The following is a 115,343-nucleotide window of genomic DNA, read 5'->3' as shown; positions in this document are numbered from 1 at the left end:
TAATATTGTTCGGCCTGGTTAATAGAGCGTTTTATGCTGCAATTGAATACTCACTTCGTTACACACTACCTTCGCATAAGTAAGTTGTCCTGAAGATATTCGTAAAATTTGCCACCATAAATGATTCATTAGTAGGTCTACATGCTTATTTGCAAAGTAATAGATAGAAATATATTCAGGAGACAACATGTCTAAATCTACCGGTACCGTGAAGTGGTTTAACGAAGAAAAAGGTTTTGGTTTCATTCAGCAAGAAAATGGTCCAGACGTATTCGTACACTTCCGCGCTATCACTGGCGACGGTTTCAAAACTTTGGCTGAAGGCCAACAAGTAACATTTGAAATCGAGCAAGGCCAAAAAGGCCCACAAGCTGCAAACGTAGAAAAAGCTTAATTTTTCTAACCGCAGAGAATTTAAAAGGACGCCCTCGGGCGTCCTTTCTTCGTTTTGTTTATACCCAAACAACCTGAAGATGCACGGCGTCAGGTTGTTTGGGTATAATTTCCAGAAACATCGCAATTTTGTACAAAAAATCCTGACTGCCTTGCTTTATACTACAAAGGTTAAAGCGAGATAGGTCTGCAATGGAACATGCAAAGTTTGACGCTTCACCTTTGCTTGGCGGTTTAGAAATACTTCAAGCAACCTACGAGAAGCAGGCGTTTTCACGCCACACACATGAAGGTTACACCGTCGGTGTTATTCGCCATGGCGCGCAGCGTTTTTGGCGTAATGACGGCTATCATATCGCGCCCACCAGTAGCATTATTCTGGTCAACGCCGACCAAATTCATGATGGACATTCCGCCAGTGAAGGGGGATGGGCCTACGAAGCCATGTATCCAACCGAAGCCCAGTTTGAAGCGGTAACAAAAGAACTCGGGTTAGCATCGAATGTGCCTTATTTTCCTTCTGCTGTAGAACAAGACCCGAAGCTCTCGCAGCAACTCCTGACGCTGTTTTCATTGCTGCGCAACACCGAAGACACACTGCTGACCGAAACGTTCGCTCATCACCTATTGCTGACTCTTGCCTGTCGCTTCAATAAGCGCCCTCAATTGCCGAAAGACATCGCGAGTATCGTCCCTCAACTAGAGTTGGTGAAAGATTACCTGCACCAGCATGCAAACGAAACCGTCAGTCTCGACACACTCAGTGCCCTATCCGGTATTAGCCCCTATCATCTTGTGAGGCAATTTAAATCGCGGTTCGGTTTACCTCCTCATGCTTACCAAATTCAGCAACGCATCCGTCTTGCTCAATCCTTGCTAAAAAATGGCATCTCACTCGTAGACTGCGCTATTACAAGCGGCTTTCATGACCAAAGCCACTTACATCGCCATTTTCGACGCGCCATTGGCGTAACCCCTAAACAATATCAGCGCGCAATTTCATCCAAGTTTCGTTCACCCTCTTTTTGATAAAACAGGGACTACCTTGTTTTCATCAAAGAGATAACCATGCAAAAGGAATTCCCCGTGTCTCGCTCTCAATCTCGTCTCTGGCTGCGCGCCTGTGCAGACATGCTTCCCCTCAGTCTCGCCGTCCTACCTTGGGGCGTACTATGCGGATCGTTGGGTATTCAAGCAGGGCTCACGCCTTGGCAAGCGCAAGCAATGTCACTTCTTGTTTTTGCCGGGGCGGCACAGCTTTCAGGCGTCACCATGATGGCTGCAGGTGCGCCTGCAAGCACACTGTTTGGCACCACATTTGTTATCAGCGCTAGGCATTTGCTCTATTCCGTCAACCTGCGTCAACACATACAAGTGCTTCCGCTACGTTGGCGATTGGCGCTAGGGTTTGTCTTAACGGATGAAATGTATGCCGTCAGTGCTGTGCACACCGAAAAAACTGGCCACTTCGATCACTACTACGCACTCATCACTGGCACGTTTTTTTACGTTTGCTGGAACCTTGCCACCTTGGTGGGTGTGTTAGGGGGGACACAGTTCGACAATATTGAAGAGCTTGGATTGGAATTTGCTATCGCTGCCACCTTCATCGCTTTGGTTATCCCAACGATAAAAGACATTCCAATTTTAGTGAGTGTGTTGGTCTCTGCCATCGCCATCGTGCTGCTCACTCTTACGGGGATCAACAATGCGCTAATTGTTGCAGCCATTATTGGCATGGTGTCAGGTTTTCTATGTGAAAACATCCTGCCACCAAAGAAACTCAATAAGGAGGGCGAGGCATGAGTACTTGGTCAATGATCATCGGCATGGCATGTATTACGTTTTCCGTGCGTTATTTCTTCCTTTCTAAGAGCATTCCTTTTCGTGTGACTCCCGTCATGCAACGTATTTTGAAATACAGTGCGCCCGCGGTACTCACAGCAATTGCGGTGCCGTTTTTGGTCTTTCCACAAAACGATTTAGATATTTCCTTTCAAAACCCATTTTTAATCGCTGGGGTCTTTGTTTGCCTGCTTAGTCTCCTTCGTTTAAATACATTAACGACGGTTGTTATTTCGATGATTTTCTTTTGGTTTATTCGTTAGCATTGCCAGAACGAGACTCTCCTCAAACACAAAAAAAATAGTTATGAGACATCCGTCTCTTTTATTGAAAAATCAGCGATATAGGCTATCCCTTATATAGGTAAAAGTATTTTATTGGGAACCCTAGATGTTAGAGAGATGCCTTGTCGTTGATGATCACGAGATGATTCGCGAAACAATCGCGATCATGGCGACGTCGCTTGGATTTAAAGAATGCGTCATGGCCATTGACGGCGCTGATGCAATATCAAAACTCTATCACTCCAGGCCGTCTCTCATCATTACCGATTTACAAATGGAGCCCATTGATGGTCTGGAGATGCTGCGCCTGATCAGAAGCGGACGATATGGTTTGCCTCACGACATCCCTATTATCATTCTCACTGCAAACGCGTCGGAAAGTGTCATCGCTCAATGTATCTCATTCGATGTTGATGCTTTTTTGGTCAAGCCTGTCAATCGACAATCTTTACAAGAACGCATCAATCAGCTCACTCAACAAGCTAAACCCAAGAAAACCGTCGAACATTATTTTTCGATGTACCAACAAGATCCGGCTAAATCTACGGCCTTTCAAGTCAACGGAACGGTGGCCTTCAACGACGAAGATCTTAGAGAATTCGATATGTTGATCCATGGCCAAAAGCCCGAGCCCATAGTAGCGTCCAGCAGCAACTTTGAGCCTCAATCTACCGAACCGTTTGTCCCACCGAAGGAAGATAACCGAAAAAAATTCATCAAGTGGCAGGACCGTTTTTCCGTCGGTAACGACGAGCTAGATGCCAGCAATAAAGGTCTATTGAACATCATTAACGATACCTACGATCTGATTGTTAGCCATGAAGAGGGGGCTGTTTTTGAAGATATTTCGAAGCGATTTCAACACTACGTCAGCCAGCACATTTCCCGCGAAGAAGCCCTCTTGGAAGAACACGAATACGCTCGTCTGAAAATCCATCGAGACATCCATGCAAGGTTATTAAAGCAAGCAGAATTCGTCGTATTAAAATGCCAAGCAGATCCGAGCTTTTATAAAACAGACTTCTTCAGGCTGTTACGATTTTGGTGGGTGAAACACGTCGTTCAGGAAGACACACAATACAAATCAACCTTCTCCCAAGGTGGCTAGCGAGGAAGAAATGCATACGAACTTGTTGCTCTCCAGTCGTGAATCTCGCCATACACTCGCACAACTCTTTCTCAGCGGTAGCGCAGTAATCATTCTATTACTGCTCTCTTTTCTGTGGTTTTACCGGTCTATCTACCAAGATACTGAACAAAAGTTGAATTACTTTTTGCAGGCCGAAATCGTCAGTTTGAACAGCGCGATCGGTGATTGGCAAGAGCACAGAAAGAGAGAGCTGAAAATCATTGCAAGTGATAAGCAAGTACTCAGAATTCTGAGAGACACCGGCGTCTACGAAGGAAGAAAACTGCACGCCGAAGATTCGATTTATACTGCGTTAGAGCTTTATGCAGACAGCTTTCAATTTAGTAACATCGCTATTTTCTCCCCGAGTGGAGAGTTAGTGATAAACCTTAACCCAGAACACGAAAATGCTGTCATCCAATCTTACCAGCGCCACGCCTCTACTATCTTGTCGAATACGCAGTTTGTCGCGCCTCCAGAGAATTTAAATAGCCCTACCGCTAAGCCAACTATCACCATGGGAACGGTGCTTACGCATAGCGAACAGCCCGCGTTTTCAGCCCCTATCTTGCTGGTCACAAGAAATAGCCACGACTTCAACAAGCTTTTCGAAACACATAATGGAGACACAACACGTTTTGCTTTCGCGGTTAATCGATTAGGCAACGTGGTTGCCGCATCAACCACTTCGTCAACTGTTCCCATGAATCTCGAATCGGCTCCAAAGGCCACAGCACATGCCACACCTTCTGATTTACTCAGCTCTCAATCAAACGCCTTTATGCTTAACACCCAAGGGTTTAACGGCCATCTCCCCCACCAATCAATTGGTGTTTGGCAATGGCATGATAGCTACCCCGTAGGGCTTATCGTTGAATTTAGTGCACAAAAAGCCTTAAGTATCGTTGAACAAACGCGCACTTACTTAGCCTTTGCATTTCTCGTGGTCACACTCGCTTTTTCCCTTTTCATTTGGAGGCACGCAAAGTCAGTCTTAAAAATTGGCTTTAGCCAACGCTATCTAGAATCCATTCTTCGACATTATGCTGACGGTGTCATCGTCATCAATGACTCTGGCCAAGCGATTACCATCAACGACCGAGCTAAAGCGCTGGTTGGGCTCCCTCAAGAAATACTCAAAAATGTGCCCCTTGATGAATACCGCTCAGATGAGAATTCCGGTTTAATCGATGTCCTTGAGGACTCTAAAGAACGCGCAATCGCGTTAGGCGAATTCAGCCGAGTTGAACAACAAGGCAATCACGCTGATACCGTATTTCTCAATATTAAAGCCAGTAATCAGCTCATTGGTAATCGCTATTACGTGGTTCTTAACATCCGAGACATTACTCAGCAATCCAATACAGAAGCCAAACTCAGCCGGAGCAATGCCTTATATTCTGTCTTCAACACGGTACAAGACATGTACATGACGACAGGAAATTCAGAACGTTCGTTCCGAAAAGCCCTGATCGTGTTAGCAACGTTCACTGACAGTAAAGTCACTGCGATGCTTGAAATTAAAAATGGCGAGCAAAAACTCCTTTTTAAACATCAAATTGCCGGACTCGCTAGCAGTTTCGACCACCTGCCAGACCACCTTTTACCGATTGCTGAATCTGCCATTAGCCAGAGACGAACTGAGTTTTCATCCGACACTGCACCGGCCAGCAGTGAGGACGGCACTATTTGTCCGAACTACGCACTACTACCCTTGATCACCAAGGGCGAAGCCATTGGTGTTATCGTCCTCGCAGGACGAGAAGAACCCTATTCAGACCAGCAAATCAACTGGATTTCTCCTGTAGTAAAAAGCATTTGCAGCATGTTGTATTCAGACAAACAAACGCAATTGAACCAAGAAGTGAATGAAGCCCTGATCAAGACCAAGGAAGAAGCGGAACACGCCAACGAAGCGAAATCCAATTTCCTTGCCATGATGAGTCACGAAATTCGCACGCCGATAAATGGCATCATTGGTATGTCTGAAGTCCTAGATAATTCCCAACTGTCGTACGAGCAACGACACTACAACGACACGATTTCAAGCTCAGCGAATGCGCTGCTCGATATCATTAATGACGTCCTAGACCTGTCCAAAATAGAGGCCGGTAAAATGACCGTCAGAGAAGAGGCCTTTACGCTGACGGAGCTCATGGAAAATGTCACCAACATCGTTGCCCCAAGAGTCAAAGAAGAGGTTTGTTTTACCTCTTATATCGACCCCACCCTACCACCAGAATTGGTGTCTGATTTTGCCAAGTTGAGACAGATCATCGTCAACCTTGCCGGTAACGCGGCTAAGTTTACAGATTCAGGCTTTGTCGACGTTTCAATCAACCTATTGCGTCGGACTGGTGATAAATGCGATATCGAAATTACAGTGACGGACAGCGGCATTGGTATCAGTGAGGAAAACCTTGCGAAAGTCTTCGAAAACTTCTCTCAGATCGATAATTCCAGCAAGCGGCGCTATCAAGGCACAGGGCTTGGTCTGCCAATATGTTGTAAATTTGTGGATTTACTCGGCGGTTCAATTGGTGCTGATAGCCACATTGGACAAGGTTCTGTATTTACAACGCGCTTAAGCGTTGGCGTATCACAACCCACCACATTAGAGAGCGTCAAACCGTCCCCGTTACTCGAACGCCAGAGAGTGCTTTTGGTGTCTCGTTGTGTCAGTCAACTCAACAATATTAAGCGGTATCTTGCGTTTCATAATATGTCTATAGAAAGCGCCCGTAACGAAAACGCCGCGATACGTTTGCTGGAGCAAAAGCCTGGATTTAGCATGACGTTGATTGATCAGACCGTATCCATTAGTGATATTAAGGCCTCTTTAGAGCAGAGCGAACGCACTAAACATGTGCTTTATCTCGCTGATATAAAGGGAACGGTTACGCAGAATAGCCTATCAATCTCAGCCGCCTTGACCGCCCCTTTCAATATTTTCAACCTAACAACAATGCTAGAGAGTATTGTTTCTCTTGATCAAAAGGGTCACTCTCGAGAAGCGATTTACCATTCATTAATGCTGAAAAACCATCGCGTTAAACAAACAGTAAGTACGTTAATCCGCGATGGTCTCTCTATCTTGGTTGCGGAAGATCACCCTGTTAATCAGGAACTCATTACTACCATATTGAAAGGGTTAGGGTGTAAAACCACTATCGCAGACAATGGAGCCATCGCCTTTGAACGCTTTATGTCGAACCGTTACGACATGGTATTCATGGACTGCCAGATGCCCGTTATGGACGGTTATGAAGCCACCCGAAAGATCCGGCAGCTAGAAGCGGCTAACCACTTACCTGCCGTGCCTATTATCGCAATGACAGCAAACGCTTTGGTCGGAGACCGTGAACGCTGTTTGCGCGAAGGGATGACCGAATACATATCTAAGCCGTTTAAGCAGCAAACCTTGATCGACATGATGAACGACCTAATGCCATCAATTGGAGAATCAGGAGAGAGCAGTCAAAACACCGATGACCACCTCATCATGTCCGCTCATGCGCCACCTCAAGCGTCAAAGAGTACCCAAAGTGATGTAACCCCTAACTACCTCGAGGAATCCCCTGTCGCGCTGCAGGAAGCTCAGGAAAACAATCAGGCCACCGCTTCTTTTGACCTTTCGACCCTACGAGAAACCACAGGAGATGACCCTGCTTTGATCGCCATGCTGGTTGACCGCTACATTCAAACTCAAGAAAAAGACATCACAGCGCTAGGACAAGCATGGAATGAACAGCAATTCGCTGAAGTTAAAAAGCTAGCCCACAAAATGAAAGGGGCGGCGCTTATGGTTGGCGCTATTGATTTCGGCGACCTGTGTAAAGAGATAGAGCAATACGACATAGAAGCCGCAGCCATGCCAGAAAATTTACTGCATGAAGTACAGAATAAGTCAGCATTACTATGCGAGAGAATGCTTGCCACTAAGCCGTAGTAGAACATAAAGGATAACGCAAGATTGAAAAGGTTGCTTTTTGAACCCTTTTTGCGATTATTGCAAACTAAGCTCCACTATCTTCAGGCCAGCCTAGGCAAATAGGCATTTTTTTATTAATTTTAACTCAAACAATAAAAAACATAATTTTAATGATTTCAACATTTTTAGAGAGTACGCCATGCCGACTGTTATCCATTTTCCAACAGAGAATGTGCCACCAGCGACGCAATCTTGCGCCCTGACAGAACTCATCCGTGATGAACTTTGCCATCTTAGCTCTAATGAATATATGGTAAATTGCATCCTAGAAAGAATGAAGCCCTTCATCGCGACCTTGGACTGCGATTTAGAATTAGATGTTGAAATCACTTCGGACAACGAAGCGGGTGTTCTGCAAATGATCCCTGCGGTGCAGTCACTTCAATCTCGGTTTGATGGCATCATTTCAGAAATTATCTCTGAGCGTATTCTTCATGAAATCCACCTGTTCCATATCGAACGCGCCAAGAAAATCTGACAAATCCAACACAAAAACGCGAAGAAAGGAGCTAAAGCTCCTTTTTTTTGTCTTCTTTTTTAACACTCATTTTGCGAAAAACCATCTGCATCCCTTGCAGTTTGCAACCCAATGTTCGGCTAACAACTTCATCAAACGGCGGGAAAAATGACAAAGCGGCAAATTTGTGGCGCTTTGTTATTGAACAAATACATCGGCCTCACTCCTGTACGTTGCAGAAATGTTGACATTTCTCTCCATGACCCTCATTTACTTATATACTTATCAATAAGTTCCAACTTGGAACTATTGACTCATAAAAAGACACTTGTAAGTATGGCGCGACATTTGCAGGTCCCCATATGAAGTCACGATGTCTGGAGGCATTATGGGAGTTGCAGCAATTAGCACAGGTTCGATTCATACCTTTCAATCGCGCTCTGGCGCTCGAAAGTTTCCACGAATTGAATTTGCAGCCCAAATCGAAATTGATGGCATCCTCTACCCCACCAAAGAGTGGAGTGTAGGAGGTTTCTCAATTGGTGATGAAAAATACCCAGGAAGAAAAGGGGACAAGCATCACGGCAACCTGTGTTTTGACCTTCCCGTAGGCCGCTTTTCCACCCCTGTTCAATTCGAAGTGATGAGAGCAAGCGAACATGGCTATGCACTCGGCTGTCAGTTTTACTCGTTAAACTCCGGCCACCAAAAAACGCTGCAAAGCATTGTAGATACCTATCTGACAGGCGAGACAATTTCACTAGAAAGTGTCACGTCGTACGGGGTGAAAGCGCAGCTTCACGAAGAAGAAGTGAAGCGTATGCAGCAAAACTGGTGGCGGTTTGCACTGGTTGCTCTTGTTTCTCTTACGTTAATTGTGACTGCCGCGTTGATGATCCAAACTCGAGTTTTGTCCATTACCTCCCAACATGCTGCCGTCAGCCAGCCAGTACTTACACAACGCAGTTATAACAACGGCGTTTTACGATTAGGAGACTACAAGCCCGGCCAGCTCGTGAAGAAAGGTGAACTGCTGTTCACGGTATTCACCGATGAAGGGACAGACTTATTGGCAAGAGACACCCAGTTACTGAACGGCATTAACAGCCAAATCAACTATCTCCAAACGCTGCTTCGCCAAAGTAAAGAGTCGGTGGCTCGTTACAACTCACGTCTCTTTAGCGAACTTCAACTCGTCACCAATAAAAAGCAATTACTTGAAGATGAGCTCGCTACAAGGGAGCGCATTTTGGCACTCTATGTTAATGGCGTTAAAAGAGGCACGGTTGATGAAGTCTCTCGTGAGCTAGAGCGTGTCGAAACCTTTGAGATCAAACGCCAGATAATCTCTATGGATAATCTGATTGAAGACATCGAACACAAGCTCGATCAGATTTTAATTGGCGTGCCGCCAAGAGAAGCGCAAGGTGATTTAAATTCACCCTTTGAAGTACAAAGTAAACTCGATATCTTGATCACCAAAAAAGACCAAGTCCTTGAGGAAATTGAACGCCTTAAAACTCGTGGTCTCGCTTACGCACCCTGTGATTGTTATATCGTGACTATCAATGCTTCTGATGGTCAGGTGGTTCAAACTGGTACTTCCGTGTTCGAGTTATCTCCGATTTCCCAAGAAAATCGGACTGCGCGCTCTATCCTCGCACTTATGCCACTCGAAGGCGCTGAGCTAATTAAAATTGGCATGCCTGTTGAGTATCGACTCGCCAGCAGAGACGAGAAGTTGGTAGGCACCGTTGACCACATCCAATACTACAGTGCGTCTAATAGTGACATATACAATGAAGAAGGCGAGTCACTCAGTGGCTTACCGAAAACCCTTCCACGACTACAACAATACACCTTGATTAAAATACTGCCTTCAGACTCTGACCGTGATTCTATCGTCAATGAACCAGTGACGGTGGTGGCAACTGTTGGCTGGAAAGATATTTTCAAACATTGGTTTAACCTATGAATGTGAATAAGTTAGTCGTCAAAAACTTTCACCGTGATGACCCACGTCATGTGACTATCTTATGGTGGCTATTCTTTGGCGGACTTCTGTTGGGGCTTTGGGCAATTTACACCATATTGCCTTCTGACAAAGTGCAGCCTGAAGTACTATACACACTTGGAATTATCGGTATCTGGCGCTATGGCTGGAAAACCATTCACCTCTTGCGTGGCCTTTACTATCAGTACGTTCGCTACCCCGCGTTGTCAGTGCTGGCGGATATGACTCAAAAACCCAGTGAAATTCTGTTGGTGATCCCCTGTTACCGAACCACGCCAGAGATTAGCGCCCCCGTATTTAAAGCCTTGATTGACGAAATAGGAAATTTTGGCGTGGCATGTCGCGCAGTGGCTTGCGTGACCGATGAAGCCGATATCAGTATCATCGAATCTCAGTTTGATAAACTCAAACAACGTGTACCCGTTAGCCTTTACATCATCGACCAAGATGGCACGGGCAAGCGAAATACCATGGCGGATGCTCTCACCCTTCTAGCTGAAGACCGCCCTGTCTCCAAAGACAGCATTCTGATCCTCATGGATGGCGACACCGTGCTTCCCGAAGGCATTCTGACCAAAGTTTCTGGTTTTTTGATGCGCTACCACGATCTGGGTGCGTTAACGACGCACAATAAACCCGTCGTAAAAGGCAATTCACTGACGCGCCAATGGTACCGCCAGCGTATGGCACAGCGCCATTTCTACATGAGCTCGTTAAGCCTAACTTATCGCGTGCTCGTGCTCACAGGTCGCTTTTCTGCCTACCGCGCGTCTTTAGCCCTGTCACCCGATTTTATTGATAGCTTGCGATATGACCACGTAAACCATTGGCGATATGGACGAATCCGAATGCTGACGGGCGATGACAAAAGCACCTGGTATTTTGTGCTCAAGGAACGCTGGAAAATGCTCTATCTTCCCGATGTATCCGTAACGTGTTTAGAAGATGCCCCATCCGGAAGTTTTGTGAAAACGAGCATGTCACTGATGACACGCTGGTACGGCAATATGCTGAGAAGTAACATTCGCGCTATTGCGCTAGGCCCAAGAAGAGCTGGGTGGTTTCTCTGGTTTTGTTTGCTTGATCAACGTATCAGCATGTGGACGACGCTAATTGGTCCATCCTTGGCATTGGTTGTCGCAACTTACATGGGAACAAAAGTGGTGATCGCTTATCTGTTCTGGGTGATCGCAACGCGCAGTGTGAATGTACTTTTAATCTCTGTGCAATCCGGACAGTTTCACCCAATTTTCGTCCCACTACTGTGGTATGAGCAACTGATTGGTTCCTTGGTAAAAGTGTATCTTTTCTTCCATCCCAATGTTCAACGTTGGACTCGACAAGGAATAAGCGGGCAGATCGAAGATCACTCGATTTCTCATGAAATCAAGCGCTGGCTTCCACACCTGCAGACCACTGCCGCGTTCAGTTCTTTATTGATCTTCGTGATGTGGCTTTATGGCTGACAACGGTAAGCTTTAGCAAGGAAAGTGACCGAGGTAGAGAAGGGCTTAGGTGAATAAAGTAAGATCGTATCAGCACCCAGCGTCATGGCTTCGTTACGCATTTGGTTCACCGCTCCCTTCGTCAACGTTCCGTCGTTAATCATCCAATAGTCATACCAATGACCTTGGGAACCAACCACGACACCTTTATCTTCACATCCGATCATTTCAAGAGCATCGCCCCAAAGCACATTGATTTTTTCAGAGTCAGGCTCAGGCATTGTTACACACGCTGACAGGACAAATGGGGCAGTAACAAGTAGCCACTTCTTCATGTTTTTCTCTACGTTTATTATTTGGTTATTTATACCCAAGCAACCTGAAGACTCAAGGTTGCTTGGGTATTGAGATTATACTCAAATGATCTCATTAAGCATTGAGAACTTACTACTGAGCAACTTAAAGCGCTCAATCAAAGCGACCTTCAGAGTGAACAAAAATGCGCTTGCTCAAATGACGATCTGACCCTAGAATAATACTGTACATATATACAGTATTATTAATTATGCTTGATAACATTCTTGCTCTGCATTCCGGGATTTGGACGGCGAATCGCCTCTACCAACCCCAAACACATTGTCGACCTAGCGGCTACGACATCATTGATGAGAAACTAGAGGGCGGCTGGCCAGAATCCGGGGTGGTTGAACTTCAGCTCCCCTGCTTTGGCATTGGTGAACTACGCCTCGTGCTCCCTGCTATTGCTAGCGCTTTAAAAGACAGTGAACTGGTGGTATTCGCTACTCCACCCGGAGAGCTAAACCCTATCGCGTTATGCCAAGCCGAACTGGATTTGAACAAGGTCATCATTTTACATTCGACCTTGCCTTCAACATTGTGGTGCGTAGAACAAGCCATCAAAAGTGGCTGTTGTCGTACTGCTGTACTGTGGGGAAAAAGCCTCTCTGTCACGCAAGCAAGGCGCTTACAGTTAGCTGCAACAGAGAATGATTGCTTACTGTTTATGGTTACCCATCAAGAAAGCTCACAAGGTTTACCCGTGAGCTGTCGGCTTGCCGTGACGCCAACTGAAGAAGGGCTAAATGTTCGTGTTATTAAACGCCGAGGGTTGCCTATTCCTCCTTTCCACCTTCCGTTGCCACCTGTCTTCCACGCCTATCAGCGACATCTCTTAAATCATGCCGAAGAAGCAGAAGACATTCATGTTCTCCCATCCAGCAAAAACGTTGTGCCTTTATTCCGATGATGCTGTGGCTCTCAATATACTTCCCCGCTCTGCTGCTCAATACCTTGGAGCGCGATAACGGTTCTACGCTTCCGTTGATCATCCTATCGGGTAGCAATGGCTCTGTTTGTCAGGCCAATCAAAGCGCCTTCGAGCATGGCATTACGCTGGGTAATGATTTGGGCACAGCCAGTGCGCTTTGCCATTCATTACAGGTTGTGAATTACGATGAGAAAAGTGAGACCGAACGCCTATTACAGTTGGCTTCTTTGCTTTATCAAATCAATGCCGACATTGTGCTCTATCCGCCAAATGGTTTGCTCATGAAAGTCAGCCCCATGCTCAAGCTTTATGGGTCGCTAGACCATTACTGGCATACCCTATTATCGGCATTAACCAATGAGAACGTGACCTTTCATTTTGCGCTGAGTCCCTACCCTGAAGCGGCATTAAAACTGGCACAAGCCAAAGCCGATAAAGGCTTTCTCACGCCAGAGTCGACACAAAGTGCTTTGGACGCCCTCAGCGTTCGCCAATTGGGTTTTACCGACAAACAATCCGTGCAATTTGAACGAATGGGACTTCGCCAAGCGAAACAGCTTTTCGCTTTACCCATTGCCTCTTTAGGGCAGCGATTTGGAAAAAGTGTGCCAGAACAACTTCGCGCTCTGACACAAAGCCAAACCGCTCAGCACACCTTTTTCACACCGCCTGAACACTTTCAGCAATCGATAGAGCTCTTACATGAAATAGCCAACAGCCAAACTCTCTGTTTTCCCCTTCAACGCATGTTAAAAGAAATGGAGAAGTTTCTTGATGTAAGAGAAGCCGTGATTCCCAGCGTGAAGGTGACGCTGACTCAACGCGAACAGGATGATAAATCTTTAACTCTGTCGGCAGCCGCGCCCGAATCTCGCGCCAATCGATGGATGCCTTTACTCCAATTGCACTTAGAAAAACTCACACTCGATGCGCCCGTTACCCATATCCGCCTTGAAGCAGCCACCTTGCTGCCCAAACAATCCCCAACCCAAGACTTATTCGCAGGAAAACGCGGACAACTGACATCTGGCGAGCTCATTAGCCTCATGCAGGCAAAAGCCGGAAAGCAGGCGGTGTATAGCTTGACGCTCAAAAACGATCATCGCCCTGAACATGCTTTTCGTCGACAACCGCCATTACACGCCTGTGAACAAACGCTACCCACTCATCTTCCATCAAGACCATCACTGCTGCACATTTCGCCACGGCCTCTACTCGCTCGACCAGAGACATTGACAGGGCCTGAGCGCATCAGTGGAGGTTGGTGGGATAAAACCCCCATTCAACGCGATTATTTCATCGCACGTAATCAGCGCGGGCAATGGTGTTGGGTATTTCGTACGGCAACAGGGGAATGGTTTGAACATGGTCTTTTTTGCTAAGCGGATTCAACATGGGAAATAATCCGTCCACCCCACTCCCTTGGTTTGGTGAACTGCATTGTAAAAGCAACTACAGCTTTTTAACGGGAGCCTCTCACCCTGAAGAGTTAGTCGTCCGCGCTGAAACTTTGGGCTACAAAGCTCTCGCCATCACCGATGAATGCTCTCTTGCTGGCGTAGTACGTGCTTACACAGCGATTAGAGATCAGCAACTGTCTCTCACACTCATTGTCGGTTCAGAAATTTCCTATCAAGGGGAGAAACTGATTCTGCTTTGCCCAAGTCGTATCGCTTATGGCGAATTGGCTCGGCTGATCACCCAAGCACGTATGCGAAGTGAAAAAGGGCATTATCAGGTTTTTAGTGATGATTTTGGCCACATCAAACACTGCTTGTGTATTTGGCTTCCAACGCTTGATCACGAACAAAATATCCAGAAAGCGTCTTTCCAACATTGGCTAAAAAACACGTTTGACGGGCGGCTCTGGATTGGCGCTGAACGCCTTCTACTGCCTGATGAGTCCCGCTACCTGACCTTGATAGAAACACTGGCTGGCTCACTTGCCCTGCCGATCGTCTGCACCAATGATATTCTCATGCACCACCCGAGACGCCAGCCTCTCCTTGATGTGCTGACTGCCATTCGTTTAAGAAAACCGCTTCATGAGTGCGGACTGTCACTGCCGCGCAATGGAGAGCAAGCCCTCAAGCCTCTCGACCAGATCACTAAGCTTTACCCACCAGCGTGGATACAAGAAACCGCCAACATCGTTAAGCGGTGCAACTTCTGTCTAAGTGAATTGCGTTACGAATACCCTGCTGAGTTGGTCCCAGATGGCTTCACTGTCAGTCATTACCTTCGCCACCTTGTTGAACAAGGCATAAAACTGCGATTTCCTGACGGAATTCGACCTGACGTTCGCGCCATCATTGAAAAAGAACTGGTACTCATTGCAGAGCAAAAATACGAATTCTTTTTCCTCACTATTTACGACATTGTCCAGTTTGCTAAATCGCAGGGAATTTTATATCAAGGGCGAGGGTCGGCAGCCAATTCTGTCGTGTGTTACTGCCTTGAGATAACTGCGGTAAACCCCGACAAAGTGAATGTACTCTTTGAGCGCTTTATCTCTAAAGAACGCGATGAACCGCCAGACATTGACGTGGATTTTGAGCACGAGCGCCGAGAGGAAATCTTCCAGTATATTTACCAAAAATATGGCCGCCAGCGCGCAGCACTGGCTGCCACCGTGATCACTTATCGGTTTAAGAGCGCGTTTCGAGATGTCGGTAAAGCCTTAGGCATCAACGACACACAGCTTGATTACTACATCAAAAATCTTAACCACAGAGACAAAGACCTCGATAAAACGGAGCAACTCAAAGCGCTCGGTTTAGATATCGAGTCTCATCACGGACGCTGGTTATTGGAATTAGTTGAAGAGATTCGTGGGTTTCCTCGTCATTTAAGCCAACACGTCGGCGGGTTCATTATCTCTGCTGGGCCCTTGTATGAACTGGTTCCGGTTGAAAACGCCGCCATGGCTGAGCGAAGCGTGATCCAATGGGATAAAGACGACCTCGAATCTTTAGGGTTACTCAAGGTGGATATCCTCGCATTAGGTATGCTCAGCGCTATTCGCAAGGCATTTACAATAATCCACCAACAGGATAACCGTGCCCTATCTATCGCGGATATCACTGCCATGGGTGACGATCCTCAAGTCTATCAACAGCTACAAAGAGGCGATTCTGTGGGGGTTTTTCAGGTGGAATCCCGCGCACAAATCAACATGCTGCCAAGGCTACGGCCTGCTTGCTATTACGATTTAGTCATACAGATAGCCATCGTGCGTCCTGGCCCAATACAAGGGGACATGGTGCATCCTTACTTAAAACGTCGATGGGGAAAAGAAGCCGTTTCTTATCCCTCAAAGGAAGTCGAGTCTGTGCTTTCTCGCACCATGGGCGTACCCATTTTTCAGGAACAGGTGATTCAACTCGCCATGGTGGCGGCAGGCTTTAGTGGTGGTGAGGCGGATCAACTTCGTCGTGCCATGGCGGCTTGGAAGCGCAGCGGCAAACTCGCCCCTTTTCGCGAAAAGCTGATCAATGGGATGAAAGAACGAGGTTACGATATTGCATTCGCAGAGCAAATATTTAAGCAGATACAAGGCTTCGGCGAATACGGCTTTCCCGAATCCCACAGTGCTTCATTTGCAGTATTGGCATATACCTCATCGTGGTTAAAGCATTACTACCCTGTTGCCTTCTACTGCGCGTTGCTCAACAGCCAACCCATGGGTTTTTATAGCCCCTCGCAGCTTCTCCAAGATGCTGCTCGTCATGGGGTGAAAATCTTACCTATATGTGTCAATCACAGCGACTGGGATCATCAACAAGTTGTCGAGAACAACCAATACGCCCTTCGTTTGGGTTTTCGTCTTGTGAAAGGCTTTTCCGCACAAGGTGGTGAGCAACTTCTTTCTCATCGGCCGAGACAAGGCTTTCAACACATCAATGAACTACGCCAGTGCGGGATGAGTCGAGGCGATCTCCAAGCGCTCGCCAGTGCGAATGCCACGCAAGTACTGGCAAACAATCGGTTTTCAGCGCGATGGCAAATGATGGATGACACGCATACGCTGCCACTGCTCGCAAATACCGCGCCCACAGACCATGACGAGCAAACCATTCAATCGCCTACCGCTATTGAGGATGCGATTGAAGATTATGCCTCAACCGGATTGACGTTAGGTAAGCACCCTATTGCGCTCTTAGATGAGAATGGAAAGTTGGGAAAACATCGCCTCGCCAGTGAACTGGCCACCATCAAATCAGGCTCTGCCGTCACCGTTGCCGGTGTAGTCACAGGGCGACAACGCCCAGGCACCGCAAGTGGCGTAACCTTTATGACCTTGGAGGACCAAACCGGAAATATCAATGTCGTAGTCTGGCTAGCCACAGCAAGAGCGCAAAACACGCCGTTTGTTACTGCCAAAATATTAAAAATAAAAGGAATATTAGAACGGGAAGGTGAGGTAGTACATATTATTGCAGGGCGTTTAATCGACATGACATCCACGCTCGATCAGTTACTCATCCAAGCGAGAGATTTTCATTAAGCGGCATATCAGCCAATGTTCAGCAAGTCATCATCGTCAAGCCCAGCAGCCTGCATGTTTCTTCTAGCGTTACCAGCACCGGTGAATGAGTGCGAGCCAGCAATTTCTCTTTTCGAACCCCGCAAAGTGAATGCTTTGTTTGCATACTGTTTAATTCTGGTTATCAAAGATTTTCGTCAATTTCACACTGCTTAATCCTTACCTTACGTGTTTTTACTCTGCCAAAAGCTCAACCGCAAGCCCAGTGATATGATCAGTATCTCAATAATCTATCCGAAACTGCCGCCAGAAAGATCGAAATCACACATATGATGGAAGCTTAATGCAAAGCCAATTTAGAAGAATATTATCTCATCGAAACGTTTCGATGAGCTTTTTTGAAGAATGAAACAGCACAATTTTTGTCGCTCATCATCTATTCAAATCTTCTATTCAATGTTGCAAGACGTGTAGCCGAAAGGTCGATGAAATGAAAAAAACTACTCTACTAAATTCTGATATTTCTTATTTGCTGGCGACGCTAGGCCATACCGATGAGATCACCATTTGTGATGCAGGTCTGCCAATTCCGGATTCGGTTTCTCGTATCGACTTAGCGCTGACCCATGGCGTACCGAGTTTCATTGATACCGTTCGAGTGATCCTCTCTGAGTCACAAATTGAAGGGGTCGTCATAGCGAAAGAGTTTGCGGAAATCAGCCCTGAGCTATACCAAGCGCTCATGACAGAATTAGACGCAGAGCAAGTGCGTTGCAACAAAACCTTCAACATCCAACATCTCACTCACGAGCAATTTAAGCAACGTACGCACGATAGCAAAGCGGTGATTCGCACGGGTGAATGTACGCCTTATGCCAACGTGATTTTTCAAGCTGGCGTTGTTTTCTAAACATTCCAAAAAATAATATTTAAATGACAACCTGTTGCCGAACGTGGCGAGCCACTGAGCGTGACAGAAAGAATGGAAGGTACATTATGTTTATTCGAAACAATACCGTGCAACATGCCGACGGATTCCTGAACAAAACGCCATTATTCCAATTTTTGCTGCTCTCTTCTGTGTTTGCATTGTGGTCTGCGGCGGCAGCGCTGAACGATGTCTTAATCACACAGTTTAAATCCATTTTTGATTTGTCTAACTTTGCCTCGGCACTGGTACAATCTGCCTTCTATGGTGCTTACTTCTTAGTGGCGATCCCTGCCTCTATGGTTGTGAAAAAAACATCGTATAAATTGGCAATACTGCTGGGCTTAGCACTGTATATCTTTGGCTGCATGATGTTCTTCCCTGCGTCCCACGCGGGCACTTACACCATGTTCTTGGCAGCGATTTTCTGTATCGCAATTGGCTTGTCATTCCTTGAAACCTCGTGCAATACCTATTCTGCGATGATCGGTGAGCCCGAACGCGCCACGTTGCGTTTGAATGTTTCTCACACCATCAATGCGATGGGCTACATCATCGGTCTACTGCTCGGTAAGCACCTTATTTTCCAAGAAGGCGTCGACGTTGGCCATATGATGGCAACGCTAACAGGCCCAGAGCTAGAAGTGTTTAAAGAACAAGTGCTGCAACAGACACTAGAACCTTACAAGTGGTTGGTGGGTGTGATTGCGACCGTCGCTATCCTTATTGCGGTGACGGAATATCCAAACTGCAAAGCAGTAACGAATAAGAAAGATGACCAGCCATCGTTTAGTGAAACCTTGTCATACCTTGCTGGCAATACACGTTTCTTCAAAGGTATCGTCACGCAGTTTGCTTACGTGGGCATGCAAGTGGCGGTGTGGTCATTCACCATTCGCCTCGCACTTGAAATGGATTCAAACATGGTTGAGCACGATGCGGCCAACTACCTGCTTTATGCCTTTATTATGTACTTCTTAGGTAAGCTGCTAGCGAACTACTTATTCACTAAGACCTCGCAAGAGAACGTCTTGATGGGCTACTCAGCGGTCGGTGTATTCTGCTTAATCTACGTCACGTTTGTGCCTAACTTCAGCGCTGTGTGGGTTGCTGTGGGTACATCAGCACTGTTCGCACCTTGTTGGGCAACTATCTTCGCGTCGACGCTGCAATCCGTTGATACACGCTACACAGAAACTGCGGGCGGATTTGTAGTGATGTCTATCATCGGTGGTGCGGCAATTCCTGTCGTACAAGGCTTGATGGCGGATCACATGGGCATGCAAACCTCATTCATCGTCAACGCCGTTTGTTTTGCGGGTGTGTTCTGCTACTTCTTCAGTGAGAAGAAATACAAGCAAGCATTTTCTTACACGGCCGCGACTGCATAATTGAATTGAGTGGCCATTCTGCAAAGAGTGGCCACTTTTTGAGGTGTCTATGTTTACTATCCCATTATACAAAGAACAGTTTCGCAAAGAGAAAGTGCTGATTGCACAATCAGATTCATTTGAAATCTACTCCTTCATTTACAACTCCGGCATCCACGCCGTAGAGATCAAAAACGCAAAAGGCCACCTCGTTATCTTGCCATTTATGGGGCAGATGATTTGGGACGCAGAGTTTTTGGGTACAGATTTGTGCATGAAAAACATGTTTTCAGAGCCGAAGCCAGCGAAAACGATTGTTGAGACGTACGGTTGTTTTGCGTTCCACGCAGGTATGATTCGCATGGGGTGTCCAACACCTCAAGATGACCATGTTCTGCATGGCGAGATGCCTTGCGCAGCGATGGACAGCGCTTGGCTTGAAATCAGTGATACTGCGGTCACGATGAAAGGCAGTTATGAATATGTAATGGGCTTTGGCGACCATTACTTGGCACAGCCGTCAGTCTGCTTGGCGAAAGATGCTAGCCTGTTTGATATTCAAATGAAGGTGAAAAATCTCGCGACAGTGCCTATGCCGCTGCAGTACATGTGCCATATCAATACTGCCTATATCGCGGATGCAGTGATGACGCAGAATATCCCTGATCACGCATTTCAGCTCCGTGAAACGATTCCCGCACATGTTCAGCCAAACGAACAATGGCTCGCGTATAATGAAAATCTAAAAACGTCAGCCCCTATTCAAACCCTGAACACACCGGACATGTTCGACCCGGAAATTGTTTACTGTATCGATGACATTTCGCAATACGCAAAGCGCGCAGTATTCAATATGACCATGGGTGACAAGCAAATGGTGACTGAATTTAGTACCGATGAGTTTAATAGCGCGACACGCTGGATTTTGTGCAGTGGTGATCAGCAGGTCGCGGCGTATGCCCTGCCTGCAACATGTCGCCCAGAAGGTTACTTAACCGCCAAAGAAAAAGGCACGTTAATTTACCTACAGGCGAATGAAGAGCGCACCTTTACTGTGCGCACCGGCATTCGTTAACGTCCCGATTTTTATCTTCTTTGCTCTCTTCTTAACGCGCAAATAACGCCTGCTAGGAAGAGAGGAAAGAAAGAAAGAAAGAAAGAAAGAAAGAGAAAATGTCTTTGGTTTTTCAGCTCATGAGCATCGAAAAACCAAAGGCTTTTTAAGCGTCATCTTAGTAGACAAAATTCGAAAAACGTTCCTCGAGAACCAAGGATTACCCAATGAACAAGTTAGTTGTGCTAGGCAGTGTAAACGCAGACCACGTTCTTCAAGTCCCTTCTTTTCCTCGTCCCGGTGAGACTTTACATGGTCGTAACTACCAAGTCATTCCCGGAGGAAAAGGCGCAAACCAAGCAGTAGCCGCTGCTCGATTGAATGCCGACATCGGTTTTATTGCTTGCGTAGGCGATGACGCATTTGGGATCAACATCCGTGAAAGTTTCCGCTTAGACGGCATTAATATCAGCGGTATCAAGATGCAACCAAATTGCCCAACCGGTATCGCCATGATCCAAGTGTCTGACAGCGGCGAGAACAGCATCTGTCTGTCAGCAGAAGCCAATGATTACCTCACCGCGGATGCCATCAGTGATGATTTGGCGTCGATTGCTAACGCGCAATACTTACTCATGCAACTGGAAACGCCGCTAGAAGGCATTGAGCGAGCCGCTCAGGTCGCCAAAGAGAATCAGACAAAGGTGATCCTGAACCCTGCACCCGCACGCGCGCTACCTGATGCGTTATTGCAAAACGTGGATGTCATTACCCCTAACGAAACCGAAGCGGAAGCCTTAACCGGCATCACGGTTCAATGCGATGAATCCGCGCAGCAAGCAGCCAACATTTTGCACCAAAAAGGCATTGCGACAGTGATGATAACGCTAGGGGCAAAAGGAGTTTGGTTAAGCCAAAATGGTGTGGGTCAATTGATTACAGGATTTAAAGTAGAAGCGACAGATACAACGGCAGCCGGTGATACCTTTAATGGGGCATTCGTCACTGGTTTGCTTGAAGAAATGCCTATAGAATCAGCCATTAAATTTGCTCATGCCTCCGCCGCGATCAGTGTTACTCGCTTTGGCGCGCAAACATCCATTCCTCATCGTGAAGAAGTCGAGGCGTTTCTTACTAAGCAGTAATTAGGGTTAGATAATATGGCGACAATGAAAGACATTGCGAAACTGGCGTGTGTATCCACCTCGACGGTCAGCCATGTTATCAACCAATCTCGTTACGTGAGCGAAGACATTGCAGAGCGGGTAAACCAAGCCGCTCTGCAGCTCAACTATTCGCCTTCTGCATTAGCACGAAGCCTAAAAACCAATCGAACCAAAACATTGGGGATGTTGGTAACCACGTCTTCAAATCCTTTTTTTGGCGAAGTGGTAAAAGGGGTAGAACGCAGTTGCTACCAAAAAGGCTACAACCTCATCTTGTGTAATACAGAAGGTGATCAACAGCGAATGAAAGAATCGATTACCACGCTTTTGCAAAAACGTGTAGATGGGATGATTCTGATGTGCTCTTCGCTAGAAGGCGAAAACATCGACGTTTTTGATCGCTATCCCGATGTTCCCGTGGTTGTCATGGACTGGGGCCCAATGCTGTTTGCTAGCGACAAAATTCAAGATAACTCTTTTCATGGTGGTTACTTAGCAACGAAATACTTGATTGAGTGCGGCCACCAAAACATTGGCTGCATTACAGGGCCATTGAACCGCTACCAAGCCCATATGCGTTACGAAGGCTACAAGCGGGCATTAAATGAAGAAGGTCTCGCGTTTCACGCTAATTGGATCATTGAGTCCAACTTCGAATGTGATGGTGGCTATGACGCTTTTCATCGCATGTATCAGAAAGGGCCATTGCCGAGTGCCATTTTTGTTTGTAACGACATGATGGCGATGGGTGTCATCAATGCGGCCAATGAAAAAGGGATTGCGATACCGAAAGACCTCTCGATCATTGGTTACGATGATATTCAAATTTCCAAATACATGACGCCTTCACTCACCACGATTCATCAGCCTAAGCATCGCTTGGGTCAAACAGCCGTGGATACGCTGCTTGCCAAGCTCGAAAAAAATAGCGATGAGGCGAAGGTGATTCAACTAGAGCCAACGCTAGTGAAGCGTTGCAGTGTCGCAATCCGACCATAGCGGATTGCGTCTATTTCTCTACTACATTTACTTATTCGTCACCGCAATATTAATCACGCTGAATAACACCAACGCTCGATCAGTTACTCATCCAAGCAAACTTATGCTTCTAGCCACAGGATTTTCACTGATCACGGCAATAATAACGAGAGTAAATCAGCCGAAGACTTCTTCGACATCCACCACTTTTGAGCGGTTCACTGTTATTTTCCAGCGTTGCATTGTCACACTGCCATCTTGGTTTTTCTGCTTTGAAATCAAGTTAAACTGGTGACGTTTATCAATAGATTCTTGGCTGACTTTACCTTCATTTAAGGTATAGAAACGCTGTTTACCACGAGCCATCAGGCGCGAGAATGGACGAAAATCAACCCGCCACACTTCACGCGTCATGTCGTAACCACTGAGGAATTTAGTGGTCGACATCTGCGTCACCATCTTGATGCGTACCACCGATTCTTCACGCTGACGAAGCTTGCCACGACGCACTTTGCGGACATCATCAGGGATTTTATCGAACGCGATATAGTCCAGCCATTCAAGCTGATTACCAATACGCTGACCGGACGTCGGGTCGGTAAACATCTTGCGCCATTTTGGTCGCCCTTTACGAATCCAACGCCATAGCACGTCACGAAGATCATCTTTAAAGATCTCACGCAATGCGTACAAGCCCGCCATTGCCAACACGAACGACAAGGTGATTTCACCCAAGAAACTGCGCATACGAATGATCGCAATGGTCACGAAGATCATCACAAGCCCCGTTGCCGTGCCCTTCGCCAACTTATTCAAAGTTTGTCCAAGCACCACGTCGTTTTGTCGAATGGTGACAGGGTATTCAATCAAGCGACGCGCCAAACGCATTTTGTTCACCATGCGTGTCGGGTCATTTTGTGCTTTCACAGAATTGTAGTTTTTGTCTATGCGATAAGCGGCCTCTGATTCACACACGCCAATCAACTGTTCACGAATCGGCTTAAACGCCGCACTCCTTGGCATGTGTGTGACCAATGAAAGGAAGCGCTGCTCTGTAAACCAAGACAGGTAGTTATCAATGTTGTTGAAGTATTTGATCAGGTTGTCGTCTTTGGGTTTATAACGGCGCAAACGGCGAAGGATTTCCACCGCCATATCCGTGATCATTTCTAGCTGTTCAACCGACTCTTCCTCAGAAAGATCCTTCATCGAATCAAAAAATCGGTGGGTTGTTTTCTCAAGAGACAATGAATACTGATAGGCATACAAACTCAAACTGACACGATATTTATCGGACGGGAGTTTGTCTCGGCTCGCCAAGCGTGAATGTACTAGAGGAAGGTGATATTGAGACGTGAAATAGGTACGCGTGTTCGACAATACCGTGTTGTAGAAATCATCTTCACTCAATACGTTCTTGGAAAAGTTAAGTTCACCAGGAACAAAAAGGTAGAATTCGACATCCTGTCGTTTTATCTCTTCATTTAGTATCGCTATCCGTGCGGTTAATCCCTCTAATTTTTCAACAGAGATCAATTATGTACTCCAAACTTTTATCTAAACGGCCTTGTGCGATATGCCGTACAGTTTAACGAATTTGCTTTTCAAAACCGAAGTAAAAAGTGAAGGATGGAAAGAATAACAATAAGTGAGCGATTTCTAACCACCACCGATTATTCAGGTGAGAGCGCCCATAATACAAGGGTATTGACAAGAGTAGAAGCTAACACTCACTTACTTATCCACAGAAAAAGTGAATAAGTTATTCTGTGGGTAGCCGCTGTAGAGGAGCCATTTCAGGACTGCATGACTCGTAACAACCAATCTGAAGCATTCATCGACAGCCAGCACTGCTGTCGTAACCTGCCCATGCTATCTTGCCGTTTTATTCTCTAGTGCTTCTCTCATACGAGTTTGAACAACATCAACCAGTAAATCTGGCTGGAACTTAGACACAAAGCGGTCACAGCCTACTTTTTCGACCATGGCTTCATTGAAACTACCACTGAGCGACGTATTCAGTGCAATGTAAAGGTTGCTCATCCTTGTGTCAGCACGCACTTCCGAGGTGAGTTTATATCCGTCCATCTCTGGCATTTCCGCATCCGTGATCATCAACAAAATTTCATCGGTCACTTTTTTGCCTTCATCACACCAAGATTTGAGAAGATTCAGCGCCTGCGCACCATTTTTCTTTTCAATGCATTCAATGCCAAGTTGACCGAGTGTTTCGGTGACTTGTTTTCTCGCCGTCGAAGAGTCATCCACCACCAGCACTTTCTTACCCACCAAGTGCTGAGAGAGATCCTCATCAAGCACCTCATCAGAAATACCAATGTCGTAAGAAACAATCTCGGCTAATACCTTTTCAACATCAATAATCTCAACCAACTTAAGGGCATCTTCATGCTCAAGCCGGGTGATGGCAGTCAAATAGTTACCACGTCCTGTTGTCGGTGGCTCTATGATTTCATCCCAGCCCATGTTTTTGATGTACACCACTTTACCGACCAAGAATGCCTGAATGGTTCGGTTATATTCAGTGACAATCAGATTGGAATCCTGGTCTTTTTCCAATGGCTTCATGCCAATAGACTGACGCATATCAATCACAGGAATGGAATGTCCACGAATGGTTGCTAACCCACTAATTTTGGGGTGAGCACCAGGCATCTGGTTTAAATGTGGCACTTTTAGCACTTCGCGTACTTTAAACACGTTAATGGCAAAAAGCTGTCGTGTGCCCAGTTGGAAAATCAGCAGTTCAAGGCGATTTTCGCCAACAAGGCGCGTACGGGAATCTACAGAATCAAGAATACTCGTCATGGGTCTAAACCATTTCTAAACCATTGCTTGATCACATCAAGGTGTGATTTCTCTTTGTCTATCCAGTGAAAACCAATAAAGCACACTGACCCGTATCAATCATCAAGGCAGTATATTTATCGTGTTGTCTATCAACATTCATAATAGAAAAAGTTCATGAATAAAGCGAAGCCACAACGTAGATTTGCGATAACAGATCGTTACAAATCACACCGCAATAACAGAACAACTTGCTAAAGACTTGCAAAAAATCAGAACAACCTAGGTGTTATCATGACAACGAAACGCTACAATTAAAGTACAAATATAAAAACACTTCCGTTAGTGATAGGCGCGAATATGAAAAGCAAGGCCAATGAATCTCAGGGAATGCTGCTCTTTAAACTTTCAGCGATGCAGACTTTTGCTATCGGAACACTGAAAGTGCGCGAAATCGTTCCTTATTGCCCACTAACTGCACTGCCTGGCTCTCATCACACCGTGGTGGGTACGGCCAATATGCGCGGTATCACGACGCCTATTATCGATATGGCAAAAGCAATCGGATACCCCGCGGTGGGTAAAGAAGAGTATGAGAATTGCTATATCATCATTACCGATTGCCAGCGCCGCGTGGTAGGTTTTCTTGTTCGTGGTATAGAGAAAATCAGTGAGTGTGACTGGCGCAATATTACGCCACCGCCCAACACGCTGGGCTCACATGCTTTCTTGACTGGCGTGATGAATGTTGAAGAGAAAATCGTTCAACTGCTCGACGTTGAGCTCATCATGTCGAAAGTATTCCCTACCTCAGCAGATAAACTGCACCCGATCCTTGCTGATGTTGATCGAGAAAAGCTCAAACCTATGCATATTCTGTTGGTTGATGATAGCAGCTTAGCAAGGCGTCAACTCTCTGAAGCACTCGACAGCATCAACATCCCTTACGTGGTTAGCGGTGATGGCCTTGATGCATTGGAGAAGATGAAAGAATCTGCCATGCAAGGACGACCATTCGATATTGTGGTCAGCGATATTGAAATGCCGGGCATCGATGGCTATGAGTTAGCCTTTGAGATCCGCAGTAACAATTCGTTATCAGAAGCTTACCTTATCCTCCATACTTCCCTATCAAGCGAAATCAGTGTTGATCGCGCCCATCAAGTGGGGGCACATGAAGCACTAGAGAAATTTGATGCGACTGAATTGGTCACTGCCATGTTGAGAGGGGCCACATTAAAAACCCAGAGTGAATCTGTTCGACTAGAAGGCACCGTCGAGTAATTTACTTTCATTTGTCGTCATGCATACCTACGAGCCCAAGCAATGGCTTTCACTGCATGACGGCAAAAACTGCTAAGAGTTTCGTACATTCCACGCCGATTACAACTTCCCAAATTACTCACTTTTCCTTGATCAAAAGACTGTTTCCGACGCCCTCAATGTGGTTTAATTTCGTCAGGATTACACATAGAAGGTTGAACACAGATGAACAATGTATTCGAGATCGTTAAGTTCTCTCGTCGCAAAAATAAACTGAAGCGGGAAATTCAGGACAACGAGAAAAAAATCCGCGACAACCAAAAGCGCGTTACCTTGCTTGAGAACCTGCTTGACTACATTCAGCCAAACATGACGCCTGACGAGATCGTTGAAATCGTCAAGAACATGAAAGCCGATTATGAAGATCGTGTAGATGACCACATCATCAGCAGCGCTGAGATTTCAAAAGAACGCCGTGAAATCAGCCGTCAAATCAAAGAATTGACGCGCCAAGAGAAAGAAGGCAAAAAATAAGTCATTATGCATAAGATGCTTGAGTAAGCAGTGGCATGATTGAACAAAAGGAGGCTAATGCCTCCTTTTTTGTTGCATGGAGAAAAGTGATACCAATCATCGCTTTGCCAATAAACGGATGTACTCAAGTAATCTGAAGAGGCAGGATTCAGCGAGCCTCTTCAGGTTATTGGGTATATAACGGAAAAAGCTCAGCAAACATGCTGAGCTTTAAAGGCAATGTGAAGTTTAAGCGTATTTAACGATACTGATTACCAGTAAACACGTGCACCGATTGCGAACTGAGCGTCACCGTCTACAACACTAGGTGAAACGCTGAAACCATCATTTTTGTTGTTCTTGTAACCCAAAGTAACGCCGTCTGAGTATGCCGCTTCAGCCCAAAGGCGGAAATATGAATTGAATCTGTGTACTGCACCTACGTAAACATTGGTGTAGTCATCATTCTCAGCAAGTCCAACTTGGTCAGCACGCGCTTCAATCTCAGTGAGTTCGTAACCACCGTATACGTCAGATTTAGCTGACAGTGCATAGTTCAGCGCTAGTGTGTAACCTTGGCGATCAATGTCTACGGCCAAAGCATCACTTTCCATTGCGCTGCTTGCGAATTGAACACCGACATTCAAGTCACCAAACGAACGATCTGCCCACAATGTGTAGTAAAGGTCGTCTACTGCACCCGCCTTAACGTTAACAGTTTGCGTTTCGTCAACCTTATAATCAAATGCGCCATGTTCTTGCTCAGCAGAAGAAACACCCGCGGTTACTGAGAAGCCTGCGATGTCTTTGCTCACAAATAGTTCAGCAACTTGTGCAGCTGCACCGTCTTCTGCAAGGCCATAGCTCGCGTCAAACGTTGCAAAATCCGTATCTAGAATGTATCGAACAGCGCTGTCGTGCTTACCACCGGAAACCGTACCTTGTACGATGTGAGAGCCACCGAACCAGTATGAGTTATCAACACCCCAAAGGTCATCTGCTGTCAGGTATTGCTTACCCAGAATCACTTTACCGAAGTCACCCGTAAAACCGAAGTAGCCTAAACGGTTTGCCATCGCATCTTTGTCGTAGCTAATGCTGTACTCAAGTCTTGCGAACACATCAACGTCATCAGTGACAGTGTAAAGCGCATTAACACCGGCGCGAGAGCTGCCGTCATTCAGAGTGATATCTTTGTCTGGTGACTTAGATAGTGTTGCACGAAGTTGGCCGTAGACTTCTACTGAACCCGCATCGCCGCTATATGCTTCGAATGCGCTTACGTTGCCTGCCAAAAGTACTGCTGGGATTGCTACTGCTAAAATTGTCTTTTTCATAGAATACGTTCCTGTATTTCTTATAAATTCCGTTTGCATTGATGCTGCGGAATAAAAATTAACATCCTAGAAACACAGAGTTCAACGATATATTTATTAACATTTAAAGCACTTGACAGATACTTAGCCTAACAATTCACCAACATTTAATCATTCATAAAACCGCCATAAAATCGCATAACAAGTCGCCTAATTGAATCAAACAATGCATTTATGCAACTAAGCATTCACTCACCAGAAAAACAAACTCGCTCAATTCCCACACAGAAAATGCGTAAAAAACACGCAATACGGTTAACATCACTCAAACGATTAATGCGACTAAAGTCTCTTTTTTAAGAAAAAATATTTAGAGTCATAATGAGTTTTTTCGGCACAATACGGAAAGTATGTGCAACAAGATGCTAATTTAATTGACATTTACGAGGAGGATGAAGGGTTGGTTATTTGATACCAAGGACCCGAAGACGCTTGTAGATGGTGTTACGGCTTACACCTGAAATTTCTGCAATGCGGGTGATGTTACCCTCCGTTTCGGCATACAACGAAGGAAGGCTCTCGCGCCAGCTCGCAATTCGAGGAGTCACATTTAGTTGCGGTGATTGTGGAACAGCATCATGTCGAAGGTCTAGAAAGAAATCATCCGGCAGGTGATGAGGTTGCACTCTCTCACCGTTCGACAACGCCAAGGCAACGCGGAGTGTGTTCACCAACTGTCGAATATTGCCCGGCCAAGGGTGACGAGCAAACAGATCAAACACATCATCATCAATTTGCGGGCTGATCTCCCCTGCAAGCTCAGGCAATAACACGGTAACAAGCGCGTTGGTGTCAGAACGCTCTCTCAATGCGGGTAAGAAAAGTGTTAATCCATTGATGCGATAATAAAGGTCTTCTCTAAATCGTTTCTGTGCGACCGCTTCTCGCAGCGATTGGTGTGTTGCACATATCACACGAAAATCCACGGCATAACTCTCTGTGCTGCCAAGCGGTGTCACGGCTTTCTCTTGCAGCACTCTGAGTAACCGAGCTTGCACATGCAATGGCATGTCGCCAATTTCATCCAGCATTAAGGTGCCGCCGTCGGCTTGCCGAATATAGCCAATGCTGCCTTTTGCACTCGCCCCTGTGAACGCACCTTTCACATAACCGAACAATTCAGATTCCACGAGATCTGCAGGTATTGCTGCACAGTTTACCGCCACCAGCTTTTTGCCGACTCGGCTCGAAGACGCATGGGTAGCTTTGGCAAAAACCTCTTTGCCTACGCCTGTTTCACCTTGGATCACTAATGGAATATCGCTGTTCACCACACTTTGAGCTTGGCGAATGGCTTTTTGCATTTTGGCGTCGCCTAGATCCAAATGCTTCAGCCGACGCTCGCTCGGCTTTATATTCACATTTGATGGGGGTGTTGTTGGCGCTGAAACAGGAAAAGGCACCGAAAGTGGCGAGCGAATGGTCTGATTGACGGGTCGCTTAATCGTCCCAAACAGACGGTACTTAGATAACCCAATAAATGAAAGGGGATGATGTTCAGGGTGTGCTGACAATTTGAGTGCTGAAATCCCTGTGACAGAAGCAATATCCAGCCCCACCAGCGTTTGTCCGACCAACAGATCAGCACGGCGATTGGCCGCAATGATGTCTCCCGCTTCATTGAACACTAACAATCCGGCCCATTGGCTTGCGAGGTTATCGCTGCTGGTGTTAAACGTGAGCATGTGACAGTGATGGTGATAGTTGGCAATGATCAACTGGTTCTCAACCGCCTGCGTCATTACCTTTACCATGCCTGTCACGTGTGATGTCGGCAAATACGCATCAGATGAGATGTTTAACACCCCCACCAAATGACGGTCACTGTTGAATATCGGCGCAGCGGATGCGGTCATGTAACGATTTGCGATTAAGTAATGCTCGTCTCGACCTACAGCAACGGCTTCTCCTGTTTGCAAAGCCGTCCCTACCGCATTGGTCCCGTTGTACTTCTCTCTCCAGTTAGTCCCGTGATCAAACAAATGTTTCTCCATTTGATTCACAAAACCCGGCCGTCCCCATCGACTCAGTAAATTCCCGTCATTGTCAGCTAACAGCACCAAACTGTTGCTGTTCACCAAAATGTTCTCGTAAAAAGGTAGGACTTGCTCTTGGGTGGTTGCAATCAAGTCATGAGAACGATCGCGTACATTGCTCCACTCTCCATTATCGAGCTTCACTATTTCAGGCGTGTTTTTTGGCATCAACCCAAATGACTGACAACGCTGCCAAGAGGCTTGGATTATCTGATTATGAGAGTGAGCTTTATCGCTCATGACAACGTCCCACCATGCGCATTCGAACATAAAATGAGCGTTAAGCATTGTTCACATTGTGTTAACAGTCAACACAATAGGTGACAGTTTTTTCACAGTCTTATTGTTCATTATTAAATTATATATCTAAAAATCATGTAGATAACATTTCATTAACTATTGGCACACTTCTAGCGTATATCGTTCGGAATGTGATGAATGTGCGCGTTTTCGCTAAGAGGATTTTCACGCTACCACATTGACCCCAACACTGATTCAGGGAGCCTTCATGTCACTTGAACTGAAAAGCGTCACACGGATAAATAACAACGAAGTATGGCTAGATAACATTGATCTGCGCATCGAGCCCGGTTCATTCAATGTTCTGCTCGGCAGGACATTGGCAGGAAAAACCAGCTTAATGCGATTAATGGCAGGCTTAGATAAGCCTTCTTCTGGAAGCGTCTTGTTTAACGGGCAGGATGTAACCGGCGTGCCAGTACGAGAACGTAACGTGTCCATGGTGTACCAACAATTCATCAATTACCCGAACATGACGGTGTACGAAAACATCGCATCGCCATTGCGCCTTGAAAAGCATCCTGAACACATCATCAAAGAACGCGTTCAGGAAACCGCCGAAATGCTTCGAATCGAATCTTTCCTTAATCGTCTTCCTCTTGAGCTTTCTGGCGGTCAGCAGCAACGCACTGCCATGGCACGCGCCTTAGTCAAAAGTGCCGATTTGATTCTGTTTGATGAACCTCTAGTCAACCTCGATTACAAACTTCGAGAAGAACTTCGCCAAGAAATGCGTGAACTCTTCGCGGAGCGCAACACCATTGCTGTTTACGCCACCACCGAACCTAACGAAGCACTGGCATTGGGTGGCAACGTGTTGCTGATCCACGAAGGTCAAGTCATCCAATCTGGGCCCACCGCCGAGGTTTATCACCACCCGGCTTCTGTCACCTGTGCCGATTTGTTTGGCGAGCCGCCCATCAACCTGATCCAAGGCAGTGTTGGCGAGGGCAATGTCTCTTTCAATGAAACGATTCACTTTCCACTCAATACGGATCTGAGCGAACTCAATGAAGGGCAATACCAATTCGGTATCCGCCCAAACCATTTGAGCTTGGTGCCTCACAACGACGATGACCTCGAACTGTCTGTTGAGGTTGAATTGGCAGAGATCAGCGGCAGCGAAACCTTCCTTCACGTACGAAATCGAGACATCAATATGGTGCTTCATTTACCCGGTGTTCACGATTACCCCGTCGATGCGCGCATCAGTATCTATGTGCCAACGCACAAGCTGTATGTGTTCGACCAATCCAAGCAGCTGATTCAATCAGCGCGCCGTTTGTGAGGAGATAAGCATGGCAGAAATAATTCTCGATTCACTGGCGCATTCTTACTCGCCCTCTCCACAAGGTCGCAGCGACTACGCCATCAGAAAAATGACCCATACGTGGCGAAATGGCGGTGCCTATGCCCTGTTAGGGCCTTCTGGCTGCGGTAAAAGTACCATGCTCAACATCATTTCAGGCCTGCTCACGCCGTCCGAAGGGAAAGTGGTTTTCGACCATCAAGACGTCAGCCAACTTGCCCCGCAAGAAAGAAACATCGCGCAGGTTTTCCAGTTTCCCGTGGTTTACGACACCATGACGGTGTACGACAACCTCGCGTTCCCGCTGCGTAATATGAAAACACCCGAGGCCAAAGTGCGCTCTCGCGTCAGCGACGTGGCGGAACTGCTCGAACTGACTCCGGTTCTGGATAAGCGCGCCAGCAATCTCTCCGCAGACGAAAAACAAAAAGTGTCGATGGGGCGAGGGCTGGTTCGCGAAGACGTTTCCGCCATCTTGTTCGATGAGCCACTGACGGTGATTGACCCTCACCTCAAATGGAAGCTGCGCCGAAAGTTGCGACAAATCCACGAACAGTTCCACATCACCATGATTTACGTCACCCACGATCAGCTTGAAGCCGCCACGTTCGCGGAAGAAATCGCCGTGATGTATGACGGTGCCATTGTGCAATTTGGGACACCTCGCGAGTTGTTTGAATCCCCCAATCACACGTTCGTTGGGTTCTTTATTGGTAGTCCAGGGATGAACTTGTTGCCTGTACAAAGAAGCCAAGACGGCAATGTCAGCTTTGAAGAGATAGACATGTTGCTCACTGCTGAACAGCGCGATGTGTTGGCACAAACAGAGAGCAACAACATCAAAGTCGGTATTCGCCCTGAGTTTGTTCATTTATGGCAAGAGAAACGAGACGACGCATGGCAAGTCCCGGTGGAGTTCGTTGAAGACCTCGGCACCTACAAAATTGTGACGGTTCGTTTTGGTAGCCAGCCCCTAAAACTGCGCATTGCCGAGGAAGCGCCCGTGCCCACGGATCACGCCCATATTAGCTTTCCTGCCCAATGGCTAAAGCTATACATCGACGAATTTCTGGCTGGAGAACCCCAACAGCCCGACATAGAAACGGGAGCGCAGGATGCAAACTAAAACCGAAAACAATCGCGCATGGCTATTGGTTATGCCCGTGTTCCTCTTGGTTGCCTTCTCCGCCATCATTCCGCTGATGACGGTGGTGAACTACTCCATTCAGGATATTTTTGACCAAAACACGCGCTACTTTGTCGGCACGGAATGGTATCGCGAAATCCTTAACGACCCGCGCTTACACGACTCGCTCGTGCGCCAGTTTATCTATTCCTTCTGCGTACTCGCCATTGAAATACCACTGGGCATTGCCGTAGCACTCACCATGCCAGCCCGAGGGCTCAAGGCCTCAATCGTGCTGATCGTGCTCGCTGTTCCGCTACTTATCCCATGGAACGTGGTCGGCACGATATGGCAGATATTCGGGCGAGCGGATATTGGTTTGCTCGGCTGGTTTCTCAATAACATTGGCGTGGAATATAACTATGCGTCAGATCCGGTGGATGCGTGGATAACCGTACTGGTGATGGATGTGTGGCACTGGACATCGCTAGTAGCGCTGCTTTGCTATTCAGGGCTTCGCGCCATACCTGATGTTTACTACCAAGCCGCAAAGATTGACCGCGCTTCGAACTGGGCGGTGTTCCGTTACATCCAACTGCCTAAGCTCAAAAGCGTGCTCTTGCTGGGCGTTCTGCTGCGCTTTATGGACAGCTTTATGATCTACACCGAACCCTTTGTGCTCACCGGCGGTGGCCCCGGCAACTCCACCACTTTCTTGTCTCAAGCTCTCACCAAGATGGCGGTAGGTCAGTTCGATATTGGCCCTGCTGCCGCATTTTCGATCATCTATTTCCTCATCATTTTATTGGTGTGTTGGGTGTTCTACACCGCCATGACCAGCATGGACAGGAGGGATTAAGCCATGAACAAAAAATCGATAGGGCTTTCCGCCTACATACTGTTTTTAATGCTGCCTATCTATTGGCTGCTGATGATGTCATTCAAAACCAACGAGGAAATTCTCGGTGGCCTTACGTTCTGGCCGCACTCTTTTACGCTCGAAAACTACATCATCATTTTCACTGACCCTAGTTGGTACAACGGCTACCTCAATTCACTGACTTACGTGACCATTAATACTTTGCTGTCACTCTCCGTCGCCTTGCCCGCGGCATACGCGTTTTCACGCTACCGTTTCATTGGCGACAAACACCTTTTCTTTTGGCTGCTCACCAACCGAATGGCGCCGCCCGCGGTGTTTTTGCTGCCTTTCTTTCAGCTTTATAGCTCGGTTGGGCTTTTTGACACCCACATCGCCGTCGCACTCGCGCACTGCTTGTTTAACGTGCCTTTGGCGGTATGGATCTTAGAAGGCTTTATTTCGGGCGTGCCGAAGGAAATCGACGAGACCGCCTACATCGACGGCTACAGCTTTCCGCGATTCTTCGTGCGAATTTTCATTCCCATGATCCGTTCAGGCATTGGTGTCACCGCATTTTTCTGTTTCATGTTCAGCTGGGTTGAACTCTTGCTGGCGCGAACATTGACGTCAGTCAACGCCAAACCCATTGTCGCCACCATGACGCGGACAGTGAGTGCATCCGGTATCGATTGGGGCGTGCTGGCAGCGGCAGGGGTACTCACCATAGTACCCGGGTTATTGGTGATTTGGTTCGTTCGTAACCATGTCGCTAAAGGTTTTGCACTAGGACGCGTTTAAGGAGAAAGACAATGAGTTGGATGGCCTGGACACTACCAAGTGCTCTGTTTTTTATCACTATTGGCTGCATGTTGACAGCCATGACCGTATTCGAAGTACTTCGGCCTTGCGTGGAAAGGAAAGGATTTTTGCCTATCCGCACAACCCGTGGTGATCGATTATTTATAGGCCTGCTCGGCAGTGCCTATATTCACCTTCTCTTCATCGGAATGACGGATCTTCCCATTTGGTATCCCTTTGGGATAGCTATTGTATGGCTAGTCACCGTTCTTCGTTGGGGTTAGGGAAAACGACAAAGGAGCGAAACTATGAAGCAATTGCCTGCTGTAACCAAATGGACGCCTCTCGGGTTCATGATCGGGTTGTTACTAGCACCGGCGGTAAACGCCGACCAGTACAGCGACGCAGCATCGAAGTGGGTGAATGATGAATTTACCCCTTCAACGCTTACCAAAGATGAACAGCTTAAAGAACTAGCGTGGTTCACAAATGCAGCCAAACCTTTCCGCGGTATGGAAATCAAGGTCGTATCCGAAACCATCACCACCCATGAATACGAATCGAAAGTGCTTGCAAAAGCCTTCGAAGCGGTCACGGGGATCAAGGTGACACATGACCTGATTCAAGAAGGGGATGTGGTCGAAAAGCTGCAAACTGAAATGCAATCAAACCGCAGTATCTATGATGCCTACATCAATGACTCTGACTTGATTGGTACGCACTTCCGATACGGGAAAGTCTTCCCGATCAGCGACTACATGGAAAGTGAAGGTAAAGACATTACCTTGCCAACACTCGACCTTGATGACTTCATCGGCCTTAGTTTTACCACAGGCCCAGACGGAAAAATCTACCAGCTACCGGATCAACAATTTGCCAACCTCTATTGGTTCCGTGCTGACTGGTTTGCCCGCGACGATCTCAAAGCCAAATTCAAAGACATCTACGGCTATGAACTGGGTGTGCCTGTTAACTGGTCGGCCTATGAAGACATTGCCGAATTCTTTTCCGTTCACGTAAAAGAAATCGACGGCGAACGCGTTTATGGGCACATGGACTACGGTAAAAAAGACCCATCATTAGGATGGCGTTTTACTGATGCATGGTTCTCCATGGCGGGCGCGGGCGACAAAGGCATTCCTAACGGTATCCCTGTCGATGAATGGGGCATCCGCGTGGACGGCTGTTCACCTGTGGGTTCAAGTGTCGAGCGCGGCGGGGCAACCAATGGCCCAGCGGCAGTGTTTGCCACCACCAAATACGTGGATTGGCTGCGTGATTACGCGCCACCAGAAGCGCAAGGTATGACCTTCTCAGAAGCTGGCCCTGTGCCTGCACAAGGGTCTATCGCTCAACAAATCTTCTGGTACACCGCGTTCACCGCTGACATGACTAAGCCAGGTTTGGCCGTGGTTAACCCTGACGGAACGCCGAAGTGGCGCATGGCACCTTCGCCTCGCGGTCCATACTGGGAAGAAGGTATGAAGCTGGGCTACCAAGACACAGGTTCTTGGACGCTCATGCAATCAACTGAACCGAAACGTCGTATGGCAGCATGGTTGTATGCGCAGTTTACTGTGGCTAAAACCGTCTCGCTGAAGAAGACGTTGGTTGGTTTAACGCCGATTCGTGAGTCTGATATTAACTCGCAAGCCATGACTGATGTTGCGCCAAAACTGGGTGGACTGGTCGAGTTCTATCGCAGTCCAGCACGCGTTCAGTGGACACCAACAGGCACTAACGTTCCGGATTATCCAAAACTGGCTCAACTGTGGTGGCAATTCATCGCGGAAGCCGCAAATGGCGAGAAAACACCGCAAGAAGCGCTTAACGGCTTAGCCGCCGCGCAAGATAAAGTGTTGCGTCGTCTTGAGCGTGCCAATGTACAAGGTGAATGTGGGCCTAAGCTCAACAAACCGCGTGATGCTGACTATTGGCTAAACCTTCCAGGTGCGCCAAAAGCCAAGCTACAAAACGAGAAACCGAAAGGGCAAACCATCAATTATGATGCCTTGCTTGAAGAGTGGAAATCCGCCATGTAATGGCGAGAATCTCTGCCATGCTCACTGGCTGGGCGAGCGCTTAGCGCCAAAGAACACACAGCCAGTCGCGTGAATAGCAAAACGCCTGCAAAGTATGCAGGCGTTTTTTTGAGCGGTTATTGTGCGGGGCGTATTCGCCTAATTCGTTTTAGCACGCTCTTGCACCGACCCCGGCATGTGCAGCTTTATCATGCGCTCTAAATCCGCTTTCCTCACTGGCTTAGCGATATAGTCATCCATGCCCGCTTTTAAGCAATCATCTCGGTCTTGTGAGGTCGCATTGGCGGTAAGTGCTACTATCGGCGTATGCGGCGCGTAACCATACTCTCTCAACAATCTTGAGGCTTGGTACCCATCCATGATGGGCATTTGGCAATCCATAAAGATCAAATCAAAACTTTCTTGCTGACAAAGTTCCAGCGCCACCTTACCGTTCTCAGCCAATACGACCTCAACACCAAGACGCGTTAACATCGCCTGCACCACGCGCTGATTCACCAAGGTGTCTTCCACTACCAGCACATGACCATGATAGAAACCTGACTCCTCGACCTCTCTTGCTGCGGGGGATTGCTCATTAACTTCGCCACTCATTTGAATAACATCAAATTGCGACTGCTGACCACGAAGAATACGAGCTAACACATTTTTAAGGTCATTGAATTTATAAGGGCGAGACAAATATCCCTCGATACGAAAATTTTCTAGCTTCACGCTATCATGCATATCTGGCGCGGCAGTGATCATCATTAAGCTTGGACAGCGCTGGCCAAAACGGCTCCGCAGCCGAGAGGCAATGGCGAAACCATCAACGTTAGGCATCAATTTATCAAGGATCACCACTTTATATGGCCTACCGGATTCCATCCGCTCAGCAATCATTTCTTCCGTATCTTCTGGTCGTAAACAGCATGACACCTGACACCCCATGCTACCGAGTTGGGCACTGGTAATGCGCATGTTCAAACGGCTGTCATCCACCAGCAAAATCGCCGCATCAGCAAACAGCATGGAATCGATCGGAGCCCCTTCTGGCACTTGAGCCCTATCAAAGGTGGTAGTGAAAAAGAAGCGACTTCCTTCGTTCTCGGCGCTTTCAAGCTGCAATTGACCGCCCATTAACTCTACGATCTGGCTTGAAATGGCTAGCCCTAGCCCTGTACCACCAAAATTGCGGCTCATGCTGCCATCAGCTTGCTCAAATTTCTCAAAAATCGTGTCGTGCTTGTCGACAGGGATACCAATACCCGTGTCCCGTACTTCAAATAGCACTGTGACTTGCTGATCTTCGCTTTCGACCTTGCGAATGCCCACATGAATACTGCCCTGCTCGGTGAACTTCACAGCGTTCCCGACCAAGTTAATCATCACCTGACGCAACCTCACCGCGTCACCCATTAACACAGGCGCAAGGCTTTCATCCACATGACACTCGAACGCGAGGTCTTTTTCCTTCGTTCTCAGCCGGAAGAGGTGTTCAATATCTCGGTTAAGTTCAAACAAGTTGAGCTCTAAAATTTCCAACTCAAATTTACCCGCTTCTATCTTAGAGAAATCCAAAATGTCGTTAATAATATCCAACAAAGACAGTGAAGACGTCTCCAGCATGTCAATGAACTCTTGCTGCTCTTCGTTTAGTGGCGTGCCTTTCAGCAGCGAGGACATACCAATGATGCCATTCATTGGCGTGCGAATTTCATGACTCATGTTGGCCAGAAACTCACTCTTTTTCAGGTTGGCATCTTCCGCCGTTTCTTTAGATTGATGAAGCTCAGCACTGTATTCACGCATTTTTTCAACCGTGTTGTTGTACTGAGTGTACAAAGTCACCAACTCCTCACCCATTTTACTTTTTGGCGGTACGATGGCCGTGGGTAAGTTGTCGCCATCAAACTTCGTCACGCCTTGGGAAATCCATATCAGCGGTCGAACGACATCAATGTAAACGATGAAAAATACCATTCCGCCGAGCACCAAAATCGCGCCGCCCAAAAATAAAAGCAGTGTCAAAAATCGCTCGGTTAACGCGTTATAAACCTGCTGTAAGCTGACTTCTATCTGCACATAACCAAGACTGTACTTGTTGCCAAATTGCTCATGAACCATGGGCCATTGATATGAAATTTTCGGCTCTGGTGGGCTTTCTCCCGCTTCTGCTAACACACGGGAAGAATCAAAAACACGGACGTAGGAAATATCGGGGTGCTGAAAAATTCCGCTCACGATGACACCCACTTGATCGAGATCTTCTTGCCAAACGCTGTTCGAGATACTCGATAAATCGGTGTCATGGATCAGTAACGCATTCTGACGAAGTTGCTCTGAGCGCGCTTGGTAATCCAAATACAAAGCAAACGCGGCGACCAAAAAGGCCAACAGACTACATACGAACAACAACCTGCCCACCAATCTGGCGGCCATACTTGATGGATGAGGAAGATTCTCTTTTTGATTCAACATAGTCTAGGCTTATTTGGTGTCTCAATTAAGAAGCAGTTATCTCTAATAGTAGCCAAAAATCACAAACTTGGATGATCATTACTATGTCTAAAAAAAGCCCTTGGATTTCTCGTGCTTACCTATTGCCATTATGTTGTTCGACCGGGCTTATCATCTCCTCCCCCACTGTTGCCGATACTCTTGACTACTATGTGGTGCAAGATCAATCCGAGCCATTGCAAATACAAGATGAAGGCCAGAACCATCGAGGGATCATCACCGATGTTTTGGTCAAAGCGCTCGAAGGGAGCGACCATGAATTGGCCATTCATACTTACCCTTTCAACAGAATGGTTCTCCAATTGACTGACAATCAAGACAAAAACTGGATCACCTACGGCAGTCCGCAATGGGGAGGAATGCAATCCGCCAACCTCTCTTCATCGCCGCTTTTTGAGGTCAAACACAGCATTGTGAGCAATACAAATGATGGCCTCCCATATCAGTTACCCCATGATTTGAATGGCAAGATTGCTGTTTTGTTGTTTGGGTTTGACTACCCCGGGCTTGATGCAAAGATTAAGAAAGGGGAAGTGAGCGAAGTCAGAGTGAAGAATTACGATGCGGCGTTTCGCGTTGTAGACCGACTAAAAAATACTGGGGGGTTTGTCGAAATGGATATTCGCCTCAAATATCACTTAAAACGTTTAGGGTTTACAGACCAAGACTACCAACTCCATCAAGTCAGCAACCTGATCCCAAACTACAACATTCATTTGGCGTATTCACCCAACATCGACCCTGAGATCAAGCAATATATCGATCAACGCCTGCTTCAAATGAATGAAAACAATGAAATAAACAGCATCATAAACAAATATCTTTAAGCGAAATCTCGACGGAACATTGCCATGCAATCACTCAAAACCGAAGGCTCTGACAGTTTCTATCGACTGCTTGCCGTCGGGGCTCGGCTCAATATTGAACTGTCTGACGACCCACGTAAAACGCAGGTGGTTTCTCGGCTAGTCGGGTACAGAAAAGAGCAGTTTCTTTTAATTGACTGCCCGACAGGTCAAGACCCGATTATTGAACGGTTTCAGATACCTAATAATCAAATTATTGTCCGTGCCATTACTGACAGCGAATTTCGCGATGTTATCGCGTTTCGGTGCTTGGTCATGGGCGTGATAAAAAGCCCGATCAAGCTGCTGATTGTCTCTATTCCGGATAACGTCGCACACAGGCAAATTCGCCAACAACCGCGCATTGATACCAATATGTCAATTCGTATCCAAGACAGCGAAGGGACTTTCAACGCAACGATGACTGACTATTCCGTATCAGGGTGCTGCTTGGAAGTCTCTGCTGACGATCATTTACTCTTTGAAGATGAAACGCTGCAAATTATCTTGGAGTATGGTGATTCGATCAGCGGGAAAATAACGGGCAAGGTTGTAGCAGTCAATAACGAAAAAGACCCACCAACGGCGGGTCTACGATTTGATGATAGCGAATCGACCTTGCGCAAAGAATTCTTCTATCAATTGCTTTTTGATATCCGTAAAAACGATAAATCATTGGACGTTTAAGTACTCAATAACCTTTCACCCAACGAACTTTTCGCGAAAGAAGGCCGCACTAACGGCCTCATGCTTCTTTGACTAACAACTCTGCAAGCCAAAGCGTTAACCCGCATCCAACACGCCGCGTCGAATCTGATCGAGTTCAATCGACTCAAACAACGCTTGGAAATTCCCCTCGCCAAAACCTTGATTGCCTTTGCGCTGGATAATTTCAAAGAACACGGGACCAATAACCGTATCGGTGAAAATCTGCAGTAAAATGCCCGTGTCGATACTGCCATCAATTAACACGCGATAATCACGCAATGTTTCCACATTTTCGTCGTGGCCTTCTACACGTGAATCGACATTTTCATAATAGGTATCAGGCGTATTCATAAACCGCATTCCGCGCGACCGCAGGGTTTCCACGGTTTGATAGATATCTTCCGTGCTCAGTGCAATATGCTGAATGCCTTCTCCGTTGTATGCATCAAGATACTCAGCGATTTGCGATTTATCATCGCTCGATTCATTAATTGGTATACGAATTTTCCCACAAGGCGCGGTCAAGGCGCGGGATTTCAACCCCGTGAGTTTGCCTTCAATGTCGAAGAATCGGATCTCTTTGAAATTGGCGATACGGTCATAAAAATCAGACCAAACGTCCATGTTGCCTTTTTCGACATTATGGGTGAGATGATCGATGACCTGTAAACCTGCATCGGCCTCTTTTAACGTCTCCTGCCAGTGGGGGTAGAAGTTAAAATCGATGTCATAAATCTCGCTGTCACCATATCGATCAACCAAGTAAAGATACGACCCACCAATGCCGTGAATTGCAGGAATGTTCAGCTCCATAAGGCCAATACGAGGCTCGCATGCCTCAGCGCCTTGTTGTACGGCATAGTGCATGGCGTGGTTTGAATCCTTCACCCGAAATGCCATGGCATTCACGCTGGCACCATGCTGTTTGGCGAACCCTTCTGCCTGTGAGTCATGTTCACCATTTACGATGAAGTTAATGTCACCTTGGCGATATAACCACACGTCTTTATGTTTGTGCTTGGCGATTTCTGCAAAGCCCATCATCGAAAATAGCGTTTTGAGTTCAGCAATCCCTGCCGCGTTGGGCGCGGTATATTCCACAAACTCAAAGCCATCCGTTCCCATTGGGTTAATGGTTGTATTTGCCATACTCAAATTCTCCTGCCTGCTTGCTAAAAGCAAATTGATTCCTTTTCGCTGGCGACATCGCCAACACAGTCACTAAAAGGAATAGCAGTCGGTAATCAGAAACGGCAACGCAAGAGCGCGTTCAGCAGCAACACACACTGTAAAGAAGGTTCTGTAAATGGAAATTGACAGTGCGCGGTGCGCGGTGCGTGCACGCTAGTGAGGAAGGTTTATCTGTAAATACCGAGTGACCAATTCGGCGGCTTCTATTTCCTCACCACTCAGATCACTCCCCCAATCAGGGCCAAGCATCACGGCGTCTTTCGCCAGATCAACTAACCACTCATCTAAAAACTCGGGAATCGCGATCGACACGGGCGCAAAATCTTCCCATTCGTCCACACAGTGAATCGCAGCCGCATCTTTCGATGACCAAAACGGCATGACATCGGTATCTTCATAAATCGAAGAGTCGCAGATCACCCAGCCATCTTTACACTGTAAACCCCACACTTCGCCGCAAGCACGGGAAACCGTCACAAATTTCTCTATCGGTGTCGCTTCGTTGGTCGTCATGCGCGTTCTCCTTTGGGCACAACCGAGTTTTAAACTAGCAAGAATGACTGAACATGTAATTTGATTGGTACTAACACTTCAATTTACGCATACCGCTAAAGAGGTTGTGTATCAAGATTGAGCAATTAGGGTGATGAAGACGCAGGATTCATGTTGTTCGAGGTTAATGACCTTTTACCTGTTCACGACGGAACACGGCAGGAGTTGCTCCAACACGAAGTTTGAATTGTTGTGAGAGGTGTTGTTGAGAGGAAAATCCGCACGCCGACGCCACATCGACCAAGGAAAGGCTGTTCTGAGTCAGTAGGATTTTCGCCAGTTCAACGCGGCGAAACAGCACGTATTGATGCGGTGTTGTACCGAAACTCGTTTTAAACATGCGCGCAAAGTGAAACTCGCTTAACTGTGTTAACGCCGCCAACTCAGCCAATGAAAACGCTTGCGAAAGATGGGCTTCGACATATTCAATGACGCGACGTTGATTTTGCGGTGACAAGCCACCACTGCTAACAGCCAACTTCATGGGCTGATGACAATATTGCCTCACCATATGTAGCAACATCATTTGTTGCGCGTGAGAGAGCATCAACCTATCCGTGCTTTGCGACCAGTCCAGTTTCAACATGGTTTGACGAACCAGTTGACTGACAAAAGGATCGTCAACGAATGTACACTCTTTCAACTCAATATGGCGGCCTTCTTTGTCGAAAACCTGTTCGGCAAAGCGCTGTAAATGCGCCTGTTCGAAATAGAAATGGAAAAAACGGAAAGGGTCAGAAAACGACCAGTCTGAACGATGGTCTTTAGGCATCAAACACAACTTATCTTCGCCACCGTAAAGATCTCCGGTGCGCGAACGGCGCTTGGTGTTCTCACCGCCGGCCAAGTAAAAGCTCAACGTATGATGCCCGGGTTTGTCATAGCTCGCGCTGCCGTGGCTGTTGCTCCACACAGCAGAACCCATGCCGTTTTCCAGCCATAGCTCGTTGTGCAACTTTGCCGTGTTGTTTTGCAACACGTTGTAAACCCGTTGTCTCTGAATCCGTTGTCTCTGAATCTGTTGAGACTTGCTTTTACTCATCACGACTCCTTGATGATGCTCCCTTTAATATACTGATTGCCTATCTCGATGAACACCAGTCGAAAAAGAAAAGCGCAAGATTCTATAAAAATAGCAATTCCTTGTAAGAACGACGATCAGTAGCGCGTTATATTGGCGTTGCATTAAACCGATGTCTTAACTGTTTTTGATATTTCCTATCGACACGCGACGACGGTGCATTTCATAAAAACAACGTCTTTGGCTAGGCGTCATACCTAAGTAAGCAGCGGGTTAATTTCATTCCAACGCGTTGGGTATGTAAACGGAGAGTGGTAGCGCATGAACGGAATATTATACGCAGCAACCGTGTTTATCTGGGGGTCAACCTGGCTCGCCATTGCTTATCAAATCGGTGACACCTCTGTGGTGGTATCCGTGGGTTGGCGATTTGGGTTGGCATCATTAGCGCTGTTTGCTGTGTTGCTGTTTCGCAACGCGTTGCCACGTCTCTCTGCCGAAAATCACAAAATGGCCGCATTGCTCGCACTGTGTCTGTTTTCAAACAACTTCCTTTGTTTCTACGCAGCAACGCAATATCTGCCGAGCGGGCTCAACGCCGTTGTGTTCTCACTTGCACCTATTCTGAATGCGTTCAATCTGTGGATATTGGAGAAACGCCGTCCTGCTGGCAGCTTTATTCAAGGGGCGCTCATGGGATTCACTGGGGTTGTTTTACTCTTTGCTTCCCAATTTCTCAGCGCAGAAATGGACACCAGCATCTTACTGGGGCTCGCACTTTCGTTGGTCGGCACGTATTTCTTTTCTATGGGGAACATGGTGTCTGCTAAAGCCCAGAAGAAAGAGATGCCATTGCTACCAACAACCGCGTGGGCGATGGGCTACGGCGCAATATACCTTTTCGTCATCGCGCTGTTCATGGGTGTGCCATTGGATGTGCCAACCACACCGCTGTATCTTTCTGCTCTCGTCTATCTGGCCATTGTTGGCTCAGTCATCGGGTTTAACACGTACCTCGCTTTGGTAGGCCGAATTGGTGCTGCAAAAGCTGCGTATTGCACCGTGTTATTCCCGCTGGTTGCCCTGTCACTCTCTACCGTGTTCGAAGGGTATGAATGGACATGGTTATCCGCATTGGGTGTGGTGCTCGTGTTGGCAGGTAACCTGCGCGTATTCGGGCTACCAGAACCTGTTAAGCGTTCAATCAAGCGCTGGCAAAACGCATAAACGAATTCGTCGTCAAGTTCGTCGTAAAAACCTTTAATGCGCCGCCAGTTGAATCAGCCACACCAAACAAATCAACAGCGGCCATAACCATGTCGGAATACCAAACGAAAACTGTCGCCAAATACCATTGTCTTGTGCCGGACGCTCATGCCTATACTCATCGTTATTTCGGTGAGTATAGCGGCTAGATTCTGTTTGTTTGCTCATCATTATTCTCACTATTTCTTTGGTTGTTGATGACTATTACACCTGCTTTAGATGTCAACACCGTGGAGGAAAAATGGAAATTCAATGAACAAAAATGGCGAAAAGATGGCGGGGTTTTAAACAATAAAAGGAGTTTATGATGGATAAGATTTCAATCACGGAGAAGTTCTCGCTGTTTGAAGAAGAATGGACACCAAAAATTCTCGCTGAATCCAACGGGCAGTTGGTAAAAATCGCCAAAGGCAGTGGTGAGTTGGTGTGGCACAGTCATGAAAACGAAGACGAATTGTTTCTGGTGTGGAAAGGCCAGCTTACTCTGAAACTCAGAGACAAGGAGATTGTGCTCAACCCCGGTGAAATGTACGTCGTGCCAAAAGGCGTGGAGCACTGCCCTGTGGCAACGCCCGATACGCACTTTATGATGATTGAACCCGCATCCACGCAACACACAGGTTCAGACGTGACGGGCGTGACTGTCGCCACAGACGATCAAACGTGGATTTGATCAGCGCTAGAGTTCAAATAGCACTCTCAAATAGCATCAGGTTTCGAAAAGCTGAGCCTCGATGTCCTTGAACGATTTGAATTCCAACGCATTACCCGAAGGGTCATAGAAGAACATGGTCGCTTGCTCGCCCGGTTGCCCTTTAAACCGCACATAGGGCTCGATAACAAAGGCCACGCCTTTTTCTTTAAGCCGCGCTGCGAGCACTTCCCAATCCGCCATTTCAAGCACCACACCAATGTGTGGCACGGGTACGGAATGGCTATCCACCGAGTTATGGTGGAGCCGAACTTTCCCCTCTTCCCCCATCGCAGGGTCATGGTGGATCACCAGTTGATGTCCGTAAAGATTAAAGTCCACCCAGCACTCACTGCTGCGTCCTTCACTGCACCGTAAAACATCGCGATAAAACGCGCGGGACTCTTCAAGGTGTCGAACAGGAATGGCGACATGAAAAGGGGTTAACGACATACACACTCCTTTGCGTGTTGATACACACAAGCAACGTCACGATGCTTGTGAGTAGATTGAGAATACGCCCACTCTACCCTAGATATTCAATAGAAACGGTCACGTCGACGAGAAATGAGTGTGGGTCGTTAAGATGGGGAAATATCGCTGGACCGACTAATCAATTGAAAAAGCATCGCTAAACATCGGCACTAAACATCGGCGCAAACACCGGAGCTAAACGTTAACACTAGACTTTAAATTCGTAGCTGCGTTCGTTGCTTTGAGGAGTAATGGTATTTTCCACCTGCTTGAGCAGTTCTTGCTGTCGGGTGGTGTACGCTGAGAACTTGGCTTTCTGGGCTTCTTGTTCGGCCACTCGGTCAATCAAACCACGAAAATCACGTTTTTGCGGGGCTTCTTCTTGCGCTGCTTCGGCTTGCTTCTTTTCTTCGCGTTCTTTGTTCAACAGTTCAGCCCGCTCAGTGACTGTCAGATTAACGTTATTAATACTGCCCGCAGACTGATCATCTCGCTCCTTTGAACGAGAGTTAAAATATGTCGAGTTCATATAACTGTCGCTAATCAGGTTGGGCATAGCACCGTCCGAACAAAATACTCAGCGCGTTGAATCAACCCACTGAAATTAAAAAACCAGTCCCATAACTCTAGTACACCAAAGGATGTTTTGTGACAGATATCGCGTCATGCATATGGAATATCCGCGCGATTTGGCGTGCTGGCAAGGTGCAGATCGAAGAGAAATGGCGGGGTGTAGCGATATAAAGCGTGGAAATAAAAAAGCGGAGGCCATCGAGGGGGCCTCCGCAAATGCTAGCAATGATTCTTATGCTTATTCTTTAAAGGTACGCTGACGCGTTTTCTCTAACTTAGTCAGAATTTTGTCGATGCGATCAGGGTGAACCATGTATTGCTGGAAGCCCTTCATGCCTTCTTTCGCCATAGAAGGGTCGGTATCACGGTCATAGAACTGCGCCGTACCCGCCGCTTCATTCAGCATCAAGACACCTGCATTCAGGTACTCATCATCTTTTGGTGTTGCTTTGTTGTTGGTCGGTATCTGCAACAACGCTTCATTGATCATGGTTTGAATGTCAGGTTGAGCAACAAACGCGAGGAACTTACGCGCATCTTCTTTGTTCTTCGCTTTCGACGGAATATGAATCGTATCCATAGGCGCATCTTCCGCGTTTGGAACCGCTGGGTCGATCACTGGGAACTGGAAGAAGCCCATGTTAGGACGCACTTCATCGGTAAAGTTCGCTGCCAAGAAGTTGCCCATCAAGTACATCGCCGCTTCGCCGTTGTACAAGAATGGCTGTGCTTCCTGCCAAGAGTAAGACGCATGGTTTTCAAGGTAGTAACCCGGTTTCACCAGTTCATCCCACTTCGCGAAAACCGCTTTCACACGGGGATCGGTGTAGGGCACTTTGCCGTCCATCAGGTCAATGTGGAAATCCAGACCGTTCACACGCATGTTCAAGTAATCAAACCAACCTGCAGCCGTCCACAGGTACTTCGTGCCGATGGTGAACGGCGTAACACCGTTGTCTTTCAACGTCTTCGATGCAGCGACAAACTCGTCCCACGTTTTAGGCACAGCGATGTCGTATTTGGCAAACAAGTCTTTGCGGTAGTACATGCCCCACTGGTAATAGGTGTATGGCACGCCATATTGCTTATCGTTACTGGTCATTGCTGGCATGGCGCTTGAGAAGTCTTCTGCCATGTTGTTTGCTGACCAAATATCGCTGACATCTTCGAACAAGCCGCGGTCAACGAAGGTTTTCATACGGTTACCTGCATACCAAAACACGACATCAGGTGGCGACGTTACCAACCAGTTACGGATCGTGGTTTTGTAGGCTTCATGGTCATACAGGTTGTACTTCACCGTGATGTCTGGGTTTGCTTCTTCGAATTTCGCAATCACCTCAGCCCATGCTTTTTTCGGCGCGGGATCAGAGGCATCAGAGTTGATCACCAACTCCCCTGCGTTGACTGAGCCACTTAGCAGAAGAAACAGACTGCACAGTACGCCAAAGCTTTTTTTTGCAAGCGTTCTCATTCTCTTCATCCTTTCTGTTGTTCGAAAATATCCGTCGTTCAGTAAAACCAGCATTACCCTTTTGTCGCACCAAGGGTTAAGCCAGCAATAAAGTGTCGTTGCATCGTAAAGAACAATGCCACCGGTGGCAGTGCGGCAATCACCGCTCCCGCTGACATGTATTGCCAAGACGCGAGCCACTGACCTTGCAATGCGTTCAGGCCTGCCGTAACAGGACGAACCTCATCGCTTTGAACCAGTACTAGCGCCCAGAAAAAGTCATTCCAAATAAAGGTAAAGACCAAAACCGACAATGCCGCCAGTGCGGGCCTCACTAAAGGAAGCACCACATACCAGAAAATTCGCCATTCGCTTACCCCTTCGACCCTCGCTGCTTCTATCAACGCGTCCGGTATTCCCACCATAAAGTTGCGCATGAACAAGGTACAAAAACCGGCTTGGAACGCGACATGGAAGAAAATCAGCGCCCAGTGCGTGTCGTACAACCCGAGATCAATGGTCAAATCACGCACGGGAATCATCAAAATTTGAAAAGGCACAAAGTTCCCGCCAATAAACATAGCGAAAAGTAGAACATTGCCTTTGAACTTGTATTTCGCCAGTGCAAAACCCGCCAACGTTGATAGCGCAACCGCGCCCGCAACCGCAGGGAGGCTGATCAGCAAGCTGTTCAACAAATAGCGCGCCATGGGTGTGGCAATGAAGACTTGGGTATAGTTTTCAACAAACTGTAGTTCATCAGGCCAGCCCCAATAGTTACCCGCATTGATATCGGCAATGGAGCGAATCGAGGTCATCAACACCGCGGCTAGCGGGATAAGCCAAAGGATGACGGCAATGTAGAGCGCGACACGATAGCCAACATTGATGAACCTGCCTTGATGTTCAATCGGTCTAGGAAACATTAGCGCTCTCCTTTCAGCATGCGCCACAAGAAGTAGGCGATATAGATATCCATAATGAGGAACAGCACCACGGCCACCGCTGCGCCGTAGCCCATGCGATAGTTGAATATCGACTCTTCATACATCATGTACGCCAGCACGGTTGAACTGCCCCACGGGCCGCCGGCTGTCATGGTTGCGACTAAATCAAAAGACCTCAAGGCGCCAATCACGGTCACTACCACTGCGATAAAAGTGGCAGGTTTGAGCTGTGGCACCACCACGTACCACATCATTTTCCAGCGACGAGCACCATCTAAACGGGCGGCTTCTAGCTGTTCTGGGTCGAGGTTGTTCAAGCCTGTGAGGTACAAAATCATGCAGTACGCGACTTGTGGCCAAAGACCAGCCGCAATGATTCCGTAAGTGACCAAATCTTCGTCAGCAAGAATGGATACAGGATCAAAGCCCATTCCCACCATGATTTGTGTCAGCAAACCAAATGAGGGGTCATAGAACCACGCAAACACTAAGCCAACGACCACCTGAGAAATGACAAAAGGGAAGAAAAACAGGGCTTTAATCAGGCGAATGCCCGCGACTTTTTGGTTGAGAAAGAGCGCGATGAGCAATCCAAAGGGCGGGGCTAACATGAAAAGCACCATCCAGAGGAAGTTATTGAACAGAGAGGTGTAAAACGTGTCGGAGTCGAATAGCTCAACGTAGTTATCAAATCCGACCCAGGTTTTTTCTCCTAGGCCATCCCATTCGAAAAAACTTAACCACACGCTTTGTAAAATGGGGTACATCACATAAAGCGAAAAAATCACGATAGCCGGAGCGAGGAAAAACCAAGGGGCTAAAGTCAGACTGCTTCTGCTTGGCGAGCTGCCCGACGTTGCTGTTGAAGAAAGCCTAGTCATATTACGTCCTGTCCTTAATTTACGATGTTCAACCCGTGAACATGTAACGAGATTGTTACCGAGAGGTTGGCTTTATTTAAAACTAGTTCACAAAATTATGAATGTAAACGTTTCCATAAAGCAAAAAACACACTATTTTTAAAAAAGGACGACCCGAGCATAAAAATGAGCGGTGTCGATAACAGCACGGCATAGGACATGCGTTATGGCAAATATCACGTTAAGAAACGTTATCAAACGCTTTGGCAAAGTTGAGACCATTCATGGCATCGATCTAGACATTACTGGCGGGGAGTTCGTGGTTTTCGTCGGGCCTTCAGGGTGTGGTAAGTCCACCTTGCTTCGCTTAGTGGCGGGATTAGAAACCATCAGTGATGGCGCTATCAGCATTGACGGCGTGGAAGTGAACAACGTCGACCCCGCCGACCGCGGTGTGGCAATGGTGTTCCAATCCTATGCACTGTATCCGCACATGTCAGTACGCGAGAACATGGGATTCGGCTTGAAAATGAACGGTGTTGACCCAGCAGAAGTGAAGCGTCACGTTGATCGCGCAGCAAAGACACTGCAACTCGAACCGCTACTAGACCGTAAACCCAAGGCATTGTCCGGCGGTCAGCGTCAACGTGTGGCAATCGGTCGCGCCATCGTGCGTGACCCGAAAGTATTCTTGTTTGATGAACCCCTATCAAACTTGGATGCGGAACTTCGCGTAGAAATGCGTCTGCAAATCGCCAAGCTGCACCAAGAACTGAAAAACACCATGATCTATGTCACCCACGACCAAGTGGAAGCCATGACATTGGCGGACAAAATCGTTGTGCTTCGCGCAGGGAATGTTGAGCAAGTCGGCTCTCCACTGGCGCTTTACCACAATCCAGACAACCTTTTCGTCGCCGGTTTTATTGGTTCGCCTAGAATGAATTTCATTCCCGGCCGTGTTTCGGCAGTGAACGGTTCAGAAGTGAATGTGGCCATGCCTGACGGACAAACCCTGACGGTCGCCATCGCGAAACCGGTCGATGAAGGTGCGGAAGTCACGGTGGGCATTCGCCCTGAGCACATTCAGATTGGCAAAGGCGATGGTTTTAATTTCGAGTTTCACAGTGAAGTGGTTGAGCGATTGGGCAACGGTACTTACTTGTTTGGTCAATACAGTGGCATTGATGGATTCAAAGTTCACATCCCAGGCGACAACGCAGTGAAAGCATTCCAAACCGTTCCGTTGCGCTGCTCACCAAGCGATATCCACTTGTTCGACAACAACGAACAAGCGCTGACCTATCGCGAACAAACCGACGAAGAAGTCTCGGTAACATCGCTTGAGCAAGACTAGCTTCGGATCTGACATGGACAGAGGGAATGCATTTGGTTAATGACCCATCAGTGAGGAGGAGTCGCAATGGCAACCATTAAAGATGTTGCAAAGCGGGCGGGGGTTTCCGTCGCAACCGTCTCACGGGTGATCAACCTTTCGCCACAAACACGTCCCGATACCGTTGAGTCCGTAAAAAACGCCATGAAAGATCTGGGTTATCGCCCCAATGCGGCGGCAAGAACCTTAGTGAACAGGAAAAGCCTTACTATTGGCGTTGTCGTCGCAGATGTGTCGGATCCCTTTTTCGGCACATTGGTGAAAGAAGTAGATAACCTCGCCCACCAGCGCGGTCATCAACTGCTTATAGGCAATGGCTATCACAACGCTGAGCGCGAAAAGCAAGCCATCGAATCCTTGATTCAAAATCAAGTCGGCGCATTGATCGTCCACAGTAAAGCGCTGGATGATGAAACGTTGAAAAACTACGCAAGTGAACTGCCCGCCATGGTGTTTATCAATCGACGAATCGAAGGATTAGAAGCGCGATGCGTCTACCTCGATAACTACCACGGCGCCTACTTGGCGACTGAACATTTAATTGCTCAAGGTCACCAGCGAATCGCCCATATTGGCTCTGATCATGACATTGAAGATACCCAACAACGCCGCCAAGGTTACCTCGACGCACTGACTGCTCACAAACTTGGTGCGCCGGATGCAAACAGCGAAAGCGAGCAAGACAAAAGCTGGATTGCATTCGCCCCACCCGATGAAGAAGGTGGAGAGGCGGCGATAAAAGCCCTTCTTCAGCGCGAAGAAAAAATCAGTGCCGTATTTTGCTATAACGACGGCATGGCCGCAGGGGTGATTACTGCCTTGACCGATGATGGCTATCGAGTCCCACACGATATTTCCGTCGTTGGATTTGATGACAGTCTCATCGCCCGTTATATGCACCCTAAACTGACGACAGTGCGTTATCCCATCTCCGCCATGGCAACACATGCCGCAGAGCTTGCCATTGCGTTATCCATGCAAAGTGACACACAGAAAAAAAATGGTACCTATCAGCCAACATTGATCACACGTGAATCTGTCATGCCAGAGACAGTTCAGCGCTCGTTTAAGGGATAATAATAATGAGTAAGCCTTATTCCCATGCCTCCACACACGCACCATCTTCGTCATCCGAAGCCCGTTTTTTACATCTGCAGTCAGCGAATAACAGCCTCATCGTGCAACTCGACCCTGTACCAGCCATTGTGTACTGGGGGAGCCAGTTCAGTCGTGATCATTCGTTGTCGCCTGAAATGTTTGACGCGCCCGTCGGACAAGCACGTCTCGATTCACACATCCCTCTCGCCTTATGCCCAGAGCAAGGGCGAGGCGATTTTGGCAGCCCTGGCATTGAAGGGCATCGAAACGGCAAAGATTGGGCGCCGGTTTTCGAACTGATCGCCGTGAACGACAGCTTATCGTCTGCCACACTCACGCTCGCCGACCCCCGTGCCGCGCTAGAGATTAATATCTATCTCGAACTCGATGACGCCACTGATGTACTCATGCTCAAACAGCAACTCATCAACATTGGCTGCAACGACTATACCGTGAACCGTTTTGCTCTCACCTTGCCGTTTGATGACACCTTCTCCGATATTATGACGTTCCATGGACGCTGGTCTCACGAGTTTCAAACTCAAAGAACGCCTCTCGAACACAGTGGCTTCATCCAAGAGAATCGACGTGGCCGCACCTCTCATGAATCATTCCCTGGCATCATTACCTTGCCGTCGAGCAGCAATGACCTGACGGGCAACGTGCTAGGTATGCATTTTGGTTGGAGCGGCAACCACCGTCTTCAAGCTCGCGTAAAAAGTGATGGGCGACGCTACTTGCAAGCCGAAGCACTGCTCGCGCCGGGAGAAATTGTCTTAGCGCCATGCGAAAGTTTTGAAACCCCGACCCTTTATGCCGTTTTCGCCTCACAGGGCCTCAACAGCATGATGCAGAAATTCCATCAATACGTACGTTCATCAGTGCTTCATTTTCCGCAATCTAAGGTGCGCCCCGTGCATTTCAATACATGGGAAGGCATGTATTTCGACCACCAGCCACAACGCATTATGGACATGGCGAGTGCTGTCGCTCGATTAGGTGTGGAGCGCTTTATTCTCGACGATGGCTGGTTCCTAAATCGAGATGGAGAAATGCGAGCGCTTGGCGACTGGCGCGTCGACAAACGCAAATATCCAGAAGGCCTCAAGCCTGTTGTTGAACATATCAATCAACTGGGGATGGAGTTTGGGTTATGGGTAGAACCCGAGATGGTTAGCAAAGATTCCGTCCTCTTTCGTGAACACCCAGATTGGATGCTGGGGTTAGACGAACTTGGTTACGCGCAACCCGCAGGGCGCTATCAGTTTGTCCTCGATCTGCAAAATCCTGACGCATACCACTACTTGCTGACATCATTGGACGCCCTGCTGACCGAGCACAATATTGCCTACCTGAAATGGGACATGAACCGTGAGTTGGTCCAAGCCGGTCACGCTCTAAACGCTGCTTATCACCGGCAAACGCTGGCATTGTACACACTCATTGATGATCTGACGCTGCGCCATCCTTACGTCGAAATTGAATCATGCGCATCAGGTGGCGGGCGTGTTGATTATGAAGTGCTTAAACGCACGCACCGTTTTTGGACATCCGATTGCAACGACGCGTTGGAACGCCAAGCCATCCAGCGTGGCATGCAGTATTTCTTCCCGCCCGAAGTCATGGGTTCCCACATTGGCCCTCGCCAAAGCCACACCACAAGACGCTGCCATGACATGTCGTTTCGAGGCATTACCGCATTGTTTGGTCACATGGGTGCAGAATTAGATCCGGTAGGCCTGGAAGACAATGAGCTGCGTGCTTTTGCTCGCTACATTGGCTTGCACAAACAGTATCGTCCGCTTCTGCATCATGGCAGTTGTTTCAACCTGCCATCGCCCGACACCAACACTCGCATTTATGGTGTGAAAGATGACACCGTCACGCTCCTTGTTGTCGCACAACTCGCAATGCCGAAATACGCTCAAGGTGGTCGACTTCGTTTACCTGTGCTTTGCCCTGACAAGCAGTATCGTGTCGAGATTTTAGACGCTCCGTCTGCATTTTCTAGCACGATGAAGCATAAACCTGCGTGGATGGTTAAACCATTGACCTTTCAAGGTGATCAGCTGATCCAAATTGGTCTAAGCTTGCCAATAATGGATCCGGAAAGTGCCATGTTGTTGTCGTTCACACTAGTGTGAAAATGAGTTCAAACCGCATTCAATTTAGACATAAACGCAGAAGCAATTTTAAACAACACGAACATCTGGTCACCCATAGAAGAGAAACGCTGCATGACTCGCTATAACGAATTGATCCTCCGTCGTCACTGGGAAAACCCATCCATTACGCACCTAAACCGTTTGCCAGCGCATTGCCCTATGGCATCCTATCCCAGCGTCGAAGCGGCGTTAGATGACCAACACCAACCCATTCCGGTATCGCGACATCGCACTTCTCTCAACGGCCAATGGAAGTTCGCCCTGTTTGATAGCCCAGAGTCCGTGCCTTCCTCGTCGGTTGACCAAGAATTTGATGATTCACAATGGCGAGATATGCCCGTCCCATCAAACTGGCAGCTTCACAACACTGACGACATTCCCATTTACACCAATGTTCAATACCCATTCGAAGCCACGCCACCGTTTGTTCCCGCACACAACCCGACAGGGGTTTATCGCACCACCTTCTCCCTGTCTGAATCATGGAAAAAATCGCAAACTATTGTGTGTTTTGAAGGTGTCAGCGCCGCATTCTATTTATGGTGTAACGGGCACTTTGTGGGCTATAGCCAAGACAGTCGATTACCGGCGGAGTTTGATTTAAGCCCTTTCGTTTCTTTAGGCGACAATCAGCTTACCGCTGTTGTGTTGCGTTGGAGCGATGGCAGCTACCTTGAAGACCAAGATATGTGGTGGCTCAGCGGCATTTTCCGCGACGTGACTCTCCGCAAAAAACCGTTCCATCAAATCCTCGACTTCGACGTTAACACCCGCCTCGACCCGACTCACCAGATAGGCATGCTATCGCTCACAACCACGCTACACGGCATTTATGGACAAGTGGCGATCCAACTGTTTGATGAAGGGGTCGATATTTCTGGCCCTGTGATTGCGCGTTGCGGCGAGCGCCCAATAGACGAGCGAGGAAGTTGGCCAAATCGCGTTGAGCATCAAATCACCATTTCGTGCCCAAGGCTGTGGAGCGATGAAGATCCGCACCTTTACCGACTCGTGATTACGTTGCTGGATGATGATGGCAACGCCGTGGACATTGAAGCCTGCAATGTGGGCTTCCGTCAGGTGGAGATCCTCGACGGCCTACTTACCATCAATGGGCAACCTGCGTTAATCCGAGGGGTAAACCGCCATGAGTTTGACCCTGAACGCGGTTATGTTCAACGCGTTGAAGACATCGAAAACGATCTCAAGCTTATAAAGCAATTCAACTTCAATGCGGTTCGCACGTCCCACTACCCTAATCACCCCGCTTTTTATCAGCTGTGTGATAAATACGGTTTGTATGTGGTCGATGAAGCCAATATTGAAACTCATGGCTTAGTACCCATGAGTCAGCTTTCAGATAGCACCGAGTGGCTGACCGCTTACATGGAGCGCGTGACCCGTATGGTCGAGCGTGACAAGAACCATCCAAGTGTGATCATCTGGTCGCTAGGCAATGAATCCGGTGTCGGTAATAACCATCACGCTATGTATCAATGGGTGAAACACCGTGACCCTAGCCGACCTGTGCAATACGAAGGCGGCGGTGCTAACACTGAAGCCACAGACATTGTCTGCCCTATGTATGCGCGCGTTGAAGAAGACCAAGACCAAGTGACTTTGCCCAAATGGGCACTGCAAAAATGGATCGGGTTACCTCATGAAAACCGTCCCCTCATTTTGTGTGAATACGCGCACGCGATGGGTAACAGTCTCGGCAGTTTTAACAAATATTGGGATGCGTTCCGACGCTACCCTCGCTTACAAGGCGGTTTCATTTGGGATTGGGTCGATCAAGGTATTTCTCGGAAAGATGATCAAGGAAGAAGCCAATGGTCTTATGGTGGCGATTTTGGTGACACACCGAACGATAGGCAGTTTTGTATCAACGGCTTAATGTTTCCTGATCGCACCCCTCACCCCTCAGCCTTTGAAGCGAAATACCAGCAGCAGCGCTTTCACTACATACTCAACAGCGCGACGCCATTGAGCGTGACCATTAAACATGAGTTTCTGTTTCATCCACCCGAAGCGCTCACTCTTAAGTGGACACTGCAAGAAAGTGGCAAACAGATCGCCCATGGCGAAGAACCTCTTCATCTGCGAGTGGCTCAATCAAGTCGACACACCTTCCTTGAAGCCTTGCCTGAAGCCAAGCCCGGCAAAGAGTACTTCCTCAACATCGAAGTGGTGCTTGCAACCAAAGAACCTTGGGCGCCTAAAGGGACAGTGATTGGTTGGGGACAACTGGCATTGCCCGTTAATTCCAGCATTGCTTTGCCTGATGTCGGCCCTGACCGCCTACCGGAGGTTCATGAAGAGGCCGATCATTGGACCATTCGCGGCGAACATTTTGAACTTGGGTTTGATAAACAAAGCGGGCATTTGGTGCAATGGCTGATTGACGGTGAAGAGCAATTGCTTGATGCACCGAAAGACAACTTCGTTCGCCCTCCCATTGATAACGACATAGGCGCTAGCGAAGCAGACCATCCCGATCCCGAGGCTTGGTTGAACAAATGGCAAGAGGCCGGACTATTTTCGCTTCGGCATGAAAATTTGTTCAACACGGTTGATGTGTTGAGTGATCAAATCCAAATCCGCTCTCATCACGGCTATTTTTCCGGCGACACCATGGTTATTGCCACTCTGTGGCGCTATGAAGTGAACGTATCCGGCGACATCTTACTTAGCGTTGATGTTAACGTCGCGCCTGGTATGCCCGCGCTGCCGCGAGTCGGGTTAGAGCTCGCACTGCCTCTAACAGACACAGTGGCATGGTTTGGTCGCGGTCCCTTTGAGAACTACCCAGACCGTAAATCAGCCGCGATGGTGAGCCGATACCTTGCACTCACTGATGACATGCACACGCCATACATTTTTCCATCAGAAAACGGATTGCGCTGTGATGTTCGCCAATTGGATATTGATAATCTTCGCATCCTTGGTTTGTTCCATTTCTCAGTAAGCCGTTACAGCCAAGAAAGCTTAGCCGCGGCGAAACACCAAGAAGAATTGGTAGAAGATGACCACTTGTACTTGCGATTAGACGGCCATCACATGGGGATCGGCGGGGATGATTCATGGAGCCCAAGCGTGCACTCCGAATACTTGCTCAATGCCATGCGTTACCGTTACTCGTTAACGCTGACAATGAAACACGAATAACTCAAATCGACGTGTGAATGGAAAAGTCTCGATGTCAGGTCTATTGAGAGGCAAAATGTATAAATCATATAAAAATAAGGAAGTAACATGCCAAATCTAAGCGCTCATAGCCTCTATCACAGAAACTTCTGTCCGTACTGCATTAAAGTACGCGCCGCGTTGAAGCTAATGAATCTTGATGTTGAATTGGTAGACGTTAGTGCAGACAGCGAAGCCTACAACGCACTTGTCTCACAAGGCGGTCGCAGCATGGTTCCGTGCCTTCGCATTGCTAATGACGATGGTTCAGTAGAATGGATGTATGAATCAGACGATATCATCGATTATTTCAAAGAGAATTTCTCCAAATAGATCCCACTCAAGCTTTGGTTGATCAACAGCCAAAGCCACTGATTTAATTCCAAAACTCAAAGATCTGAACTCTAATAAAACCAACACGCCGCGACCATCGCGGCGTGTGTGTTCTCGACGCCCTCTTCCATAATCCGCACCATTACTTTCTCTCCATATCTTTTATCGCGACGTGAATTAAGTGTGTATAAATAGCACTATTGAGACACTCAAGCGCATATAAATTCCTTAACATTGGTTGAAATAAAAGCATCGAGCGTTGTGGTTTTCTGCCTACATTTCTCGGTTTTTAGCGGCTATTGAGGATGACTACATTGTTTTTTAAGCGTTTTATCACCATCTTGTTTGGGTTACTTGTTACGTCTTTCTCGCAAGCCGCCACTCCTCTTCGCGTTGTTTCTGAAATCCTTCCCCCATTTCAAGTGATCAGTCCGAACGGAGGTTTCCAAGGTAGAGCGGTTGATATGGTCAAAGCCATACTAGAAGAAGCCAATATGAGTGACGCCACCATTGACGTCATGCCATGGGCTCGCGCATACAAAAAGGCACAGAAAGAAAAAAACGTGGCGATTTTTTCACTCGCTCATTCGGAAAAACGCGCCACGAAATTTCTTTGGATCGGTGCTCTGTATTCGCTAGAGCGCTCGTCACTCATTGGTTTGAAAAGCCGCTCCGAACTTAATGTTCCTTCATTAGAAGATGCCAAGCAGTTTCGTGTTTGCTCTGAATTGGATACTTATTCCTACCAATACCTTCAAAGCCTCGGTTTTGAAGCGAACAAAAATCTATTCTCTGTCAGAAGTGTGCTTTCGGCCTATCGTACCGCCAGCGGCGGCATTGCCCGACCCGCCGCTAACCTCACCCTGCTCAACGCCCAGAAATGCGATTATGTCACTGGTCTTTGGTCCATCTATGCCTATAGCGAAAATGCCAATAGTGGATTGACCCCCTACTTCTATCTAGGAGACAGAGACAAGCCATTGGTCCTGAATCTGGCACTCAGTCTGGATTCAGACCCTGCCATGCACAACGCATTGACCACGGCCTACCGCTCGCTTGTGGATAGTGGGGCACTTTACCGAGTTTGCGTCGGTAACGACCCCGAGAAAATCTACCCGCGCTCTTGTCAGGTGCTATTACCCGCAAAGGAGAAAGAACGATGATACAAAACTTCTCCGGCCCAAAAGCCCCATTACTTAAACGATTTGTTGCGTCAGTCATGTTGGTGAGTTTGGTTGGCGGGATTTTACTCAGCGTCATTATTGCGTCTATCCAGCTCAATCGACTGAATGATCAAAAAGAAGATTCAGCGCGTTTGCGCCTTGAGAGCATTGTTGATAGTGCTGCGTATGCTGCGTTCAATCTCGATTCAGCTCAAGGTCATTCATTATTAAAAGGATTTGATAGCGACACCCTGTTCAAACATATTGTCTTGCTCGACAACTATCAGGACGTTATCGCCGAACTCACCCAGCCAACGTCTAATTCTGACGAAAACACATGGACAGAGTGGCTTATTCCTACCATTTCAAATGCCACCATCACCTATCCGCTCGTGTTCCCTGTCCACAGGAACAATCAGTTCATTGATGAAAATGTTGGCTATCTCATCGGGTCAATCAACTATCAAACATCGCAACGCGAATTTCTAGAATTGGTCGGTACCATTGCTCTTTCAACGCTTGGCGAGGTCTTGCTGGTCGCAATTATCCTTTCGATTTTCTTTCACAGACAAATAGGTCGCCCACTTTCCAATATTATCGAGTCTATCGATAATAGTGCGCAGTTAAGCCGGCACAAAAACGCCACAATACGCAAAGTCAAAGGCCACCACGGTGATGAGTTTGGTCGTTTGGTTGATGCATATAACAACTCCGTCATGCAAGCTTTCAACTACATGAGGGATCTAGAGAAAACCAAAGCAGAACTGAAATCGCTGTCGGAGAGAGATCCACTTACTAATGTTACAAACCGACGCGCACTGCTCTCAGAACTCAATACGCGTTGCAGTCAAGATGCAGTTTTCCACGTGGTGTCGCTCGATATCGATAATTTCGGTTCCTATAACGATGCATATGGCCACCAAACGGGTGATGCACTGCTAGTCACTCTCGCCAACGCTCTCAAAAAAATCGTCCCTAAAGATGTGCCCATCAGCCGTACTGGAGGGGATGAGTTCGTATTCATCCTACCCGGCGATTTAGATAAGGAAGAGATCACTAACATCATCACTCCCATCCTCACGGTGTCACTCAGTGATGCCTTACCGGGAGGCACCCAGAGTATTTCGTGTTCTATCGGTGTAGCGGCTTACCCAAAAAATGGTCAGAGCCCCCAGCAGCTTCTTCATGCAACCGACGTCGCGCTCTATGTTGCTAAAGATGGGGGGCGCAAGTGCATTCGCTTTTATGACAAACAAGCAGATCTCGCCAAAATACGACAAGAAGAAGTACGCAACGCACTGCAACAGACGATCGAGAAGAAGAACTTTACGCTGCTTTACCAACCGAAAGTGAGCATGGGAACAGGTCGTGTCACCGGATGTGAAGCCCTTTTACGGCTTCACCCAGATATCAGTGGCGTACACTCGCATGTGGAAATTATCGAAGAAGCTGAACGGACAGGTCTTATCGTGGCATTAGGACGAGAAGTCATGCGCCGCGCGTTTTCAGACATGAGCAAGGTTCTGGACGAACTGCCAGAAGACTTTCGATTCAGCGTCAACGTATCACCAAGGCAGTTTGTATCAGAAGGGTTTATCGCTGACCTCGTGACCACGTCAGACAAGTATCGCGTGCCGCTCAAAAACCTTGATATTGAAATCACCGAATCCTCACAGATGTTCGATACCGCATCGAGCAACGAAGTGCGTCAATGGCTGAAACATGCGGGTGTAACCGTCACGCTTGATGACTTTGGGACAGGATTTGCGTCACTCGAATACCTAATGACTTACGGTTTTGACCAAATAAAAATAGACAAACACTTCACGCAATCTCTGCCTCTAGATGAAGATGCCAAGGCCATTTTCAACGTCGTACAATACCTTGCTGACAAACTTCACATGTCTGTCGTAGCGGAAGGTGTTGAAACACCTGAGCAAGTTGCCTACTTACGTAATCAAGGTTTTGATTGCGCGCAGGGCTACTACTACTCCACACCGCTGTCCCTAGCTGCATTTTTGCCATTTGTTATTCAGCAGCAACCCATCGAGCAAAAATGTGTTTAACACGGTTGAATCACGCCCATTTACATTGTTTAAATATTAACCATTAAAAATCATTAGCTTAATTGGATTATCCTTCCGCATCCCTTGGCAACAAGTTGCCCGCCATGCCTTTGACTATTAAATATACTGACAGTCTTGTTTCAATATATAAACACTATCGCCATGATGAGATAAAAATCCCTTTTAAAAATTCGCGAATTGAATAAAGATTAACCCATAGCGAAAACGCTGGCGAAGAAGTTGTCGTAACAGGTCACTGTATAAGTCGTACTGGTTATCTGTATTTTGTAGTAACAGGTCATCAGGTTTGTTGTTGCAGTTATCTGTATTTCTTCTCCGCTGGCAACCCTTTAGCATCATGCGAAGTCGGTTCTTTGCGAGAGCACGACATTAAGTATCAGTCACTTAGCGCTTGATGCCAAAAAACACGAAACACCAGAGCAAGTCATTGATTGCTCCAAGATTCACTGCCAACATTTTTACCTTTCATGACATTTTGGTAAATACACAGGGATGTTCTTTGCAATAAGCAAAACTTTAGATGCGACTTTGCATTATGGACAGGTAAGGGTTATTTCTATGCGGACTCTATCTTACCTGTCCTTTTTATTTCTCGCCCTCTCACTCCCACTTCATTAATATCACAAATCTCTCCTAACTTTAATTTCACCGCCCAACAGTTAAATATAAAATCAACCATATATTTCATTCTTTCCACTCACGCTAACTACATAAATTTTCGCCATTTCAATCACCCAATCTCTACGCGTTAACATTTCTCAATCGCAGGCACGACATCAGCGACAATGTCTTTTATATTGTGTGGAGCCTTGCCCAAAAGGACGACAGAGCACAGCACAGCACAGCACAGCACAGCACAGCACAGCACAGCACAGCACAGCACAGCACAGCACAGCACATCGTATACCCAAGCAAACAAGGACGTACAACCAACATGGAAATTCGTTTCAATCAGGTGACGGCAAACGGCGCAACGTCGACACTAAACATCGATAACTGGGCTATTGAACATCACCAGTCTTGGGCTGTATTCAGTTCAGAAGGGGATATCGGCTCATTGCTTGGCGGCATGCTCTGTCATGAACTCGCCTATGAGGGAACCATAGCAGCAAGCCATGGCAACATTGCTCAAGTATCTTTGGTTGAACAGCAGCGTCTGTTAGACGAGGAAATCGCCAAAGACGACACTGACTTTCTCGACCGCATCGACATGGGCACTCGCGTTTTCGATTTGATTCATGAGAACAGCCAAGATGAGTCACTCACTCGCACCTTGATTGAAGACCTTGACCTGACTCACCTAGCTGACAGCGGTTTTCGTGTGCTGTCGACTGGAGAAACCCGCCGCGTGATGCTAGCCAGAGCACTCGCGACTCAACCTGATTTGGTCGTGCTTGATAATCCTTTCAGCGGCCTTGATCTTGCCCATCGCACGTCACTTGCAAGCTACCTAGCCACACTGTCACAAACCGTGCAAATGATCGTGACGTTTGCCCGCGAAGAAGACATGCCTGAGTGGGTGGACCACATTGCCTTGTTCAATCACGGAAAGCTTGATGGGCTAATGGACAGAAACGCGTGGAACGCACACCCAGTTATTGCCCAACTCAAAGCGCAGTCGGAAGAACAAAGCGACCACATGATGGCGTTAATTCGCCGCCACCAGCATTCGACCCCGTTTGAGAATCCGATTTTTGAATTGAAAAACGGGCATGTCGAATACACCGCCAAAACCATTTTCACCGATGTAAATTGGCGCATCGACAAAGGTCAGCACTGGCATGTAAAAGGCCCGAATGGTTGTGGGAAAAGCACCCTACTCGGCATGATCTTTGGCGACCACCCGCAGTGCTACAGCAACGACATTCACATATTCGGCAAGCAACGTGGTTCGGGCGAAACTATCTGGGAAATTAAAAAGCACATCGGCATGGTGTCGTCAGCATTGCATCTGCAATACCGTGTCAATTGCAGCGCCTTAGAGGTGATCCTTTCTGGTTTTTACGATTCCATTGGCTTGTATAACCAACCGACCATCAAAGAGCGTGAACTCGCCAAAGAGTGGTTGGCTATCTTACACATGAGCCAATACATCAAAACGCCGTTTCGTAAATTGGAGTACGGTCAACAGCGTCTACTGCTGATCGCTCGCGCCATCGTGAAACAACCCACCTTGCTGATTTTGGACGAGCCATATCAAGGCTTGGATTACCTCGGGCGTCGGCTGATGAAAAACACCCTAGAACTCATCGCCAAAGAAAACCTTAGCCAATTGCTCTACGTTTCACACTATCAAGATGACGAACTCGCGAGCATCAAAAATACGCTAACGTTCGAGTTTGATGAGGAAACTGAATGCTATCGAGCCTTGCTTGAAGTCTCTCACTAACCCTAAGTGATCAATATCACTAACTGAAGAGGCCCGAAATACACTAAAATGTCCGGCTAACATTATAGCTTCGAGCATTTATCTGAATGACTACTGCAAAGACGCCAGCCAACTTTACTGAACTTGGCCTCATTTCCCCTCTGTTAGCACGTTTAACAGAGTTGGAATATCAACAGCCAACACCGATCCAAGCGCAAGCGATCCCAAGCGTATTGGCAGGACGCGACCTGATTGCAGGCGCGAACACTGGTTCAGGGAAGACAGCCACTTTTGCATTGCCAATGCTTCAACAAATTGTTGAACAGCAAAGCAATAAGCCTAAAAGCGGCAAAGGCAACTTTGTTACTGGGCTGGTCTTAGTACCAACCCGTGAGCTGGCAAAACAAGTAGCAGACAGCATCAAATCTTACGCAGTGCATTTTAACGGCGCGGTGAAAACTGTTGCTGTGTTTGGTGGCGTTTCAGCCAACACCCAAATGCTTGCGCTTCGCGGCGGTACAGACATTCTTGTTGCCACCCCAGGTCGTTTGCTGGATTTGATTTCAAGCAATGCCATCAAACTTGATCGCGTGAAAACGCTGGTTTTGGATGAAGCTGACCGCATGTTGAGCCTCGGCTTTACCGAAGAGCTTTCATCACTGTTAGACATGTTGCCGAAGCAAAAGCAGACCTTATTGTTTTCTGCCACCTTCCCAGAACAAGTTCAAACGCTTACTCAGACCTTGCTTAACGACCCTATCGAGCTTCAACTGCAAAGTGCAGATGCGAGCACCTTGGTTCAGCGCGTTTTCACCGTTAACCAAGGCGAGAAAACCGCCGTACTCGCACATATGATCCACGAGCACGATTGGCGACAAGCACTGATTTTCGTTAACGCTAAAAAAGCTTGTGAGCACCTTGCAGACAAATTGGCGAAACGTGGCATCACCGCTGAAGTATTCCATGGCGACAAAGCACAAGCTTCGCGTACTCGTGTGCTTGAAGGCTTTAAAGCCGGCGACATTGATGTATTGATTGCCACTGACATTGCTGCCCGTGGTTTAGACATTGAAAAGCTGCCGGTTGTGATCAACTTTGATTTACCACGAAGCCCTGCCGATTACATGCACCGCATTGGCCGAAGCGGCCGTGCTGGCGAAGTGGGTTTGGCGCTTTCGCTGATCGATCATGAAGATTATCACCACTTCAAAATCATCGAGAAGAAAAACAAAATCCGATTAGAGCGTGAGCAAGTTGAAGGGTTTGAAGTTGATGAAGCTGCGGTTGAAGCCCTACTAGCGGAAGAAAAGCCAATGGCAAAGCCAGAAGGCACGGGTAAGAAAAAGCGCAAAAACAAAGGCACTTCTGCTGCTATGGATGCGTGGCTAAAAGGGCTGTAAGCCCAACGCTAAACGCGTAATCAGATGACTGACTGTATATACCCAAGCAACCTGAAGATGCTCGATTTCAGAGGCCATCAGAGTGTTCAATTCGAGGCAAATTCTTGTAGGAATAGTCATTCTATTTCACAGGAATTTAACGATGAAGTGGACGCTCTGAGGGCCTCCCTTCGGGCGAGTTGACTGACGCCATGCTCGGTGTTGTCCCTTTTTGATGGAGCTCACTACATCGGCAAAGGGACGCCTTGATCATAACGTCAGTGAAGCTCGCTGAATCCTGCATCTTCAGGTTACTTGGGTTTAGCAGGGAGGTGGCATTGCCATCTCCCTGTTTTTGTTACGTTAGCGCTTAAACCGCGATTTCAGCTCAGCCTCTTTCGTTAACCACCATTGGTGTATCCTCGGCGCATTCATAGCAAGCATACCGATACCGCACATCACAAACAGATACACCCACACCATCCAACGTAGGTATTCGGGAGCATCGGGAGTGACAATAAGAGCGATAACGCCGACAGCAACCAATAGACTTAGAACGCGAAAAAACATGGCAAAACGTCCCGTTTGTTGGCTGAAAAAACCAGCATACCGCAACGTGAAAATTTCCAAAGCTTATGTTGTCTTAAAGCCTCAACAAAGGGGCATAAAGGGCTGATACGTCAGCCCGTTTAGGTTTAGTCAACGTTATTAGCCAAGCACACAGGCCAACAAGTTCGGTTCCAATTCAGCTTGTTGGCGATCGGAAATCACTTCAATGCGGCTTTCCATCGCATCATCCAACTCCATTTCATTCAGCGCGTCGAGGGTAAGGTTATAGCCAAACACGCCCGTGTCTGTAATAAACACCGCTTTCATTCTCACCGCACGAATGGTCGACAAAAACGTTGAGAGCTTTTGGTAGTCGAAGACTTTGCTCGCGGAAAAGCGCCAACCAATGCTCGAATAGCCTTCATCTTGGTTTTCTGCTTTAAGAAAACCGGATTCAGGAAGTGGCAGCTCAGAGGCCAATGGCTTGTCTTGTTTATGGTGATGATGGTGGTGACCATGTGGGTTCAGCAGGTGATTCGCACTTGGGCCAGACAGGAGAGAAAATGGAATGTCGCCGTTTTGGGTTAACGTAATTTCCGTCTGCGGCGCAGCGTGTTCTTTGATGTAGTTAGCCAGTTTCGCCGTGTCGCCTTCACGGTATAAGTCGACTTTATTCCCGACGATTAAGTCGGCCATCGCAATCTGCTGATTAAACGTGGCGTGGTTGGTGTAGCGTTCGTCGGAAAGGGTTCTTGCATCCACCAAGGTCAGCGTTTTTTGCAATGCGATCACCTCTTGGTAATACTTGGATGTCAGTACCTCTAGCACTTCTTTAGGGTGGCCTAACCCTGTGGGTTCGATCAACAGACGATCTGGCCTGGCTTCAGAAAGCAGTTGTGAAAGCGCAATTTGCATAGGAAGCCCCGCCGCACAGCACATGCAGCCACCGGGCACCTCGCGGATAAACACACCTTGTTGTTTGGTGTGTGTGCCTTCAAACAAACTGCCATCGACGCCAATTTCGCCAAACTCATTCACCAACACCGCCCAACGTTCATTAGACGGTTTGTTTTTCAGTAAATGTAGAATCGCCGATGTTTTACCCACCCCCAAGAAACCGGTAATGATGTTTGTGGGAACGGCGAGCATTGGGGCGGCATTAGAATTCATTCGCTAACCTTTTGTAACCTTCAACCAAGGCATTGTTTGCTTCAACTACGGATTCAGAAAAGCTGGAATATTCAGGCGGGACTTTTTCGATCGAATCCAAGTCGAATGCAGGGCCTATGTTCGTCATCGGAGGAACGTGGTATGCCGCAGGTAAATCGACGCCATCGACCACGCAGTTATGGCGGATCACGCAGCCTTCGCCAATGGTGGTGCGAAACACCACGGTATTGAACCCAAGGAACACGTTGTCGCCAATTGTACAGGGGCCATGAACAATCGAACGGTGCGCGATGGAGGTTTGCTTTCCGATGGAAACCACAGCGCCGCTTTTAGAGTGAATCACCACGCCATCTTGAATGTTGGAGTCTCGTTGAATGGTGATTGGCTGCATCTCACCGGTTTCATCGACCTCATCAGCGCGGATCACCGCATAGGGCCCAACAAACACATTGTCTTCAATGATGACGTGACCACAGATGATGGCTGTAGGATCAATAAATGCCTTTTCAGACACGCTCGGGTAGTGGCCTGATGGATTTTTTCTCAGCAAGTGATTCTCCCTAATTTTCTTTTAATGAAGCGAACCTTTCGCGACCTTGCACAAATAACCTTGCGGCGATATTGGTGACCATAAACAGACCGGTGCAAACACACACAATGGTTGCGCCTGTGGGTGTGTCAAACACGTAGGAACTGCGAAGACCTATGATGCTGGCACATACCGCGATAAGCGCTGCCATCACCGCCATGATTTCAGGCGTTCGGCTTAATGGACGTGCCGTTGCGGCGGGCACAATCAGCATGGCGGCAATGAGAAGCACACCGACGACTTTAATGGCAACGGCGACGACAATCGCGAGAGAGAGGGTAAGGATGAATTGCTCGCGCTTGGGATTAAAGCCGCTCGCAAGTGCAAGGTCGGGGTTTAATGTAGAGAGAAGTAGCCCAGACCAACGGTACGCGATGAGCGACAATACCAGTGCTGCGCCGCCCCAAATCAGCCAAAGATCCGTGGGGCCGACGGCGAGAATATCCCCGAAGAGATAAGACATCAGGTCAATCCTAACGCCAGAAAGAAAAGAAACGGCGACAAGTCCTATCGCCAAAGAAGAGTGTGCCATCACACCAAGTAAAGTATCCATGGCAAAGCCGCGCCCGCTTAGGCTTGAAACCGTCATTGCCATTAATAAAGAAACGACCAACACGCCCGCAAAAATGGGGGTAGAGAGCGTGAGCGAAAGCGCCACGCCCAGCACCGCAGCGTGCGCCGTTGCATCACCGAAATACGCCATGCGTCGCCACACCACGAAGCACCCTAACGGAGCTGCAGCCAATGCCACGCCGACACTGGCGAGCATTGCGCGAATTAAAAAATCATCAAACATTTAAAACGTTCCCGTAGCAGGTTGGCGGCGGGATTCCCGCAAATTCAATGCCGTGTCGTCATGCGAATCCAGGCCAAACAAAGCGCGGTATTCGTGTGAATCACTGATGACGTCAGGCTCGCCTTGGCAACAGATGTGGCCATTGAGGCAAATTACCCAATCGGTTTGTTTCATCACCACGTGCAACTCATGGCTGATCATCACAATGGCGCAGCCGCGTGTTTCTCTGACCTTGGCGATTTGTCGGTAAAAGTCGGCGGTTCCACGATGGTCTAACCCTTGTGTTGCTTCATCAAGCAACAACAAATTCGGTTCGCCAAGCAGTGCGCGCGCTAGCAGTACCCGCTGAAACTGCCCACCGGATAAATCCATCACTTGTTGTTTATCCAACCCCGCGACGCCCGCATCTGCAAGTGCCTGCGCCACGACATCACGCGAATGGGTACGGGGTAAATTCATAAAACGAGAAACGGTGATTGGCAGGGTTTCATCAATGTATAAACGCTGAGGGACGTACCCAATCCGCAAATCAGAGGCTTTGTTTATGTCGCCAGCGCTTGGGGAAAGTGCGCCGATAAAGGCTTTGAAGAGTGTGCTCTTACCCGCGCCGTTGGGGCCGACAAGAGTGATGATTTCACCTGCATGCACTGAAAGATTAATGTCGCGGAGAATGTTTCGTTGCCCAAGACGAATGGACACGTTGTGGCACTCAATCAGCATTGAGGCATTTCCTTATGACTACCCAAAAACAAAACAGCGCTAGATCCGAGGGGTTACGCTTGATGTAATTGTTATGTTATAACATAACAATTAAGTTTGCTACTCACGTTAGTTTGCTATTCACGAAGCTTTTGAGCTTTTACAGGACTCATTGAAAGGGAGAAATTCATGCGTCACTCTTTATTTGCTTATGCCGCGTTTGGCTTAGGCATGTCTTTTCACGTTCAAGCAGCCCCAAATGTTGCCGTGGACATTGCGCCGCTTCATTCACTGGTTAGTCAGGTCATGGAAGGGGTTGGCGAACCTGATTTATTGATTCCCGCGGAATCTTCGCCTCACGAGTACACACTGCGTCCTTCGCAAGCCAAAGCCCTGTCAGATGCGGAGGTGGTTTTCTGGATGGGCGAAGGGCTAACCCCTTGGTTAGAAAAAGCATTAGATAACGTCGCGGGTTCCGCTGAGAAAATTGAAATGCTCGCGCTGGAACAAACCCACACGCTTGAATACCGTGAAGGCGCGACGTTCGAAGCCCATAGTGACCATGGTGACGAACACCATGACGATGAACATCAGGACAAACACGAAGATGAACATCATGATGATAACGAAAAGCATCATGACGAGCACAAAGAACACGATGAGCACGCGGAACACAAAGACGCGGGCGACCATCATGGGCACGATCATCACGGAAGTGACCCTCATGCATGGCTTGACCCTGAAAACGCCAAAGCATGGGTGGTTGTGATTCAAGAGAAGTTGTCAGCCGCCGATTCTGACAATGCATCAACCTACAAACGCAATGCCGCTGAAGCGACTGCATCTCTTAATGCTCTGATTGAAGGCACGCGCACTAAAATTGGGGGTCTTGGCGAGGTGAAATTCATCGTTTTCCACGATGCTTACCAATACTTTGAAAAGCGTTTTGATATTTCAGCCGCGGGGGCCATTGCATTGGGCGATGCAGAAGATCCAAGCCCAGCGCGCATCAAAGAAATCAGAGATACGGTTAAAAATCTCAGCGTTAATTGTGTGTTTACCGAACCGCAATATAACCCAGGTTTGGTGAAGAATGTGTTTGAGGGCACCAGCATTACAACCATCGGTGTGATGGACCCATTGGGCGCAAGCATTCCTGTTGGCAGCACGCAATATCAAACCTTGATTAACGCCATGGTGAACAGCTTGAGTCAGTGTAAATAGAGCGCTAAGACATCATCGCGCTTGGGCTCTTCAACAGACTCAATAACGCTTTATGAAACAGATTAGCTAACACTAAGCTGACGAAAACAAGACTGGCTGGAGCAAGAGTCACCTCTTATTCCAGCCAGACTTTTTCGTGGTGAATCAGCTGGGTTCTCTATCTAGGCGCTAAGTTGCGCTCGCTCAGACATGATCCGAATTAGAGCAACGAAGACAACTCACACGACTACATACGCGCAAGCTGGACCTTTCTGTCTTTGTTCACGACGCAGAAGTTACCGCGCTTAGTGCGACACTTCGAACATCTTTCACACTCTACAGGGCTTCTGTCGCCCTCTTTCCAGCGCTTCACAAGGTGCGGCTCAGAGAGCAAAGGGCGTGAAAGAGCGAAGTATTCAATACCCGTGTTGTTCGCGATGGCTTCAATGGCATCAAAGTCGGTGAGGCCACCCACAGTGATCACAGGGATGTTCACATCTTGGCTGATTGCGTGGCCGTATTCATGAAAGTAGCCTTCTGCTTGAATCGTAAAGCCATCGTGTAACTCGCCAATCATAGTGTCGGCTTTACCATGAATGTTGCCAGACACCACGATGCCATCAACCCCCACTTCTTCGAGCTTTTTACACACTAAGCGGGTTTCATCGAAGGTTGCGCCGCCTTCAAAAAACTCAGAGGCGGTGAGCTTAACCAAGATAGGGAAATCGTCGCCGACTAGCTGGCGCGTTGCCGCGTATATCTCTAACAAGAATCGCATGCGATTCTCTAAGCTACCGCCGTATTCATCTTCACGTTGGTTGTAATAAGGGCTTAAGAACTGGTTGATCAAGTACGTGTGGGCAGCGTGAATTTCTACACCATCAAAACCCGATTGCTGTGCTCTTAGTGATGCTTTGGCAAACGCATCAACAATGTAATCAATTTCATCTGTGGTCATGGCTTTTCCAAGTGTTTGCGTCCCTTTTTCAGGCACTTCACTTGGTGCATAGATCACTCGTTTGCCAAGGTCATGCGTGGTTTTCGTGCCGCCATAAGCCAATTGCATCACGATTTTAGAATCGTTGTTATGAACCAGTTCAGTGAGCTTTTTGTATTCCTCGATAAACGAGTCGTTATACATGCCCATCATGCCCGCGTTAGGCTTTTCTTCTTCAACGATGTTAGCGTAACCCGTCACGATCAGGCCGATCTCACCTTGAGCGAGCTCTTCATAGATGGCGTAAAGTTTATCTGTCATATGGCCATCTTCTGTCGCCATATTTTCCCACGTCGCACTTCTCATGAAGCGGTTTTTAAGTGTCATGATACCGATGCGGGTTTCTGCAAACAAAGAACTCAAGTCTAATCCTCATTAAAATCGTTTTACGCGAGTTACCCATTAAGCATGGGCACTAATTCACGCGGATAGTACAGAGAACATGGCAGACAAAACTTAATCTAGATTAAGAGAGCGGCACTCTCGCATAAGAAAGCGACATGAAATGGATTCGAAAGTGAGGAAATAGGCAGAGAATCTAGGAGGCGAGCAAAAGCCGTTCAGTCTCGCTAAACGGCTTTTTCATCATGATTGGCTAAAACCAGATCGGCTAAAACCAGGTCGACTAAAAAGAGATGGGCTGGAACAAAAGGTAACCTCTTATTCCAGCCAGACCTTTAAGTGGCAATGCAGCTCACTACCAAGAACTACCATTAACGACTTTCCGCGTTCGCCAACACCTTCTGTGCCGCTACCCATTCGTTCGATTGTTTAAGCCCGCCAAACGGGAAAAGATGCACGCCTTTCAACGGCGAATTAAGATGTGTGGTTTGGTAAATGACCAACGCATCAAATACCTCTGTGGGCGTCCACGGACGTAATAGCCGCGCAACACTGCTGTACTTCTTCAACATTTTAGCCGACGTTGCCACGCCACATTGCGCGGCATAGGACAATAGGTTTTTCATTCGCGTTGGCCCAGCAAGTCCCAAATAGACGGGAGCGCCTGTATCCATCGCATGAAATTCATCTAACCATCGAGTTAACGCCACATGGTCAAATGAAAACTGAGTCACGACCCAAGATGCCAGCATGTTTCGTTTTGCATAAGCACATTTGTATTCGAGTGCCCGCGTCATCACCTCATCACTCACTAAAGGATGCCCTTCTGGGTGCGCCGCAAAACCAAAACCCGTAAACCCATAATGCAATAAGTGATCGGATGCCAATAACGTCAGCGTGTCGGGATAAGGGCCGCGAGGCTCTTTAATATCGCCCGCTATCAACAAGAGTTGGGTCACCCCAATCTCCTGCAACCTTGCCAGCCATTGATGCAACACCGCGTCACTAGGAATAGCTCTTGCAGGAAAATGGGGAATAGGTTGCATCCCCCATACCAGCAATTGTTCGCAGGTATCAAACGCATTTTCAAACTCGGCATCGGGAAGAAATGGAACATAAACGCAGCTGCCCCTTATAAGCCAATCAGGAGGCTGCGCGTGATAACCCGATGCCTGAAGCGCGCTAATTTGCTTGGGTGTCGCTTCGATAGAGGCATTGGCAAGTAATTCCAACGCCGCTTTCGAGGGAGATTGATTGTCGGCAGCAAGGTTTCCGCCATTGAATTCAGTGTCTATCGTCATCATTGACGAGCCTTTTCAGTCTCGCGAGAATTCGGGTTCACGGACGGCCGAAAAGGCACATCGACGACGGTCGCAGACACGCGTTCACCACCATATTCTTCGGGCAACGCGACGCTCAATGCTGTGCCTACTTGCTTCTTATCCCAAGGCACAAAACACAGCGCAATATTGGTTTCCAATTCAGGGCTAAACCAAGGCGACGTCACATACCCGATAGCACCATCGCCATGCTCATCGAACACTAGCCAGAAGTCATTCGCATAATCGGTGACGGGTTCGCCGCCCAAAACAATCCCAACCATGCAAAGCGGATAGGGCGAGTTACCAGCTTCAATGTCTTCTCTCGCTTTCTCCAGCGCGGCTTTACCCACATAGTCCCCTTCTTTGTTTCTAGGAACTTGGTACGCTAAATTGCACTGAAACGGCGAAATTTCCTGATCGATATCTTGCCCCCATGACAAAATACCCGCCGCGATACGCCGATGATGAGCAGGCGCAATCACCATTAAGTTATGCGGCTTACCCGCCCCCAATACGGAATACCATACCGTTTCTGCATTCAACGTCGCGTCTTTACAGAAGATTTCGTAACCTTTCTCTCCTGACCATCCCGTTTGCGAAATGATGACTTCGACGCCATTAAGGTTCCCTTCCATTAATCCATAGAATGGAATATCACTGACGGCTGGCCCAAAGAGATCTGTCATCATGGCCTCAGACTTGGGGCCTTGAATTTGAAGCGGCGCGACATCAATTTCAGCGATAGACACATCGAAGCCTTTTCCGACGTTCACACCACGTAGCCAAAATTCCACATCGCTGTCTGATACGGAAAACCAAAATTCATCCTCGGCAACGCGAAGAAGCACGGGATCGTTGAGGATACCGCCCTGCTCATTACAAAGGATCACATACTTAGCGCGCATGGGTTTGATGAGATTTGCAGCGCGCGTAATAACAAAGTCGACAAACTTTTCTGCATCAGGCCCTTTCACTTGGATCTGGCGTTCTACAGCCACATTCCACATAGTGACGTGATTCACCAATGCATCATATTCAGCCATTGCCCCGCCATCTTCAGGCCGAGCGTAATTACGAGGGTGATACATGCGGTTATATACCGTCGCACGCCAACAACCGGCTTCAATGGATAAATGCCAATAAGGCGATTTGCGCACTCTTGTCGAGATCAGCAATTCAACAGGCGTTGCTCCAGATTGACGCAGGTTAATAGGGACATGACGCCCTGCTTGATTCACATCAGTATTGTGGCGCGCAACAGCCGCTTTGGTTTGCAAACTATCTTTAGTTTGCAAGCTATCCTTGCCTTCGTTAATCATCATCTCGCCCCTACTCCTCCCTTAACTGCGCCAATCTGTGCTCAGTATTTCACACAAAATGCGCGCTTTTTCTTGGGGTAGCCTTTCAACACGCGACACGGTAAAGAGCAAATACGTCATGTTTCTTAACAAAACCAGTTGTGCATGCGATCCATGCAACTCTGGCGTTTTGATGATAATTTAGGAAAGGTCAATATCAAATGTTACAGTGTTGTTTACATAACAAATAGATACAATCAGACAACAAGCACGTCATGGATATTCAAGGAGAAACGATGAGCGACAATCAATACACACCGCCAAAGGTCTGGGCAAACGAAGCAAGCAGCGGTAACAAATTCGCAAACATCAACAGCCCAGTATCAGGCGCTAGATTTGATCGCGAATTGCCAGTAGGCGAGCATGCATTCCAGCTTTACTCTCTTGGCACGCCGAATGGTCAGAAAGTTACCATTATGTTCGAAGAGCTTTTAGCACTTGGCATTACGGAAGCAGAATATGATGCCTTCCTGATCAATATTGGTGACTCAGACCAATTTTCATCAGGGTTTGTCGGTGTAAACCCGAACTCGAAAATCCCAGCGCTGTTGGACAAAACTGGTGCTGAGCCCGTCAACGTATTTGAATCAGCGTCTATTTTGATGCACTTGGCTGAAAAGTTCGGTCAATTCCTGCCTGCGAACGGCCCAGCAAGAACCCAAACCTTGAATTGGCTATTCTGGGCACAAGGTTCAGCACCGTTCCTAGGTGGTGGATTTGGCCACTTCTATGCGTATGCCGATGTAAAGCAAGAATACCCAATTAACCGCTTCGCGATGGAAGCAAAACGCCAGTTAGATGTGCTCGACAAGCAACTTGCCGAAAACACCTTTGTGGCGGGTGAAGAATACTCCATTGCTGACATGGCAATTTGGCCGTGGTACGGCGCGATGGTGCTTGGCCGTATGTACGATGCCGCTGAGTTTTTGGAAGTTCACACTTACACCAACGTCGTTCGTTGGGCGAAGCAGCTTGATGCACGTGAAGGCGTGCAACGTGGTCGCATTGTTAACCGTTCATTTGGTGAAGAGTGGGAGAAAGTCTTAGAGCGCCATTCAGCTGAAGATATTGATAACGTGCTGAAACTACGCCCTTAGTTTATAGCTTGCGTTGCTAAGAATGTGAAAGCGCACCTTCTAGGTGCGCTTTTTTCTGCCCATCATGTCTCAAGCCATTCTTTCTGCAAGTACCTCTTTGAACGCGAACATGCCATTCAAAGCCGCAGGAAAACCCGCATAAACGGTCATTTGTAATATGACTTCTTTTATTTCTTCTTCACTACAACCGACATTCAATGCAGCATTCAGATGCACCTTTAATTGAGGCGCGCAATGGCCCAGTGCAGTGAGCGCAGCAACCGTCGCTATCTCGCGCGATTTAATATCGAGTCCGGCACGAGAATAAATATCCCCAAAAGGAAACTCAATCGTATATTTTGCCAAGTCTGGACAAATGTCCTGCAAACTATCAATAACCTGTTTTCCCGCTTCGCCATCAATGCTTGCGAGTCGCTCTAGGCCAGATTCAAAACGTGATTTGTCCATGAGTATGCTCCGTGTCTATCAACACGCACACCATACAAGTTAGAGTTGACTCTAAGTCAAAGGACTTTTCCGTTTTTATAAAGATCAATCTTGTCTTCTAGCGCAGAGAGGTGCATTTTTTGTTGTTCGATATGTTCTTGTAAGTTTGCTTTATGGCGTTCCAATAACGCTTGACGTTGCATCACCGATATCGACCCCGCTTCCCTTAACTTCGCATACTCTAAAATGTCTTCAAGAGGCATCGCAGTGTCTTTTAAGCGTTTAACAAAACCAATCCATGCCAAATCTTTCGGCGTATAAACACGATGCCCACTGCTATTTCTGTGAATGTCTTTCAGTAAGCCTATTTTTTCATAATATCGGAGCGTGTGAGAAGACAAGGCAACAGCGTTTGAAAATTCGCTCATGTTCATTGTTTATCCCCCAAGGTCTATCTAAACGTCTGAATGACACATCATCATATCCAAATACGACAATCAGCATGTAAAACAATTGGAATCTTTAACCAACGATTAAAGCTCAATGTTCAACTTCTTCCGCACATAAGTGGGGATTGCGAGCTGTTCATCGAGGTCTTTGAATTCACCATGCTTCGGCATTGATTCAACGATGGCGGACAACTCTTCGAAGCTTATACCGACCACTCTGCAGGCCGTCATTAAGCCATTGATAAAGCATTTCTTTTCTCGCTTGATTTGCGCTTCACTGGTCGGAATAGAGGTATATGCTTCGCACTCTTTAGACAACAGCGCTAACAGCTCCGATTTTTGCAGTTCCATACGTTGGTTTTCTCGATGATTAAAGTTCGATACATTATCAAGTGATATGAAACTGATTCCAAGACATTGATTTTGTGTATACCCAAGCAACCTGAAGGCGCTCGATTTCAGAGGCCATCAGAGTGTGTGATGAAAACGCGCAGCCGCTAATAAACAGAGCGATGGTTTTCGAAACAAAACTGATAGCGAACGTCTGGCAGTGAAAACTCGCCGTTCGTCATTGACGCCCCTCAGAAAATGTCGTTAGTTCTGATCGCAATGCACACCAATTTGCTTTGTATCCGGTATAAATTTCAGCATCTATTTTTACTGGAATATCCACGTCAAACGTCGCGATCGCCAATTCGATTCGCTCAAGTGGCTCGCCTTTTACCCGAAACCCCAAGCTTGAACCACAGGTTGAACAAAAGGTCCGTATTGACCCGTTTGGTGCAACAAATTCTTGGAGAGAGTCTTTGCCAGACAGCCAGCTTAAACCCTTAACGCCAACCAAGGTTCCAAACGCCGCCCCATGAAATTTTCGACACATTGTGCAGTGGCAGTTCGCCGCTTTTTCGCCAAAACTCTCAACAGAAAAACGAACGCTTCCACACAAACACGAACCCTCGTAACTATCTCTCATCCTGAATATATCTCCATTTCTATAACCCTTAGAAAACCTGCATTGGTCAGCCCTGATTGAATACAACATGTTAATGCACCCATTTCAATGCGTTGATGCGGATTCAAAGGTCTATATATCGATACGTTGATATTATTTTTTGGCGACGATACGCATTTCAACCAGCGCATTCTCAGGGATAAACTCAGAGACGCCAATCGCAGACCATGCCGGATACGGGGCTTTAACATATTCATCTTTTACGGTTGAAAATGCACCTATGTGCTTCTTCAAATCGATATGGAATGTTGTCATCTCAAGAATATCATCGTAAGTGAGTCCCGCAGCGTTGAGATATACGCCAAGTTTGTAAAAGGCATCGTGAAACTGCTCTTCTGGATCGAGGCTGATGGGCTTGTCTTTCCTCGCTGCCGTAACGCCTGACAAATAAACAGTCCCATCAGATTCAATCGAAGGTGAAAAATGCCAATCGTCGTAATAGTGTCTAAATTGTTCGGGAACTATCGATTTTTTCATGATCATTTCCTCGCGGATATTCATTGAGCATTGATGTCTAACATCAGTACCATTTCAACTACCGCCCAGAATTACCACAAATAAATCAATATTTTAATGTCCGATCTCACCCAAGTTTTTCAATTCTTCAGCGACATTGATCTCACTCGCGTCTTGGCGGAATAATCTCATTTCACTTTTTTGGATGGGTTGCACCTCACTTAGGCAGCTTCAACGCGAGACAGGCGTGATTGTAAGGGCAGAAAAAAGCCAGCAATGTGACTGCTGGCTTTAAGAGAGCGCGTCGGCCTGTCATTTCGACGGGTCGCTTCAGCTATTTACCTCTAAGGCTTAAGGCTGAACAACACTGCCGTATTCATCAACGTGAACCACATAGATCGATCGGTCACCGCCATTTGCAGCCGAGTCTTTTCCGTCAAACGTAATAGAGAAGGCTCCTTTGTCACCGACCGGTGTGATATCGAAATGCAAACTATTGTCGCTGGTGTCTTGGCCCGTGAATGTCATTTGTTGACCGATTTTTGTACCCTCTGCATTGAACTTCTGGAAATGCACTTCGTAGCGTTGGCTGTCACCGATTGACGCCCAAACAACCACGTAGTCCCCGACACCAACGCCAGCAACTTTCGCAGGGCCATGTCCGCCAGTCGCTAGGAATTTCTCTGCGGGTTGGCTAGACAGACCATTTTCATCAAAGTGTTGGATGTAAGTGTGCCATTCATTACTTTCAATACCGCGCCAAACCGCAACAAACTGCCCCTCAGTCCCAATCTGTGTGATCGATGGGAGATCATTGCCAGTGGTGCCAGGCAAACTTAGTGTCTTGATGGAATTAGCGACAGGCTGGTTATTAGTCGCATCCATCAGCGCCAATTTGACCACGCCACCCGCAGAGCCAACGATGACGTATTTGTCGCCACCAATACTCACAACATTGGTTTCATTGTCTCCGACGCCATCAGTACCACCAATACTAAGTGTTTGTGTACTACCAATTTTGCTGCCTGCAGAAGATAACATCACGATATTAGTGGCAGTGGCAGTTGAGCCTTGATTCCAGGAAATGATGTAATTGCCATTGTCCAAGACACTGATTTCCGCTTTTGACTCAATGGGGTAACTATTTGAATTGGCGGAAATCGAACCGACCACCTGTGCCCCACCCACTTTGTTACCCGCAATATCAAGGATCTGCATGTACAGCGAGTAACCATTTTGCCAAACTATCACACTGGTATTACCCGAATGCTCTGAGGTGACAGATCTAAGCGAAGAAGGTCCCAGATCCATCACTGGTCCCATTGCTGCGCCGTTATGTTGGCTAGGGTCGGCATAAATAACTTGAGCATAGGAATGTGTGTTTAGGCTGGCGCTATTGTTGTAGCCCGTCCACGTCACCAACATATCGCCATTGTCATTGAGCATGGTGACTTGCGGAGACTCGATTTTCTGCCTAGTGCCGAACGTCAGTTCGTCACCTTTGAGCGTCCCGTCAGCGTTAAAGCTTTGGAGATAGACTTTGTTGTTCCCATGGTAATTGGTATCCCAACCTCTCCAAACTACCGTGTAACTACCATCAGGATTGGTCGTGGTGATATAAGCAGAGTCATCAGCGGTATTTTCCCCATTCCCTTCCAAGTTTCCAGTCACGGTGCCGGAGCCATCGTCGTCAGCAATCACAATCGTTGCGCTGCTTAGATCGCTCTTATCACTGTTGGTCCATGCATCAATGGTGAAATTCTCACTATTCTCGGCCGCGTCATCGTCTACGGTCGGAATATCAATGCGCACTGATGTGATGCCTTTTGGCAACGTGATTGTTGTCTGCGTTGAGGAAACAGTCGCTGTGCCTGTAGTTCCATCTGAGTAACGTAACGACACAGCATTGCGGTAGTCGCTGTTGAGGAGCGCTGTGCCATCTGTCAGTGCCAAGTTCACCGTCGCGGTGGTACCTGTCGTTTCACCGTCAAAATTAACCGTCGCGTAAGCAACAGCGCCTTCGCTCACCGACGCTGATGTCAGCGTAATTCCGGTTACTTCAGGGTTCAATTCGCTAGGGAAAATGGTTTTCGGATAGCAGGTGTGGTCTTCTGACGTCACGGTAGCCATCGCACTGATACGGCTCGGGAACAGACCTACTTTTACTTTCTCGCCAGTGGACGGCTGAATGCGGTACAGCATATTGCTGTTCACATTGCCCGTTACATTCTGGTTTTTTGCTGCAAGCAACATTTGACCATTTTGGTCCAATGTCGCCGCCACGACAAAGTCAACAAAGTGGAATGCTTTGAATGTTTGGGCGCCTGTTGCCGTGTCGATTTTGAACGTACGCCCGCTAGTCACAAACAGAAGCTCACCTTCATAAAATACAAACGAGCCCCAGCTGGAATACCCACCAAAACGCAGATCGCTATCAAAAGAACTTAGATCAGTGGTTTCGCCCGTTTCAGGGTCTACTTTAAAAATGGCAGAGTTATTGGATGCAAACAGTTCACCCGTATCTGGGTGGAAGGCCATACGCATGATTTCTTTATCAACGGTGGGTCCCGCAACATGATTACCTGTCGTTGGGTCCATATACGCTAGCTGGAATGACTTTCTCTTCTTCGAATGAAGATCCAGTGATGCATATTCCTCAGCCGTGAAATCGCTTTCAGGAATATCAATGTAAAAATCTGTGGGTTGAATTGCATTGGCATAGTAGAGACGGTCTGTGATGCGGTTATACGACATCGCAGAGCCACTAAACATGGAGCGAGAGTGATAAGTGGAACGATTCACCGCATCAGTGGCGTAAACACCGGTCATCTTATCTAGCTCTTGAACATCTAAAAGAACACCAACGTGATTACGCCCAGCATTCATTGAATAAACGTTACCTGAACAATTTGCTGCGGCTTGTGCAGATGTCAGTACGCTGGCCAAAACTGCCATTGAAATCAAAGATTTTTTCATCGTGAAAAATACCCATCGTCCATAATGTTTGGTTTGTATTCTCACTCCACTGAGTTGACCAGTAGAATAAATGACTTATCCATTCGACTTGGCTTTCCATGCGACCTGACAGAGGTTCACGCCTGTCTTAGGACACAGTCTTCTCGAAGAGTGAGGAGGTGGGTAGAGGATATACACTTACATTGATTAGGGCTTTCTCATTAATGAAACATCACTCACTTTTGGTATTTTTCAGCCGCGCTTTACACTTTTCACGACGAACTTAATTAGAAAAGACTTAAATAGACAAGAAAAGAAAGTATGACAAAGGGATGAATAGAATAATGCAGAGGTGGTATGGAGCCACCATCATGACTCGACATTGAAATGCTTTCTCATAAAATGAAAATTTCATCAGAAAATTAGGAATATAATCACGAATGCATATCCAAATTATGAGCAAGTGTGCATACATATGAAACGTTCGCTTCTTTCTGATCCAGACACTCCGCTGATGATGCCATCGCTTCGGATATAACGATATTTAGAATATGTAATAACCCGAAGAAAGCCGTGATTAGACATTGATAAGCACCCTATTCAGGCACTCGAAACGCTGGATTTCAAAAATCTTTGCCTTCACGGAGAGTGAGAAAAGGATTCAGACAGTCACGATAGGTTTTATCAAGTGACTGTCTCAATGAACTTAGACACAGCCGACGTATACTACTCGTCGAATTTTCTGTTTTTATAGTAATACTCTTTATCGCGATCGTTGATTTCACGTAAAACACGGCACGGGTTACCCACTGCGACGACATTTGGCGGGATGTCTTTCGTCACAACACTCCCAGCACCAATCACAGAGTTTTCACCGACGGAAACCCCCGGCAGAATAACCGAGTTGGCCCCAATCCAAACATTATTACCAATAGTGACGGGTATATTAAACTGAGCCACTTTACGTCTTAAATCTGGCTCGATTGGATGCCCTGCCGTAGCAATCGTGACGTTGGGGCCGATCATGACATGATCACCAATATAGATATGCGTGTCATCGACTAAAGTCAGGTTGAAGTTTGCGTAGACGCTTTTACCTAAGTGAGTATGAATTCCCCAGTTAGCATGTAGTGGCGGTTCGATGTAACAATCATCACCCACCTCTGCAAATAGACGCGTCATAATTTCACGGCGTTTATCCATTTCAGTCGGACGCGTATGGTTAAAATCATAAAGGACATCCAAGCATTTCACCTGCTTTTGTACTAATTCTTCATCATCACAAAAGTAAACTTTTTGACTATGTAGTCGCTCTTCAATATCCATGCTACCCCTTTTCAAAAACCTATTTGATTCAGCGCCTAAACGCCCAATGTTCACAACATTCCTCTTGGACGCTTGCAAACGTTAGAATATCAGTCACTTTCTGGAAAACTTTGATTGAAACTGCCAAATTGCCTTCTTTTGCTAAATTTGTAGCGATTAAACGCCACACACAGCAAAGATGCTAGGGGTTAAAAATTTCCCTATTGAACAATTAGATGGCACTCACAACGACATCAGGAGTTCCATGTGTCAAAAACAGCCTCAATGTTGTGTCCGTCTGGGTCATTCACAAAACACGCATAATAGTTTTCCGTATAGTGAGGGCGAGGCCCAGGCGCGCCATTATCTTGTGCTCCCGCAAGAATCGCCGCGTCATAAAAATCATGAACCTGTTGCTGACTCGCGACACGAAAGGCAATGTGAAAACTCGTTAACGCTCCCGCGGTCTTTGCCTTACATATTTCGAAAAGAAATCCATTTCCAAGATCAAAAGCCCAGAACCTTTCCTTATCCCCAAACGCAATTTTGTACCCCAGCGGACGAAAAGCGTCTTCGTAAAACTGTCTGCTGCGTTCTAAATCGCTGACAGAAACGGTAACGTGATCAATCATTATTCTTACTCGATTTTTTAGGAGGAGAGATTAGCGGAACGACTCTGTTCTTTGACGTTTAGTTCCACATCACGAATGGCAGGAGCCGCCCTCATGCAGACTGGTCGCACTTGGGTGGCGTTTTTATAATCTGAGGTTGATGATTTTTCTAGGCGTCATACAAACGCCCGTATCTTTATTGCCTAATCAATAGTTACTGTTGCCATGGCCAGTTGGCGTAGCCATAAAATACTATGCCTTATTGACCGTATGAAGGCTCATGTGTGACAGAGTTGCTGTTTAAGCGACTGCTTTTCTTTTAAGTACAGATACAGTGGCAGCCCAAACGACACTCCCACGGACAACGTTCCTAACACAGCAAAATAGCGATAATTCACCTGATTTATTTTACCGTCTACAACAATGAAGCCGATTAAAACAACCGCAGACACTAAAACATCAAGCCAAGCAAATATACTAATGGGGTTCGCCACTGCATCGTTAAACAAGAGGCCAAGATCTAAACCATTAGCGACTAGCCAAGGAACAAACGCGCCATAAGGTAACAAAATGCCTAACAGAGTGAGAACAAGATAAAACCTTAACATTTTGCCTTCCTTGCATATGTCTTTTCGTCATCCCTAAAGTTAGCATAACGGGCGCTTCGCCCGCCAATCTTGGGCAAAACCATAATCTCTATGTTTCCTACCCAATTTCGGCACGCTCTCTTACCAACAAAGTTTCAAGAGCCTAATACAGTCACAAAAAAACCGCTGATTTTGGCAGCGGTTTGTTGTAATTACTTAAAGCTTTTGATTAGGTCTAAATACCTGACTTCGTCATCAGCAATTTCACCGTCCGCATCTGAAATCTCTGTCGCCAGCGTTACCGCTTTTTCTGCAGCGCCTAATTCAGAAAGCTCTTGCATCAACTGAGACAAGTAGGAAGATACATCCTCGTCTGAACCGTCAATCACGCTGCCGATCTTGCTAATACAATTTCTTTGGTAAGACTCAACACTGACAGTCGATTTCCATTCGATGGTCTGTAAAAGCTCATCCATGTATTTTTGCTCTGCCAGCGATACGCGATTATCAATTTTGTAGAAAAATGTCGCGAGTTCGATGAGTTTCTCGTTTGCACTTTGCTGACTGTCTGTCAGCAATGAAGCCACTTTATTTTGAAAAACAGCAATAATATTCACTCTCAGTTCTCCTTAACTAATTCTCGGTATTCGGTGCGCGGTGGCAGCAGAAGAAGCTGTAAATTGGCTCACTTTGATCACTACAGGTATGTCGCTATTTCTGTTGAAAGGAACAGCTAGCGCCCCACCCCTTAAGTGCTCAGCCGTGTTCTACGTGACCACTACTTCAGCCTTTGCTTTTCCCTCATGCAATCTGGCACTTACGATAACAAATGTACTAACCCAGTGGATAGGAAAAAATCTTTAAGTGTCTGTATCGGCGATACGCTCGCGCTATTGGCAAAATAGTAGATAGTGGCTTAAATACTGATGAGAGATGAATGCACTTTTGTCATTGGTTTAAAATGGATAGTAACCAAAAAAAACGAAAAACATAGAAACGAACGACGGGCGTAGCGAGAAATACAGTGATAATAAGGTGTGGTTTCAATACTGATGAGAGATGAACACACTTTTGTGATTGGATTTAAATTGATGATAACCAAACAATACGAAAAGCATATGGTTCCGAACCCCAAAAGTCAGCTGTTGTCTTTCTCTAATGGTGACTGTCCCACCAAACAAGATAACCTGTTCCATACCCTTCTTGGCATGGCTGCAGTGTCGACAAAAGTCTATCAACCTTCTCTAGACATTCTTTATCACCGTGAAAAGCAACTGGATGCAAAACAACAACCATCGAATAACCATGCTAAGTGAAGAGTTTAGGATGAAAAAACACAGCCAAAAGGGCTGACCAGAATAGTCAATGCCTCTAAATATTCGTTTAAAGGCCTAAAAAGCAGCGTGGCAAAATGAAGCGGCATTTCGACAAGAAGCCGCTCTGCTGATCGTTATGACTGCAATGACATTTTTTCTTCCTGTTTCTTATCTAGAACAGTTAGTTATGGTAGCCAGCCTCTTTTTAGTCGTCATTGTTGAACTGCTTAACTCCGCGATTGAATCTGCCGTGGATCGCATAAGCCCAGAGCATCACGTTCTTAGTGGCAGAGTCAAAGACATTGGCTCTGCGGCTGTATTCGTTGCCTTGGTGTTTGTTGTCGTTACCTGAAGCAGCATTCTTCTATTTTGAATTCGTGGGCAAGATCTTCGCATTCGGGTTCAAAGTGCACCTGTTAGCATAGCTTTACAACATAAATTTCCCGTCAAAGGGCAAGTCAACGACAAAATTGACTAGCCCTTTCCTTATTAAGATTATGTTTATAAAAAGAAAAAACTCACCCCTCCCCACTCTCAGATCTACGACTTTAGGATGACGTCACACTATTGAGACAGATCATTCCCACTCCGAGCATTAACCTTTTTGCAACATTCGAAAAATAACGTTACCGCAAATCGTCAGTTTGTATTTGATACTCAATTTGAGCAAAGGACGTAACGAAATGAAAAAGCATATTGCTTACAGCATCGCCATTTACTTGGGTTTACTTTCTCCGATGGCTTCCGCCACCTCTGCAGAAGAACTCGGCAGTATTGGCACATTTCTCCAAGCCGTTTTAAAACCCAACTACGCATATACCACCAATCACACCAGTGTTATCTACTCAACAGACAAGCCTCCATCAATCAACCAAGCAAGATCCGCCCTTCCTTACCTTGAATTATCTGAATATGTTTACCGCGCCTATGGTGCACCTAATGGCTGGCAATTGAGGGAAACCGTTCAAGATACCAGTATTGGCTTTCATTCGGCCGTCTATACAAACGGAAATCAAGCAGTCATCGCAATTCGGGGTAGCGAGCTAGGTACGTCAGATTGGGTAAACGATGGGTTGCTTTCAGCAGGTGTGGTACCACCTCAATTTGCCACCGTTATTCGCGAGTCAGAATATCTGGCAAACAAATATAGTGGCTACAACGTACATTTCACCGGGCATAGTTTGGGAGGCGGTTTGGCAACGGCGGCGGCAATTCGAACGGGTAAACCCGCCACTGTTTTTGACGCTACAGGGGTGAATAAGGCCGTGCTACGTGAGATAAAAACCGCGATTTACTATGATGGAAACAAGCGAAGAACGTGGCGCGACAACGCAAGAGGCATTACCAACTACAACCTTGTTGGCGAGTTTGTTTCTGACATGGACTTACAACAAGATGCAGATACGGCAGGTGTTGATGCTCAACAGTATGGCACCATATTCTACCTTTCATCAGCTCGCTTCTTACCGCTGCCTTTCGTAAAAAACCCATTGACGCTTCACTTCACCATTCCTTTGAAAGAAGAGCTCCAGTTCCTTTCTGAGCCTTATTACAGAAGCAACATGTGGGATTACTACAGCATTGATAACGACATCCACTGGTTTCGTTCGCTAACCTACTTCGACTGGACCGATGACACGCTTGATGTGGTTTTATGGCAACTCCAATATGCTATCAACTCTTTCCCTAGCTTCATCGCAGACGTGCTAGGTAAAAAGTAATACGCACACCTGAGCTTAACCGTGTCTCACCTTGTCCTTTTGGCGCACAAATTGTGCGTCTTTTTTACGTTCTTTTTGTCCTCTGTATATCAAGGAAATACTGGTGTGTTTTGGGCGAGTTATATTGCGCATATTCAAAGGCTGAATCAGAGCGATGTGGTCAGATAATAGAGGTTTGGCGAGAGCAGTTAGTGTCAATCAGTTGGTTCATGCGTCTACTGAATCAACACATCGCGTCTGAAGCCAACCGAGAAGACAAATGCACAGGTCATTTCTGGGAGGGGCGGTTTAAAAGCCAAGCGTTACTCGATGAAAAAGCCCTTGCGGCGGCGATGGTCTATGTGGATTTAAACCCTGTTAGGGCTGCGATTGCAGCAACACCAGAAACGTCCGATTTCACGAGTATCAAAGCGCGAATTAACGCCATTGAAAATGAGAAAACTACCACAGAAGGATTGTTCCCCTTTGTTGGAAACCCGAGAGAAAACATATCAGAGGGCATCCCTTTTAGGCTGATGAATTATCTAGAACTTATCGATTGGACAGGTCGCCAATGCCGAGAGGATAAGCGTGGTCAAATTGATAGCCGAACGCCTCCAATACTCAACCGCTTAGGGTTTGATTCCGCTGAATGGCTTGATGCCTACAAACATGCTGAAAAAGGAACTCTCATTGGCACAGAGTCATCCAGTAAGGGCGTTTTATCTTTACTCGGGAGAAAGCGACTTTGTGGATTTCGACTCCCTGCCACCTAGAATTGCCAAAACCACTCCCGATTTTTGAATGACCACCTTACTGATGGTTTTCGCCTTCCAGCAAAACACCCATTCCCAGTAATTTCAGCGGGTTCTTCTACTTTCCTGCCTAAAACCTAGGGGAGAAGTGTTATTTGGGCACAATGGTAGAAAGACAAGTGATGTGGTTTTCTGCCATTTTAAGGACATTTTAAGGATGTGTGTCCCGTTAGTTAGTAACTTTCTACGTGACCACTACTTTCAGCCTATGCTTTTCCCTTATGCAAAATGGTAGGGAGTGGCTTCAATACTGACCAGAGATGAACGCGCTAGCGCGTGAAACTGATAGGTTGTAGTTTTCTTAGGGCGCGTGTCCTACCTATTTAATCGGATATTTCAAAAATTGGACATTGCGCCGAAACACTGGTTGCATAAAAAACCTTCACATATCACGCCTCTGTGATTATATATTTAATTTCAAAATTGAGCCAAAATTATAAAGTAAAAAGCATTAAGATAAAAATCAACAAAACAAAAAGGGATAAATAAATGCTAAATGCTTATTATGGCTCCAACGAAAACGAGTATATATATTCATCAGAAATTGGAAATGATAGCGACAACAGAATTGATTTTATATACGGGTATCGTGGAGATGACACCATTTACCAACAGCTAAACTATTCAATAACCATATACGGCGGGGAAGGAAATGACAGAATATATTCTAGCACACTTGATGATATTCTATTTGGTGGTAGTGGAAATGATTTCTTAGAGAGCATGGGTGGTAATGACAAAATCTATGGAGGAAGTGGAGATGATGTAATTTCCGTATACTATGGCAATAATACTCTCTACGGAAATGATGGAGATGACTATATATCTGGAGGTTATGATGACGATAAAATATATGGAGGTAATGGTCACGACATTATATACGGAAGGTCAGGAAATGATGTCATATTTGGTGGGTCCGGCTTTAATGAAATATATGGTGGAATTGGCAATGATGTTATATGGGGAGATGATGGTTATGGACTGATTGAGGGAAATGATGGGGATGATTCAATTTTTTTAGGGGTCGGTGATTACTTTGTCGATGGTGGTTTTGGTAATGATCTCATAGATGCATCTGAAAGCAGTGGCTTCAATAATATCTATGCCGGAGAAGGAGATGATATAGTCATCTTAGGAAATTATGGCAGTGATATCAATGCCGGTGGAGGAAACGATATAATCTATGGTGGAGAAGAAGTTGATATTATCTATTGTAACCATGGAGAAAACAAAATTCGTGGCGGAGCAGGTGGTGATATAATTCATGATGGTTATGGTGATGATATTATATTCGGTAATTCTGGGGATGATCTGATTAATGGTTCATCAGGGAAAAACGTTTTTTGGGGAGGAACTGGTAGAGATGTGATATATGGCGGTGATGAAATAGACTCAATTTGGGGTGGTGATGATGAAGATGAACTATATGGGGGAGATGGAGATGACATAATACGTGGTGAGAATGGGAATGATGTGATTTCAGGCAATAATGGTAACGACCACTTAATTGATGGAAAAGGTGACGATACATTAATTGGTGGAGATGGAGACGACAGAATAACTCTAAGTGATGGGTATAACTACGCTGAGGGCGGAACTGGTGATGACAAGTTATTTAGCACTGGTGGTTTAAACACATTAGTTGGTGGTGAAGGAAAAGATTCATTTTTATTCAGTGCATTTGGTGATTTAGATATTATCTTAGACTTTAATTCTGCTGAGGACAAAATCTTCATCTCAAAATCCATTTCTCCCTTGAAAGAGATGATAACTTATCATCAGTTAGATGGCGGAGTGTCATTAGTCATAGAAAATGACACAGCTCATCAAGGCCAAATAAAGGAAATTTACATTGAAAATCTATTAATAGAGAATCTTGATGACAGTATTTTAATTTTATATTGATTTCATAAAAGCCATTTATAGAGCCCGACACTTCAGTCGGGAACTCATTACGTATATAAAAAATATTACACATTCTCGTATTCAACTTTAAGTTAAGACACTCTATCTAGGGAAAGGTAAATTTAAAATGCATGAGAAAGTTTTGGACAAATTGGGTCATATTGAAAACGCACTGCCGCCCTTACTGTCGCGCCTAGGCTTCGATACTCAGAGTTGGATACGAACCTGCACGAGAATAGAAAGAGGAAGTATTGTTGGAGTGAAGTCAGCAGTGAAAGCAGCATTGCCCCATCTCAATCGACAAAGAATGACGGGCATTCGACTGCCAGATAGCTAATCCAACACCCACCTAGGTTCCAGTGTCCAAATCAGATAAGTCTCTGAGCCTACTGCTTCCCCAAATTTGTGAATACGACAATTCTTGATCGCATTTTTCGGTCACTGCCGTTTACTGCAAAACTCAGAACAAACATATTCCCCTTTTCAAGCAGTTGCCATCGAGAAGTAGTCAATCAAGTTTGATCATCCCCCCCCCCCCCAACCTTATCCCCAATTTCTGTGCATAACTCCCACGAAATCGATCGCTTCAATGGCTTATGGATTGCAAGTGATTGTGTGATTTTTGTTCAATTTTATCCTGTGAATGTCACGCACAAAAAAGGCAGGATTTTCATCCTGCCCTTTGGCGTTTTTCGCTCTGGTATCAGAGGCTATTTACACGTTCTGTGCTTATGCGTTGATAGCTTACACGTCGTAGGTGGTAGACGAGATGTTGCCGCCTGTGCCAGTCCAGTTGGTGTGGAAGAACTCGCCACGTGCTTTGTCAGTGCGCTCGTAAGTGTGCGCGCCGAAGTAATCACGTTGTGCCTGAATCATGTTCGCTGGAAGGCGAGCCGTGGTGTAACCGTTCAGGAAGGTCAGTGCAGAAGACATACATGGCATTGGCAGGCCGCTTTCGAACGACTTAGCCACTACTTTACGCCATGCTGGCAGGCTGCCTTGTAGGATGTCTTTGAAGTACTCATCTGTGCCGAGGAACGGCAGTTCTGGGTTTGCTTCAAACGCATCGCGGATGTTGCCAAGGAATGCGCTACGGATGATACAACCGCCACGCCACATTAGCGCTACGTTGCCGTAGTTCAGTTCCCATTTGTTAGCTTCTGACGCTTCGCGGATCAGCATGAAGCCTTGCGCGTAAGAGATGATTTTCGAGGCAAGCAACGCTTGGCGTAGCGCGTCTAGCCACTCTGACTTGTCGCCTTCAACGGGCTGGATTGGGTTGTTGAACAACTCAGCCGCTTCAACACGTTGGTCTTTCATTGAAGACAATACGCGTGCGAACACTGACTCGGTGATCAGGGTCAATGGAATACCCAGATCAAGTGCGTTGATGCCTGTCCATTTGCCGGTACCTTTTTGGCCTGCTGCATCCATGATTTTCTCTACCAGTGGTTCACCGTCTTCGTCGCGGTAACCCAAAATGTCAGCAGAGATTTCGATCAGGTAGCTGTTTAGCTCAGTGTTGTTCCACTCAGCAAAGGTCGCTTGCATTTCATCATGCGACATACCTAGGCCTTCTTTCATGAAGTGGTAGGCTTCGCTGATCAGCTGCATGTCGCCGTATTCGATACCGTTGTGAACCATTTTCACGAAGTGACCAGCACCTTCACGGCCAACCCAGTCACAACATGCTTCGCCATCGTCAGTTTTCGCTGCGATTGCTTGGAAGATAGGCTTAACGAAAGGCCATGCTTCTGGGCTGCCGCCTGGCATGATAGAAGGTCCAAAACGTGCGCCTTCTTCACCACCTGAAACACCAGTACCCACAAAGTGGATGCCTTTTTCGCGTAGCTCTGCAACGCGGCGATTGGTGTCTGGGTAGTTGGTGTTACCACCATCAATGATGATGTCGCCTTCGTCTAGAAGCGGCACTAGTGCGTTGATGAACTGATCAACCACGTCGCCTGCGCGAACCATCAACATCACTTTACGTGGTGCTTCTAGCTTGCTCACCATGTCTTCCAGTGAGGTTGCACCCACAATGTTGGTGCCTTTTGCTGGGCCTTCAAGGAACTCGTCCACTTTGGCGACAGTACGGTTAAAGGCAACGACTTTGAATCCGTGGTCGTTCATGTTCAGGATCAGGTTTTGACCCATCACGGCCAGTCCGATTACTGCAATATCAGCTTTCATTTGTCTATTTCTCCTTAGGCCAGCTCTTGCGCTGCGTCTGAATCTAAATACCACTCGGTTGTGCCCGCTTTTGAGCGAACGTGTGCAGCAGGGTAATCCTCTGCCGCTGGCGCGTTGTCGGCAATTTCTTTCAATACCGATGCTTTGCTTGCGCCCAATACCAAGTAGGTAATGCGTTTTGCGTTTTCCAACAGATGCGCGGTTTTCGACACACGGAGCTGATGGCTCTCAGGGTGTGACGCAATGGTCGCGATTTCTGTGGTTTTGTAATCTGTTTTGCCTGGGAACAACGAGGCAGTGTGGCCATCTGTACCCATGCCAAGCATGATCCAATCGAAAGCAGGAACGCTGTCTGCATCCAGTGTGCCTTCTGCGTTCGGAATGGTGTCGAGCATTTCTTCCGTAAAGCGGATCACTTCACCTGCCACGAAGTCTTCGCCACGAATACGGTGGATGTTTTCAGCAGGGATTTGGATGTGATCAAACAATAGCGCTTTGGCTTGGCCATAGTTGCTTTGCTCGTCTTCTGGTGCCACGCAACGTTCGTCGCCCCACCAGAAGTGCAGATTTTGCCACTGAATACGGGTGGCGTAATCAGCGTTCGCCAAATAGCTGAAAAGCTGCGATGGCGTGCTACCGCCAGACAAGGAAATGTGCACAGGGCGACCCATTTCGCTGTATTCCAGCAGGCTGTTTGCTAACGCTTCAACAACCTGTTGGCTGTCGTCAAAAACGCGGTAATTCATGTTACTCATAGTTCGCAATAATCCGTGCTTGCTAGGTTCTTACAAGGGAAGCGCCATGAACGATCTTCTTCATAAAGTAGTTCATCAGCTTCTTTAGGCCCCCACGTTCCTGCGGCGTAGCCGTACAGGTGTTCTGGGTTTTCCTTGTATTCCAAAATAGGTTGAACGAATTCCCAACAGGCTTTCACTGCATCTGTACGGGCAAACAATGTGGCATCGCCTTTCATTGAATCGAGCAGTAGGCGCTCGTAAGCCGTTAGCATTTGCGTTTCTTCAAGCGTGTCGTAGTGGAAATCCATCGAGACTTCTTTGGCTTTAAAGCCAGCGCCCGGTTCTTTCAAACCAAAGCTCATTTGAATGCCTTCGTCAGGTTGAATACGAATAATCAACTTGTTCTCTGGGGCATTCGCGCCGAATACTGGGTGCGGCGTTTTCTGGAAGTGAATCACCACTTCGGTCACACGCGTTGGCAAGCGCTTACCGGTACGTACATAGAACGGCACGCCGTTCCAACGCCAGTTGTCGATAAACATCTTCAAACCAACGTACGTTTCTGTACGTGAATCATCAGCGACACCATTTTCTTGGCGGTAGCCTTTGAGGTGAGCGCCGCGCACATCTGACTCGGTGTATTGTCCCAGTACCAGATTCTTCTGCAACTTTTCTTCAGTCAGTGGTTGAAGGCTATTAAGCACTTTGACCACTTCGTTACGCATTGAGTCTGCGTTGATCACCGCAGGCGGTTCCATACCCACCATTGCCAATACTTGCAGCAAGTGGTTTTGGAACATGTCGCGCACCGCGCCCGCGCCATCGTAGTAACCACCACGTTCTTCTACGCCAAGGAATTCTGCTGCTGTGATTTCAACGTAATCGATGAAGTTGCGGTTCCAAAGGGGTTCGAACATGCCGTTGGCAAAACGGAAAACCAGTAGGTTTTGAACGGTTTCTTTACCAAGGTAATGGTCAATGCGGTAAATCTGGTGTTCTTTGAATGCTTTGTGAAGGCTCTTGTCGAGTGCTTCAGCAGTCGCGAGGTCGTAACCAAATGGTTTTTCAACAATCAGGCGTTTCCAGCCATTTTTTTCGGTGTTCAAGCCATGCGCAGCAAGGCTGGTAGGAATAACACTGTATAGGCTTGGCGGAGTCGCCAGATAAAACGTGGTGTTACCGCCGGTTTCATACACTTGCTCAATGTCTTCCAAGCGCGTTTTCAGCTTGCCATAGTCTTCAACGTCAGACGTATCAATCGGCTGGTAATGCACGCGCTGAAGGAAATCCGTCAGCATCTGCTCATCCACTTTTTCGTTGGCGATCAGCGATGCTTTGAGCTTTTCTTGGAATTCCGCATCAGAGTAGCTAGTGCGGCTCACGCCAAGTATGGCGAATTTTTCTGACAACAGTCCATTGGCAAAAAGATGATAAAAAGCGGGAATCAACTTGCGATGGGTCAAATCACCCGACGCCCCAAAGATGACAATACAATTATTTTCTGGTTTGGCCATAATGTTATCCCACTCGCCCCAATATCCTTGGAGCAAGTCATTCATTTTTTAGTGATAAAACTATAAACACTAAGAAGAAAAGTGATAGTCGTTTTTACCTATCAAAATAATAGGTAAACCCTGTTCTACACACGCGATCTAAGCATATGCACAACAAATGAACGCTCTTTGTCACCATGACTTTCTCGTAGAGCGACAGGATAAAGATAGATGCGGCAAGAAACAAACTCATCTCGTCATTTCCATGCAAATTGACGAAAGCAAAAAGCCTGTCGCATGGTTAAGCCATAACTAAAACACGAACCTTGATGATCCTCTTGGATAGCGGCACTCAGTACGATGAAACCACAGAACAAATCCCCTCTAATGCAACACTGCACTCTTCCACAACACTGTCTTAAATGACCTACATCACATTCTGTGTGCTATTTTTTATGAGTGCTCGGCGTTTTATCTCTATAAATCAACAGCAAACAGTACGCCGTTTTGTGTCATTTGCGCTCATTGGGCGAATTTGGGGAAACATGTCATGGTCAAATTTGGCGCTTCGTTTATCGCACGGTTAAGCGTGAAAGCAAAAATCGGCATTGTTGTCGCTCTGCTTATCGTGACCATTTCTTATTTGATGCTCTCCGCGGTTCAGCAACACCTCTCAGTGATACGAGACCATGAGAAAGAATTACAGGGGCTACAGCTTGTTTGGCCAATCTATGAATTGATCACCCCTATTCAACAGGTCAGAGGCAACACCAACCGCTATTTGAATGGTGAAGAAGAGGTACTTCCCGCCATTCGATTGGCGCAACGAAGCGCAGATGAAAAAATCGCATTTTTGTTCGCACAAGCCAATGATGAGAGCATCAAAAGCCAGTTCGATGTCACCAACGAAGTGAACCTGATTCGTTTGCAATGGGAGACTTTGAAAAATAATGAGTTCGTAGGGACACCCGATGAGGTGTTTCAACGATACACAGACGCCGTTCAAAACCTTCGCCAGTTGCTGACCAGTTTGTCCGATAAGTCTGGGCTTTCTTTTGATTCTGAAGCCACCAGCGCTTACTTAATCGACCTTTCAACCAATTTTGCTCTGCAGCAGCAGGAAATCATAGGCATTACTCGCGGTAAAGGCTCTGGCATGTTAGCGAAAATTGAGTCAGGGGACACGGTGACCAACGCCCAGCTCAATAACCTTACTAAAGTGGCGGCTGGCATTGGAATGTCAGAAGTGGCTTATCAATTGAAACAAGCCTTCCTTGCCGATCCACGAATGGACCAAGCTTTACGTGGTTATTCTTCGGATGCTCAAGTCTCGATTGAGCAGTTTTCTAAAGAAATGCTCGCTTTCCTCTCTTCTGGAGAAACGCCATTAACCTCAAAGGTGGTTTGGAGCAGCGGGACGAATGCCATCGAGAAAATACGCATACTCGTGTATGAATCGCTGCCTTGGATAAGCACCATTATCGAGGAGCGTATCGAAAGAGAATATAACCAATTTTATTGGTTGCTCTTCACTTCGGGATTGGCGGTATTTATTGCGCTATCTTTCGCGGTTTGGATTTTGGCCGACCTAAAATCCAAATACGAAGAAGAAAGAAGGCTATCCTCGCGCCTCACTCAAATCAAACAAGCATTGGATAACGTAAAAACCAGTGTGATCATGGCAAACACTGAGCACGATATTGTGTATGTCAACGATGCCGCGTCGTCGCTTTTCAATGGGCGAGAATCAGGCATTCGAGAATGTATTCATGATTTTCGTTCCAACGAAGTCATGGGATCAGCCTTGGCAACCTTTACCCCGATCTCGGCCTTTAGAACCAACATACTCAATGACATGACGCATTCACACATGGAAGACGTGGAACTGGGTCATTTGCATTTCACCATCACGGTGATCCCCGTTTTTGATAAGGACAAAGCGCGCATCGGCACAGTGATCGAATGGCAAGACAGAACCAATGAAAGAATGTCGGAGAGACACATTAAAACAATCATCGAACAAGCCAAAAACGGCGAGCTTTCATCAAGGATCGAAGAGTCCGACAAAGACGGCTTCTTTTTGTATGTAGCGCAAGGTCTCAACGAATTGATGGATGTACTTCACAGTGCTTTATCGGAAACCGTTAACGTGTTTGATGCCCTTTCTCACGGCAGACTCGAAGGGGAAATCAGTGGTGACTACCAAGGTACTTTTCAGAAATTGCAATCTGATGCCAACAATACCATTCGCAAACTCGATCAAGTGGTTGTGGACATGCGTCAATCTGCCTCAGGAGTGTCTAATGGTGCTGAGGAAATTGCAGCAGCAAACCAAGATCTTAGCCAACGAACGGAAGAGCAATCGTCCAACTTGGAAGAAACCGCAGCCAGTTTGGAGCAAATGACACAAACCCTTAAGAGCAGTTCTGACAATGCCACTCGAGCCTGCGAACTGGCTCAAAGCGCAGACGACAAAGCCAAACAAGGGGGTAACGTTGTATCGTCTGCGGTCAACGCGATGAGTGAAATCAATCAATCCAGCCGTAAAATTGCCGAAATCATTAGCGTGATTGACGTCATTGCATTCCAGACTAATTTACTGGCATTGAACGCGTCGGTTGAAGCTGCAAGGGCGGGAGACCAAGGAAGAGGTTTTGCTGTGGTTGCCGGTGAAGTCCGATCGCTGGCGCAACGCAGCGCAACTGCTGCAAAAGAAATCAAAACGCTCATTGAAGACAGCGTTCAAAAAGTTGAATTAGGGTCTGAGCTGATCAACCGCTCAGGGGATACACTGGAAGAAATCCAAAAAGCGGTCAGCGACGTTAACACTATTATTGTGACGCTTTCAGAGAACGCCAATGAGCAAGCCTTTGGCATTCAACAAGTTAATAACGCCGTTAATCAAATGGATGCCATGACACAACAAAACGCTACCATGGTTGAGGAGACGGCGACCGCCAGCGCCACCATGGCCTCTCAAGCGCGGTATATGCTGTCATTGTTGGCGTTCTTCTCAACCAATGAGGAGGTGAAAACACCCGCAACACTCGACGCTTCAACGGCTCCTAAAGTTAAAACCAACAATAAAGCGGATGAAGATTGGGGTGACTTTTAGTGCGCACTTAGGCGACACCGTCTATCACCTATCGGGCTGGTGCTTGAAATGACTGAGGTGATTGCGTCGCTACCGAACAAGCCCCAGTATATTTTTGAACGCTGGGGCGCGACAGTCTTTCACCAGTTCATACAGGCACATTTCTAACCCCGTGATCTTCGCGCCTTCTTGTTGAAGCCGAGTAAGCCCGATCTCCCTGTTGAACGATGTTCGCGATGAAACACAATCACTGACAATCTGCACGTGATAACCCCGCGCCAGCAAGCCTCGCGCCGTTTGATAGACGCAGATATGCGTTTCAAGGCCACACACTAACCAGGTATCAACGTTTTTAACGGCACTGACAGCATCAATGAACGCGGGTGATTCACAGCCATCGAAAGTATATTTCGCGATGGGTAAAAAACCGTCGATATGAAGGCGCAATTCATCCACTGTTTCGCCTAGCCTCTCGGGGTTTTGCTCAAGCACTATCATTGGCAAGTCGAGCGCTTTTGCGCCTTCAATGAGTGTTTCACACCGTGCAATGAACGCTTCACTGTCGTGAACCAATCGCGCAAGTTTGCCTTGCACATCGACAACAATCAGACCCGTTCTGTCTGTCTCTAGCATAACTCGCCTCCGGTCTGTTCCGATTCCCACACACTCTCTGATCTGCATCTTGGGCAGTATCTTAAGCATCTGTTATATCGCGCTGCCGCTACAATTGCGACCGACACAAACCAATAATGCGAATGGGTGAGTCGCCTATTTTCCCTGTACCTAGCTCGCATAAGTGTCTGATTTAACGCAACAGAAACCGCTCATTTTATGCACAGTTTCTGTGGGTAACTGTCGCGCAAACGATGGCTTCAATGACTTGTAGATTGCAAGGTTTCTCGCCTTTTTCGTTTCAATCAAGGCTGTAAAGTTTGTCGCAGTGTTCGCCGTTCAGATCGCCACATTGCAGAGGCATTAGAAGTAAGTCTGCATCCAATGCGTTACGCAGTCTTGCTCGTCTATCACACCAATAAATCGCCACTTATCGAACGTTAGGCAAGGATGAGATGTAGACATCACCAAGATATCGCCCACCTTCAAACCGCCGTTTGGCGCTTCAACGAACATGTGTTGATCCATCACCTTGGTGGCGGTCAAAGCCGGTAACGGTTGCTCCTCCCCCTCCCGAATTAAACGTTCCACTGTCGGTAAACCAGCATCAAAGGCAACGTCACGTTTCCCGACGCCCACAACAGCTTTCCCTTCTTCAGGCACAGACACCACATATGCCCAAACTTCTAACGATGAAACAAGGTCCCCGCTGAGGTCACAAGCTATGCCTTGATTGGTGATTGCACGCGCTTGAACCTGACTCTGCGCCGCCTCGTAAATACCAGTGTCATGAACAGCATAACAGCCAGGGCGGATCACCCCTGTTATCCCATCCAGTTGACTAAACTCTTCTGCCACCACGTCGTACCACGCAGAGCCAGCACCCGACACTATGGCCTCTTGCAACCCATAGGTTGATTTGAGCGTTTCAAGCAATGAAATAGCGCGTCGCAGAAACTGGCGAATATCTTGCTCTGCACTTTCCCCACTGATCACGCCTTCATAAACTTCAATGCCCCTTAATGACAGATTTGGTGCAGCTTCAATGGCGGCAGCAAGTTCGAGTACATCGTCTACGTCTCGGCAGCCACAACGACCGTCCGGCACGCCCAATTCGATAAACAACGGAATGGAAACCTGTTCTTGCGACGCAATGGCTTGCCATGACTGCACATTGCTTAAGCTATCTACACAGGCATAAACCATGATCTGGTGTTGCTGGATAAGGGTCGCAACCATCTGCATGTTCACCTTGCCCACCACTTGGTTGGCAATAATGATGTTGTTTGCCCCTGCCATCACGGCGACTTCGGCTTGCGCGGGCGTCGCCACGGTAAGCCCCCAAGCGCCTTGCTCAAGTTGCTGTTTGAACAAGTCGGGCGACATGGTTGTTTTTCCATGCGGACAGAGTTTGACGTGGTGATGTTGGGCGAAAGACTGCATCCATTGCACGTTGCTTTCAATCGCACCTTGCCGAACAACCGCACAAGGCAAACTGACGTGCTCATCTTTCAGCGAAAAACACCCGTGCTGCTGGCGGCCAATGGGTACGCCTTTTGTTCCTACTGGAAAAGTGCCTGTGTTTTCCGTCTGAAAATCGCTCTCACACATTCCCTTTTTGCCGTCCATCTCAAATTCTCCAAACATCCCTGTCACGGCGCATAGTAACTGGCCAATATGTACGATAAAGTATTGTTAATATTGAAAACTATCAAAAAAATCAGCATCAAACGTGCGCTTTCTCGCTTTTTTAATTCTTAGCGTCATTCCCGTTTTTCTCCGCAAGCAGGTGAACCCGACATCTATGGGTATCGTGTTTTTGATGCTCATTCGATTGATGACTAAGCGTTTGTGAGATTGCAGTTGGTATCGATGCTGATATGCGTGCGTTGATGCGTGGTGTCGATGCGTGTGGCGCGGATGCAACAAATTGACAGAACCACTGTTTGCCAGTGCCAGCGAGCGAATGACAAGACTCCGTTCAATGATTGACGCAGAGACCAAGGGAGCAGAAGCAAAAATGCCATATGACATTATCATTCGTAACGCCATGATTATTGATGGCACAAACACTCCAGCGTACGCAGGTGATGTTGGCATTCTGAACGATAAAATTGCTGCAATTGGCGAGCTTTCAGAGGCGCACGCTAACACCGAGATTGACGCTCAAGGCAACGTGCTCGCCCCCGGCTTTATTGATGTGCACACTCATGATGATACCAACGTGATTAGGCAGCCTGAATGCTTACCCAAAATCAGCCAAGGCATCACCACCACTATTGTCGGCAATTGCGGCATCAGCGCGTCACCTGCCACTCTCACCATGCCGCCACCCGACCCTATGAACCTGTTGGGCCAGCAAGCAGACTTTCAATACCCAACATTTGCATCCTATGCAGAAGCGGTGACCGCCGCCGAGCCTGCCGTCAATGTGGCCGCGCTCGTGGGACACACGACCCTGCGTAACAATGTCATGGACGATCTTTTCACTGGCGCGACCGATGAGCAAGTCGCCCAAATGCGCCACACATTGCGAGAAGCATTGGAACAAGGCGCACTTGGCCTCAGCAGTGGGTTGGCCTACGCCAGCGCTAACGCCTCTCCCGAAGAAGAAGTGCAGCAACTCGCCCTCGAGTTATCAGAGTTTGGCGGTATTTACACCACCCATATGCGCACCGAATTCGAAGGCATTTTAGGTGCTATGGACGAAGCCTTTCGAGTCGGTCAAAAAGCCAAAGTCCCTGTCATTATCTCGCACTTAAAATGTGCGGGCGCGGGCAACTGGGGTCGCACCCATGATGTCTTGAAGAAAATGGACAATGCGGCAGCACACCAAGATATTGCCTGCGATTGCTACCCCTACTCTGCCAGCTCATCCACGCTCGACCTAAAGCAAGTCACCGATGACATTGATATTTTCATCACGTGGAGTGAAACCTTGCCCGAATACGCAGGCAAGATGCTCAAACAGATCGCTCTGGACATGGATTTACCGCTAATGGATGCCGCAAAAGCGCTGCAACCCGCAGGCGCGGTTTACCACTGCATGGATGAGGCGGATGTTGAGCGCGTATTAAAATATAAGCTCACGATGATCGGTTCCGATGGTTTGCCCAACGACCCGCATCCACATCCTCGCTTATGGGGCGCTTTCCCCCGCGTATTGGGCTATTACAGCCGTGAGCGCAATATTTTCTCACTCGAAACCGCCATCCACAAAATGACGGGGCTTTCTGCAAACCGCTTTAGATTGGCGGGGCGTGGTGAAATCAAAGCGGGAAATTTCGCCGACTTAGTCCTCTTCGATAAAAACGAGATTACCGACGTTGCTGACTACGACCGTCCTATTGCTGCGGCAAAAGGGATCGTGGCCGTTATCGTCAATGGCAACATTGCTTATACCGAAAAACAGGGCGTAATAAGCCGAGCAGGACGCTTTCTGGCTCGCCGCTCTCAATAAGCGACCAATAAACGCCCAATAACTCATTAAACCTTTAGATCTGGAGAAACAAACATGACCATTAAACGTTACGGTGTAGAAGGTGGCACAGGCACAGGTGGACAACATCTTCCATTCGCTCGTGCAACAGAAGCCGGCGGTTTCCTTTATGTGTCAGGCCAAACACCGATGATAGACGGGGAAGTGGTCGAAGGCGGCATTGTCGATCAGTCTCGCCTCGCGATCCAAAACTGTGTCGATATCATGGAAGAAGCGGGTTACACCCTCGCAGACGTTATGCACGTAAAAGTGGTACTGACAGATTCGCGCTATTTCCAATCGTTCAATAAAGTGTTCAAAGAGTTCTTTGGCGCTCACCCACCAGCACGTATCTGCATGGTGTGCGACCTTGTTGTGGATGTAAAAGTGGAAGTCGACGTTACTTGCTACCGCGCTGACCGCGCTTAAGGCTCTGACTTAGAGACATAGCGATAGTCTTCGCCTGTTCTTCACTTCCTAAGCCCGTCATGACAACGGGCTTTTTGATGTTGGCAATTCCAAATCACCGTCGCCAAGCGCTATTGGTTCGTGGTTTAGTTGGGCACAACTTGAGACGGTTCAACCTGCGCTTTTTCACTGCCAGCAAGCTTTAACCAAACAACCCCAAGGATAATGACTGCTAGCCAGAATGCTTGGATAAGAGACAACGTTTGGTTGAAGACGATGGCGCCAAACACGGAAGCGCCGATGGCTCCGATCCCCGCCCAAACGGCATAACCGATACCAACATCAATAGATTTCAACGCAACGCTCAGTGAGTAAAGCGTTAAGAGAAAGAAGATGACGGCAGAAATCGACCAATTGAGAACCGTAAATGCTTCACTCCCTGCAACGCTCAATGCGTAGCCAATTTCAAATATCCCAGCAAGTAACAGCATGACCCATGCATGCGTGGTGCTTATTTTCTTAGTTTTCGACGTCATTTTTTATTCCTTTAAAGTCATGAATGAACAATGGTGGCTAACTGGTTCAATGTGGTTAACGATTACGCAGCACCGCTCATTCGCAAGCCAATTACGCCACCAATAACAAGAACAATTCCCAAGAGCTTTTTCCCGCCAAGACGTTCACCGAAAAATAAAGCGCCCAATATGACGATCCCCACACCAGCAGCAGATGTCCAAATTGAGTAGCCAATACCCACATCAAATTCAAGTAACGCCAAGCTCAGAAAGTAAGTCGCGACTGCACCACTTAATAACGTCGCCGCCGTCCAACTAGTATGAGTAAATCCTTTTGCGTTTCCTGCCGAAATGGCAACGGCAATTTCAAAAATGACCGCCGTTCCAAGATATAACCAACTCAACATGTCTCTTTTCTCCCTATCAGATAACAAATTTCACGCAATTCATTTATTTGCATGTGCAAGCATATTAGTGATGGCACAATCATTCTGTCAAGATGCTTGCATGTGCAAGTATCTTGAGGGGGTGGTTAGTATAGACATATGAATGGTGAATTTATGAAAAGCAGAGAAATCATTTAATTCATTTAAAATTAGATGCTTATAAATTTAACCTGCTAATTTTTCACACTGACTCACGACAAGAAAGAGAGATAACACGCGATTTTACTTTGATAGATTTGTTTTGCAGTGCGGAGCATTTCACAATTTATTTCAGCTTGTTATACTCAATATTCATTGATTTGCATGTATATACATACTTAAAGTCGCGCTCATCTTGCGACGAGCATGCCCCTACTCATCATCACTAGGAATCGCAAAATGGTATCGCAATACTCGTTGTGGCAAAGGGTAAAGATCGTCGTGGATCGCGTCGAAAATCAGATCGCAAAAGAGATGCAACGAGAGCACGGTCTGGGTCTCACTGAGTATCGAGCACTGAAGCTGCTTTCTAACGCCTCAGACTCCGAGTTAAGGATGCAAGAACTCGCCAAACTTCTAGGGCTAAATCAGAGTTCTGTCACTCGCCTTGTTGAAAGGCTCGAAAAAGGGGGGTACACGATTCGGGACCTTTGCCCCAAAGACAAGCGAGGCGTCTATACCGTGCTCACGGGGCGAGGCAGAGAAGTCCAAAGCCAAGCTGAAAATGACTACGCCATCTACATCAAAGCGGCATTAGACTCAGCCAGCCAAGATGAGGAAAACTGCAAAGTCGTAGATTGTCTTCGTCAGATTATTGAAGAGTCCTAGTATTTCGCTAGCGCTTTGGTTAACTCACCCGCTGAAATGGCTTTGCAGCCTGAGGTGTTTTGTCCGCACCATAGCGGCGAGAAATCATCTCGCCCTTGCTGTTCGGCATGGCTTCTTAAAGGCGCGGCCTCGATCGAGGCATACGGAAACGTCGGCGCAAGTGGGTTCATGTAATCTAGTTCTGCCATTGCACGGTTGACGATACCGCGAGCGGGTCTGCCAGAGAAAATATTGGTGAGTGCGGTATGCTCGGCGCGATCACTGAGAATGGCAGAGCGGTGGAACACCGACGTATTGGCTTCATCGCACAATAGATACGCGGTTCCCACTTGAACCGCCGCGGCACCTAATAGCATGGCTGCTTTTACCCCACCACTATCTCCAATGCCACCTGCCGCAATCACGGGTACATCGACATGATGCGCGATTTGCGGCACCAGCGAAGCCGTGCCGATCTGCGTGGTGATGTCATCAGACAAGAACATGCCTCTGTGGCCTCCCGCTTCTAACCCCTGAGCAATGATGCCATCAGCACCGTTAGCTTCTAGCCACAAGGCTTCTTTCAGCGTGGTAGCCGAAGACACCACTTTCGTCCCCCAACCTTTGACGCGTGCCAGTAATAACGGATCAGGCAAGCCAAAATGAAAGCTGATAAAAGGTGGGCGAAAGGGTTCAATCGCATCGGCAATATCATGGTTAAACGGCAGGCGGCTGGCATTGTTTGGCAATGCCGCCGGGTCGATATCAAGTGAATCAAAATACGGCGCGAGAACTTCCCGCCATTTGGCATGCTGGTGTTGGTCAAATTCGGGCATGTGATGGCAAAAGAAATTGAGATTATATGGCCGAGTCGTAGCAGCTCGAATCGCCTCAATTTCACTCACGATCTGCCCGACACTTAGCATGCCACAAGGCAACGAACCTAATCCCCCCGCTTCGCTCACAGCAATCGCAAGTTCACTGCCTTGTACGCCCGCCATTGGTGCTTGAATAATCGGTAGCTCAGCGCCTAATAAGGCCATGATTTTATTGTTCATTTCGTCTCGCCAACCCTGTTTACAGACATGCTAAACGGCATGAATTCTGCTAAATCTGCTTGGCTATCACTCTAATCGGAAAGCGTTCAGGGATCATGACGCTAGATCTCAAAGTCACTGTGAAACGTAATGTCCGTTTCTTTTATGAGTACCGTCTCTATGCCACCGATCATGACTTTGACCTCTGCGAGGATGCTTGTGACCCTAGCTAGGTCTGACTTGCACGCTTCCATTTCTTTGAAGCATTCACTCAGTGACAATGCCCCACTTGATGCTGCTGAACCTTTGATGCCATGGGCGAGCACGCCGATCTGCTCATCATTCTTATCGGCAACGGCTTTATCTAACAAGGCCAAGTCAGACATTAATGATTCCCAGAAAATACTTAATACCGCCTCGATCATTTTCTTATCATCCGTACCGATCACTCCCCTTAAGTGCTCGAAATCGATAAGATTTGTCTCAATCGGTGCAATGGGTAGTGGGGGTGTTGATGATGAGTCATTGACTGAAGGCTCAGTGAATAAATCAGTTTCTGCAGTCGCAGCGACAGCATTCGCCGCGACAGCATTCACCCCACTGTTTCTGATGTTGGTTGCCAATACGGTTCGCAACTTTTTGAGCTCCACGGGTTTAGTAATATAGTCGTCCATTCCCGCTTGTTTGCAACTGTCCGCCTCACCCAGTAACGCGTTGGCGGTAACCGCAATGATAAGGGTCTTATGATGTTGCTCCGCCTCTCTCGCACGAATTTCTTCCACCAGTTCAAAACCGTCCATTTCCGGCATGTGACAATCCGTTAGCACAACCGGATAGCGTCCCGACTTCCATTTATTCAATGCTTCTACGCCATTTTTGGTCATTTCAAATCGATAACCCAGATTGGAGAGTTGACGTTCCAACACCAAGCGATTGGTGGGTTGATCCTCAGCGCAGAGAATCACAATTCCGTCCTTATCAATATCATTATCTTCCAAGTCGTCCGCGAGACTGCCAACTGAGGCATTTTCTGCATTGATATAATCTGGCGATTCAAAACCACAAAGCACCGATATCGCGGTGATCATTTCACTGGGATTAAGCGGTTTCACGCCGAGAAAATAGAGTTGCGATGAAAGGTAACCTGCGAGATCAGAGGGCTCCGTGTCTAAAACAATGTTCTTGAACGTCTGATCGTGCCGCTTAAAGGGTTCATTAAGCGTAACGATAATGATGTGATCAGTGTTGTCTATTGCCGTTGGCATCTCGCGTGTCATCGTTTTCGGCAGGCACTGAGAGAGCACATGCTCACATGTTTGGTAGATCTCTTCGTTCTCGATCATTAAGACAAATGTAAATTCATGAAAGTCGTAATGGCCGAGCAAGGTGTCATCCGTTGCGCAGCGATGCAAAGGAATGGTAATCGTGAATTCACTACCGATGTCAGGCTGACTGGTGGCACTAATCTGACCTTTCATCATCTCTACAAAAGATTTAGTAATACTGAGTCCTAGCCCTGTTCCACCAAACTTTCGGGTTGTGGAGTTGTCCGCCTGCGTAAAGGGTTTGAACAACTTATCAATTTGGCTTTTTGTCATTCCAATACCCATATCGGAGACAGAAATCCGCAAAGAAGCGCTGTCTTCAATGTACTCGGTGGAAACAATCACAGAGGCTTTTTGAGAGGGTTTTTGATAAGGGATTGGATCCGGCGTGTTTGAAAATTTAATGGCGTTACCCACCAAATTGAGTAACACCTGTCGAATTCGTACCGAATCCAATTTTATTCTTTTTGGTAAACGAAAATCATGGTGGATATGAAGTGTTACGCCTTTCGTTTGCGCTGTAACGCTGAGCACCTCAAGCGTCTTTTCAATCACACTGAGCAGATCCGTATCTCTGTATTCCAATGCCATTTGACCGGATTCAATTTTCGAAAAATCGAGAACATCATTGATGATTTCAAGCAATGAAAATGAGGAATCTCGAATGGTGGTGGTCATGCGTAGCTGTTCTTTTGTCAGTTCACTTTCTCGTAGCAAATCAATCATGCCGATAACCCCGTTCATCGGCGTACGGATTTCATGACTCATCGTGGCAAGAAAACGAGATTTGGCTTCACTGGCCTGAAGTGCGGTTTTCGACTCCTGCTCTAACTTCTTCTGCAAAATGCGTTCGTCAGTAATGTCGAGGTTAATGCCAAACAACGTATATTGCTCACTGCTTGGGTTGTGATAAACATCGCCTGCTGCTTTTATCCACCTGACTTCACCGGTAAACCCATGAATGATCCGAAACTCGGCGTTAAACAAGGTGTTGGCTTCAAGTGCCGCGCCCACTTCTTTCTCTGCATATTCAACATCCTCGGGGTGAATCGATGTTCGCCAATCTTCATAGGTTAATGGCTTATCGCCCGAGACCCCATAAAGTTGAAACATGGCCTTGTCCCACGTGAGTTCCCCTGAGTTGATATCCAATGACCAGTTGCAAATCCCGCCCGCATTCGACGCCAGTTTCATGCCGCGAAGCAGTTCATCTCGCGTTTCTTTGGCACTAAACAGCTCTAATTCGGCTTCTATTCGCGCCGCATTATCTTCAACGCTGTTGATATAGAACTTCGGTTGACCGTGTTCATCAGAGACAATCGAAGCCGACACATTTGGCCAATACTCCTCACCGTGTAATACATCGATGCTCCGGCCTATAACGTCATTCGCTTTTAGCCCAGACAATGTTTCAAAGGCTTTATTAACGTAGATTATCGGTTGATTGGTTTGACGAGCATCAGTGACAACAATACCCGTGGTAATGGTTTCAATGGCATGATGCTGAATATCACGCAGGATTAAAGGATCATCGCTGTGAAGGCTTTGACTCTCTGAAACCATAATACGACGAGCAATATTGAATGCCATTAGCGAGCAGAGCATCACAAGTACGCTCAACATCGTGACCTGAAGCGTATCTACGCCTTTCAAGATCATGCCACCCACAATGCCCGTCATGAGCACACCAAAGAGAAAAAAGATCGCAGGGAGTTTCGTCGTTAGCTTCATGTGTTTATTCTTTTTATTGGCCGTCAGTGATGTATCACGAGCGTCAGAGCATGCGGACAAGGCCTTATCCATAGCGAAAAATATATCCTGCCGTTAAGTCACACCCTACATCGACTTAACAAGCACTAAGCAACTCGTGTCATAAATGAATCTTACTTTGTAAGGTTAGTTGAACATTTAACGTTCGTGATCGGAGCTGCTATACCCAAGCCACCTGAAGATGCTCGATTTCAGAGCATCTTCAAGTTGCTTGGGTATATCTTATGAGAAGTATAAAAGGTGATGTTTTAAGGGAATTTTAAAGGCGGGATCGATGATGATGAGAAACGAATTGGCGACACGTACGCGGCACTCTGGCTTTTAGAATTATCACTGTCAGACATGATCGAGACAGCGCTCAGAGTGCGATAGTTCTCACCAAAAACACGCTGAAAGTCTTCTCGAACATTACGACTTACATACTGCCATTCTCCTTTTTTATCACCGATGTTTGCCGCTAACATTTTAAACGAACCGGGCGAAAAAGGGTTTCCCCAGAAGCTGTTGTGAGGCTTGTTTGGCGACCACACATAGATGATAGTTTCACTACTCATCATGGTGAGTCCGGGGGTTACCGTAACGCCAATTCGCCAAGCAAAGTCATCCTGTGCTTTGACTGATTCATCAGTCACGTTGGGGGATTCAACCACTTTCCAATACCACGAAACCCATGGCGTTTCGGTCAAATCAATGTCTATCTCTTGGATCAACCCTGATGCAGACGCATCGCTGCGCCCATAGAGCACAGACGTATTCAGTTCGGTGTCTAGCATTGTCTGATAGTCAGTTTCACCTTCAAATCGCTTCTTATCCCACTCTGACATCGGCGAAAATGTGAGTTCCATGTCTGCGCTGGCTTGGAAGGCAATCATCACACCAAAGATTGCTAATACGCTCCGAGCTTGTGCCATCTTGATCTCCTATCCAACCAAATGCCCAAAAACATATGAACTGGCAGAGCCGAAATAAATTTCACCTGAACTCCCACGCTTGATACGCAGGCCCCTCTGCCAATTGCGTACCCTAAAATCCTATACAGGCTGTAGGGGAACATCATGATCAATCAACCTAAGCTAAAACCTAGCGCACTCACCAACAAATATGAACTTCTCAAAGATTTCGAGATAACAGTTAATGGGGTCAACGTCGTGGTCCCTCAGTATTTTCGCTATGATGGCGCGACCATTCCGTTCGCCGCTTGGCAAATCACCTTCACACCGTTTCATCCCGACGTCATGATGCCCGCATTGGTTCACGACTGGTTATTTTACAACCATCAAGTTTCTCGCAAAGATGCAGACAACATTCTCTATACGCTGCTTTGCCAAAATGGCGTCGATAACCTTCGGGCTAACATGATTTGGGGTGCGGTGAGAGCAGGAGGAAAGTTTTTTTGGGACAATGACGAGGATGACAACGCGTATTTGAGAACACTCTACGAACTGGTAAGAAACAACAAAAATGTCGACAAATACCGTTTTCCCCCAGAGATCTTCAATGATGAGTAAAAAAGCAAATATCAAATATCAAATAGGGAAAAAAGTCATTGAGGCCACACCATGAACAACCTGATTGATGGTGCGATTGGTGCTATCAGCCACCATGGTCGCCATCATGTCTTGTATCACGATCATTTGACCGAGGACACGCTCGTAGCTGTAATTCGGCGTACCATCAACGGCGATGCCATTACTCAGCAACATGAGTTCGCCATCGGCGTTTTTGCGGGTGTTAAGCAACCAAGCAACGGTTTCTAGGTTGCGGGCACTGTTGTAGAGTTTTTGCTGATCAATATCGTCAAGCAAATAGAATTCAATTTGGTTGTTGTAACTGCTGCTGATCATGCCGGTGATCCCGACCATCATGGCAAACACACGGTCGCCATGAAATTCCTCTGAAAAAGCCAAATGCAAAGCATGAATCCCATCAACGCCACCCAATTCCACATATCCTTGTGGGGGTCGCTTCACGGTCATGAAAGATTCCAGACGGACTTCCACCGTCATGTCACTGACTTTGGCGAGTTCTCTGGGGTTGCGTTTGTAGAGTTTGACCGTCAAATCACGCACTAAATCACGAATTTCCATGATATGAATATCCGTGATCAAATCCATGTCAGACTTGGCGAGATTTTTTATGTCAAACGGACGGCTGTTACTGCTGCAAGCACTTAACACCATAACCAGCGCAGCACACGCCCATAGGCGAGGTGTCATTTTTACCTCATGATTAACCAACACCAGAAAAGTGTAGGTGGCAGCTACACAGTTTGAAAAGCGTACTTGATAGGGTCTGAGGGTTAAATCTCTAAAATCACGATATTGTGACTCGCCATGCCATCCTTTAGAATCTCGCCCATCAAATCGTTTTCCCTAGGTTCACCATGAATAAAAGTTTTCTGACCAACGCTATTGCAGCGGGTGTTTTTGCTGCTGGCTATTTCCTTGACCAACCTATTGCCCTGTATGGCGGTCTATTTGCGCTGTCAGGTTCACTGACCAACTTACTTGCGGTACACATGCTTTTTGAGAAAGTGCCAGGTATTTACGGCTCAGGTGTTATTCAAATGCGCTTTGAAGCGTTTAAACTTGGCATCCGCTCGTTGATGATGGATCAGTTCTTTACCAAGGAAAACATTGACCGTTTCTTAAACAAAGAGATGTCTGGCGGCGCGAACCTTAATCTTGATCCTGTGATCGAGAAAATCGACTTCAATCCGACCTTCGATGGTTTGGTTGATGTGATCAACAACAGCCAATTCGGCGGCATGCTGATGATGCTAGGCGGCGCTGAGGCGCTGGATCCCCTTCGCGAACCTTTCGTGGCGAAAATGCGTGAGTCGGTTATCGACATTACTCAGCAGGATGATTTCCGTACGGCACTCAAAAGCCAAATCGAACAACCTGAAATGCTGGGCGATATTACCGCGAACATTGAAACCGTGATTGAACAGCGTCTCGACGAACTGACGCCAAACATGGTGAAGGATATTGTTCAGAAGATGATCCGCGAGCATCTTGGCTGGCTGGTTGTTTGGGGCGGCGTGTTCGGCGGTGTGATCGGTGTGGTGTCTGCGCTCATTGCTGGCTAATCACGCACAACAAACAGAGTCACCAAAAACACAGTATTACATCACGGCATCTTAGGGTGCCGTTTTTTGTGGCACCAACATCTCTTTGGCACAAGTCACAAATATCTGATCTAATTATGGAATTCCTTTCTCGTCCTCCACAACCTCGCTGATTCGCTTCTACACTAAATGCATATCTCTTTGTCGCAAAATTGCGACACTTTAACTGTCTTCACACGAGGTGAATCTATGGCCAACATACGGACTTACACGCTAGCGACTGCGCTTGTCGGGGCACTGTTTGCCTCTTCTGCTTCAGCATTGGTGTTACCCCTTTCCATTGGTGCCGATGCGGGTGTTGCCAATGTGAAGTACAAAGGCCGAAGCGCAACCGGCTTCTTTTGGACCGTCACGGGTAACCTTAAGCTCACCAGTATGACCAGTATCTATTCAGGCTACGGTGAAACCACCGCCGATATTCCGGATGACAATGGCATTGACCAAAGCTTCACCTCAGTCTCTGTGCCGCTCGCTTTGCAAGTGCGTGTACCTATTGTTCTGGGTGATGTTTATGTTCGTGGTGGTGCCAACTATTACGAGAACACTTACGGAACAGAAGTAGAAGATGGTTATGGTTTACTCGGTGCGGTTGGGTTGAGTTTAGCGCCGGCAATTGGTCCCGGCATGGCAATTGAAGTCGGTTATCAAGATCGCGGTAACGCGGAAACAGGCACGGTATCTATCGGTGCGCGTCTGAATTTCTAATTGCTTATATCCAAACACCTGCTAGTTGCTGAGTATTTGTGGCGGCCGTTAACGAGCGTCACCTACGCACGGTGATAGAATCAAAAACAGCGCCCTTATGGCGCTGTTTTTCTTTGTTTGACGCTAATTGCTAGTCGCCTTTTTCGTCAATGTTTTCATGACCGTCTTCATTACAGTGATGACGTGCGAGGTAGATTTCCGCCTGCTCTTTGCCCATGTAACGCCCTAACGTCTTGGCTTGAACATCACGTAAGTCCACCACTATCAGACCATCTAACGCGTTATTAAACGCTGGGTCGACGTTAAAGCACACAAGCTTTCCATTTAGGCCCAAGTACTGGCGTAGCAATACGGGCACACCGAGGCCGCTGCTCATTCTGCTGAGTACACGAGAGAGCACTTGCATGTCTCCCAGCGCGGTCAGCATGGTGGTATGCCAAGGTACAGGATCGGATGTTTCAAGCGGTGTGGTGGGTTTCACTAGCTGCGCTTTATCATCATCGTAATGATGAACACTGAGGCTCTCCGCCAATAAGCGCCTAGCCTGAAGCGGATAATCATTGCTAATGCTGACAGGACCAAACAGGGTGGTGATATGCGGATGACGACTCACATACTCTGCAATGCCCTTCCAAAGCAAAAGGAGCGCTGACAGACTACGCTGATATTTTTCATCGATCACCGAACGTCCCATCTCCAACGACACATTCATGCTATCAACAAAGCGCTGATCATATTGAAACAAGCTACGTGAATATAGCCCCTCGATACCTTGCTTTTGGACAATGTCTTGCACTTGTCCAAGGCGATACGCACCGACCATACTCTGCGCCTCTCTGTCCCATACAAAAAGGTGCAAATAGTAGGTGTCGTAATCATCCAAATCGCAGGCTAAACCCGTGCCCTCGCCCACAGAGCGGAAATTAGCTTCACGAATTCGTCCTATTTCTCTGAGGATATTAGGAATGTGCTCACTGGTTGTGCAATACACATCAAACTCGCCTGAGCTGAGTAATTTGGCATTGTCTGGTAAATCGCTAATTTCTTCTTCGATAACATCAACACCTATCGCATCAATGATCGGCTCGACATCATGAATCTCAGAAGGAGTTTCGAAGGCTTTGTCCTGATTTAACAGGTAGGTGTTCAGTCGTAAATAATTGACGAGACCATCGTCGCTTTCAAACCCACGGCACTCTTTCCACTTAATGAGTTCACCGATTGTTAACGGAATCTGTTGCCCTTTTTTGTTAAGCAACTCTCGCCCCAACAACGCGGTACGCAACATTGGGTGGATCACCCCAGCGCGATAAAATTTGCTGCTGTTTCTGCCACCAATAAAAATCGGCACGGTTGTCGCTTTGTGCTTTCTGACAATGGCAGCGACAGAGCGACTCCACGCCTTATCACTTAACTGGCCGTGTTCGTCAAACGTCGACACTTCCCCAGCAGGGAAAACCAGCAACAAGCCGCCATCGCTAACGTGTTGGTGCGCTTCACGCAACGCACGCATATTGGCGCGTCTGGCGCTTTCGCCTTCAAACACATCCACCCCAATGAACAAATCACTCAACTCGGGAATGCGCTTCAAGTAATAGTTAGCCAGCACTTTGACATCAGGGCGCACTTCACGCAGTACTTTGGCTAGAATGACCCCTTCAACGCCACCCAAAGGATGATTGGCAACCACGACAGTACTGCCGGATTGAGGAATATGGCCGATGTCCTGCTGAGAAACGTGATAGTCAATACCCAGCACATCGAGGGTGTAAGTGAGAAAATGGTCGGTATCAATTCCTTCAGGGCGAAGGCGGTAATACTTATCCAAGGTACGAAGGCCAGTGATTGATTCGAGTGTTTTTTCGACCACACCAAACGGTGTTTTTCTTGGCAACAGAAAGGGACTTGCGTTCATGTTCTCTCCTTGACGGAATACAGCACAACCCACATGCCGCATTCCCTTGCTATTCGCCTGAAGGCAAAATATTGCTGATGAGCCCCTAACTGCTGCTTATTCAATGACTCAGTGATTTACTACGTGGGGAAAACGCTTAACGTTTCGCCCAGTTTTTGTCGCCTGTATTGATGAACCCTTCAATATCTTGTTTCCACGTTGTAAAGGTTTCTTCGCTGTAATTTAGGTACAGTTTGTTATCCACAATTTTCCACTGCTTTGGATCGCCCGGTGCCAACGCATCTTTAGCAGCAATCGCCCATGCGCAATGACCACCATATTGCGGTGCGTACTGTTTCGGGTTTGACAGAAATTTGTCGAGATTGGCCTGATTAGCAAACTTCCACGTGACGCCATCATATTCAGTTTTAAACTTCGAACTCCCTTCGGTTGGCGTACCATCAAAATAGGAGACGGTGTCATAACCACTCACTGCATCGCTGTTAAACAAACCGGTGTAGATTTCTTTCGCGGCAAATACATTTGATGAAAAAATGAGTGCAAACACAGAAAATAGAACGGCCTTCATAGATATTTTCCCTAATTTATAAGTAGTTACTGGATGTATGCGTCATCGCATTTTTGAATTAACGTTGTGCCCAATTGAGATCGCCCTGATCAATGAACCCAGGCACATTTTTTTCCCATTTACTTTGTATCGATTGGTCATAATTGAGGTACAGCTTGCCATCGACAATCTTCCAGTAAGCCGGATCACCGGGCGCTAGGTCGTCTTTTTCCGCAATGGCCCAAGCACAATAGCCGCCATATTGGGGCGCGTATTGTTCAGGATTTGCCAAAAACTTATCCAGATTGGCCTGACTCGCGAACAACCATTGCGCGCCTTTGTAGTCCGTTTTGAACTCAGACGTACCTTTCACAGGACCGCCATCAAAGTAAGAAACAGTGTCGTAGCCGCTGACAGCTTTGCTGCTAAAAAAGCCGGTATATATCTCATCCGCAGATACCGTTGCCGCCGAGAAAAACAGTGAAATAAACAGTAGTATTCGAGACATATCATCACTCCATGTTATGCATTGATTGCTTGGTATAGTTGACCGAGCTACCCATTTTTTCCTTTCAATGTTTTCGATATTTAGCCGTCAAATTAGCCTTGATCACTCGCAGCCAATTTGAGTGATAGCGCGTGCCGAGCCAGCATTGTCGATACACCTTCGCTGTTTTGACATGGCGAACCATCGACATAGACCATCTCGACCTGTTCGGACGTCACTCTAAGGTGGGTGAAGCTCACCGTGTTGGCATCTTCACGATGCATACACACAGATTTGTAGCCTGCTTCCGGCACGTGGCTGCGATGAAATTCCCATGCTTTTGCGACGGTACGTGGTTCGGTCATAATGGTGTTATGTGCTTGCCTACGCGCTTGCATCACTTCAGAAAACGCTACTGAGGATGAAATCATCGGTTCAATGCTGGGTCTTTGCGTTAGCACATGACCATCCCACTGAAATGCGATGACGTGGCCACGTGAAAGGGACAGATCTGGCGCAAATACCAAAAGCGTAAACGGCGCATAAGAGCCCAAATGCAACGTATTCAAGGTTGATACCACATCAGATACCATCGTTGACGGCGCGAGCATTTTGACCAATAAGCCGCGACTGATGAGCGGCAATTCAGGAATATCTCCTTGGTAATAATTCAGCAGGCACAGCGACAAACCGTGCTGATTAGTCGCCATCCATGTGCCACCGCCATCAGGATCAACTGGCATCAAAAACGACGTATTACCCTGCGACAAACGTTGAGGTGGATGGGCAATCGCGCGCCCTTTTTGTTCATCTCGATTAAAGAAGACGTCGTAACCCGATTCATTCAATAACCAGCTAACCGTGCACATTTAGTCGCCTCCTCGATAAAAAGTGGCCGTTGCGGGTGCCATACCAAACGTATCTGCCGTCGAAATGCCTTGGGCGCACAAACTCACGCGGATTAAAGCAAAGTGGTGCACCGCATGGCTTGCAACAAAAGACAGCTCACGTCCAAGTGTAGAACGGGTCACTGACGCAACATGGTGCGTTAAGCTAACTTCACCGCTCACATTAACCCGTGAGAGAAGATTGTCTTCGCTCAATCCATCCAGCCAATGACAAAGCAATGTCCACTCACTGATCGCAATAGCTTTGTCTTTCTCGACAGGGTGCGCACGACGACGCACATCGTAATCAATGAAGTCAGACGTAGGGCAACCTGTAGCAGCATGAAAAACATCGAGAATATGGCGCATGTGCTGACCAATACTGCTCTGCAGATAAGGCGCTGCGACATGGTTATATTGCGCATCAGACAGCTGATGCAACAGTTCTAATGATTGCGCCGCGACATCCATAGCGCCGCTCACTTCAGCAGGCGACGTAGAATAAGAACCTAAATTGGGCTTCATCACGACATCCTTGGCTAACATGCATTCCCCTTTTTCTTTCACGCTCAAATTGGGTTTATTCTTTTTTCTTTCATTCATTCA

At 47.2% G+C, this 115,343-nt stretch carries 100 protein-coding genes and 3 pseudogenes; 53 read left to right on the top strand and 50 right to left on the bottom strand.

Features of this window, described 5'->3' with window-relative positions:
- Positions 1 to 187 precede the first annotated feature (187 nt).
- The 9 genes from cspE to Q365_RS0102020 all read left to right on the top strand — a co-directional run bounded on the left by cspE (position 188) and on the right by Q365_RS0102020 (position 11,579).
- Positions 188 to 394 carry a transcription antiterminator/RNA stability regulator CspE gene (gene cspE, locus Q365_RS0102060; RefSeq protein WP_016959796.1) on the top strand — a complete coding sequence of 69 codons (207 nt, stop codon included), beginning with the start codon at positions 188 to 190 and terminating at the stop codon, positions 392 to 394.
- A gap of 191 nt (positions 395 to 585) precedes the next feature.
- Positions 586 to 1,422, top strand: coding sequence for an AraC family transcriptional regulator (locus tag Q365_RS0102055; RefSeq protein ID WP_028021778.1), 837 nt, complete (start codon positions 586 to 588; stop codon positions 1,420 to 1,422).
- Between the two features lie 39 nt (positions 1,423 to 1,461).
- On the top strand, positions 1,462 to 2,199 hold the full coding sequence (locus Q365_RS0102050) for an AzlC family ABC transporter permease (protein ID WP_051563709.1): 738 nt from the start codon (positions 1,462 to 1,464) through the stop codon (positions 2,197 to 2,199).
- Complete coding sequence (locus Q365_RS0102045) at positions 2,196 to 2,501, top strand: AzlD domain-containing protein (RefSeq protein WP_028021776.1); 306 nt, start codon at positions 2,196 to 2,198, stop codon at positions 2,499 to 2,501. The genes Q365_RS0102050 and Q365_RS0102045 overlap by 4 nt, the downstream gene beginning before the upstream one ends.
- Before the next feature lie 127 nt (positions 2,502 to 2,628).
- Positions 2,629 to 3,630: a response regulator gene (locus tag Q365_RS0102040; RefSeq protein WP_028021775.1), complete on the top strand. Its 1,002-nt coding sequence runs from the start codon at positions 2,629 to 2,631 to the stop codon at positions 3,628 to 3,630.
- Positions 3,631 to 3,640: 10 nt separating this feature from the next.
- Positions 3,641 to 7,600, top strand: a complete 3,960-nt coding sequence (locus Q365_RS0102035; protein ID WP_028021774.1) for a response regulator — start codon at positions 3,641 to 3,643, stop codon at positions 7,598 to 7,600.
- 181 nt (positions 7,601 to 7,781) lie between these two features.
- On the top strand, positions 7,782 to 8,120 hold the full coding sequence (locus Q365_RS0102030; protein WP_028021773.1) for a hypothetical protein: 339 nt from the start codon (positions 7,782 to 7,784) through the stop codon (positions 8,118 to 8,120).
- A 367-nt stretch (positions 8,121 to 8,487) separates the two neighbouring features.
- Positions 8,488 to 10,074, top strand: coding sequence for an HlyD family secretion protein (locus tag Q365_RS0102025; protein WP_028021772.1), 1,587 nt, complete (start codon positions 8,488 to 8,490; stop codon positions 10,072 to 10,074).
- The gene (locus Q365_RS0102020; protein WP_028021771.1) at positions 10,071 to 11,579 is read left to right on the top strand and encodes a glycosyltransferase; all 1,509 of its coding nucleotides are present in this window, start codon (positions 10,071 to 10,073) and stop codon (positions 11,577 to 11,579) included. The genes Q365_RS0102025 and Q365_RS0102020 overlap by 4 nt, the downstream gene beginning before the upstream one ends.
- Here the strand turns inward: Q365_RS0102020 and Q365_RS0102015 are convergent.
- Complete coding sequence (locus Q365_RS0102015) at positions 11,570 to 11,893, bottom strand: DUF4156 domain-containing protein (protein WP_028021770.1); 324 nt, start codon at positions 11,891 to 11,893, stop codon at positions 11,570 to 11,572. The genes Q365_RS0102020 and Q365_RS0102015 overlap by 10 nt on opposite strands.
- A 230-nt stretch (positions 11,894 to 12,123) precedes the next feature.
- On the opposite strand from Q365_RS0102015, the gene imuA reads away from it, so the two are divergent.
- The 8 genes from imuA (at position 12,124) to Q365_RS0101970 (ending at position 22,849) form a co-directional block, all read left to right on the top strand.
- On the top strand, positions 12,124 to 12,825 hold the full coding sequence (gene imuA, locus Q365_RS0102005) for a translesion DNA synthesis-associated protein ImuA (RefSeq protein ID WP_028021769.1): 702 nt from the start codon (positions 12,124 to 12,126) through the stop codon (positions 12,823 to 12,825).
- Positions 12,822 to 14,228, top strand: coding sequence for a Y-family DNA polymerase (locus Q365_RS0102000; protein ID WP_028021768.1), 1,407 nt, complete (start codon positions 12,822 to 12,824; stop codon positions 14,226 to 14,228). Before imuA ends, Q365_RS0102000 begins: the two co-directional genes overlap by 4 nt.
- A gap of 11 nt (positions 14,229 to 14,239) precedes the next feature.
- On the top strand, positions 14,240 to 17,353 hold the full coding sequence (locus Q365_RS0101995) for an error-prone DNA polymerase (protein WP_028021767.1): 3,114 nt from the start codon (positions 14,240 to 14,242) through the stop codon (positions 17,351 to 17,353).
- Between the two features lie 469 nt (positions 17,354 to 17,822).
- On the top strand, positions 17,823 to 18,242 hold the full coding sequence (rbsD, locus tag Q365_RS0101990; protein ID WP_028021766.1) for a D-ribose pyranase: 420 nt from the start codon (positions 17,823 to 17,825) through the stop codon (positions 18,240 to 18,242).
- An 86-nt stretch (positions 18,243 to 18,328) separates the two neighbouring features.
- The gene (gene fucP / locus Q365_RS0101985; RefSeq protein WP_035024266.1) at positions 18,329 to 19,651 is read left to right on the top strand and encodes an L-fucose:H+ symporter permease; all 1,323 of its coding nucleotides are present in this window, start codon (positions 18,329 to 18,331) and stop codon (positions 19,649 to 19,651) included.
- Between the two features lie 49 nt (positions 19,652 to 19,700).
- Positions 19,701 to 20,705 (top strand): aldose 1-epimerase family protein, encoded by a 1,005-nt coding sequence (locus Q365_RS0101980; RefSeq protein WP_028021764.1) that lies wholly within the window; start codon positions 19,701 to 19,703, stop codon positions 20,703 to 20,705.
- 206 nt (positions 20,706 to 20,911) lie between these two features.
- Complete coding sequence (rbsK, locus tag Q365_RS0101975) at positions 20,912 to 21,829, top strand: ribokinase (RefSeq protein ID WP_028021763.1); 918 nt, start codon at positions 20,912 to 20,914, stop codon at positions 21,827 to 21,829.
- A 15-nt stretch (positions 21,830 to 21,844) separates the two neighbouring features.
- Positions 21,845 to 22,849 (top strand): substrate-binding domain-containing protein, encoded by a 1,005-nt coding sequence (locus Q365_RS0101970; RefSeq protein WP_028021762.1) that lies wholly within the window; start codon positions 21,845 to 21,847, stop codon positions 22,847 to 22,849.
- A 156-nt stretch (positions 22,850 to 23,005) separates the two neighbouring features.
- On the opposite strand, the gene Q365_RS0101965 is transcribed toward Q365_RS0101970, so the two are convergent.
- Positions 23,006 to 24,364 (bottom strand): hypothetical protein, encoded by a 1,359-nt coding sequence (locus tag Q365_RS0101965; RefSeq protein WP_028021761.1) that lies wholly within the window; start codon positions 24,362 to 24,364, stop codon positions 23,006 to 23,008.
- A gap of 336 nt (positions 24,365 to 24,700) precedes the next feature.
- Complete coding sequence (locus tag Q365_RS0101960) at positions 24,701 to 25,654, bottom strand: chemotaxis protein CheV (RefSeq protein WP_028021760.1); 954 nt, start codon at positions 25,652 to 25,654, stop codon at positions 24,701 to 24,703.
- A 339-nt stretch (positions 25,655 to 25,993) separates the two neighbouring features.
- Between Q365_RS0101960 and Q365_RS0101955 the strand changes: the two genes are divergently transcribed.
- Positions 25,994 to 26,917, top strand: a complete 924-nt coding sequence (locus tag Q365_RS0101955) for a chemotaxis protein (protein WP_028021759.1) — start codon at positions 25,994 to 25,996, stop codon at positions 26,915 to 26,917.
- Positions 26,918 to 27,121: 204 nt separating this feature from the next.
- A complete protein-coding gene (locus Q365_RS0101950; RefSeq protein ID WP_028021758.1) occupies positions 27,122 to 27,430 on the top strand; it encodes a DUF496 family protein in 309 nt (102 codons plus the stop codon).
- Positions 27,431 to 27,681: 251 nt separating this feature from the next.
- Here the strand turns inward: Q365_RS0101950 and Q365_RS0101945 are convergent, their stop codons facing one another.
- The gene (locus Q365_RS0101945) at positions 27,682 to 28,746 is read right to left on the bottom strand and encodes a porin (RefSeq protein WP_028021757.1); all 1,065 of its coding nucleotides are present in this window, start codon (positions 28,744 to 28,746) and stop codon (positions 27,682 to 27,684) included.
- A 443-nt stretch (positions 28,747 to 29,189) separates the two neighbouring features.
- On the bottom strand, positions 29,190 to 31,061 hold the full coding sequence (locus Q365_RS0101940) for a sigma-54-dependent Fis family transcriptional regulator (RefSeq protein WP_028021756.1): 1,872 nt from the start codon (positions 31,059 to 31,061) through the stop codon (positions 29,190 to 29,192).
- Between the two features lie 268 nt (positions 31,062 to 31,329).
- On the opposite strand from Q365_RS0101940, the gene Q365_RS0101935 reads away from it, so the two are divergent.
- Genes Q365_RS0101935 through Q365_RS0101910 form a run of 6 tightly spaced genes read left to right on the top strand, consistent with a single transcriptional unit; the run spans position 31,330 to position 37,258 of the window.
- Complete coding sequence (locus Q365_RS0101935; RefSeq protein ID WP_028021755.1) at positions 31,330 to 32,409, top strand: ABC transporter ATP-binding protein; 1,080 nt, start codon at positions 31,330 to 31,332, stop codon at positions 32,407 to 32,409.
- A 10-nt stretch (positions 32,410 to 32,419) separates the two neighbouring features.
- Complete coding sequence (locus Q365_RS0101930; protein ID WP_028021754.1) at positions 32,420 to 33,556, top strand: ABC transporter ATP-binding protein; 1,137 nt, start codon at positions 32,420 to 32,422, stop codon at positions 33,554 to 33,556.
- Positions 33,546 to 34,415, top strand: a complete 870-nt coding sequence (locus Q365_RS0101925; protein WP_028021753.1) for a carbohydrate ABC transporter permease — start codon at positions 33,546 to 33,548, stop codon at positions 34,413 to 34,415. Before Q365_RS0101930 ends, Q365_RS0101925 begins: the two co-directional genes overlap by 11 nt.
- A gap of 3 nt (positions 34,416 to 34,418) precedes the next feature.
- Positions 34,419 to 35,216, top strand: coding sequence for a carbohydrate ABC transporter permease (locus tag Q365_RS0101920; RefSeq protein WP_028021752.1), 798 nt, complete (start codon positions 34,419 to 34,421; stop codon positions 35,214 to 35,216).
- Positions 35,217 to 35,227: 11 nt separating this feature from the next.
- A complete protein-coding gene (locus Q365_RS0101915; RefSeq protein WP_028021751.1) occupies positions 35,228 to 35,500 on the top strand; it encodes a DUF2160 domain-containing protein in 273 nt (90 codons plus the stop codon).
- A 24-nt stretch (positions 35,501 to 35,524) separates the two neighbouring features.
- Entirely contained in the window at positions 35,525 to 37,258 is a 1,734-nt protein-coding gene (locus Q365_RS0101910) for an ABC transporter substrate-binding protein (protein WP_028021750.1), read from the top strand.
- Positions 37,259 to 37,396: 138 nt separating this feature from the next.
- Here the strand turns inward: Q365_RS0101910 and Q365_RS0101905 are convergent, their stop codons facing one another.
- On the bottom strand, positions 37,397 to 39,718 hold the full coding sequence (locus Q365_RS0101905) for a response regulator (RefSeq protein WP_028021749.1): 2,322 nt from the start codon (positions 39,716 to 39,718) through the stop codon (positions 37,397 to 37,399).
- 83 nt (positions 39,719 to 39,801) lie between these two features.
- Here Q365_RS0101905 and Q365_RS0101900 point away from each other — a divergent pair, with 83 nt between their 5' ends.
- Positions 39,802 to 40,584, top strand: a complete 783-nt coding sequence (locus Q365_RS0101900) for a type 2 periplasmic-binding domain-containing protein (protein WP_035024264.1) — start codon at positions 39,802 to 39,804, stop codon at positions 40,582 to 40,584.
- Positions 40,585 to 40,608: 24 nt separating this feature from the next.
- The gene (locus tag Q365_RS0101895) at positions 40,609 to 41,289 is read left to right on the top strand and encodes a flagellar brake protein (RefSeq protein ID WP_028021747.1); all 681 of its coding nucleotides are present in this window, start codon (positions 40,609 to 40,611) and stop codon (positions 41,287 to 41,289) included.
- A 96-nt stretch (positions 41,290 to 41,385) separates the two neighbouring features.
- Here Q365_RS0101895 and hppD read toward each other — a convergent pair whose 3' ends face one another.
- The 3 genes from hppD to Q365_RS0101880 form a co-directional block, all read right to left on the bottom strand.
- Positions 41,386 to 42,459, bottom strand: coding sequence for a 4-hydroxyphenylpyruvate dioxygenase (hppD, locus tag Q365_RS0101890; protein WP_028021746.1), 1,074 nt, complete (start codon positions 42,457 to 42,459; stop codon positions 41,386 to 41,388).
- Positions 42,460 to 42,654: 195 nt separating this feature from the next.
- A complete protein-coding gene (locus Q365_RS0101885; RefSeq protein WP_028021745.1) occupies positions 42,655 to 43,014 on the bottom strand; it encodes a DUF2750 domain-containing protein in 360 nt (119 codons plus the stop codon).
- A 163-nt stretch (positions 43,015 to 43,177) separates the two neighbouring features.
- Positions 43,178 to 44,095, bottom strand: coding sequence for a helix-turn-helix domain-containing protein (locus Q365_RS0101880; protein ID WP_028021744.1), 918 nt, complete (start codon positions 44,093 to 44,095; stop codon positions 43,178 to 43,180).
- Between the two features lie 300 nt (positions 44,096 to 44,395).
- On the opposite strand from Q365_RS0101880, the gene Q365_RS0101875 reads away from it, so the two are divergent.
- Positions 44,396 to 45,301, top strand: coding sequence for a DMT family transporter (locus tag Q365_RS0101875; RefSeq protein ID WP_028021743.1), 906 nt, complete (start codon positions 44,396 to 44,398; stop codon positions 45,299 to 45,301).
- Positions 45,302 to 45,334: 33 nt separating this feature from the next.
- On the opposite strand, the gene Q365_RS26865 is transcribed toward Q365_RS0101875, so the two are convergent.
- Positions 45,335 to 45,508, bottom strand: a complete 174-nt coding sequence (locus tag Q365_RS26865) for a hypothetical protein (protein WP_162176361.1) — start codon at positions 45,506 to 45,508, stop codon at positions 45,335 to 45,337.
- A gap of 139 nt (positions 45,509 to 45,647) precedes the next feature.
- Here Q365_RS26865 and Q365_RS0101865 point away from each other — a divergent pair, with 139 nt between their 5' ends.
- Positions 45,648 to 46,013 carry a cupin domain-containing protein gene (locus tag Q365_RS0101865; RefSeq protein WP_028021742.1) on the top strand — a complete coding sequence of 122 codons (366 nt, stop codon included), beginning with the start codon at positions 45,648 to 45,650 and terminating at the stop codon, positions 46,011 to 46,013.
- A 36-nt stretch (positions 46,014 to 46,049) separates the two neighbouring features.
- Here the strand turns inward: Q365_RS0101865 and Q365_RS0101860 are convergent, their stop codons facing one another.
- The 5 genes from Q365_RS0101860 to Q365_RS0101840 form a co-directional block, all read right to left on the bottom strand.
- A complete protein-coding gene (locus Q365_RS0101860) occupies positions 46,050 to 46,484 on the bottom strand; it encodes a VOC family protein (protein WP_028021741.1) in 435 nt (144 codons plus the stop codon).
- 229 nt (positions 46,485 to 46,713) lie between these two features.
- A complete protein-coding gene (locus tag Q365_RS0101855; protein WP_028021740.1) occupies positions 46,714 to 47,061 on the bottom strand; it encodes a hypothetical protein in 348 nt (115 codons plus the stop codon).
- Positions 47,062 to 47,316: 255 nt separating this feature from the next.
- A complete protein-coding gene (locus Q365_RS0101850; protein WP_035024263.1) occupies positions 47,317 to 48,552 on the bottom strand; it encodes an ABC transporter substrate-binding protein in 1,236 nt (411 codons plus the stop codon).
- A gap of 53 nt (positions 48,553 to 48,605) precedes the next feature.
- Positions 48,606 to 49,457: a carbohydrate ABC transporter permease gene (locus tag Q365_RS0101845; protein WP_028021738.1), complete on the bottom strand. Its 852-nt coding sequence runs from the start codon at positions 49,455 to 49,457 to the stop codon at positions 48,606 to 48,608.
- A complete protein-coding gene (locus Q365_RS0101840; RefSeq protein WP_028021737.1) occupies positions 49,457 to 50,359 on the bottom strand; it encodes a carbohydrate ABC transporter permease in 903 nt (300 codons plus the stop codon). The genes Q365_RS0101845 and Q365_RS0101840 overlap by 1 nt, the downstream gene beginning before the upstream one ends.
- Before the next feature lie 205 nt (positions 50,360 to 50,564).
- Between Q365_RS0101840 and Q365_RS0101835 the strand changes: the two genes are divergently transcribed.
- From Q365_RS0101835 to Q365_RS0101785, 9 genes are all read left to right on the top strand, one after another.
- On the top strand, positions 50,565 to 51,695 hold the full coding sequence (locus Q365_RS0101835) for an ABC transporter ATP-binding protein (protein WP_028021736.1): 1,131 nt from the start codon (positions 50,565 to 50,567) through the stop codon (positions 51,693 to 51,695).
- 66 nt (positions 51,696 to 51,761) lie between these two features.
- The gene (locus Q365_RS0101830) at positions 51,762 to 52,811 is read left to right on the top strand and encodes a substrate-binding domain-containing protein (protein WP_028021735.1); all 1,050 of its coding nucleotides are present in this window, start codon (positions 51,762 to 51,764) and stop codon (positions 52,809 to 52,811) included.
- Between the two features lie 5 nt (positions 52,812 to 52,816).
- Positions 52,817 to 54,976, top strand: coding sequence for an alpha-galactosidase (locus Q365_RS0101825; protein WP_035024262.1), 2,160 nt, complete (start codon positions 52,817 to 52,819; stop codon positions 54,974 to 54,976).
- Between the two features lie 93 nt (positions 54,977 to 55,069).
- The gene (locus Q365_RS0101815) at positions 55,070 to 58,165 is read left to right on the top strand and encodes a beta-galactosidase (protein ID WP_028021733.1); all 3,096 of its coding nucleotides are present in this window, start codon (positions 55,070 to 55,072) and stop codon (positions 58,163 to 58,165) included.
- An 87-nt stretch (positions 58,166 to 58,252) separates the two neighbouring features.
- The gene (locus Q365_RS25285) at positions 58,253 to 58,516 is read left to right on the top strand and encodes a glutaredoxin family protein (RefSeq protein WP_051563708.1); all 264 of its coding nucleotides are present in this window, start codon (positions 58,253 to 58,255) and stop codon (positions 58,514 to 58,516) included.
- A 305-nt stretch (positions 58,517 to 58,821) separates the two neighbouring features.
- Positions 58,822 to 59,679 carry a substrate-binding periplasmic protein gene (locus Q365_RS0101805; RefSeq protein ID WP_081796104.1) on the top strand — a complete coding sequence of 286 codons (858 nt, stop codon included), beginning with the start codon at positions 58,822 to 58,824 and terminating at the stop codon, positions 59,677 to 59,679.
- Positions 59,676 to 61,745 (top strand): GGDEF domain-containing phosphodiesterase, encoded by a 2,070-nt coding sequence (locus tag Q365_RS0101800; protein WP_035024260.1) that lies wholly within the window; start codon positions 59,676 to 59,678, stop codon positions 61,743 to 61,745. The genes Q365_RS0101805 and Q365_RS0101800 overlap by 4 nt, the downstream gene beginning before the upstream one ends.
- Before the next feature lie 955 nt (positions 61,746 to 62,700).
- Positions 62,701 to 64,155, top strand: coding sequence for a molybdate ABC transporter ATP-binding protein ModF (gene modF, locus Q365_RS0101790; RefSeq protein WP_028021730.1), 1,455 nt, complete (start codon positions 62,701 to 62,703; stop codon positions 64,153 to 64,155).
- 86 nt (positions 64,156 to 64,241) lie between these two features.
- Positions 64,242 to 65,534, top strand: coding sequence for a DEAD/DEAH box helicase (locus Q365_RS0101785; protein ID WP_028021729.1), 1,293 nt, complete (start codon positions 64,242 to 64,244; stop codon positions 65,532 to 65,534).
- Between the two features lie 342 nt (positions 65,535 to 65,876).
- Here Q365_RS0101785 and Q365_RS0101780 read toward each other — a convergent pair whose 3' ends face one another.
- From Q365_RS0101780 to Q365_RS0101760, 5 genes are all read right to left on the bottom strand, one after another.
- Positions 65,877 to 66,083 (bottom strand): hypothetical protein, encoded by a 207-nt coding sequence (locus Q365_RS0101780; protein ID WP_028021728.1) that lies wholly within the window; start codon positions 66,081 to 66,083, stop codon positions 65,877 to 65,879.
- 138 nt (positions 66,084 to 66,221) lie between these two features.
- Positions 66,222 to 67,232, bottom strand: a complete 1,011-nt coding sequence (locus Q365_RS0101775; RefSeq protein WP_028021727.1) for a CobW family GTP-binding protein — start codon at positions 67,230 to 67,232, stop codon at positions 66,222 to 66,224.
- Positions 67,222 to 67,782: a DapH/DapD/GlmU-related protein gene (locus tag Q365_RS0101770; protein ID WP_028021726.1), complete on the bottom strand. Its 561-nt coding sequence runs from the start codon at positions 67,780 to 67,782 to the stop codon at positions 67,222 to 67,224. Before Q365_RS0101770 ends, Q365_RS0101775 begins: the two co-directional genes overlap by 11 nt.
- 10 nt (positions 67,783 to 67,792) lie before the next feature.
- Positions 67,793 to 68,617 (bottom strand): metal ABC transporter permease, encoded by an 825-nt coding sequence (locus Q365_RS0101765; protein WP_028021725.1) that lies wholly within the window; start codon positions 68,615 to 68,617, stop codon positions 67,793 to 67,795.
- Positions 68,618 to 69,337 (bottom strand): metal ABC transporter ATP-binding protein, encoded by a 720-nt coding sequence (locus Q365_RS0101760; protein ID WP_028021724.1) that lies wholly within the window; start codon positions 69,335 to 69,337, stop codon positions 68,618 to 68,620.
- Between the two features lie 168 nt (positions 69,338 to 69,505).
- Here Q365_RS0101760 and Q365_RS0101755 point away from each other — a divergent pair, with 168 nt between their 5' ends.
- On the top strand, positions 69,506 to 70,540 hold the full coding sequence (locus tag Q365_RS0101755) for a zinc ABC transporter substrate-binding protein (protein WP_028021723.1): 1,035 nt from the start codon (positions 69,506 to 69,508) through the stop codon (positions 70,538 to 70,540).
- A 226-nt stretch (positions 70,541 to 70,766) separates the two neighbouring features.
- On the opposite strand, the gene Q365_RS0101750 is transcribed toward Q365_RS0101755, so the two are convergent.
- From Q365_RS0101750 to Q365_RS0101740, 3 genes are all read right to left on the bottom strand, one after another.
- A complete protein-coding gene (locus Q365_RS0101750) occupies positions 70,767 to 71,879 on the bottom strand; it encodes an NADH:flavin oxidoreductase (RefSeq protein ID WP_035024259.1) in 1,113 nt (370 codons plus the stop codon).
- Between the two features lie 350 nt (positions 71,880 to 72,229).
- The gene (locus Q365_RS0101745; protein ID WP_028021721.1) at positions 72,230 to 73,162 is read right to left on the bottom strand and encodes a methylenetetrahydrofolate reductase; all 933 of its coding nucleotides are present in this window, start codon (positions 73,160 to 73,162) and stop codon (positions 72,230 to 72,232) included.
- A complete protein-coding gene (locus Q365_RS0101740; RefSeq protein WP_245621471.1) occupies positions 73,159 to 74,502 on the bottom strand; it encodes a glycine cleavage T C-terminal barrel domain-containing protein in 1,344 nt (447 codons plus the stop codon). Before Q365_RS0101740 ends, Q365_RS0101745 begins: the two co-directional genes overlap by 4 nt.
- Before the next feature lie 272 nt (positions 74,503 to 74,774).
- Here Q365_RS0101740 and yghU point away from each other — a divergent pair, with 272 nt between their 5' ends.
- On the top strand, positions 74,775 to 75,635 hold the full coding sequence (yghU, locus tag Q365_RS0101735) for a glutathione-dependent disulfide-bond oxidoreductase (protein WP_028021719.1): 861 nt from the start codon (positions 74,775 to 74,777) through the stop codon (positions 75,633 to 75,635).
- 69 nt (positions 75,636 to 75,704) lie between these two features.
- On the opposite strand, the gene Q365_RS0101730 is transcribed toward yghU, so the two are convergent.
- The 11 genes and pseudogenes from Q365_RS0101730 to Q365_RS27090 form a co-directional block, all read right to left on the bottom strand.
- The gene (locus tag Q365_RS0101730; protein WP_028021718.1) at positions 75,705 to 76,082 is read right to left on the bottom strand and encodes a carboxymuconolactone decarboxylase family protein; all 378 of its coding nucleotides are present in this window, start codon (positions 76,080 to 76,082) and stop codon (positions 75,705 to 75,707) included.
- Between the two features lie 56 nt (positions 76,083 to 76,138).
- Positions 76,139 to 76,495 (bottom strand): MerR family transcriptional regulator, encoded by a 357-nt coding sequence (locus Q365_RS0101725; RefSeq protein WP_028021717.1) that lies wholly within the window; start codon positions 76,493 to 76,495, stop codon positions 76,139 to 76,141.
- Positions 76,496 to 76,594: 99 nt separating this feature from the next.
- Positions 76,595 to 76,861: a hypothetical protein gene (locus tag Q365_RS0101720; RefSeq protein ID WP_028021716.1), complete on the bottom strand. Its 267-nt coding sequence runs from the start codon at positions 76,859 to 76,861 to the stop codon at positions 76,595 to 76,597.
- 217 nt (positions 76,862 to 77,078) lie between these two features.
- Entirely contained in the window at positions 77,079 to 77,483 is a 405-nt protein-coding gene (locus Q365_RS0101715) for a GFA family protein (protein ID WP_028021715.1), read from the bottom strand.
- A 132-nt stretch (positions 77,484 to 77,615) separates the two neighbouring features.
- Positions 77,616 to 77,999, bottom strand: a complete 384-nt coding sequence (locus tag Q365_RS0101710) for a RidA family protein (RefSeq protein WP_028021714.1) — start codon at positions 77,997 to 77,999, stop codon at positions 77,616 to 77,618.
- Between the two features lie 330 nt (positions 78,000 to 78,329).
- Positions 78,330 to 80,954 (bottom strand): Calx-beta domain-containing protein, encoded by a 2,625-nt coding sequence (locus Q365_RS25280; protein WP_245621470.1) that lies wholly within the window; start codon positions 80,952 to 80,954, stop codon positions 78,330 to 78,332.
- Between the two features lie 705 nt (positions 80,955 to 81,659).
- The gene (locus Q365_RS0101700) at positions 81,660 to 82,259 is read right to left on the bottom strand and encodes a sugar O-acetyltransferase (protein ID WP_028021713.1); all 600 of its coding nucleotides are present in this window, start codon (positions 82,257 to 82,259) and stop codon (positions 81,660 to 81,662) included.
- Between the two features lie 233 nt (positions 82,260 to 82,492).
- On the bottom strand, positions 82,493 to 82,870 hold the full coding sequence (locus Q365_RS0101695) for a VOC family protein (RefSeq protein ID WP_028021712.1): 378 nt from the start codon (positions 82,868 to 82,870) through the stop codon (positions 82,493 to 82,495).
- A 257-nt stretch (positions 82,871 to 83,127) separates the two neighbouring features.
- Entirely contained in the window at positions 83,128 to 83,457 is a 330-nt protein-coding gene (locus Q365_RS0101690) for a DUF2834 domain-containing protein (protein ID WP_028021711.1), read from the bottom strand.
- A 191-nt stretch (positions 83,458 to 83,648) separates the two neighbouring features.
- Positions 83,649 to 84,053, bottom strand: a complete 405-nt coding sequence (locus Q365_RS0101685) for a tellurite resistance TerB family protein (RefSeq protein WP_028021710.1) — start codon at positions 84,051 to 84,053, stop codon at positions 83,649 to 83,651.
- 371 nt (positions 84,054 to 84,424) lie between these two features.
- Positions 84,425 to 84,514, bottom strand: a pseudogene (locus tag Q365_RS27090) (transposase); the annotation flags it as partial.
- A gap of 13 nt (positions 84,515 to 84,527) precedes the next feature.
- On the opposite strand from Q365_RS27090, the gene Q365_RS0101680 reads away from it, so the two are divergent.
- The 6 genes and pseudogenes from Q365_RS0101680 to Q365_RS26205 all read left to right on the top strand — a co-directional run bounded on the left by Q365_RS0101680 (position 84,528) and on the right by Q365_RS26205 (position 89,509).
- Entirely contained in the window at positions 84,528 to 84,752 is a 225-nt protein-coding gene (locus Q365_RS0101680) for a hypothetical protein (RefSeq protein WP_155858973.1), read from the top strand.
- 33 nt (positions 84,753 to 84,785) lie between these two features.
- A pseudogene (locus tag Q365_RS27365) lies at positions 84,786 to 85,104 on the top strand (diacylglycerol kinase).
- Positions 85,105 to 85,435: 331 nt separating this feature from the next.
- Positions 85,436 to 86,473 carry a lipase family protein gene (locus Q365_RS26615; RefSeq protein ID WP_028021708.1) on the top strand — a complete coding sequence of 346 codons (1,038 nt, stop codon included), beginning with the start codon at positions 85,436 to 85,438 and terminating at the stop codon, positions 86,471 to 86,473.
- A 134-nt stretch (positions 86,474 to 86,607) separates the two neighbouring features.
- Positions 86,608 to 87,228 (top strand): annotated as a pseudogene (locus tag Q365_RS25265) (alpha-amylase family glycosyl hydrolase); the annotation flags it as partial.
- 528 nt (positions 87,229 to 87,756) lie between these two features.
- Positions 87,757 to 89,172, top strand: coding sequence for a calcium-binding protein (locus Q365_RS25260; RefSeq protein ID WP_051563707.1), 1,416 nt, complete (start codon positions 87,757 to 87,759; stop codon positions 89,170 to 89,172).
- A 127-nt stretch (positions 89,173 to 89,299) separates the two neighbouring features.
- Positions 89,300 to 89,509: a hypothetical protein gene (locus Q365_RS26205; RefSeq protein WP_081796100.1), complete on the top strand. Its 210-nt coding sequence runs from the start codon at positions 89,300 to 89,302 to the stop codon at positions 89,507 to 89,509.
- A 407-nt stretch (positions 89,510 to 89,916) separates the two neighbouring features.
- On the opposite strand, the gene gnd is transcribed toward Q365_RS26205, so the two are convergent.
- Genes gnd through zwf form a run of 3 tightly spaced genes read right to left on the bottom strand, consistent with a single transcriptional unit; the run spans position 89,917 to position 93,616 of the window.
- Positions 89,917 to 91,365, bottom strand: a complete 1,449-nt coding sequence (gene gnd, locus Q365_RS0101655) for a decarboxylating NADP(+)-dependent phosphogluconate dehydrogenase (RefSeq protein ID WP_028021707.1) — start codon at positions 91,363 to 91,365, stop codon at positions 89,917 to 89,919.
- A 14-nt stretch (positions 91,366 to 91,379) separates the two neighbouring features.
- The gene (gene pgl, locus Q365_RS0101650; RefSeq protein WP_028021706.1) at positions 91,380 to 92,120 is read right to left on the bottom strand and encodes a 6-phosphogluconolactonase; all 741 of its coding nucleotides are present in this window, start codon (positions 92,118 to 92,120) and stop codon (positions 91,380 to 91,382) included.
- A complete protein-coding gene (gene zwf, locus Q365_RS0101645) occupies positions 92,117 to 93,616 on the bottom strand; it encodes a glucose-6-phosphate dehydrogenase (protein WP_028021705.1) in 1,500 nt (499 codons plus the stop codon). Before zwf ends, pgl begins: the two co-directional genes overlap by 4 nt.
- A 529-nt stretch (positions 93,617 to 94,145) precedes the next feature.
- On the opposite strand from zwf, the gene Q365_RS26070 reads away from it, so the two are divergent.
- Positions 94,146 to 96,710, top strand: a complete 2,565-nt coding sequence (locus Q365_RS26070; protein ID WP_051563705.1) for a methyl-accepting chemotaxis protein — start codon at positions 94,146 to 94,148, stop codon at positions 96,708 to 96,710.
- Between the two features lie 69 nt (positions 96,711 to 96,779).
- Here the strand turns inward: Q365_RS26070 and Q365_RS0101635 are convergent, their stop codons facing one another.
- Both Q365_RS0101635 and Q365_RS0101630 read right to left on the bottom strand, forming a co-directional pair.
- Positions 96,780 to 97,322 carry a hydrolase gene (locus tag Q365_RS0101635; RefSeq protein ID WP_028021704.1) on the bottom strand — a complete coding sequence of 181 codons (543 nt, stop codon included), beginning with the start codon at positions 97,320 to 97,322 and terminating at the stop codon, positions 96,780 to 96,782.
- A 342-nt stretch (positions 97,323 to 97,664) separates the two neighbouring features.
- Complete coding sequence (locus tag Q365_RS0101630) at positions 97,665 to 98,930, bottom strand: alanine racemase (protein ID WP_028021703.1); 1,266 nt, start codon at positions 98,928 to 98,930, stop codon at positions 97,665 to 97,667.
- Between the two features lie 391 nt (positions 98,931 to 99,321).
- On the opposite strand from Q365_RS0101630, the gene Q365_RS0101620 reads away from it, so the two are divergent.
- Positions 99,322 to 100,761 (top strand): N-acyl-D-amino-acid deacylase family protein, encoded by a 1,440-nt coding sequence (locus tag Q365_RS0101620; RefSeq protein ID WP_028021701.1) that lies wholly within the window; start codon positions 99,322 to 99,324, stop codon positions 100,759 to 100,761.
- Positions 100,762 to 100,815: 54 nt separating this feature from the next.
- Positions 100,816 to 101,208, top strand: a complete 393-nt coding sequence (locus tag Q365_RS0101615) for a RidA family protein (RefSeq protein WP_028021700.1) — start codon at positions 100,816 to 100,818, stop codon at positions 101,206 to 101,208.
- A 125-nt stretch (positions 101,209 to 101,333) separates the two neighbouring features.
- Here the strand turns inward: Q365_RS0101615 and Q365_RS0101610 are convergent, their stop codons facing one another.
- Together Q365_RS0101610 and Q365_RS0101605 are read right to left on the bottom strand one after the other, a co-directional pair.
- On the bottom strand, positions 101,334 to 101,723 hold the full coding sequence (locus Q365_RS0101610; RefSeq protein ID WP_028021699.1) for a DMT family transporter: 390 nt from the start codon (positions 101,721 to 101,723) through the stop codon (positions 101,334 to 101,336).
- Positions 101,724 to 101,785: 62 nt separating this feature from the next.
- A complete protein-coding gene (locus tag Q365_RS0101605) occupies positions 101,786 to 102,109 on the bottom strand; it encodes a DMT family transporter (RefSeq protein ID WP_211254227.1) in 324 nt (107 codons plus the stop codon).
- A 417-nt stretch (positions 102,110 to 102,526) separates the two neighbouring features.
- Between Q365_RS0101605 and Q365_RS0101600 the strand changes: the two genes are divergently transcribed.
- Positions 102,527 to 102,955, top strand: coding sequence for a MarR family winged helix-turn-helix transcriptional regulator (locus Q365_RS0101600; RefSeq protein WP_028021697.1), 429 nt, complete (start codon positions 102,527 to 102,529; stop codon positions 102,953 to 102,955).
- Here the strand turns inward: Q365_RS0101600 and Q365_RS0101595 are convergent.
- The 3 genes from Q365_RS0101595 to Q365_RS0101585 all read right to left on the bottom strand — a co-directional run bounded on the left by Q365_RS0101595 (position 102,952) and on the right by Q365_RS0101585 (position 107,977).
- A complete protein-coding gene (locus tag Q365_RS0101595) occupies positions 102,952 to 103,992 on the bottom strand; it encodes an NAD(P)H-dependent flavin oxidoreductase (RefSeq protein ID WP_028021696.1) in 1,041 nt (346 codons plus the stop codon). The genes Q365_RS0101600 and Q365_RS0101595 overlap by 4 nt on opposite strands.
- A gap of 101 nt (positions 103,993 to 104,093) precedes the next feature.
- A complete protein-coding gene (locus Q365_RS25250; protein WP_211254226.1) occupies positions 104,094 to 107,027 on the bottom strand; it encodes a hybrid sensor histidine kinase/response regulator in 2,934 nt (977 codons plus the stop codon).
- Positions 107,028 to 107,314: 287 nt separating this feature from the next.
- Positions 107,315 to 107,977, bottom strand: coding sequence for a DUF3047 domain-containing protein (locus Q365_RS0101585; protein ID WP_035024255.1), 663 nt, complete (start codon positions 107,975 to 107,977; stop codon positions 107,315 to 107,317).
- Positions 107,978 to 108,121: 144 nt separating this feature from the next.
- Here Q365_RS0101585 and Q365_RS0101580 point away from each other — a divergent pair, with 144 nt between their 5' ends.
- Positions 108,122 to 108,574, top strand: coding sequence for a DUF1353 domain-containing protein (locus Q365_RS0101580; RefSeq protein ID WP_028021694.1), 453 nt, complete (start codon positions 108,122 to 108,124; stop codon positions 108,572 to 108,574).
- An 18-nt stretch (positions 108,575 to 108,592) separates the two neighbouring features.
- Here the strand turns inward: Q365_RS0101580 and Q365_RS0101575 are convergent, their stop codons facing one another.
- On the bottom strand, positions 108,593 to 109,282 hold the full coding sequence (locus Q365_RS0101575) for a hypothetical protein (RefSeq protein ID WP_028021693.1): 690 nt from the start codon (positions 109,280 to 109,282) through the stop codon (positions 108,593 to 108,595).
- A gap of 167 nt (positions 109,283 to 109,449) precedes the next feature.
- Here Q365_RS0101575 and Q365_RS0101570 point away from each other — a divergent pair, with 167 nt between their 5' ends.
- Both Q365_RS0101570 and Q365_RS0101565 read left to right on the top strand, forming a co-directional pair.
- Positions 109,450 to 110,157: a hypothetical protein gene (locus tag Q365_RS0101570; RefSeq protein ID WP_028021692.1), complete on the top strand. Its 708-nt coding sequence runs from the start codon at positions 109,450 to 109,452 to the stop codon at positions 110,155 to 110,157.
- 228 nt (positions 110,158 to 110,385) lie between these two features.
- Entirely contained in the window at positions 110,386 to 110,901 is a 516-nt protein-coding gene (locus tag Q365_RS0101565) for a hypothetical protein (RefSeq protein ID WP_028021691.1), read from the top strand.
- Positions 110,902 to 111,031: 130 nt separating this feature from the next.
- Here Q365_RS0101565 and Q365_RS0101560 read toward each other — a convergent pair whose 3' ends face one another.
- From Q365_RS0101560 to Q365_RS0101540, 5 genes are all read right to left on the bottom strand, one after another.
- Positions 111,032 to 112,816, bottom strand: coding sequence for a lysophospholipid acyltransferase family protein (locus Q365_RS0101560; protein ID WP_028021690.1), 1,785 nt, complete (start codon positions 112,814 to 112,816; stop codon positions 111,032 to 111,034).
- A gap of 136 nt (positions 112,817 to 112,952) precedes the next feature.
- Complete coding sequence (locus tag Q365_RS0101555; protein ID WP_028021689.1) at positions 112,953 to 113,384, bottom strand: YHS domain-containing (seleno)protein; 432 nt, start codon at positions 113,382 to 113,384, stop codon at positions 112,953 to 112,955.
- Between the two features lie 58 nt (positions 113,385 to 113,442).
- Positions 113,443 to 113,871, bottom strand: a complete 429-nt coding sequence (locus Q365_RS0101550; RefSeq protein ID WP_028021688.1) for a YHS domain-containing (seleno)protein — start codon at positions 113,869 to 113,871, stop codon at positions 113,443 to 113,445.
- Positions 113,872 to 113,963: 92 nt separating this feature from the next.
- Positions 113,964 to 114,719, bottom strand: a complete 756-nt coding sequence (locus Q365_RS0101545; protein WP_028021687.1) for an NRDE family protein — start codon at positions 114,717 to 114,719, stop codon at positions 113,964 to 113,966.
- Positions 114,720 to 115,283: a DinB family protein gene (locus tag Q365_RS0101540; protein WP_028021686.1), complete on the bottom strand. Its 564-nt coding sequence runs from the start codon at positions 115,281 to 115,283 to the stop codon at positions 114,720 to 114,722.
- Positions 115,284 to 115,343 lie beyond the last annotated feature (60 nt).

The organism is Enterovibrio calviensis DSM 14347, from assembly GCF_000621165.1.
GTDB lineage: Bacteria > Pseudomonadota > Gammaproteobacteria > Enterobacterales > Vibrionaceae > Enterovibrio > Enterovibrio calviensis.
The sequence above is the reverse complement of the archived record's forward strand: the minus strand, read 5'-3'. Positions and strand labels throughout refer to the sequence as shown.

Bases quoted from the DNA above. Each gene is read 5' to 3' on its own strand.
- cspE (WP_016959796.1), top strand. From the start codon at position 188: ATGTCTAAATCTACCGGTACCGTGAAGTGGTTTAACGAAGAAAAAGGT.
- Q365_RS0102055 (WP_028021778.1), top strand. From the start codon at position 586: ATGGAACATGCAAAGTTTGACGCTTCACCTTTGCTTGGCGGTTTAGAA.
- Q365_RS0102050 (WP_051563709.1), top strand. From the start codon at position 1,462: ATGCAAAAGGAATTCCCCGTGTCTCGCTCTCAATCTCGTCTCTGGCTG.
- Q365_RS0102045 (WP_028021776.1), top strand. From the start codon at position 2,196: ATGAGTACTTGGTCAATGATCATCGGCATGGCATGTATTACGTTTTCC.
- Q365_RS0102040 (WP_028021775.1), top strand. From the start codon at position 2,629: ATGTTAGAGAGATGCCTTGTCGTTGATGATCACGAGATGATTCGCGAA.
- Q365_RS0102035 (WP_028021774.1), top strand. From the start codon at position 3,641: ATGCATACGAACTTGTTGCTCTCCAGTCGTGAATCTCGCCATACACTC.
- Q365_RS0102030 (WP_028021773.1), top strand. From the start codon at position 7,782: ATGCCGACTGTTATCCATTTTCCAACAGAGAATGTGCCACCAGCGACG.
- Q365_RS0102025 (WP_028021772.1), top strand. From the start codon at position 8,488: ATGGGAGTTGCAGCAATTAGCACAGGTTCGATTCATACCTTTCAATCG.
- Q365_RS0102020 (WP_028021771.1), top strand. From the start codon at position 10,071: ATGAATGTGAATAAGTTAGTCGTCAAAAACTTTCACCGTGATGACCCA.
- Q365_RS0102015 (WP_028021770.1), bottom strand. From the start codon at position 11,893: ATGAAGAAGTGGCTACTTGTTACTGCCCCATTTGTCCTGTCAGCGTGT.
- imuA (WP_028021769.1), top strand. From the start codon at position 12,124: ATGCTTGATAACATTCTTGCTCTGCATTCCGGGATTTGGACGGCGAAT.
- Q365_RS0102000 (WP_028021768.1), top strand. From the start codon at position 12,822: ATGATGCTGTGGCTCTCAATATACTTCCCCGCTCTGCTGCTCAATACC.
- Q365_RS0101995 (WP_028021767.1), top strand. From the start codon at position 14,240: ATGGGAAATAATCCGTCCACCCCACTCCCTTGGTTTGGTGAACTGCAT.
- rbsD (WP_028021766.1), top strand. From the start codon at position 17,823: ATGAAAAAAACTACTCTACTAAATTCTGATATTTCTTATTTGCTGGCG.
- fucP (WP_035024266.1), top strand. From the start codon at position 18,329: ATGTTTATTCGAAACAATACCGTGCAACATGCCGACGGATTCCTGAAC.
- Q365_RS0101980 (WP_028021764.1), top strand. From the start codon at position 19,701: ATGTTTACTATCCCATTATACAAAGAACAGTTTCGCAAAGAGAAAGTG.
- rbsK (WP_028021763.1), top strand. From the start codon at position 20,912: ATGAACAAGTTAGTTGTGCTAGGCAGTGTAAACGCAGACCACGTTCTT.
- Q365_RS0101970 (WP_028021762.1), top strand. From the start codon at position 21,845: ATGGCGACAATGAAAGACATTGCGAAACTGGCGTGTGTATCCACCTCG.
- Q365_RS0101960 (WP_028021760.1), bottom strand. From the start codon at position 25,654: ATGACGAGTATTCTTGATTCTGTAGATTCCCGTACGCGCCTTGTTGGC.
- Q365_RS0101955 (WP_028021759.1), top strand. From the start codon at position 25,994: ATGAAAAGCAAGGCCAATGAATCTCAGGGAATGCTGCTCTTTAAACTT.
- Q365_RS0101950 (WP_028021758.1), top strand. From the start codon at position 27,122: ATGAACAATGTATTCGAGATCGTTAAGTTCTCTCGTCGCAAAAATAAA.
- Q365_RS0101945 (WP_028021757.1), bottom strand. From the start codon at position 28,746: ATGAAAAAGACAATTTTAGCAGTAGCAATCCCAGCAGTACTTTTGGCA.
- Q365_RS0101940 (WP_028021756.1), bottom strand. From the start codon at position 31,061: ATGAGCGATAAAGCTCACTCTCATAATCAGATAATCCAAGCCTCTTGG.
- Q365_RS0101935 (WP_028021755.1), top strand. From the start codon at position 31,330: ATGTCACTTGAACTGAAAAGCGTCACACGGATAAATAACAACGAAGTA.
- Q365_RS0101930 (WP_028021754.1), top strand. From the start codon at position 32,420: ATGGCAGAAATAATTCTCGATTCACTGGCGCATTCTTACTCGCCCTCT.
- Q365_RS0101925 (WP_028021753.1), top strand. From the start codon at position 33,546: ATGCAAACTAAAACCGAAAACAATCGCGCATGGCTATTGGTTATGCCC.
- Q365_RS0101920 (WP_028021752.1), top strand. From the start codon at position 34,419: ATGAACAAAAAATCGATAGGGCTTTCCGCCTACATACTGTTTTTAATG.
- Q365_RS0101915 (WP_028021751.1), top strand. From the start codon at position 35,228: ATGAGTTGGATGGCCTGGACACTACCAAGTGCTCTGTTTTTTATCACT.
- Q365_RS0101910 (WP_028021750.1), top strand. From the start codon at position 35,525: ATGAAGCAATTGCCTGCTGTAACCAAATGGACGCCTCTCGGGTTCATG.
- Q365_RS0101905 (WP_028021749.1), bottom strand. From the start codon at position 39,718: ATGTTGAATCAAAAAGAGAATCTTCCTCATCCATCAAGTATGGCCGCC.
- Q365_RS0101900 (WP_035024264.1), top strand. From the start codon at position 39,802: ATGTCTAAAAAAAGCCCTTGGATTTCTCGTGCTTACCTATTGCCATTA.
- Q365_RS0101895 (WP_028021747.1), top strand. From the start codon at position 40,609: ATGCAATCACTCAAAACCGAAGGCTCTGACAGTTTCTATCGACTGCTT.
- hppD (WP_028021746.1), bottom strand. From the start codon at position 42,459: ATGGCAAATACAACCATTAACCCAATGGGAACGGATGGCTTTGAGTTT.
- Q365_RS0101885 (WP_028021745.1), bottom strand. From the start codon at position 43,014: ATGACGACCAACGAAGCGACACCGATAGAGAAATTTGTGACGGTTTCC.
- Q365_RS0101880 (WP_028021744.1), bottom strand. From the start codon at position 44,095: ATGAGTAAAAGCAAGTCTCAACAGATTCAGAGACAACGGATTCAGAGA.
- Q365_RS0101875 (WP_028021743.1), top strand. From the start codon at position 44,396: ATGAACGGAATATTATACGCAGCAACCGTGTTTATCTGGGGGTCAACC.
- Q365_RS26865 (WP_162176361.1), bottom strand. From the start codon at position 45,508: ATGAGCAAACAAACAGAATCTAGCCGCTATACTCACCGAAATAACGAT.
- Q365_RS0101865 (WP_028021742.1), top strand. From the start codon at position 45,648: ATGGATAAGATTTCAATCACGGAGAAGTTCTCGCTGTTTGAAGAAGAA.
- Q365_RS0101860 (WP_028021741.1), bottom strand. From the start codon at position 46,484: ATGTCGTTAACCCCTTTTCATGTCGCCATTCCTGTTCGACACCTTGAA.
- Q365_RS0101855 (WP_028021740.1), bottom strand. From the start codon at position 47,061: ATGCCCAACCTGATTAGCGACAGTTATATGAACTCGACATATTTTAAC.
- Q365_RS0101850 (WP_035024263.1), bottom strand. From the start codon at position 48,552: ATGAGAACGCTTGCAAAAAAAAGCTTTGGCGTACTGTGCAGTCTGTTT.
- Q365_RS0101845 (WP_028021738.1), bottom strand. From the start codon at position 49,457: ATGTTTCCTAGACCGATTGAACATCAAGGCAGGTTCATCAATGTTGGC.
- Q365_RS0101840 (WP_028021737.1), bottom strand. From the start codon at position 50,359: ATGACTAGGCTTTCTTCAACAGCAACGTCGGGCAGCTCGCCAAGCAGA.
- Q365_RS0101835 (WP_028021736.1), top strand. From the start codon at position 50,565: ATGGCAAATATCACGTTAAGAAACGTTATCAAACGCTTTGGCAAAGTT.
- Q365_RS0101830 (WP_028021735.1), top strand. From the start codon at position 51,762: ATGGCAACCATTAAAGATGTTGCAAAGCGGGCGGGGGTTTCCGTCGCA.
- Q365_RS0101825 (WP_035024262.1), top strand. From the start codon at position 52,817: ATGAGTAAGCCTTATTCCCATGCCTCCACACACGCACCATCTTCGTCA.
- Q365_RS0101815 (WP_028021733.1), top strand. From the start codon at position 55,070: ATGACTCGCTATAACGAATTGATCCTCCGTCGTCACTGGGAAAACCCA.
- Q365_RS25285 (WP_051563708.1), top strand. From the start codon at position 58,253: ATGCCAAATCTAAGCGCTCATAGCCTCTATCACAGAAACTTCTGTCCG.
- Q365_RS0101805 (WP_081796104.1), top strand. From the start codon at position 58,822: ATGACTACATTGTTTTTTAAGCGTTTTATCACCATCTTGTTTGGGTTA.
- Q365_RS0101800 (WP_035024260.1), top strand. From the start codon at position 59,676: ATGATACAAAACTTCTCCGGCCCAAAAGCCCCATTACTTAAACGATTT.
- modF (WP_028021730.1), top strand. From the start codon at position 62,701: ATGGAAATTCGTTTCAATCAGGTGACGGCAAACGGCGCAACGTCGACA.
- Q365_RS0101785 (WP_028021729.1), top strand. From the start codon at position 64,242: ATGACTACTGCAAAGACGCCAGCCAACTTTACTGAACTTGGCCTCATT.
- Q365_RS0101780 (WP_028021728.1), bottom strand. From the start codon at position 66,083: ATGTTTTTTCGCGTTCTAAGTCTATTGGTTGCTGTCGGCGTTATCGCT.
- Q365_RS0101775 (WP_028021727.1), bottom strand. From the start codon at position 67,232: ATGAATTCTAATGCCGCCCCAATGCTCGCCGTTCCCACAAACATCATT.
- Q365_RS0101765 (WP_028021725.1), bottom strand. From the start codon at position 68,617: ATGTTTGATGATTTTTTAATTCGCGCAATGCTCGCCAGTGTCGGCGTG.
- Q365_RS0101760 (WP_028021724.1), bottom strand. From the start codon at position 69,337: ATGCTGATTGAGTGCCACAACGTGTCCATTCGTCTTGGGCAACGAAAC.
- Q365_RS0101755 (WP_028021723.1), top strand. From the start codon at position 69,506: ATGCGTCACTCTTTATTTGCTTATGCCGCGTTTGGCTTAGGCATGTCT.
- Q365_RS0101745 (WP_028021721.1), bottom strand. From the start codon at position 73,162: ATGATGACGATAGACACTGAATTCAATGGCGGAAACCTTGCTGCCGAC.
- Q365_RS0101740 (WP_245621471.1), bottom strand. From the start codon at position 74,502: ATGATGATTAACGAAGGCAAGGATAGCTTGCAAACTAAAGATAGTTTG.
- yghU (WP_028021719.1), top strand. From the start codon at position 74,775: ATGAGCGACAATCAATACACACCGCCAAAGGTCTGGGCAAACGAAGCA.
- Q365_RS0101730 (WP_028021718.1), bottom strand. From the start codon at position 76,082: ATGGACAAATCACGTTTTGAATCTGGCCTAGAGCGACTCGCAAGCATT.
- Q365_RS0101725 (WP_028021717.1), bottom strand. From the start codon at position 76,495: ATGAACATGAGCGAATTTTCAAACGCTGTTGCCTTGTCTTCTCACACG.
- Q365_RS0101720 (WP_028021716.1), bottom strand. From the start codon at position 76,861: ATGGAACTGCAAAAATCGGAGCTGTTAGCGCTGTTGTCTAAAGAGTGC.
- Q365_RS0101715 (WP_028021715.1), bottom strand. From the start codon at position 77,483: ATGAGAGATAGTTACGAGGGTTCGTGTTTGTGTGGAAGCGTTCGTTTT.
- Q365_RS0101710 (WP_028021714.1), bottom strand. From the start codon at position 77,999: ATGAAAAAATCGATAGTTCCCGAACAATTTAGACACTATTACGACGAT.
- Q365_RS25280 (WP_245621470.1), bottom strand. From the start codon at position 80,954: ATGAAAAAATCTTTGATTTCAATGGCAGTTTTGGCCAGCGTACTGACA.
- Q365_RS0101700 (WP_028021713.1), bottom strand. From the start codon at position 82,259: ATGGATATTGAAGAGCGACTACATAGTCAAAAAGTTTACTTTTGTGAT.
- Q365_RS0101695 (WP_028021712.1), bottom strand. From the start codon at position 82,870: ATGATTGATCACGTTACCGTTTCTGTCAGCGATTTAGAACGCAGCAGA.
- Q365_RS0101690 (WP_028021711.1), bottom strand. From the start codon at position 83,457: ATGTTAAGGTTTTATCTTGTTCTCACTCTGTTAGGCATTTTGTTACCT.
- Q365_RS0101680 (WP_155858973.1), top strand. From the start codon at position 84,528: ATGATAACCAAACAATACGAAAAGCATATGGTTCCGAACCCCAAAAGT.
- Q365_RS26615 (WP_028021708.1), top strand. From the start codon at position 85,436: ATGAAAAAGCATATTGCTTACAGCATCGCCATTTACTTGGGTTTACTT.
- Q365_RS25260 (WP_051563707.1), top strand. From the start codon at position 87,757: ATGCTAAATGCTTATTATGGCTCCAACGAAAACGAGTATATATATTCA.
- Q365_RS26205 (WP_081796100.1), top strand. From the start codon at position 89,300: ATGCATGAGAAAGTTTTGGACAAATTGGGTCATATTGAAAACGCACTG.
- gnd (WP_028021707.1), bottom strand. From the start codon at position 91,365: ATGAAAGCTGATATTGCAGTAATCGGACTGGCCGTGATGGGTCAAAAC.
- pgl (WP_028021706.1), bottom strand. From the start codon at position 92,120: ATGAGTAACATGAATTACCGCGTTTTTGACGACAGCCAACAGGTTGTT.
- zwf (WP_028021705.1), bottom strand. From the start codon at position 93,616: ATGGCCAAACCAGAAAATAATTGTATTGTCATCTTTGGGGCGTCGGGT.
- Q365_RS26070 (WP_051563705.1), top strand. From the start codon at position 94,146: ATGGTCAAATTTGGCGCTTCGTTTATCGCACGGTTAAGCGTGAAAGCA.
- Q365_RS0101635 (WP_028021704.1), bottom strand. From the start codon at position 97,322: ATGCTAGAGACAGACAGAACGGGTCTGATTGTTGTCGATGTGCAAGGC.
- Q365_RS0101630 (WP_028021703.1), bottom strand. From the start codon at position 98,930: ATGGACGGCAAAAAGGGAATGTGTGAGAGCGATTTTCAGACGGAAAAC.
- Q365_RS0101620 (WP_028021701.1), top strand. From the start codon at position 99,322: ATGCCATATGACATTATCATTCGTAACGCCATGATTATTGATGGCACA.
- Q365_RS0101615 (WP_028021700.1), top strand. From the start codon at position 100,816: ATGACCATTAAACGTTACGGTGTAGAAGGTGGCACAGGCACAGGTGGA.
- Q365_RS0101610 (WP_028021699.1), bottom strand. From the start codon at position 101,723: ATGACGTCGAAAACTAAGAAAATAAGCACCACGCATGCATGGGTCATG.
- Q365_RS0101605 (WP_211254227.1), bottom strand. From the start codon at position 102,109: ATGTTGAGTTGGTTATATCTTGGAACGGCGGTCATTTTTGAAATTGCC.
- Q365_RS0101600 (WP_028021697.1), top strand. From the start codon at position 102,527: ATGGTATCGCAATACTCGTTGTGGCAAAGGGTAAAGATCGTCGTGGAT.
- Q365_RS0101595 (WP_028021696.1), bottom strand. From the start codon at position 103,992: ATGAACAATAAAATCATGGCCTTATTAGGCGCTGAGCTACCGATTATT.
- Q365_RS25250 (WP_211254226.1), bottom strand. From the start codon at position 107,027: ATGAAGCTAACGACGAAACTCCCTGCGATCTTTTTTCTCTTTGGTGTG.
- Q365_RS0101585 (WP_035024255.1), bottom strand. From the start codon at position 107,977: ATGGCACAAGCTCGGAGCGTATTAGCAATCTTTGGTGTGATGATTGCC.
- Q365_RS0101580 (WP_028021694.1), top strand. From the start codon at position 108,122: ATGATCAATCAACCTAAGCTAAAACCTAGCGCACTCACCAACAAATAT.
- Q365_RS0101575 (WP_028021693.1), bottom strand. From the start codon at position 109,282: ATGACACCTCGCCTATGGGCGTGTGCTGCGCTGGTTATGGTGTTAAGT.
- Q365_RS0101570 (WP_028021692.1), top strand. From the start codon at position 109,450: ATGAATAAAAGTTTTCTGACCAACGCTATTGCAGCGGGTGTTTTTGCT.
- Q365_RS0101565 (WP_028021691.1), top strand. From the start codon at position 110,386: ATGGCCAACATACGGACTTACACGCTAGCGACTGCGCTTGTCGGGGCA.
- Q365_RS0101560 (WP_028021690.1), bottom strand. From the start codon at position 112,816: ATGAACGCAAGTCCCTTTCTGTTGCCAAGAAAAACACCGTTTGGTGTG.
- Q365_RS0101555 (WP_028021689.1), bottom strand. From the start codon at position 113,384: ATGAAGGCCGTTCTATTTTCTGTGTTTGCACTCATTTTTTCATCAAAT.
- Q365_RS0101550 (WP_028021688.1), bottom strand. From the start codon at position 113,871: ATGTCTCGAATACTACTGTTTATTTCACTGTTTTTCTCGGCGGCAACG.
- Q365_RS0101545 (WP_028021687.1), bottom strand. From the start codon at position 114,719: ATGTGCACGGTTAGCTGGTTATTGAATGAATCGGGTTACGACGTCTTC.
- Q365_RS0101540 (WP_028021686.1), bottom strand. From the start codon at position 115,283: ATGTTAGCCAAGGATGTCGTGATGAAGCCCAATTTAGGTTCTTATTCT.